The 115,343-nt window shown below is 73.7% G+C and carries 90 protein-coding genes and 1 other RNA gene (1 of these 91 running past the window's edge); 59 read left to right on the plus strand and 32 right to left on the minus strand.

Annotated features, from left to right (window positions below; translation table 11 throughout):
- Positions 1-128: 128 nt before the first annotated feature.
- Positions 129-644 (plus strand): GNAT family N-acetyltransferase, encoded by a 516-nt coding sequence (locus CUT83_RS04605; RefSeq protein ID WP_240957694.1) that lies wholly within the window; start codon positions 129-131, stop codon positions 642-644.
- 4 nt (positions 645-648) lie between these two features.
- Here the strand turns inward: CUT83_RS04605 and CUT83_RS04610 are convergent, their stop codons facing one another.
- From CUT83_RS04610 to CUT83_RS04630, 5 genes are read right to left on the minus strand one after another with little or no spacing between them, the layout of a single operon-like run.
- The gene (locus CUT83_RS04610) at positions 649-1,959 is read right to left on the minus strand and encodes a DUF58 domain-containing protein (protein WP_101254589.1); all 1,311 of its coding nucleotides are present in this window, start codon (positions 1,957-1,959) and stop codon (positions 649-651) included.
- An 18-nt stretch (positions 1,960-1,977) separates the two neighbouring features.
- Complete coding sequence (locus CUT83_RS04615; protein ID WP_101254729.1) at positions 1,978-2,970, minus strand: AAA family ATPase; 993 nt, start codon at positions 2,968-2,970, stop codon at positions 1,978-1,980.
- Positions 2,940-4,175, minus strand: coding sequence for a DUF4350 domain-containing protein (locus tag CUT83_RS04620; protein WP_101254590.1), 1,236 nt, complete (start codon positions 4,173-4,175; stop codon positions 2,940-2,942). The genes CUT83_RS04615 and CUT83_RS04620 overlap by 31 nt, the downstream gene beginning before the upstream one ends.
- Positions 4,172-4,864, minus strand: a complete 693-nt coding sequence (locus CUT83_RS04625) for a DUF4129 domain-containing protein (protein ID WP_101254730.1) — start codon at positions 4,862-4,864, stop codon at positions 4,172-4,174. The genes CUT83_RS04620 and CUT83_RS04625 overlap by 4 nt, the downstream gene beginning before the upstream one ends.
- Before the next feature lie 55 nt (positions 4,865-4,919).
- Positions 4,920-6,056: a DUF7847 domain-containing protein gene (locus CUT83_RS04630; protein ID WP_338104134.1), complete on the minus strand. Its 1,137-nt coding sequence runs from the start codon at positions 6,054-6,056 to the stop codon at positions 4,920-4,922.
- A 261-nt stretch (positions 6,057-6,317) separates the two neighbouring features.
- Between CUT83_RS04630 and mtnA the strand changes: the two genes are divergently transcribed.
- The 7 genes from mtnA to CUT83_RS04665 all read left to right on the plus strand — a co-directional run bounded on the left by mtnA (position 6,318) and on the right by CUT83_RS04665 (position 14,916).
- Positions 6,318-7,508: an S-methyl-5-thioribose-1-phosphate isomerase gene (mtnA, locus tag CUT83_RS04635; protein WP_101254592.1), complete on the plus strand. Its 1,191-nt coding sequence runs from the start codon at positions 6,318-6,320 to the stop codon at positions 7,506-7,508.
- Entirely contained in the window at positions 7,505-8,182 is a 678-nt protein-coding gene (gene mtrA / locus CUT83_RS04640; RefSeq protein WP_014061181.1) for a two-component system response regulator MtrA, read from the plus strand. The genes mtnA and mtrA overlap by 4 nt, the downstream gene beginning before the upstream one ends.
- A gap of 1 nt (position 8,183) precedes the next feature.
- On the plus strand, positions 8,184-10,157 hold the full coding sequence (mtrB, locus tag CUT83_RS04645) for an MtrAB system histidine kinase MtrB (RefSeq protein ID WP_101254593.1): 1,974 nt from the start codon (positions 8,184-8,186) through the stop codon (positions 10,155-10,157).
- Positions 10,135-12,027: an LpqB family beta-propeller domain-containing protein gene (locus CUT83_RS04650; protein WP_101254731.1), complete on the plus strand. Its 1,893-nt coding sequence runs from the start codon at positions 10,135-10,137 to the stop codon at positions 12,025-12,027. Before mtrB ends, CUT83_RS04650 begins: the two co-directional genes overlap by 23 nt.
- A gap of 10 nt (positions 12,028-12,037) precedes the next feature.
- A complete protein-coding gene (locus tag CUT83_RS04655) occupies positions 12,038-12,775 on the plus strand; it encodes a ComF family protein (RefSeq protein ID WP_338104133.1) in 738 nt (245 codons plus the stop codon).
- A 535-nt stretch (positions 12,776-13,310) separates the two neighbouring features.
- Positions 13,311-14,015 (plus strand): ribosome hibernation-promoting factor, HPF/YfiA family, encoded by a 705-nt coding sequence (gene hpf / locus CUT83_RS04660; protein ID WP_101254594.1) that lies wholly within the window; start codon positions 13,311-13,313, stop codon positions 14,013-14,015.
- A gap of 148 nt (positions 14,016-14,163) precedes the next feature.
- Complete coding sequence (locus CUT83_RS04665; RefSeq protein WP_101254595.1) at positions 14,164-14,916, plus strand: response regulator; 753 nt, start codon at positions 14,164-14,166, stop codon at positions 14,914-14,916.
- A 27-nt stretch (positions 14,917-14,943) separates the two neighbouring features.
- Here CUT83_RS04665 and CUT83_RS04670 read toward each other — a convergent pair whose 3' ends face one another.
- On the minus strand, positions 14,944-16,113 hold the full coding sequence (locus CUT83_RS04670) for a winged helix-turn-helix domain-containing protein (RefSeq protein ID WP_101254596.1): 1,170 nt from the start codon (positions 16,111-16,113) through the stop codon (positions 14,944-14,946).
- A gap of 87 nt (positions 16,114-16,200) precedes the next feature.
- Positions 16,201-16,782, minus strand: coding sequence for a GNAT family N-acetyltransferase (locus CUT83_RS04675; protein WP_101254733.1), 582 nt, complete (start codon positions 16,780-16,782; stop codon positions 16,201-16,203).
- A gap of 190 nt (positions 16,783-16,972) precedes the next feature.
- On the opposite strand from CUT83_RS04675, the gene secA reads away from it, so the two are divergent.
- Positions 16,973-19,804 (plus strand): preprotein translocase subunit SecA, encoded by a 2,832-nt coding sequence (secA, locus tag CUT83_RS04680; RefSeq protein ID WP_101254734.1) that lies wholly within the window; start codon positions 16,973-16,975, stop codon positions 19,802-19,804.
- A gap of 169 nt (positions 19,805-19,973) precedes the next feature.
- Here the strand turns inward: secA and CUT83_RS04685 are convergent, their stop codons facing one another.
- Positions 19,974-20,396, minus strand: coding sequence for an Rv3235 family protein (locus tag CUT83_RS04685; protein ID WP_093849786.1), 423 nt, complete (start codon positions 20,394-20,396; stop codon positions 19,974-19,976).
- A 303-nt stretch (positions 20,397-20,699) separates the two neighbouring features.
- Between CUT83_RS04685 and CUT83_RS04690 the strand changes: the two genes are divergently transcribed.
- From CUT83_RS04690 to CUT83_RS04700, 3 genes are all read left to right on the plus strand, one after another.
- Positions 20,700-21,215, plus strand: a complete 516-nt coding sequence (locus tag CUT83_RS04690) for a DUF6912 family protein (RefSeq protein ID WP_101254735.1) — start codon at positions 20,700-20,702, stop codon at positions 21,213-21,215.
- 93 nt (positions 21,216-21,308) lie between these two features.
- The gene (locus tag CUT83_RS04695; protein ID WP_101254597.1) at positions 21,309-21,992 is read left to right on the plus strand and encodes an HAD family hydrolase; all 684 of its coding nucleotides are present in this window, start codon (positions 21,309-21,311) and stop codon (positions 21,990-21,992) included.
- 380 nt (positions 21,993-22,372) lie between these two features.
- Positions 22,373-27,391 carry an NAD-glutamate dehydrogenase gene (locus CUT83_RS04700; RefSeq protein ID WP_101254598.1) on the plus strand — a complete coding sequence of 1,673 codons (5,019 nt, stop codon included), beginning with the start codon at positions 22,373-22,375 and terminating at the stop codon, positions 27,389-27,391.
- Between the two features lie 111 nt (positions 27,392-27,502).
- On the opposite strand, the gene CUT83_RS04705 is transcribed toward CUT83_RS04700, so the two are convergent.
- Positions 27,503-30,805 carry an FHA domain-containing protein gene (locus CUT83_RS04705; protein ID WP_439144994.1) on the minus strand — a complete coding sequence of 1,101 codons (3,303 nt, stop codon included), beginning with the start codon at positions 30,803-30,805 and terminating at the stop codon, positions 27,503-27,505.
- Positions 30,806-31,164: 359 nt separating this feature from the next.
- On the opposite strand from CUT83_RS04705, the gene CUT83_RS04710 reads away from it, so the two are divergent.
- The 4 genes from CUT83_RS04710 to CUT83_RS04725 all read left to right on the plus strand — a co-directional run bounded on the left by CUT83_RS04710 (position 31,165) and on the right by CUT83_RS04725 (position 36,766).
- Positions 31,165-32,946: a serine/threonine-protein kinase gene (locus CUT83_RS04710; protein WP_101254599.1), complete on the plus strand. Its 1,782-nt coding sequence runs from the start codon at positions 31,165-31,167 to the stop codon at positions 32,944-32,946.
- A 172-nt stretch (positions 32,947-33,118) separates the two neighbouring features.
- Positions 33,119-34,429, plus strand: coding sequence for a serine/threonine-protein kinase (locus CUT83_RS04715; protein ID WP_101254600.1), 1,311 nt, complete (start codon positions 33,119-33,121; stop codon positions 34,427-34,429).
- 101 nt (positions 34,430-34,530) lie between these two features.
- Entirely contained in the window at positions 34,531-35,649 is a 1,119-nt protein-coding gene (gene prfB / locus CUT83_RS04720; protein ID WP_101254601.1) for a peptide chain release factor 2, read from the plus strand.
- 313 nt (positions 35,650-35,962) lie between these two features.
- On the plus strand, positions 35,963-36,766 hold the full coding sequence (locus tag CUT83_RS04725; RefSeq protein ID WP_143688493.1) for an LPXTG cell wall anchor domain-containing protein: 804 nt from the start codon (positions 35,963-35,965) through the stop codon (positions 36,764-36,766).
- A 179-nt stretch (positions 36,767-36,945) separates the two neighbouring features.
- On the opposite strand, the gene CUT83_RS04730 is transcribed toward CUT83_RS04725, so the two are convergent.
- A complete protein-coding gene (locus CUT83_RS04730; protein ID WP_101254603.1) occupies positions 36,946-37,146 on the minus strand; it encodes a hypothetical protein in 201 nt (66 codons plus the stop codon).
- 281 nt (positions 37,147-37,427) lie between these two features.
- Here CUT83_RS04730 and ftsE point away from each other — a divergent pair, with 281 nt between their 5' ends.
- From ftsE to ssrA, 5 genes are all read left to right on the plus strand, one after another.
- The gene (ftsE, locus tag CUT83_RS04735; protein ID WP_093849794.1) at positions 37,428-38,117 is read left to right on the plus strand and encodes a cell division ATP-binding protein FtsE; all 690 of its coding nucleotides are present in this window, start codon (positions 37,428-37,430) and stop codon (positions 38,115-38,117) included.
- 9 nt (positions 38,118-38,126) lie between these two features.
- On the plus strand, positions 38,127-39,044 hold the full coding sequence (gene ftsX / locus CUT83_RS04740) for a permease-like cell division protein FtsX (protein ID WP_101254604.1): 918 nt from the start codon (positions 38,127-38,129) through the stop codon (positions 39,042-39,044).
- A gap of 131 nt (positions 39,045-39,175) precedes the next feature.
- Positions 39,176-40,444 carry a S41 family peptidase gene (locus tag CUT83_RS04745; RefSeq protein WP_101254605.1) on the plus strand — a complete coding sequence of 423 codons (1,269 nt, stop codon included), beginning with the start codon at positions 39,176-39,178 and terminating at the stop codon, positions 40,442-40,444.
- An 18-nt stretch (positions 40,445-40,462) separates the two neighbouring features.
- A complete protein-coding gene (smpB, locus tag CUT83_RS04750) occupies positions 40,463-40,942 on the plus strand; it encodes an SsrA-binding protein SmpB (protein WP_093849796.1) in 480 nt (159 codons plus the stop codon).
- A gap of 233 nt (positions 40,943-41,175) precedes the next feature.
- Positions 41,176-41,547: a transfer-messenger RNA gene (ssrA, locus tag CUT83_RS04760) on the plus strand.
- A gap of 102 nt (positions 41,548-41,649) precedes the next feature.
- Here the strand turns inward: ssrA and CUT83_RS04765 are convergent.
- Entirely contained in the window at positions 41,650-42,996 is a 1,347-nt protein-coding gene (locus CUT83_RS04765; protein ID WP_101254606.1) for an MFS transporter, read from the minus strand.
- 83 nt (positions 42,997-43,079) lie between these two features.
- Between CUT83_RS04765 and CUT83_RS04770 the strand changes: the two genes are divergently transcribed.
- The 6 genes from CUT83_RS04770 to CUT83_RS04795 all read left to right on the plus strand — a co-directional run bounded on the left by CUT83_RS04770 (position 43,080) and on the right by CUT83_RS04795 (position 51,347).
- Positions 43,080-44,057, plus strand: coding sequence for a LysR family transcriptional regulator (locus tag CUT83_RS04770; RefSeq protein WP_101254607.1), 978 nt, complete (start codon positions 43,080-43,082; stop codon positions 44,055-44,057).
- A gap of 428 nt (positions 44,058-44,485) precedes the next feature.
- Entirely contained in the window at positions 44,486-44,824 is a 339-nt protein-coding gene (locus CUT83_RS04775; protein ID WP_101254608.1) for a hypothetical protein, read from the plus strand.
- The gene (locus CUT83_RS04780; RefSeq protein ID WP_101254609.1) at positions 44,821-46,995 is read left to right on the plus strand and encodes a bifunctional polysaccharide deacetylase/glycosyltransferase family 2 protein; all 2,175 of its coding nucleotides are present in this window, start codon (positions 44,821-44,823) and stop codon (positions 46,993-46,995) included. The genes CUT83_RS04775 and CUT83_RS04780 overlap by 4 nt, the downstream gene beginning before the upstream one ends.
- On the plus strand, positions 46,992-48,308 hold the full coding sequence (locus CUT83_RS04785; RefSeq protein WP_101254610.1) for an acyltransferase family protein: 1,317 nt from the start codon (positions 46,992-46,994) through the stop codon (positions 48,306-48,308). The genes CUT83_RS04780 and CUT83_RS04785 overlap by 4 nt, the downstream gene beginning before the upstream one ends.
- 103 nt (positions 48,309-48,411) lie before the next feature.
- A complete protein-coding gene (locus CUT83_RS04790; protein ID WP_101254611.1) occupies positions 48,412-49,824 on the plus strand; it encodes an MFS transporter in 1,413 nt (470 codons plus the stop codon).
- Positions 49,825-50,213: 389 nt separating this feature from the next.
- Positions 50,214-51,347: a uroporphyrinogen-III synthase gene (locus CUT83_RS04795; RefSeq protein WP_101254612.1), complete on the plus strand. Its 1,134-nt coding sequence runs from the start codon at positions 50,214-50,216 to the stop codon at positions 51,345-51,347.
- Between the two features lie 125 nt (positions 51,348-51,472).
- Here CUT83_RS04795 and CUT83_RS04800 read toward each other — a convergent pair whose 3' ends face one another.
- The 5 genes from CUT83_RS04800 to CUT83_RS04820 form a co-directional block, all read right to left on the minus strand.
- Complete coding sequence (locus CUT83_RS04800; RefSeq protein ID WP_240957688.1) at positions 51,473-52,681, minus strand: FAD-dependent monooxygenase; 1,209 nt, start codon at positions 52,679-52,681, stop codon at positions 51,473-51,475.
- Between the two features lie 61 nt (positions 52,682-52,742).
- On the minus strand, positions 52,743-53,855 hold the full coding sequence (locus tag CUT83_RS04805; protein ID WP_093849800.1) for a 3-dehydroquinate synthase II: 1,113 nt from the start codon (positions 53,853-53,855) through the stop codon (positions 52,743-52,745).
- The gene (locus CUT83_RS04810; RefSeq protein ID WP_101254614.1) at positions 53,827-54,669 is read right to left on the minus strand and encodes a 2-amino-3,7-dideoxy-D-threo-hept-6-ulosonate synthase; all 843 of its coding nucleotides are present in this window, start codon (positions 54,667-54,669) and stop codon (positions 53,827-53,829) included. Before CUT83_RS04810 ends, CUT83_RS04805 begins: the two co-directional genes overlap by 29 nt.
- Before the next feature lie 21 nt (positions 54,670-54,690).
- The gene (locus CUT83_RS04815) at positions 54,691-56,373 is read right to left on the minus strand and encodes a class I adenylate-forming enzyme family protein (RefSeq protein WP_101254615.1); all 1,683 of its coding nucleotides are present in this window, start codon (positions 56,371-56,373) and stop codon (positions 54,691-54,693) included.
- 85 nt (positions 56,374-56,458) lie between these two features.
- Positions 56,459-56,653, minus strand: a complete 195-nt coding sequence (locus tag CUT83_RS04820; RefSeq protein WP_093849803.1) for a thiazolylpeptide-type bacteriocin — start codon at positions 56,651-56,653, stop codon at positions 56,459-56,461.
- A 498-nt stretch (positions 56,654-57,151) separates the two neighbouring features.
- Between CUT83_RS04820 and mhpA the strand changes: the two genes are divergently transcribed.
- Positions 57,152-58,831, plus strand: coding sequence for a bifunctional 3-(3-hydroxy-phenyl)propionate/3-hydroxycinnamic acid hydroxylase MhpA (mhpA, locus tag CUT83_RS04825; protein WP_101254616.1), 1,680 nt, complete (start codon positions 57,152-57,154; stop codon positions 58,829-58,831).
- Here the strand turns inward: mhpA and CUT83_RS04830 are convergent.
- The 8 genes from CUT83_RS04830 to CUT83_RS04865 form a co-directional block, all read right to left on the minus strand.
- Positions 58,822-59,559, minus strand: a complete 738-nt coding sequence (locus CUT83_RS04830; RefSeq protein ID WP_101254737.1) for an ABC transporter permease — start codon at positions 59,557-59,559, stop codon at positions 58,822-58,824. The two genes, mhpA and CUT83_RS04830, sit on opposite strands and share 10 nt — an antisense overlap.
- A gap of 16 nt (positions 59,560-59,575) precedes the next feature.
- Positions 59,576-60,493, minus strand: coding sequence for an ABC transporter ATP-binding protein (locus tag CUT83_RS04835; protein ID WP_101254617.1), 918 nt, complete (start codon positions 60,491-60,493; stop codon positions 59,576-59,578).
- A 9-nt stretch (positions 60,494-60,502) separates the two neighbouring features.
- Positions 60,503-61,519: a thiopeptide-type bacteriocin biosynthesis protein gene (locus CUT83_RS04840; RefSeq protein WP_101254618.1), complete on the minus strand. Its 1,017-nt coding sequence runs from the start codon at positions 61,517-61,519 to the stop codon at positions 60,503-60,505.
- Positions 61,516-63,072, minus strand: a complete 1,557-nt coding sequence (locus CUT83_RS04845; protein ID WP_101254619.1) for a hypothetical protein — start codon at positions 63,070-63,072, stop codon at positions 61,516-61,518. Before CUT83_RS04845 ends, CUT83_RS04840 begins: the two co-directional genes overlap by 4 nt.
- A gap of 71 nt (positions 63,073-63,143) precedes the next feature.
- A complete protein-coding gene (locus tag CUT83_RS04850; protein WP_101254620.1) occupies positions 63,144-65,099 on the minus strand; it encodes a TOMM precursor leader peptide-binding protein in 1,956 nt (651 codons plus the stop codon).
- Positions 65,092-66,939 carry a hypothetical protein gene (locus CUT83_RS04855; RefSeq protein WP_241524769.1) on the minus strand — a complete coding sequence of 616 codons (1,848 nt, stop codon included), beginning with the start codon at positions 66,937-66,939 and terminating at the stop codon, positions 65,092-65,094. Before CUT83_RS04855 ends, CUT83_RS04850 begins: the two co-directional genes overlap by 8 nt.
- The gene (locus tag CUT83_RS04860) at positions 66,936-69,551 is read right to left on the minus strand and encodes a lantibiotic dehydratase family protein (protein WP_240957687.1); all 2,616 of its coding nucleotides are present in this window, start codon (positions 69,549-69,551) and stop codon (positions 66,936-66,938) included. The genes CUT83_RS04855 and CUT83_RS04860 overlap by 4 nt, the downstream gene beginning before the upstream one ends.
- Positions 69,548-70,693, minus strand: coding sequence for a hypothetical protein (locus CUT83_RS04865; RefSeq protein ID WP_420882394.1), 1,146 nt, complete (start codon positions 70,691-70,693; stop codon positions 69,548-69,550). The genes CUT83_RS04860 and CUT83_RS04865 overlap by 4 nt, the downstream gene beginning before the upstream one ends.
- 355 nt (positions 70,694-71,048) lie before the next feature.
- Between CUT83_RS04865 and CUT83_RS04870 the strand changes: the two genes are divergently transcribed.
- Both CUT83_RS04870 and CUT83_RS04875 read left to right on the plus strand, forming a co-directional pair.
- Positions 71,049-71,687, plus strand: a complete 639-nt coding sequence (locus CUT83_RS04870; RefSeq protein ID WP_206282585.1) for a class I SAM-dependent methyltransferase — start codon at positions 71,049-71,051, stop codon at positions 71,685-71,687.
- Between the two features lie 120 nt (positions 71,688-71,807).
- Positions 71,808-73,334, plus strand: coding sequence for a multicopper oxidase family protein (locus CUT83_RS04875; RefSeq protein WP_194074696.1), 1,527 nt, complete (start codon positions 71,808-71,810; stop codon positions 73,332-73,334).
- 40 nt (positions 73,335-73,374) lie between these two features.
- Here the strand turns inward: CUT83_RS04875 and CUT83_RS04880 are convergent, their stop codons facing one another.
- Entirely contained in the window at positions 73,375-73,980 is a 606-nt protein-coding gene (locus tag CUT83_RS04880) for a hypothetical protein (RefSeq protein ID WP_143688494.1), read from the minus strand.
- Positions 73,981-74,526: 546 nt separating this feature from the next.
- On the opposite strand from CUT83_RS04880, the gene CUT83_RS04885 reads away from it, so the two are divergent.
- The 4 genes from CUT83_RS04885 to CUT83_RS04905 all read left to right on the plus strand — a co-directional run bounded on the left by CUT83_RS04885 (position 74,527) and on the right by CUT83_RS04905 (position 80,091).
- Positions 74,527-75,132, plus strand: coding sequence for a response regulator transcription factor (locus CUT83_RS04885; RefSeq protein WP_101254623.1), 606 nt, complete (start codon positions 74,527-74,529; stop codon positions 75,130-75,132).
- A gap of 157 nt (positions 75,133-75,289) precedes the next feature.
- Positions 75,290-77,638 carry a HelD family protein gene (locus CUT83_RS04890; RefSeq protein ID WP_240957709.1) on the plus strand — a complete coding sequence of 783 codons (2,349 nt, stop codon included), beginning with the start codon at positions 75,290-75,292 and terminating at the stop codon, positions 77,636-77,638.
- Between the two features lie 423 nt (positions 77,639-78,061).
- Positions 78,062-79,495, plus strand: coding sequence for an NAD-dependent malic enzyme (locus CUT83_RS04895; RefSeq protein WP_093849812.1), 1,434 nt, complete (start codon positions 78,062-78,064; stop codon positions 79,493-79,495).
- A gap of 314 nt (positions 79,496-79,809) precedes the next feature.
- Positions 79,810-80,091 (plus strand): HU family DNA-binding protein, encoded by a 282-nt coding sequence (locus CUT83_RS04905; protein WP_093654109.1) that lies wholly within the window; start codon positions 79,810-79,812, stop codon positions 80,089-80,091.
- A 106-nt stretch (positions 80,092-80,197) separates the two neighbouring features.
- Here CUT83_RS04905 and murA read toward each other — a convergent pair whose 3' ends face one another.
- Complete coding sequence (murA, locus tag CUT83_RS04910) at positions 80,198-81,526, minus strand: UDP-N-acetylglucosamine 1-carboxyvinyltransferase (protein ID WP_101254625.1); 1,329 nt, start codon at positions 81,524-81,526, stop codon at positions 80,198-80,200.
- A 229-nt stretch (positions 81,527-81,755) separates the two neighbouring features.
- On the opposite strand from murA, the gene CUT83_RS04915 reads away from it, so the two are divergent.
- The 6 genes from CUT83_RS04915 to CUT83_RS04940 all read left to right on the plus strand — a co-directional run bounded on the left by CUT83_RS04915 (position 81,756) and on the right by CUT83_RS04940 (position 89,944).
- Positions 81,756-82,316, plus strand: coding sequence for a YqgE/AlgH family protein (locus CUT83_RS04915; protein ID WP_101254626.1), 561 nt, complete (start codon positions 81,756-81,758; stop codon positions 82,314-82,316).
- A 153-nt stretch (positions 82,317-82,469) separates the two neighbouring features.
- Positions 82,470-82,763 carry a DUF3039 domain-containing protein gene (locus tag CUT83_RS04920; RefSeq protein WP_101254741.1) on the plus strand — a complete coding sequence of 98 codons (294 nt, stop codon included), beginning with the start codon at positions 82,470-82,472 and terminating at the stop codon, positions 82,761-82,763.
- A gap of 325 nt (positions 82,764-83,088) precedes the next feature.
- The gene (locus tag CUT83_RS04925) at positions 83,089-84,822 is read left to right on the plus strand and encodes a beta-N-acetylhexosaminidase (protein WP_101254627.1); all 1,734 of its coding nucleotides are present in this window, start codon (positions 83,089-83,091) and stop codon (positions 84,820-84,822) included.
- Between the two features lie 357 nt (positions 84,823-85,179).
- Complete coding sequence (locus tag CUT83_RS04930; RefSeq protein WP_101254628.1) at positions 85,180-86,040, plus strand: FAD binding domain-containing protein; 861 nt, start codon at positions 85,180-85,182, stop codon at positions 86,038-86,040.
- Positions 86,037-87,605 carry a 2Fe-2S iron-sulfur cluster-binding protein gene (locus CUT83_RS04935; protein WP_101254629.1) on the plus strand — a complete coding sequence of 523 codons (1,569 nt, stop codon included), beginning with the start codon at positions 86,037-86,039 and terminating at the stop codon, positions 87,603-87,605. Before CUT83_RS04930 ends, CUT83_RS04935 begins: the two co-directional genes overlap by 4 nt.
- Entirely contained in the window at positions 87,602-89,944 is a 2,343-nt protein-coding gene (locus CUT83_RS04940) for a xanthine dehydrogenase family protein molybdopterin-binding subunit (RefSeq protein ID WP_173915026.1), read from the plus strand. Before CUT83_RS04935 ends, CUT83_RS04940 begins: the two co-directional genes overlap by 4 nt.
- Positions 89,945-89,966: 22 nt before the next feature.
- Here the strand turns inward: CUT83_RS04940 and CUT83_RS04945 are convergent, their stop codons facing one another.
- A complete protein-coding gene (locus tag CUT83_RS04945) occupies positions 89,967-91,226 on the minus strand; it encodes a PP2C family protein-serine/threonine phosphatase (RefSeq protein ID WP_101254630.1) in 1,260 nt (419 codons plus the stop codon).
- Between the two features lie 338 nt (positions 91,227-91,564).
- Here CUT83_RS04945 and CUT83_RS04950 point away from each other — a divergent pair, with 338 nt between their 5' ends.
- The 7 genes from CUT83_RS04950 (at position 91,565) to CUT83_RS31335 (ending at position 98,295) form a co-directional block, all read left to right on the plus strand.
- Positions 91,565-93,073: an MFS transporter gene (locus CUT83_RS04950; RefSeq protein WP_101254631.1), complete on the plus strand. Its 1,509-nt coding sequence runs from the start codon at positions 91,565-91,567 to the stop codon at positions 93,071-93,073.
- 42 nt (positions 93,074-93,115) lie between these two features.
- The gene (locus CUT83_RS30010) at positions 93,116-93,256 is read left to right on the plus strand and encodes a hypothetical protein (RefSeq protein ID WP_158238965.1); all 141 of its coding nucleotides are present in this window, start codon (positions 93,116-93,118) and stop codon (positions 93,254-93,256) included.
- Positions 93,253-93,645 (plus strand): type II toxin-antitoxin system death-on-curing family toxin, encoded by a 393-nt coding sequence (locus CUT83_RS04955; RefSeq protein ID WP_101254632.1) that lies wholly within the window; start codon positions 93,253-93,255, stop codon positions 93,643-93,645. The genes CUT83_RS30010 and CUT83_RS04955 overlap by 4 nt, the downstream gene beginning before the upstream one ends.
- A gap of 107 nt (positions 93,646-93,752) precedes the next feature.
- Positions 93,753-95,546 (plus strand): DEAD/DEAH box helicase, encoded by a 1,794-nt coding sequence (locus CUT83_RS04960; protein ID WP_101254633.1) that lies wholly within the window; start codon positions 93,753-93,755, stop codon positions 95,544-95,546.
- Between the two features lie 527 nt (positions 95,547-96,073).
- Positions 96,074-96,718, plus strand: a complete 645-nt coding sequence (locus tag CUT83_RS04965) for an IclR family transcriptional regulator (RefSeq protein ID WP_101254634.1) — start codon at positions 96,074-96,076, stop codon at positions 96,716-96,718.
- Between the two features lie 56 nt (positions 96,719-96,774).
- Positions 96,775-97,575, plus strand: coding sequence for a S16 family serine protease (locus tag CUT83_RS04970; RefSeq protein ID WP_101254635.1), 801 nt, complete (start codon positions 96,775-96,777; stop codon positions 97,573-97,575).
- Between the two features lie 129 nt (positions 97,576-97,704).
- Positions 97,705-98,295 carry an RDD family protein gene (locus CUT83_RS31335; RefSeq protein ID WP_101254636.1) on the plus strand — a complete coding sequence of 197 codons (591 nt, stop codon included), beginning with the start codon at positions 97,705-97,707 and terminating at the stop codon, positions 98,293-98,295.
- 123 nt (positions 98,296-98,418) lie between these two features.
- Here the strand turns inward: CUT83_RS31335 and hppD are convergent, their stop codons facing one another.
- Positions 98,419-99,561, minus strand: coding sequence for a 4-hydroxyphenylpyruvate dioxygenase (gene hppD, locus CUT83_RS04980; RefSeq protein ID WP_101254637.1), 1,143 nt, complete (start codon positions 99,559-99,561; stop codon positions 98,419-98,421).
- Between the two features lie 123 nt (positions 99,562-99,684).
- On the opposite strand from hppD, the gene CUT83_RS04985 reads away from it, so the two are divergent.
- Both CUT83_RS04985 and CUT83_RS04990 read left to right on the plus strand, forming a co-directional pair.
- Positions 99,685-100,170 carry an Lrp/AsnC family transcriptional regulator gene (locus CUT83_RS04985; protein ID WP_101254638.1) on the plus strand — a complete coding sequence of 162 codons (486 nt, stop codon included), beginning with the start codon at positions 99,685-99,687 and terminating at the stop codon, positions 100,168-100,170.
- A 197-nt stretch (positions 100,171-100,367) separates the two neighbouring features.
- Positions 100,368-101,972: an RDD family protein gene (locus tag CUT83_RS04990; RefSeq protein WP_101254639.1), complete on the plus strand. Its 1,605-nt coding sequence runs from the start codon at positions 100,368-100,370 to the stop codon at positions 101,970-101,972.
- A gap of 202 nt (positions 101,973-102,174) precedes the next feature.
- Here CUT83_RS04990 and CUT83_RS04995 read toward each other — a convergent pair whose 3' ends face one another.
- Positions 102,175-102,450: a hypothetical protein gene (locus CUT83_RS04995; protein ID WP_101254640.1), complete on the minus strand. Its 276-nt coding sequence runs from the start codon at positions 102,448-102,450 to the stop codon at positions 102,175-102,177.
- A 355-nt stretch (positions 102,451-102,805) separates the two neighbouring features.
- Between CUT83_RS04995 and CUT83_RS05000 the strand changes: the two genes are divergently transcribed.
- Together CUT83_RS05000 and CUT83_RS30770 are read left to right on the plus strand one after the other, a co-directional pair.
- Positions 102,806-105,187 (plus strand): immune inhibitor A domain-containing protein, encoded by a 2,382-nt coding sequence (locus CUT83_RS05000; protein ID WP_158238966.1) that lies wholly within the window; start codon positions 102,806-102,808, stop codon positions 105,185-105,187.
- Between the two features lie 181 nt (positions 105,188-105,368).
- Positions 105,369-105,767 carry a hypothetical protein gene (locus CUT83_RS30770; RefSeq protein ID WP_240957702.1) on the plus strand — a complete coding sequence of 133 codons (399 nt, stop codon included), beginning with the start codon at positions 105,369-105,371 and terminating at the stop codon, positions 105,765-105,767.
- Positions 105,768-105,802: 35 nt separating this feature from the next.
- Here CUT83_RS30770 and CUT83_RS05010 read toward each other — a convergent pair whose 3' ends face one another.
- Together CUT83_RS05010 and CUT83_RS05015 are read right to left on the minus strand one after the other, a co-directional pair.
- Complete coding sequence (locus CUT83_RS05010; protein ID WP_101254642.1) at positions 105,803-106,396, minus strand: isochorismatase family protein; 594 nt, start codon at positions 106,394-106,396, stop codon at positions 105,803-105,805.
- 187 nt (positions 106,397-106,583) lie between these two features.
- Entirely contained in the window at positions 106,584-107,918 is a 1,335-nt protein-coding gene (locus CUT83_RS05015) for a nicotinate phosphoribosyltransferase (protein ID WP_101254643.1), read from the minus strand.
- A 221-nt stretch (positions 107,919-108,139) separates the two neighbouring features.
- On the opposite strand from CUT83_RS05015, the gene clpS reads away from it, so the two are divergent.
- From clpS to CUT83_RS05055, 8 genes are all read left to right on the plus strand, one after another.
- Positions 108,140-108,442: an ATP-dependent Clp protease adapter ClpS gene (gene clpS / locus CUT83_RS05020; protein ID WP_101254743.1), complete on the plus strand. Its 303-nt coding sequence runs from the start codon at positions 108,140-108,142 to the stop codon at positions 108,440-108,442.
- A complete protein-coding gene (locus CUT83_RS05025; RefSeq protein WP_101254644.1) occupies positions 108,442-109,047 on the plus strand; it encodes a DUF2017 domain-containing protein in 606 nt (201 codons plus the stop codon). The genes clpS and CUT83_RS05025 overlap by 1 nt, the downstream gene beginning before the upstream one ends.
- Before the next feature lie 494 nt (positions 109,048-109,541).
- The gene (locus tag CUT83_RS05030; RefSeq protein WP_101254645.1) at positions 109,542-111,110 is read left to right on the plus strand and encodes an alanine/glycine:cation symporter family protein; all 1,569 of its coding nucleotides are present in this window, start codon (positions 109,542-109,544) and stop codon (positions 111,108-111,110) included.
- A gap of 103 nt (positions 111,111-111,213) precedes the next feature.
- Positions 111,214-111,645 (plus strand): M67 family metallopeptidase, encoded by a 432-nt coding sequence (locus tag CUT83_RS05035; RefSeq protein ID WP_101254744.1) that lies wholly within the window; start codon positions 111,214-111,216, stop codon positions 111,643-111,645.
- Between the two features lie 89 nt (positions 111,646-111,734).
- Positions 111,735-111,872, plus strand: coding sequence for a putative leader peptide (locus CUT83_RS05040; protein WP_338104132.1), 138 nt, complete (start codon positions 111,735-111,737; stop codon positions 111,870-111,872).
- Between the two features lie 101 nt (positions 111,873-111,973).
- Positions 111,974-112,252: a MoaD/ThiS family protein gene (locus CUT83_RS05045; RefSeq protein ID WP_093654152.1), complete on the plus strand. Its 279-nt coding sequence runs from the start codon at positions 111,974-111,976 to the stop codon at positions 112,250-112,252.
- The gene (locus CUT83_RS05050) at positions 112,252-113,202 is read left to right on the plus strand and encodes a PLP-dependent cysteine synthase family protein (protein ID WP_101254646.1); all 951 of its coding nucleotides are present in this window, start codon (positions 112,252-112,254) and stop codon (positions 113,200-113,202) included. The genes CUT83_RS05045 and CUT83_RS05050 overlap by 1 nt, the downstream gene beginning before the upstream one ends.
- 295 nt (positions 113,203-113,497) lie before the next feature.
- Entirely contained in the window at positions 113,498-114,253 is a 756-nt protein-coding gene (locus CUT83_RS05055; RefSeq protein ID WP_101254647.1) for an MBL fold metallo-hydrolase, read from the plus strand.
- 54 nt (positions 114,254-114,307) lie between these two features.
- Here CUT83_RS05055 and CUT83_RS05060 read toward each other — a convergent pair whose 3' ends face one another.
- On the minus strand, positions 114,308-115,343 hold the 3' portion of the coding sequence (locus CUT83_RS05060; RefSeq protein ID WP_101254648.1) for a PTS transporter subunit EIIC. Its footprint extends 167 nt past the window's final position; only the last 1,036 of its 1,203 coding nucleotides appear in the window; the start codon falls outside the window, past its right edge; the stop codon is at positions 114,308-114,310.

Here is a 115,343-nt window from a genome sequence, read left to right on the forward strand (position 1 = left end):
CATGGGGGACCGTGTGGGAGAGTAGGACGCCGCCGAACAATTTGTGAGGCCTCGGTCTCCGAGTTTCGACTCGGAGACCGAGGCTTTTTCGCGTTGTGGCCCCGCACTCTGGCTGCCAGGATCCACGCATGGCGAACTACATGGTCAGAGCGGTGCGTGCTGACGATTGGCAGCGGTTGAAGGAGCTTCGACTGAAAGCTCTTGCCGATCCTGTGGCGGCCGTGGCATTCCTGGAGCAGTACGAGGAGGCCGTCGCATACCCGGACAGCGTTTGGCGGCGAAGAGCTGCTGATGGACAGGGACACGGGGACAGGGTGACGCTCGTCGGGGAAGCGGACGACGGACTGTTGTGCGGGAAGCTGACCGTCCTGGTCGAGGGGGACCGGACGCAACTGGTCGGGGTCTACATGAGGCCCGAGCACCGGGGCACGGGGCTGGCGGCACAGATCTTCGAAGCGGCTGTCGAGTGGTCATGGGCGTGCTCGGCGGTCGAGAGGGTGCGGCTGTACGTGCATGAGGACAACCACCGCGCGGAGGCCTTCTACCGCCGCCGGGGCTTCCGGCGTACCGGGAGGATCGACACCGACCCCCGGGCCTCGGCGTTCACCGCCCATGAGATGGAGCTGCTCAGGCCTCGTCGCTGAGGGTTCAGAGGCGGCCGGCGGCCTTGAGCGCGAGGTAGGTGTCGGCCAGGGCCGGGGCGAGTTCGTCCGGGGCGGCGTCCACGACGGTCACACCGCGACGGCGGAGCCGGGACGCGGTGTGGCGGCGTTCCGCCTGAGTCCGGGCCGCGGCCGCGGCTCCGTAGACGGCGTCGAGTGTGCCGCGCGCGGTGGCCATCTCCTCGATGCGGGGGTCGGTGACCGACGCGACCACGACCGTGTGGCGCTGGGTGAGGAGCGGGAGGGCGGGGAGCAGGCCCTCCTCCACGGGGGAGGCGTCAAGGCCGGTGAACAGGACGACGAGCGAGCGCTGGGGAGCGTTGCGGAGGACGGTCGAGGCCATGCCCCGGGCATCGGACTCGATCAGGGCCGGTTCGAGTGGCGCCATCGTCGTGACCAGGGCGGGCAGCAGATCGTGGGCGGTGCGGCCCCGGAGCGTGGCGCGTACCCGGCGGTCGTAGGCCAGGAGGTCGAAGCGGTCGCCCGCACGGGCCGACAGGGCGGCCAGCAGCAGGGCGGCGTCCATCGCGGCGTCGAGGCGCGGGATGTCACCCACGCGGCCGGCCGAGGTGCGTCCGGTGTCGAGGACGGCCAGGATGCGGCGGTCGCGTTCGGGGCGCCAGGTGCGGACGGCGACGGAGCTCTGGCGGGCGGTGGCACGCCAGTCGATGGACCGGGTGTCGTCGCCCGGGATGTACTCGCGGAGGCTGTCGAACTCGGTGCCCTCGCCGCGGGTGAGGACGCTGGTGCGCCCGTCGAGTTCACGGAGCCGGGAAAGCCGTGCGGGGAGGTGCTTGCGGCTGGTGAAGGGGGGCAGGGCGCGCACTGTCCAGGGGACGGAGTGACTGCCCTGACGGGCGGCGAGGCCGAGCGGGCCGTACGAGCGTACGGTGACGCGGGCGGCGTGGTGGTCGCCGCGCCGGGTCGGGCGCAGCCGGGTGGTGAGGAGGCGGCGTTCCCCGCCGGGCACGGTCAGCCGGTGCCGGGAGGCGGAGATCTCGGAGCCGGCCGCCCAGGCGCTGGGCGGCCAGGCGTCGCGGATGTGTGCGCGCAGCGGGCGCCCGGCGGGGTTGGTGACGGTGAGCCGGACTTCGGCGGGCTCACCGAGTCGAACTGATGTATCACCGAAACGGGTGAAAAGGAGCTTTCGGACTGGTGCCGCGCGTCCCAGGTCGTACAGGATTGCGAGCAGCAGGGTGAGTTCGACGGCGAGCAGGCCGGTCCAGCTCGGGAGCAGGAAGCCGACGAGAAGCGCGCCGAGGGCGGCGATAAGGGCTGTACGTCCGGTGAGAGCCATCGGTCAGTCCGTGTCGCCTCAGCGGGGCACGGGAACATGGGCGAGCAGCGAGGAGATCACGCTGTCCGCGGTGACGCCCTCCATCTCGGCCTCGGGGCGCAGCTGGATGCGGTGCCGCAGGGTGGGCAGGGCGAGTGCCTTCACATCATCGGGGGTGACGTAGTCGCGTCCGGTGAGCCAGGCCCAGGCTCGGGCGGTGGACAGCAGTGCGGTGGCGCCGCGGGGTGAGGCGCCCAGGGAGAGAGAGGGGGATTCACGGGTGGCACGACAGATATCGACGACATAGCCGGCGACCTCGGGGGAGACGGACGTTTTGGCGACCGCGGCCCGGGCCGCGTCGAGTTCCGCGGGGCCGGCCACACGGCGTACGCCGGCGGCGGTGAGGTCGCGGGGGTCGAAGCCCTCGGCGTGCCTGGAGAGAACCTTGATCTCCTCCTCCCTGGAGGGCAGTGACACCTGGAGCTTGAGCAGGAACCGGTCGAGCTGGGCCTCGGGGAGGGGGTAGGTGCCCTCGTACTCGACGGGGTTCTGGGTGGCGGCCACCAGGAAGGGGTCGGGGAGCTTGCGCGCGGTGCCCTCGACGGTGACCTGCCGCTCCTCCATGGCTTCGAGCAGGGACGCCTGAGTCTTCGGCGGGGTGCGGTTGATCTCGTCGGCGAGAAGCAGGTTGGTGAAGACCGGACCGGGCTGGAAGGAGAACTCGGCCGTGCGGTTGTCGTAGATGAGCGAGCCGGTGACGTCGCTCGGCATCAGGTCGGGGGTGAACTGGACACGCTTGGTGTCGAGTTCGAGTGCGGCGGCCAGGGCTCGGACGAGGAGGGTCTTGGCGACGCCCGGGACGCCCTCCAGCAGTACGTGTCCGCGGCAGAGCAGGGCGACGACGAGTCCGGTGACGGTGGCGTCCTGGCCGACCACGGCCTTGGAGATCTCGCCGCGCAGAGCCTCGAGGGCGGCGCGGGCGCTGTCTGCGGAGGGGGCGGTCACGGGGTGCGGTCCTTGTCTCTCGGAGATGGGGTGATGCGGCGTTCGAGGAGGTCGAGCCGGTCGGCGAGCCGGACGAGGGCTTCGTCGTCGGCGGGAGCCGGGCCGAACAGAAGGCCGTGGATCTGGGTGGCGTCGTCTCCGGTGCGGGCGGCGACGGCCGGGCACAGGGCTTCGGAGCGGTGGGCCTGTGCGGTGGGTACGCCGGCGAGAGGGGCGATCCGGGTGCGGGTGGCCGAACGCAGGGCTTCGGCGGCGCGTTCGCGTGCGTTCGCCCGGCGGTAGAGGCGGGCACGGCCCTCGGTCGCCTCGGACGCCGGGACGGCCACGGGCAGCCGTTCGGGGACGAGCGGACCCAGGCGCCTGGCCCGCCAGAGCGCGGCGAGGACCGCGGCGATCGCGAGCTGGAAGGCGCCCCACCTCCAGCCGGAGGGGATGAGGTCGATGAAGCTCTCGTTGCCGCCGTCGGTGGCGGTGGCGTCGTCCAGGGAGGGGAGGTACCAGACCAGATGGGGACGGGAGCCGAGGAGTTGCAGGGCGAGCGAGGCGTTGCCGTGGTCGTCGAGGCGGTGGTTGTACAACAGGTCCGGGGCACCGAGCACCACGGTGTCGCCGTCGCCGGTTTCCGAGGGGAGCCGCAGCAGGGTGGGCAGCTCGCCGCTGGGGTAGCAGGCCTCGACCGAGGCGGCGGAGGCGGTGTAGGTGATGCCGCCGAGTTCGGCCGCGCCCGCGCGCCGGGCGTACGGGGCCTCGCAGCCGGGGCGGAGCACCTCGACGGAGGTGGGCTCCACGGCGCGTACGTCCGGGGCCAGGGTGCCCAGCGAGGCGGGGCCAGGGGCCAGCAGGACGGTGCGGCCTCCGCTGTCGGAGGCGGCGGCGCGCAGCGCGGACTGCTGACGTGCGCTGAGCAGGTCCGGGTTGGCCACCAGCAGTGTGGTGTCGGGCCCCAGCGCCTCGGTGGCCTCGGCGATGCCGGTGGCGACGGTGGTGTCCACGCCGCGGTCGGCGAGGAGTTCCGCGGTGGCGCGGCTGCCGTAGCGGTCGGCGGAGCGGGGGTCGAGCAGTCCGTGCTGTTCGCCGGAGCGGAGAGCGGCGATGACCAGACCGGCCAGCGCCAGGACGGCCACCGCCAGCAGCAGACCGCGGGCGCGCCCCCACAACTGGCGTGCGGTGGGCGATACCGAGGTGGCCGCGCCGGCGGAAGGTGCGGACGGTGCGGACGGTGCGGTCGTCATACGGCGCCTCCACCGGGGACCGCCGGTGCGGGACGGTCGCCGGTCAGGCGGGGCCTGCTGTGCCGGACGGCTTCCTCGAGGTCCCGCAGCCTCAGGTACGCGGCCTGGTCGGCCGGGCGTTCGGCGTATGTGACCTCGTCGAAGGCGAGGGCGGCGGCGTACAGGGCCGTGGTGTGGTCCGGGAGGACCCGGGCGGCTTCGGCCGCGGCCTCGTCGGCGGTGCGGCCGGGGCGGGGGTCGAGCAGGGCGCGTTCCTCCAGGGAGCGGACGAGGGCGCGCATCCTCTCCTGGAGGGCCTCGCTCCAGCGGGCGGCGGAGGCGTACCGCTCGGCCTCGGCGCGGTGCTCGTCGGCGCTGCGCGGGCGGTCGTCGAAGAGTTCACCGCGCCCGGTGGACCCGGGTGCGCGGCGCAGTGCGCCCATGCGCAGTCGCAGGCCGACCAGGAGGAGCACGACGAGCAGGGCGACGACCATGAGGCCGACCCAGCCTCCGGGGGTGGCCCCCGCGGCGGCGTCGAGGAGGTCGCCGATCCGCTCCCACACCCAGTCGAGAAGGCGTCGCAGCAGGCTCGGGTCGTTCTCGTGGTACATGGGCTTGGACAACTCGTCCTCGGCGGCCTCGCGCGCCGGGGTGCGCGGGATCGTCACCGGCACCCCGGCGTCCGGCCCGTCCGAGCTGCCGGAGCGCATGGCGAACGAGGTCTCCGGCAGCACCGTGCGCACGCCCGCGGACCGCGTCACCACATCAGTTCCCCGGGGTGGTGCCGTCGGTGCGCCGCTCGTGGCCGGGGAGCCCCGCGGCGCGGGCGAGTTCGAGGTCGAGGGCCTCGCGGCGGATGCGCTGGTCCATGTAGAGGAGGGCGGTGACGCCCGCGCTGAGCGGGAGGGTGACGGTGGAGGCGAGGACCGCTCCGATGCCGATGACGATCAGGTAGGTCCAGGTGATGTCCGCGATGCCGCCGGTCATGAAGCTCTCGATGCCGTCGCCGCCCAGTACGGGGGCCAGGAAGGAGGCGGGAAGCTGGATGATCATCCCGATCATGGAGACCAGCACGACGGTGAGGAGCTGGATGCCGAAGATGCGCCACCAGGAGTTCCGCACGAGTTTGGCGGAGCGCCGGAGGGAGGCGAGGACGCCCTGCCGCTCCAGCATGAGGGCGGGCGCGGAGAGGCAGTAGCGGACCCAGAGCCAGACGGCGGCCACGGTGCCCGCGATACCGCCGAGGAGGCCGATGCCTATGCCGGCCAGCTCCGAACCCGCCGCGCCGAGGAGGATGCCGGGCAGGAAGCCCAGGGTAACCGCAGCGGTCACGATCAGCCCCACCAGCAGCGTCAGTCCGAGCAGGCGGGCGAGCTGCGGCCGGGAGTCGCGCCAGGCCTCCCCGATGGACACCGGGCGGCCCAGAACGGCGCGGCTGACCACCACGGTGAGCATCGCGGTGGCGATGACCGTGCCGATCAGGGAGGCCAGCAGTTCGACGCCCAGGGTGCTGAACGTACCGCTGAAGGCGTCCAGCAGCTCGTCCCTGGTCGGTTCGGCCTTGGTCTCCAGTGCCTGGAGGCCGCTGTTGTCCCGCATCCAGACGCCGGTGGCCACGGTGGAGGCGAGCTGGATCATGATCGCGACCGCGAGCGATATGGCCAGGACCGTCCGCCAGTGGGCCCGTGCGGTGGAGACCGCCCCGTCCAGGATCTCGCCCACGCCCAGGGGACGGAGCGGGATGACGCCGGGTTTGGCCGCGGGCGGCTGGTTCCAGTTTCCCCAGCCGGGTCCGCCCGGCGGCGGGGGAGGAGGAGCGCCCCAGTCCTGCGGGGCGGCGGGTGGCTGCTGCGGCGACCAGTTCGCCGGCGGCTGCCGCGGCGGGGTCCTGTCCGTGGGCACCTTGTCGGCGGGCTGCCCGGAAGTACCACTGCCGGATGCGCCCCCACCGGACGCGGGGGGAGGATCGGAGGGGGAGGATCCGGGCGAGGCCCAGCCCGGAGAGTCACTCACAGCGGTTCACCTCGTGTTCTCGCGGCCTGTTCGTGGGGATGTATCGGCTGGCTGGCAGCCATCGTGCCATGGGCCGCCGCGGAACGGCGCGGGCCCCGTGGCTCCCGGCTGCCTTCGACTGATGGCCGGGAGAAGGGGCAGACTGTCCGAATGGTTGACCAGACTGAGGAACGATCCACGGCTTCGGCGCCCGATGACGTACCGGTTCCCGTTCCCTCGCTGCGCTGGGAGGAACCCCCCGAGGGGCCGGTGGTGGTGCTGCTCGACCAGACCCGGCTTCCCGCCGAGGAGGTCGAACTCGTCTGCACCGATGTGCCCGCCCTGGTGGAGGCGATCCGCTCGCTCGCGGTGCGCGGGGCTCCGCTGCTGGGGCTGGCGGGCGCGTACGGCGTCGCGCTGGCGGCCGCCCGCGGGTACGACGTGACCGATGCGGCCGAGCAGCTCAGACACGCGCGTCCGACCGCGGTCAACCTCGGGTACGGGGTGAGCCGGGCCGAGCGGGCCTTCCGGGTGGCCGCCGACGGCGGCGCGGGATACGAGCGGGCGGCCGCCGCGGCGCTGGCCGAGGCCCGCGCGCTGCACCGCGAGGACGCCGCGGCGAGCGAGCGGATGGCCGCGCACGGCCTGGCGCTGCTGGGCGAGCTGCTGCCGGGCGGCGGCTACCGCGTCCTCACCCACTGCAACACCGGGGCGCTGGTGTCCGGCGGGGGAGGCACCGCGTTCGGGGTGGTGCGGGCCGCGCACCGTGCCGGCGAGCTGCGCAGGCTGTGGGTGGACGAGACCCGGCCGCTGCTCCAGGGGGCGCGGCTGACGGCGTACGAGGCGGCCCGGGAGGGCATGGCCTACACGGTGCTGACGGACAACGCGGCCGGTTCGCTGTTCGCGGCGGGCGAGGTGGACGCGGTGCTGATCGGCGCGGACCGGATCGCGGCCGACGGCTCGGTGGCGAACAAGATCGGCAGCTATCCGCTGGCGGTGCTGGCCCGCTACCACCATGTGCCGTTCGTGGTGGTGGCGCCCATGACCACGGTGGACCTGGAGACGGCCGACGGGGGTTCGATCGAGGTGGAGCAGCGTCCCGGCCACGAGGTGACGGAGTTCGCGCCGCCGACGGTGCCGGGGGCCGGGGCGGAGCCGGGCAGCGGCATCCCGGTGGCTCCGCTGGGTGCGCAGGCGTACAACCCGGCCTTCGACGTCACTCCGGCGGAACTGGTGACGGCGATCGTCACCGAGCGGGGAGTGGTCTCACCGGTCACGGGGGGCGCGCTGGCCGAACTGTGCTCGCCCTCACCGTCACCCCGGGAAAAGTCACGATCGGGTAATGGGATGATGGACGCATGAAGGGACGCGTCCTGGTCGTCGACGACGACACCGCACTGGCAGAGATGCTCGGCATCGTGCTGCGCGGCGAAGGCTTCGAACCGTCGTTCGTGTCGGACGGAGACAAGGCCCTCGCCGCCTTCCGCGAGACCAAGCCCGACCTCGTGCTGCTCGACCTGATGCTGCCGGGCCGGGACGGCATCGAGGTGTGCCGGCTGATCCGCGCCGAGTCCGGGGTGCCGATCGTCATGCTCACAGCCAAGAGCGACACCGTCGACGTGGTGGTGGGCCTGGAATCGGGAGCCGACGACTACATCGTCAAGCCGTTCAAGCCCAAGGAGCTGGTGGCCCGCATCCGGGCGCGGCTGCGGCGGTCGGAGGAGCCCGCGCCCGAGCAGCTCGCCATCGGCGATCTGGTCATCGACGTGGCGGGGCACTCGGTGAAGCGCGACGGGCAGTCCATCGCGCTGACCCCCCTGGAGTTCGACCTGCTGGTGGCCCTCGCCCGCAAGCCGTGGCAGGTCTTCACCCGCGAGGTGCTTCTGGAACAGGTGTGGGGCTACCGTCACGCGGCGGACACCCGGCTGGTCAACGTCCATGTGCAGCGGCTGCGCTCCAAGGTCGAGAAGGACCCGGAGCGGCCCGAGATCGTGGTGACCGTACGCGGCGTGGGGTACAAGGCCGGACCAAGCTGACATGTGGCGTGGCGGTCGATTCCTCCCGGACGGGCTGCTGTCCGAAGGGGCGACGGGCAGCCGGGCGCACCCCCTGTTCCGGATGTTCGTCCGCTGGGTGAGGCGCCCGCTGCTGGCCGTGGCACGGTTGTGGCGGCGCAACATCCAGCTACGGGTGGTGACCGCCACGCTGCTGATGTCCCTCGCGGTCGTCCTGCTGCTGGGCCTGGTCGTCATCGGCCAGGTCAGCAACGGACTCCTGGACGCCAAGCAGCAGGCCGCGCGGAGCCAGGCCGCCGGCGGCTTCGCGGTGGCCGAGCAGTTGGCCGACGACGCGGCCGACGAAGCGGCCTCGGGGGGCGCCGGCAATGTCCGCGGCGGGCGCCAGGACACCGGCACCTGGCTGAACGACCTGGTGACGCAGCTCGCCAGCGGTGGCCAGGGTGTCTACTACCTGGTGGCGCTCAGCTCCGAGGAGGGACCGGACACCTTCGGCACGGACGAGGGGTCGGGCAGCCACGGACCCCGCGCGTCCTTCGACCTCAAGCCCGAGGAGAGCGTGTCGCCGCAGCTGCGCGAGGCGCTGGACGAGAGCCCCGACACCTACGAGCAGTACGGCACGATCGTGCTGGAGGGCGGCCGGACCGAGGCCGCGCTGGTCATAGGCAAGCGGCTGAACGACCCCAACGGCGATCCGTACCAGCTGTACTACCTCTTCCCGTTCCAGCAGGAGGAGAAGTCCCTCAGCCTGGTCAAGGGCACCCTTGCCACCGCCGGGGTCTTCGTGGTGGTGCTGCTGGGCGCCATCGCCTGGCTCGTCGTGCGCCAGGTGGTCACCCCCGTCCGGATGGCCGCCAGGATCTCCGAGCGGCTCGCCGCCGGACGTCTGCAGGAGCGGATGAAGGTCAGCGGCGAGGACGACATCGCCCGGCTGGGCGAGGCGTTCAACAAGATGGCGAAGAACCTCCAGACGAAGATCCAGCAGCTGGAGGAGCTGTCCCGGATGCAGCGTCGCTTCGTCTCGGACGTCTCCCACGAGCTGCGCACCCCGCTCACCACGGTGCGGATGGCCGCCGACGTCATCCACGAGGCGCGCGACGAGTTCGACCCGGTGACGGCCCGCTCGGCCGAGTTGCTGCTGGGGCAGCTGGACCGCTTCGAGTCGCTGCTGGCGGATCTGCTGGAGATCAGCCGCTTCGACGCCAAGGCGGCCGCGCTGGAGGCCGATCCGGTGGACGTGCGCGATGTGGTCAGGCGCGTTCTGGAGGGTGCGGAGCCGCTGGCCGAGCGCAAGGGCAGCCGATTTCTGGTCCACGGCGACGAGCGGCCGGTCGTGGCGGAGGCGGACGCCCGGCGCATCGAGCGCGTGCTGCGCAACCTCGTGGTCAACGCGGTCGAGCACGGCGAGGGCCGGGACATCGTGGTCCGGCTCGCCTCGGGCGACGGCGCGGTGGCCGTGGCGGTGCGCGACTACGGGGTGGGTCTCAAGCCGGGCGAGGCCAACCGGGTATTCAACCGCTTCTGGCGTGCGGACCCGGCCCGTGCCCGCACCACCGGCGGCACCGGCCTGGGCCTGTCCATCGCGGTCGAGGACGCCAGGCTGCACGGTGGCTGGCTGCAGGCCTGGGGCGAGCCGGGCGGCGGTTCGCAGTTCCGGCTGACCATTCCGCGGACCGCGGGCGAGCCGCTGCGCGGCTCGCCCATCCCCCTGGAGCCGGCCGACTCCCGCCGCCGGAGGGAGGCGGCCCGGGCCCCGTCCGGCGGGGCACACGCCTCCGTGCCGCACCCGGCCCCGTCCCGGGGGGCCGGGCGGGAGCCGCACCGGTCGCCCGGCGGCGCGGCGGCGGCGCCGGGGAAGTCCGGGGACGCCGGGAGCGGTCCGGGCGGTCCGGGCGGTCCGGCCGGTCCGGCCGGCGGAGAGTCGGAGGCGCGGAGCCGGACATCGACGGAACCGGAGGAGGAGCAGGGTGGACATGGCGACCGGCAAGGCGACTGAGCGTCCGAGCGAGGGCTTCCGCCCTCCCCGCTCCTTCCGTACGCGCCGCGGGTCCGCGGCGGTGCTCGGTGCTCTCGTCCTGCTGCTCGCCGGGTGCGCGTCGATGCCCTCCGAAGGGGAGGTCCGCAAAGTGGACCCCCTCTCCCGGGCCGACACCGACTCCCAGGCACGGGTGTTCGGAGTGAGCCCGCGCAAGGGCGCGGAGCCCTGGCAGATCGTGCGCGGCTTCCTGGAGGCCACCACGAGCGACGAGCCGGAGTTCGCCACCGCTCGCGAGTACCTCACCGGCAGGGCCGCGCACGGCTGGGACCCCTTCGCCCGTACGACGGTGCTCGACGCCGCTCCCACCGTGTTCGCCTCCGGTCCTCCCCCCGCCGGTGAGGAGGGCGGCACCACCCTGGAGGTGACCGGTCCCACCGTCGCGCTGGTGGACAGCGAGCACGCCCACCAGCCCAGCGACGGGACGTACCGGGAGACGTTCCACCTCGTCCGGGTCGGCGGGGAGTGGCGCATCGACCGGCTGCCGGACGGGCTGGTGGTGGCCGAGGCCGACTTCGAGCGCAACTACGAGTCGGTCAACACCTACCACTACGCCGACCTGGGCCCGGACACCGGTGCGGTGACGCGGGGCGACGACGTCCTGGTCGCCGATCCGGTCTACGTCCGGGAGCGCATAGACCCGCTGACCGAGGCGGTGGAGGCGTTGCTGGACGGCCCGACCGGCTGGCTGGCCCCGGTGGTCGGCTCGGCCTTCCCCGAGGGCACGCGGCTCGCCCACGGCGCGAGGGTCTCCCCGAACGACTCCGGCACGCTGACCGTTCCGCTGGTCGTGCGCGACGGGAAGGGGCGTGAGCGACCGCTCAGGGTGGGCAGCGCCCAGTGCGACCGGATGGCCGCCCAGGTGCTGCACACCGTGGACGGCCAGGTGTCGGCCAGGACCTCCCGCATCCGGCTGACCAGGGGGGAGAGCGGCACGGAGCTGTGCTCCCTGACCGCGGACGAGGCCGAGGCGTACGCGCCGGGCCGGCTGGGCGGCGACGGCGGCGGCCAGTACTTCGTCGACGACCGCGACCGGCTGGCCGTGGTGCTGGGCGACGGCGACCGGACCGCGCCCGTCGGAGGCCCGTTCGGCACGGGGCGGACCCGGATGGGCGCGGTCTCGGTGAGCCGGGACGAGAAGCGCGGTGCGGGGGTGTCGCTGGACGGCCGGTCGCTGTTCGTCGCCCCGCTCACCGCCGACACCGGACTCGGCGACCCCGTCGTGGTCAGCGGCGCACAGCGGGAGAAGGACGGGCTGACGGCTCCGAGCTGGGACGGGCTCGGTGATCTGTGGGTGGCCGACCGCGATCCGGACAGGCCCCGGCTGCTGTGGCTGCGCGGGGGCCAGGAGGAGGCGAGAGAGGTCGAGGTGGCCGGTCTCGGCCGCGGCCGGATCGAGGCGCTGAGGGTCTCCTCGGACGGTGTGCGCATGGCACTGCTGGTCAGCGAGGGAGACCGGACGACCCTCCGGCTCGGACGCATCGAGCGGGAGGAGTCCGAGGACGGGGATCCCCGGGCGACCGTGGAGGGTCTGCGGCCCATCGCGCCGCGGATGGAGGAGGTGCTGGACGCCTCCTGGGCGGGTGACAGCAGGCTGGTGGTCGTCGGCCGGGAGTCCAAGGGGGTACAGCAGTTGCGCTACACGGCGACGGACGGCTCCTCGGCCGGTCCCTCGACGCTGCCCGGGCTCAACGGGGTGACCGGTGTGGCGGCCTCGGAGAACGGGGACAGGCCGCTGCTGGCCGACACCGGGGAGGGCATCGCCCGGCTTGATCGCGCCGAGTGGGAACTGGTCACGGACGAGGGGTCGATGCCCGTCTACCCGGGGTAGCCATCCCGGTATGTTCGGTATGCGGGAATGGTGGCGGGAGCTGGCGGATCTGGTGCTGCCGGCCGACTGTGCCGGGTGCGGCCTGCCGCGCACCGGCCTGTGCGCGGGGTGTCAGGAACTGCTGCGCGGTTCCCGGCCGCGGCGGGTGCGGCCGGACCCGCCGCCGGACGGCCTGCCGCCGGTCCACGCGTGCCTGGCCTACGCCGACGAGGTGCGGGCGGTGCTGCTCGCGCACAAGGAGCGCGGCGCCCTGCGGCTGGCCGCTCCGCTGGGGGCGGTGCTGGCCGGTGCGGTGCGGGCGGCGGCCGAGGAGGTGGCGCCGGGGGGAGCGGCGCCGGGGGGAGCGGCACGGGGGAGGACGGGACCGCTGCTGCTGGTGCCGGTGCCCTCGGCACGGCGCTCGGTGGCGGCCCGCGGCCACGACCCGGTACGGAGGATGGCGCTGGCGGCGGCCGGTGAGCTCAGACGCGCCGGGCGGCCGGCGCGGGTCCTGCCCGTACTGCGGCAGCGGCGCACCGTGGCGGACCAGGCGGGGCTGGACGCCCGGCAGCGCCTGGCCAACCTGGCGGGCGCACTGGACACGGCAGCCGGTGCGGGACGGCTGCTGGAGCAGGGCCCGGTGGTCGTGGTGGACGACCTGGTGACCACGGGCGCCTCGCTGGCGGAGGCGGCGCGGGCGCTGAGCCGGGCGGGCGGCGCGGTGGCCGGTGCGGCGGTGGTGGCGGCGGCGCGGCCCGACGCCCCATAGCACCGCCTCTGCCGCGGTGCGCCCCGCCCGCCGCTCCCGCCGCTCCCGCCGGTCCCCCACCGGTCCCGCACCGGTCCCGCACCGGTGTGCGGGCGCTCACCCGGCAGGCGGTTCGCGGGGGCGTACCCCGGCCGGGAATGGGCAGTGTGGTCCGTACGGGTGGAACCGCCGGCGGGAGGGCCCTCCCGCCCCTCCGTGGTTCCCGCCGTGAGGGCGAAGCCGCCCACGATCGGAGGTACGTGCCGACAGGGGGTGCCGAGTTTCCCCCGGCGGAGGTAGGTTCGGTTGTGAGGAATGGCGGGAGTCGTTCCGTACGGCGGGACATGTGCGCTCCATGGCGTTCGCCCGGCTTTGCTGGCCGTTCCCCCGGAAACGGGAGGATGGTGATCTCCCCGACCGGGGAGGAGGAGGTGAAAGTCGCAACCCGACGTAGGGCCGAACGGTGACGGGCGGGAGCCCGTACCTTTCGGACTCAGTGCACAAAGGGCGTGCTTCGCCGCTCAGGCCGCGGAGACGCCCGGGAACGGAGTTCTGCGTGGACATCGTCGTCAAGGGCCGTAAGACAGAGGTGCCGGAGCGGTTCCGCAAGCACGTGGTCGACAAGCTCAAGCTGGACAAGATCCAGAAGATCGACGCCAAGGCGATCCGCCTCGACGTCGAGGTGTCCAAGGAGCCCAACCCGCGTCAGGCCGACCGCTCCGACCGGGTCGAGATCACACTGCGCTCCCGCGGTCCGGTGATCCGCGCCGAAGCGGCGGCGGCCGACCCCTACGTGGCGCTGGATCTGGCCACGGAGAAGCTGGAGTCGCGGCTGCGCAGGCAGCACGAGAAGCGGGTCTCCGCGCGGAAGGGGAACGGCCACCACCGGATCCCGGCGCGCGACGTGGCCGTTACCGTGCCGAACGCGGCGACCATCGGCGAGGACGGCCGGCTCGGACCGCAGCGCACGGCGGTCGGGGAACCGCCCGCCACCACCAGGGTGGGACCGCTGGAGGTTCAGGGGGAGGGCCCCCTGGTCGTCCGGGAGAAGACCCACGCGGCGGCCCCGATGTCGTTGGACCAGGCCCTGTACGAGATGGAGCTGGTCGGGCATGACTTCTACCTGTTCATCGACTCCGAGACCAAGCTGCCGAGCGTCGTCTACCGGCGGCACGGTTACGACTACGGCGTCATCCATCTGGAACCCGATCCTTTCGTGGAGGAGGCACCGCAGGGCGCCGGAGGCGCTCTGGGTGGCTGATAACAGTCGCTGACACCGCGCACCGGACCCGCCCCCGGCCGAACGAGGAATTCGGCCGGGGGCGGGGGCATGGAATCATGGCCACGTCCAACCGGCGCCCTGCATCGGCCGGTTGGCGCTGCGTAGCCTGGCTGCAGGGGGAGGAACGATGGCGGACAGCTTCGGGCCGGTGGTGCCCGGTGCGCGGGAGGGCGGCCGCGGCGCCGTCCCCGCGGCCACGGGGGCGGCGGACCTGCGCGAGGAGCCCATCCGAGTCCTGGTCGTCGACGACCACGCCCTCTTCAGACGCGGGCTGGAGATCGTCCTCGCACAGGAGGAGGACATCGAGGTCGTCGGCGAGGCGGGGGACGGGGCCGAGGCCGTGGACAAGGCCGCCGACCTGCTTCCCGACATCGTGCTGATGGATGTGCGGATGCCCCGGCGCGGCGGTATCGAGGCATGCACCTCGATCAAGGAGGTGGCCCCCAGCGCGAAGATCATCATGCTGACGATCAGCGACGAGGAGGCCGACCTCTACGACGCGATCAAGGCGGGGGCCACCGGCTACCTGCTCAAGGAGATCTCCACCGACGAGGTCTCCACCGCGATCCGCGCGGTCGCCGACGGGCAGTCGCAGATCAGCCCGTCGATGGCGGCCAAACTGCTCACCGAGTTCAAGTCGATGATTCAGCGCACCGACGAGAAGCGGCTGGTGCCCGCGCCGCGCCTGACCGACCGGGAGCTGGAGGTGCTCAAGCTCGTGGCCACCGGCATGAACAACCGGGACATCGCCAAGGAACTCTTCATCAGCGAGAACACCGTGAAGAACCACGTCCGCAACATCCTGGAGAAGCTCCAGCTCCACTCCCGGATGGAGGCCGTGGTCTACGCGATGCGGGAGAAGATCCTGGAGATCAGGTGAGACGGCGCGCCAAAGGCGCCGGGCGCGTCAGTCGAGGGCCGCGGTGAGGGCCGCGGCCAGCGCCGGGTCGTCGCAGCGCTCGACGCGGACCGCGTCGCAGCCCACCCACTCCGCCGCCTCCCGCAGCGCCCGCGCCATCGGCACCACCGCCCCGCGCCCCGCCATCGACACCTGCCGCGCCACCAGCGTCCTCCCCTCGCGGGCCGGATCGACCCGGCCCAGCAGCCGTCCCCCCGACAGCAGCGGCATCGCGAAGTAGCCGTGTATCCGCCGAGCCCTGGGTACGTACGCCTCCAGCCGGTGGGTGAAACCGAAGATCCTCTCGGTGCGCCTGCGGTCCCAGATCAGCGAGTCGAACGGCGACAGCAGCGTGGTGCGGTGCCGCCCCCGGCCTCCGGACGACTCGGCCTCCAGCGCCGCCGGGTCCGCCCAGGCGGGCCTGCCCCAGCCCGCCACCTCCACCGGTACCAGGCCCGTACCGGCGAGGACCGCGTCGACCTGCTCGCCCTTCAGCCGGTGGTAGTCGGCCAGATCGGCGCGGGTGGCCACACCCATCGCCCGCCCGGCCTGGGCGACCAGCCGGCGCAGGCACTCGTGGTCGGCCGGGTCGTCGTGGAACAGCTCGCCGGGGACGGCGCGCTCGGCCAGGTCGTACACCCTCTTCCAGCCGCGCCGTTCGGCGCAGACCACTTCGCCGGTGTCCAGCAGCCACTCCACCGCGATCTTCGTCTCGGACCAGTCGTACCACTCGCCGCCGTTCTTCGCGCCGCCCAGCTCGGTGGCCGTCAGCGGGCCGTCGGCCTTCAGCCGGTCACGTACGGCGGCGCAGGAACGCTCGGAGTCCTCCATGCGGTGCCAGCGGTGCCCCCTGGCCCGGAACGCCCGGCGCCGGAACGCGAAGTACGGCCACTCCTCGACCGGCAGGACGCAGGCGGCGTGCGACCAGTACTCGAAGGCGCGCCCTCCCGTCCAGTACGCCGCCTCCACCGTGCCGCGGCCGACCGCGCCCAGCCGTGCGTACGGCACCAGCTCGTGGGAGCGGGCCAGCACCGAGATGGTGTCCAGCTGCACGGCTCCCAGGCGGCGCAGCACCCCTTCCACCCCGGCCCGGCGGTCCGGGGCTCCCAGCAGTCCCTGTGCGCGCAGCGCGATCCGGCGGGCCTCGTCGGCGGAGAGTGAGAGTGAGACGGAGGTCATGCGCCCGACGATAGGGCCTGCCACCGACAGCGGGCCCGGAAACGGCCGGTGCCCGCCGCCGGAGCACGCCGGCGGCGGGCGCGGTTCCTACGGCGCGGGCAGGTAGGGCACGGCCGCCGTCAGCCCCCGGTCCGAGGGCAGCAGCGACGCCACCCAGGCGTCCCGCCGGGTCCCGCGGAAGGTGATCCGCGCCCGCAGGGTGCCCTCCACCACGAAGCCCAGCCGCTCCGCCACGGCCCGCGATCCGGTGTTCCCGGCCTCGGCGAACCACTCCAGCCGTTCCACGCCCAGCTCGCGGAAGGCCCAGTCGGCCACCGCCCGCGCGGCCTCCACGGTGTACCCGCGGCCCCGCCACTCCTTGGCCGTCCAGTAGCCCAGCTCCGCCAGGCGCCCCTCCGGGCCGGGCGGTGTGATGCGCACCAGCCCCGTCGAGCCCACCAGCTCCCCGTCACGGGTGAAGACGCCGAAGTTGTACGCGGTGTCCTCGCGCCAGCCCGCCGGGCCGATGTTGAGCACGAACTCCTGCGCGTGCCGCCGCTCGTACGGCTCGGGGAGGGTGGTCCAGCGCAGGATGTCCGGGTCCTGGCAGGCGGCGTGGACGGCGGGAACGTCCTGCGGCTGGAAGGGACGCAGCAGGAGGCGCTCGGTGCCGAGGGTGACGGGTCGCATGGAGATGATTGTGCCGGTCATCCAATCGGGCGGAACCGGCACCTTCCGAGTCTCCGGCACGTTGGGGGGTACAGGGGCCGGTGCCCCTCGCATACGATGGCCGGTGCGGCTGGGCCCGACGCAAGGAAGAGGCCCGCCGTGCCAGAGCACCCAGACCGTGCCCGGCCCGACCGGCAAGGAGCCAGCCTACGTGTCCGTCTTCGGCAAGATCATGCGTGCAGGTGAAGGCAAGATCCTGCGCAAACTGCACCGCATCGCGGACCAGGTGTCGTCGATCGAAGAGGATTTCGTCAACCTCACCGACGCCGAGCTGCGGGCGCTCACGGACGAGTACAGGGAGCGCCTCGCCGACGGAGAGTCCCTGGACGACCTGCTGCCCGAGGCCTTCGCGACGGTCCGCGAGGCGGCCAAGCGCGTACTCGGCCAACGCCACTACGACGTGCAGATCATGGGGGGCGCCGCCCTGCACATGGGCTATGTCGCCGAGATGAAGACCGGTGAGGGCAAGACGCTGGTGGGCACCCTGCCCGCTTACCTCAACGGCCTGTCGGGCAAGGGCGTCCACCTCATCACGGTCAACGACTACCTGGCCCAGCGCGACTCCGAGCTGATGGGCCGGGTCCACAAGTTCCTGGGGCTGACGGTCGGATGCATCGTCGCCAACATGACCCCGGCGCAGCGCCGCGAGCAGTACGCCTGCGACATCACCTACGGCACCAACAACGAGTTCGGCTTCGACTACCTGCGCGACAACATGGCGTGGTCGAAGGACGAGCTGGTGCAGCGCGGCCACAACTTCGCGATCGTCGACGAGGTCGACTCGATCCTCGTCGACGAGGCCCGCACCCCGCTGATCATCTCGGGCCCGGCGGACCAGGCCACCAAGTGGTACGGCGACTTCGCCAAGCTGGTGAGGCGCCTGGAGCGCGGTGAGCCCGCCAACCCGCTCAAGCAGCAGCCGGAGACGGGCGACTACGAGGTCGACGAGAAGAAGCGCACGGTCGCCATCCACGAGTCCGGTGTGGCCAAGGTCGAGGACTGGCTGGGGATCGACAACCTCTACGAGTCGGTCAACACCCCGCTGGTGGGCTACCTCAACAACGCGATCAAGGCCAAGGAGCTCTACAAGAAGGACAAGGACTACGTCGTCCTCGACGGCGAGGTCATGATCGTGGACGAGCACACCGGCCGCATCCTGGCCGGACGCCGCTACAACGAGGGCATGCACCAGGCGATCGAGGCGAAGGAGGGGGTGGAGATCAAGGACGAGAACCAGACGCTCGCCACGATCACCCTCCAGAACTTCTTCCGCCTCTACGACAAGCTCTCGGGCATGACCGGCACGGCCATGACCGAGGCCGCCGAGTTCCACCAGATCTACGAGCTCGGCGTGGTGCCGATCCCGACCCACCGGCCGATGATCCGCATGGACCAGTCGGACCTGATCTACCGCACCGAGGTAGCCAAGTTCGACGCGGTGGTCGAGGACATCGTCGAGCGGCACGAGAAGGGCCAGCCGGTCCTGGTGGGCACCACCTCGGTCGAGAAGTCCGAGTACCTGTCGCAGCAGCTGAAGAAGCGCGGTGTGCCGCACGAGGTGCTCAACGCCAAGAACCACGAGCGCGAGGCCGTGATCGTGGCCCAGGCGGGCCGCAAGGGCGCCGTCACGGTCGCCACCAACATGGCCGGCCGCGGTACCGACATCAAGCTCGGCGGCAACCCGGACGACCTGGCCGAGACCGAGCTGCGCGCCAAGGGCCTGGACCCGGTGGAGAACGCCGAGGAGTGGGCGGCGGCCCTGCCCGGGGCCATGGAGCGTGCCGAGCAGGCAGTCGCGGCGGAGCACGAGGAGGTCGTCGACCTCGGCGGCCTGTACGTGCTGGGCACCGAGCGGCACGAGTCGCGCCGCATCGACAACCAGCTGCGCGGCCGGTCCGGCCGCCAGGGCGACCCGGGCGAGTCCCGCTTCTACCTCTCGCTCGGCGACGACCTGATGCGGCTGTTCAAGGCGCAGATGGTCGAGCGTGTGATGTCCATGGCCAATGTGCCCGACGACGTCCCGATCGAGAACAAGATGGTCACCCGCGCCATCGCCTCGGCGCAGTCGCAGGTCGAGCAGCAGAACTTCGAGATCCGCAAGAACGTCCTGAAGTACGACGAGGTCCTCAACCGGCAGCGCGAGGTCATCTACGGCGAGCGCCGCCGCGTCCTGGAGGGCGAGGACCTGCACGAGCAGATCATCCACTTCATGGACGACACCATCGACGCCTACGTCCAGGCCGAGACGGTCGAGGGCTTCGCCGAGGAGTGGGACCTGGACCGGCTGTGGGGCGCCTTCAAGCAGCTCTACCCGGTGACGGTCACCGTCGAGGACCTGGAGGAGGCCGCCGGGGGCCGCGACGGCATCACGGCGGACTTCATCGCCGACGCCATCAAGGACGACATCCACGAGCGGTACGAGGAGCGCGAGAAGCAGCTCGGCTCGGAGATCATGCGCGAGCTGGAGCGCCGCGTGGTCCTCTCCGTCCTCGACCGCAAGTGGCGCGAGCACCTGTACGAGATGGACTACCTCCAGGAGGGCATCGGCCTGCGCGCCATGGCGCAGCGCGACCCGCTGGTGGAGTACCAGCGCGAGGGCTACGACATGTTCGTCGCGATGATGGACGGCATCAAGGAGGAGTCCGTCGGCTACCTGTTCAACCTGGAGGTCCAGGTCGAGCAGCAGGTCGAGGAGGTGCCGGTCGAGGAGGCCGGGCCCGCCCCCTCCCTGGAGAAGGCCCCCCAGGAGGAGGCCGTCGCGGCGGGCGGGCGCCCGGCGATCCGGGCCAAGGGCCTGGATGCCCCGCAGCGTCCGGACCGGCTGCACTTCTCCGCGCCGACCGTGGACGGCGAGGGCGGTGTCGTCGAGGGCGACTTCGCCAGCGGTGAGGACGGCGGCCCGGTCCGCTCGCCCGCGGACGGCATGACCCGCGCCGAGCGCCGCAGGGCCCAGAAGGAGAAGGGCCGCCGCCGCAAGAAGTGACCCGGCGACCGCCGCCGCACGCCGGGCGGAGGTCCGCTTCGAGGCCGGTCCGGGGCCGGGCGTCCGAGCAGGACGCCCGGCCCCGCGGCGTTTTCCGTGCCGCGCGGGCCCCCGCGTTCCGCGCGGTGCGGTCACGGTTCCCTCCCGCCGCTCAGGGCGGTCCCGCCGGTCAGGAAACGGTGTCGAGTTCGACGGCGGAGCACAGCCAGCGCCGGTCGCGGGAGCGCTCCAGGCGGAAGGCCACGGCGCGCAGCCGGTCGCCGGCGGCGATCCGGGCGAACGCCTCGACCGCTCCGGGGCAGGGCTGCGACCAGCCGACCTCCCGGACCACTGGAGCCGGTCCGCCCGCCTGCGCCGACCGCAGCGGGGTCAGCGGGGCGAGCCGGACCAGTTGTTCGTACGCCTCGTCACGGGTGTGGCCGAGCAGCAGGTGGACCGGCCGCAGACCGCTGAGGACGAGTACCAGCCGGTGTGCGAACCAGTAGGGCGGCAGCCGGTCGCGTTCGCGCTGCCGGGCGGCGAGCAGGGCCGAGCGGGCCGGCCGCCGGGAGTCCCGGCGGCCGGGAGGGGCGGTACGGCTGGTGGGCGGCATGGTCTCTCCCCGTGTTCTGGTGCGGTGTCCCGCACATCGATCCACTTACTGGGCGGTAACTTCCATCCCGGTTTCTACTGGGCCGCCCGCGGTGCGGCAACGACCGTCGGCCGGTGGCGGCGGACTGTGTGCGTTTCACCTGTCCGGTGGAGGAACCGCCGGGGCTTGACGGCGGGGGCCGCTGACCTGCGTCGTCGCCCGGTGCGGGCGAGCGGGGCCGAGCGGGACCGGGGGCGTTCGGCGCGCGGGAGCCGCCGTATGCTGTCGGAACACCCGGAGCGGCCTTACACGAAAGTGGTGGCGATGCGCGTCTATGTCCCCCTCACCCTGCCCGGCCTGGCGGCCGCGCACCGGGCGGGCGAGCTCGGCCCCGGCCCGCTGACCGCCTACGCGGTCACCCCCGGGCTGCGCGAGTGGTACGTCTCGGACGACATCGAGGAACTGGAGTACGCCGCGCTCGGCCGCGCCGCGCAGGCCTCGCTGCGGCTCCTGGCCGTCGCCCCGGACGCCCCGCGCCGCCGGGTCGTGGTCGCCGTCGACGTGCCCGACCGCGAGGCCGTGGCCGACCCGGACCGCGGTCTGGACCCGGCCGCGCTGGGCGAGGTGCGCATCGAGCGGACCGTGCCGCTGGACCGGGCCGCCGCCGTGCATGTCGACGGGGACGAGGCGGAGGCGGACGTCGCCGCGGCGGCACAGGCGCTGGGCGCGGCCGACCAGGGCGACGACGACGCCCGCTTCACGGTGGACGGGGCGGACGACCACGAGCTGCTGTGGTACGCCACCCAGGAGATCGGCGACATCGTGGACGAGCCGGCCTGAGCCCGCTCCCGGCCGGCACCCCGGCCCGGTCCGCGGCCCCGGCACGCCGGCCGCGTCTGTCGCCTGTCACACCCACCCCTTACCGTCGTGGGTATGGACTCGGGCACGGGGAGAGCCCACATCGTGTGGGACTGGAACGGCACGCTGCTGCACGACATCGACGCGGTCATCGCCGCGACCAACGCCGCCTTCGCCGAGATAGGGCTGCCGCCCATCACGCTGGAGCGCTACCGGGAGCTGTACTGCGTGCCGGTGCCGCGCTTCTACGAGCGGCTGATGGGAAGGCTGCCCACCGACGAGGAGTGGGCCGGGATGGACGAGGTCTTCCACCGGCACTACTTCGCGCGCATCGAGCAGGTGGGGCTCGCCGAGGGCGCGGCGGAGCTGCTCGCCGCGCGGCGGGAGGCCGGGCTGACCCAGTCGCTGTGCTCCCTGGCCCCGCACGACCATCTGGTGCCGCTGGTGCGCAGGCACGGCATCGAGGAGCACTTCGTCCGGGTCGACGGAAACCTCGGAGGCGGCAGCGGGTCGAACGCGGGCAAGGCCCGGCAGATGGCGGCGCACGTGGCGGCGCTCGACGGGTTCGATCCCCGCCGCACCGTGGTGGTCGGCGACGCGGTGGACGACGCGGTGGCGGCCGCCGCCGTGGGCGCGCGGGCCGTGCTGTACACCGGCGGCTCGCACAGCAGGAACAGCCTTCGGGCGGCGGGGGTACCGGTGGTGGACAGCCTCACCGAGGCGGTGGAGGTGGCCGAGCAGGTGATCGGGGAGCACTGACAGCGCCGTGCAGCGCCGTGCAGCGCCGGGACACCGCTGTACGCCGTCGTACACCGCCCGGCGCCGGGCCGCCCGCGGCCTGACGGATACTGTCCACAACGTCCAACTCCGACCCCTGGTTTTGTACACATACTGTCCATGACGGGGCCCGACCGGAGAGGGGTAGCCTAGCCGCGTGATCAGCGAGACACCCGCGGGAGGCAGTGCCGCCTCCCATCCCGGGCACCCGTGCGACGCCGCCGGGGCCGGGGATGCCGCAGATCACCCCGTCTCCGGGCATGACGCCCCGCTCCGGCGGACACTTGGTGTGCCGGCGTCAAGCCCTCAGAACCCTCAACGCCTTGACGTCACGCAACGGCGCGCGACAGGAGCCAGACGACATGCAGACCAAGCTGGACGAAGCAAAGGCCGAGCTGCTCGAACGAGCCGCCCGGGTGGCCGACAGCGGTCCCGCCGGCAGCCAACCCGTACCGGGGCTGGACGCCGGGACCCTCGGCTCGTACCTCCAGCGCTACTACCTGCACACCGCTCCCGAGGACCTCATCGACCGCGACCCGGTCGACGTCTACGGGGCCGCGGTCTCCCACTGCCGGCTGGCCCAGCAGCGCCCCCAGGGCACCGCGAACGTCCGCGTCCACACCCCGTCCGTCGAGGAGAACGGCTGGACGTGCACCCACAGCGTCGTGGAAGTCGTCACCGATGACATGCCCTTCCTGGTGGACTCGGTCACCAACGAGCTGACCAGGCAGGGGCGCGGCATCCACCTGGTGGTCCACCCCCAGGTCATCGTCCGCCGCGACGTCACCGGCAGGCTGCTCCAGGTCCTGGACTCGGCCGCCCGGCCCGGGGAGGGACTGCCGGACGACGCGCTCACCGAGTCCTGGATCCACGTCGAGATCGACCGCGAGACCGACCGCGAGGACCTCGGGCGGATCACCGCCGATCTGCGGCGCGTGCTGTCCGACGTGCGTGAGGCCGTCGAGGACTGGCAGAAGATGCGGAACGCCGCGCTGCGGATCGCCGACGACCTGCCCGACGAGCCGCTCGCCGGCGACCTGCCCGAACAGGAGGTGGAGGAGGCGCGCGAGCTGCTGCGCTGGCTCGCGGACGACCACTTCACCTTCCTGGGCTACCGCGAGTACGAGCTGACCACCGAGGCCGTGGACGGGGCCGAGGAACTGCTGCTCAGCGCCGTCCCGGGCACCGGCCTGGGCATCCTGCGCTCCGACCCGCACCACGACGACCGGGGCGGCGCCGTCCCGGGCGGCGACCGGGACGGCGCCGCCGCACCCCCCCACGCGCCCGCCCACACCCACGCCCACGCCCACCCTGTGTCGCCCTCCTTCAACCGCCTCCCGGCCGGCGTCCGCGCCAAGGCCCGCGAGCACCGGCTGCTGGTGCTCACCAAGGCCAACAGCCGGGCCACCGTCCACCGCCCCTCCTACCTCGACTACATCGGGGTGAAGAAGTTCGACGAGGCGGGCAACGTGGTGGGGGAGCGCCGCTTCCTCGGGCTGTTCTCGTCGGCCGCCTACACCGAGTCGGTGCGCCGGGTGCCCGTCATCCGCCGCAAGGTCGAGGAAGTGATCGGCTCCACCGGCTTCGTCCCCGACAGCCACGACGGCCGCGACCTGCTCCAGATCCTGGAGACGTACCCGCGCGACGAGCTCTTCCAGATCCCGGCCGACGAGCTGCGCGAGATCGCCACCTCCGTGCTGTACCTCCAGGAGCGCCGCAAGCTCCGGCTCTACCTGCGCCAGGACGAGTACGGCCGCTACTACTCCGCGCTGGTCTACCTGCCGCGCGACCGCTACACCACCGCCGTGCGGCTGCGGATGACCGACATCCTCATGGAGGAACTGGGCGGCACCAACGTCGACTTCACCGCCTGGAACACCGAGTCCGTCCTCGCCCGGCTGCACTTCGTCGTCCGCGTCCCGCAGGGCACCGAGCTGGCGCAGCTGACCCACGCCGACGCCGAGCGCATCGAGGCCCGGCTGGTGGAGGCCGCCCGCTCCTGGGCCGACGGCTTCTCCGAGGCGCTGGTCGCCGAGGTGGGCGAGGAGCGGGCGGCCCGGCTCGCCCACCGCTACGGCGGCGCCTTCCCCGAGGGCTACAAGGCCGACTTCCCGCCCCGCACCGCCGTCGCCGACCTCCAGTACATCCAGGGCCTGGAACGGGGCGAGGGCGTCAGCGACTTCGCGCTCAGCCTGTACGAGCCGGTCGGGGCCGGCCCCGGCGAGCGCCGCTTCAAGATCTACCGCACCGGCGAGCCCGTCTCGCTCTCCGCGGTGCTGCCGATCCTCCAGGCCATGGGTGTGGAGGTCGTCGACGAGCGCCCCTACGAGCTGCGCTGCGCCGACCGCTCCCCGGCGTGGATCTACGACTTCGGGCTCCGGCTGCCGGCGAACCACGCGCAGAACCTGGAGGGCGACGCCCGCGAGCGCTTCCAGGACGCCTTCGCCGCCGTCTGGAGCGGCGAGGCCGAGAGCGACGGCTTCAACGCGCTGGTGCTGTCGGCCGGACTGACCTGGCGGCAGGCGATGGTGCTGCGCGCCTACGCCAAGTACCTGCGGCAGGCCGGCTCGCCCTTCAGCCAGGACTACATGGAGGACACCCTCCGCCGCAACGTCCACACCACCCGGCTGCTGGTCAGCCTCTTCGAGGCCCGCCTCTCCCCCGACCGCGCCGCCGCCGGCCACGAGCTGACCGACGGCCTGCTGGAGGAGCTGGACGGGGCGCTGGACCAGGTCGCCTCGCTGGACGAGGACCGCATCCTGCGCTCCTTCCTCACCCTCATCAAGGCCACCCTGCGCACGAACTACTTCCAGCCGCGCGACGAGGAGTCGGGCCGGCCGCACGCGTACGTGTCGATGAAGTTCGACCCGCAGGCCATCCCGGACCTGCCCGCGCCCCGCCCGGCGTACGAGATCTGGGTGTACTCGCCGCGGGTGGAGGGCGTGCACCTGCGTTTCGGCAAGGTCGCCCGCGGGGGCCTGCGCTGGTCCGACCGGCGCGAGGACTTCCGCACCGAGATCCTGGGACTGGTCAAGGCGCAGGAGGTCAAGAACACGGTGATCGTGCCGGTCGGGGCCAAGGGCGGCTTCGTCGGCAAGCGGCTGCCCGACCCCTCGGCGGACCGCGACGCCTGGCTGGCCGAGGGCGTCGCCTGCTACAAGACCTTCATCTCCGGCATGCTCGACATCACCGACAACCTCGTGGGCGGCCAGGTCGTACCGCCCGAGCGCGTGGTGCGGCACGACGGGGACGACACCTATCTGGTCGTCGCGGCAGACAAGGGCACCGCCTCCTTCTCCGACACCGCCAACGAGGTCGCCACCGCCTACGGCTTCTGGCTCGGCGACGCCTTCGCCTCCGGCGGATCGGCCGGCTACGACCACAAGGCCATGGGCATCACCGCCCGCGGCGCCTGGGAGTCGGTCAAGCGGCACTTCCGCGAGCTCGGCCACGACACCCAGACCGAGGACTTCACGGTCGTCGGCATCGGCGACATGTCCGGGGACGTCTTCGGCAACGGCATGCTGCTCAGCGAGCACATCCGGCTGGTGGCCGCCTTCGACCACCGGCACATCTTCCTCGACCCCGACCCGGACGCCGCCACCTCCTACGCCGAACGCCGCCGGCTGTTCGAACTGCCGCGCTCCTCCTGGGCCGACTACGACACCTCGCTGCTGTCGCCCGGCGGCGGCGTCCACCCCCGCAGCGCCAAGTCCATCCCCGTCGGCGCGCAGGTGCGCCAGGCGCTGGGCATCGAGGACGGCGTCACCAAGATGACCCCGGCCGAGCTGATGAAGGCCATCCTCAAGGCCCCGGTGGACCTGCTGTGGAACGGCGGCATCGGCACCTACGTCAAGGCCTCCACCGAGACCGACGCCGACGTCGGCGACAAGGCCAACGACGCGATCCGCGTCAACGGCGGGGACCTGCGGGTGCGGGTCGTCGGGGAGGGCGGCAACCTGGGCCTGACCCAGCTCGGCCGCATCGAGTTCGCGCACGAGGGCGGCCGGATCAACACCGACGCCATCGACAACAGCGCGGGCGTGGACTCCTCCGACCACGAGGTCAACATCAAGATCCTGCTCAACTCGGTCGTCGCCGACGGGGACATGACCGTCAAGCAGCGCAACAAGCTGCTGGCGGAGATGACCGACGAGGTCGCCGAGCTGGTGCTGCGCAACAACTACGCGCAGAACGTGGCGCTGGCCAACGCGATGCGGCAGGCGCCCGACCTGCTCCACGCCCAGCAGCGGCTCATGCGCAGCCTGTCCCGCCAGGGACGGCTGGACCGGCAGCTGGAGTTCCTGCCGGCCGACCGGCAGATCCGCGAGCGGCTGGCGCACGGCCGCGGACTGACCCAGCCCGAGATGGCGGTGCTGCTGGCGTACGCCAAGATCACCGTCACCGAGGAGCTGGCCGGCACCGATCTGGCGGACGACCCGTATCTGCAGCGGCTGGCGCACGCGTACTTCCCCAGCGCACTGCGCGAACGCTTCCCCGAGCAGATCGAGCGCCACGCCCTGCGGCGTGAGATCGTCACGACCCTCCTGGTCAACGACACGGTCAACACCGGGGGGTCGACCCTGGTGCACCGGATGAAGGAGGAGTCGGGCGCCTCGGCGGAGGAGATCGTGCGGGCGCACACCGCCGCCCGGGAGATCTTCGGCCTGGCCCGCGTCTGGGACGAGGTCGAGGAACTGGACAACACCGTGGCCGCCGACGTCCAGACCCGGATGCGGCTGCACGCCAGGCGGCTGGTCGAGCGGGGCACCCGCTGGCTGCTGAACAACCGGCCGCAGCCGCTGAAGCTCGCCGAGACCATCGAGGTCTTCCAGGAGCGGGTGGAGGTGGTCTGGTCGCAGCTGCCCAAGCTGCTCAGAGGCGCCGACCTGGACTGGCACCAGAGCGTCGACGACGAGCTGACCGGTGCCGGGGTCCCCGGCGACCTGGCGCTGCGGGTGGCGGGCTTCTCGTCCGTCTTCCCCGCGCTGGACGTGGTGGCCGTCGCCGACCGCACCGGCCGCGAACTGCTGGACGTCGCCGAGGTCTACTACGACCTGGCCGACCGGCTGGGCATCACCGAGCTCCAGGACAGGGTGAGCGAGCTGCCGCGCTCCGACCGCTGGCAGTCGATGGCCCGCGCGGCGATCCGCGAGGACCTCTACGCCGCCCACCAGCTCCTCACCGCGGATGTGCTGGCCACCGGGGACGGCAGCGCCACGCCCGAGCAGCGCTTCAAGGCGTGGGAGGAGAAGAGCGCCGCCGTCCTGGGGCGGGCCAGGGCCACACTGGAGGAGATCCGCGAGTCGGACACCTTCGACCTGGCGAACCTGTCGGTGGCGATGCGCACGATGCGCACACTGCTGCGCAGCAACCGCTGACGCGCCGGAGCCCGGAGTACCGGGGAGCCCCGGTACTCCGGGGAGCACGGTGATGGGGGCGGCCGTCCGGCCGCCCCCATCACCGTGTGCGGAGCCGGTTCCGGCCCCGTCTCACATCAGCGAGGGGTGGGCGGGAGCACCCGCCTCGCGGGCCGCGCGCTCGACCGCGCTGGCGAGCAGCGCCAGATCGGTCGGGCCGTTGCCCAGTTCGCGCACGGGGCGACGGGTGGGAGGGTCCCCGGCGCGCGCCCAGTCCAAGGGGACCACCGTCGGCCGCAGGGTCGCCGTACGGGGTATGCGGCCCGACACCCGGCCCGCCTGGAAGGCGGTCACCGAGCCGTCCGGCCGGTGCAGCGCACCTCGCCCCGGCAACGGCCCCTCCGCGGAGCCGCCCGGGCCGCCGGAGCCGCCCGGGCCGCCCGAGGCATCGGAGCCCAGGAAGACCCGCAGGGCCGCCTCCTGCCCGGTGGACGTCCCCTCGGTGTGCTCCGGCCGCCCGGTGGCGGCTATCAGGTGCACCCCCAGCCGCGCCCCGTCCCGAGCCACGGCCTCCAGCGCCCTGACCACCGAACCGGCCGCCGGCCGGCCGGGGTTGCCCAGGGCGGGGGCGACCAGTGTGTCGAAGTCGTCGACGAGGACCACCAGCCGGGGCAGCGCTTGTGCCCCCGGCGCCGGCCTCGCGGCGCCGGGGGCCTCGGCGGAGTCCGTCTCCCCGGGCGCTCGCAGCTTGAGCGCGCCGGGCTCGGAGCCCCTGCCGGAAACCGTGCCCGTGCCCGTGCCCGAGCCCGTGCCCGTGCCCGGTCCCGTGCCCGCCGGGGCAGCGCCCGGGGCCCGGCGCTGGGCGACCACCCGGGCGGCGTGGCCGCCGGCGTGACCCCCGGCGGCACGGTGCCGAGCATGCGACACCTCCGCCGCGTACGCCTCGTACGGGCGGTCGCCGAGCAGCTCCGCGCGCCGCTTCAGCTCGCCGCCCAGCGCCTGGGCGAACTCCCGCATCCGCAGCGGATCCCCCGCGGCCAGGTACGTCGTGGCGTGCGGCAGGTCGCCGCAGGCCCGCAGCCCGTCGCCGTCCCCGTCCACCAGGACCAGGGCCAGCCGGTCCGGCCGTTCCCCGGCGGCCAGCGAGGCGGCCGCCGAGCGCAGCAGCTCGGTCTTGCCGGAACCGGCCGGACCGGAGACCAGGAAGGGGCCGTGTCCGGCCGCGAGGTCGGCGGTGACCGGGCCGTGCGGGCCCGCGCCCAGCACGGCCTCGGCCCGCGGGCCGGCGGGTGCGCCGGGCTCGGCGGGATCGTCGGCCCAGCGGGCCAGCAGCGCGGCGGGAGTGGCCCGGGCCAGGCCCAGCTCCTCCAGCAGCCGGGAACTCGGCGGCAGCGGCACGGGACGGTCCGGGGACGGGCCCCTGGCCGCGTCCGCCTCGCGCAGCGGCGCAAGCGCCCGGGCGAAACGCTCGGCCCAGGCCGACGACACCCCGTCCACGGTCGCGACCGGGGCGTTCGCCGGATCCGTGCCGCGCGCCACCACCCGTATCGCCGTGGCGACGGCACCGCTGAGCAGGCCGACGGCCCCGCAGAAGCGGAAGGCGGGGGAGACGGCGGCCGCCGCCTCCAGAGTCACGGCCAGCGGGGAGGTGGGGGTGGCGGCCGAGGTCTCGGCCAGGCACAGCAGATGGACGCCCGCGGCCGGTCCGTGCGCCGCCAGCCGGGCCACGGCGTCGCGCAGCTCGGCCGGGCCCGGGTCGCCGTCGACCACGGCGACCGTCAGCGGGCCGCGGCGCGCGCCCGCACCCGGCTCCGGTCCGTCCAGCCGCCGCAGCAGCTCCTCGGTGCGGGCGGCGGCCTGCTCGCGGTCGTACGCCAGCAGCAGGCGGCAGTCCTGGCCGTGGGCCGGGCGCAGGTGCGGCAGCCAGCCCAGCCAGGACCAGTCGCCGCCCTCCGCCGCGTCGTGCCCGCCACCGCGGGGCGCATGACCCGGGGCGATCAGCACGACCTCCAGGGCGCTCGGCCCGTGCAGCGCGGTGAGCTGGGCGAGGACCGAGCGCACCAGCGGCAGCAGCCGGGCCCGGGGGCCGGCCAGCCCCAGCGAACCCGTGCGCCGCAGATCCACCGTCACCGGCTCGACGGCACCGGCCGCGCCGCGGACCGAGCCGAGCCGGACGGTCAGCGCGTCGGGGTGGCCGGCGCCGCGCTCCCACAGCCGGGGGCCGGGGCCCAGCGCGGTGAGCAGGATCTCCGACGGGTCGGGCCGGCGCTCCTCGCCCGGCGCGGCCGCCGCCGCGGAGACGGAAGGCGAGGTGGACGGGGCGGGCCGCGCCCGGCCCGGTCCGTGGACGTCCGCGCCGTCGTCGTCCGGCCGCCCTCCGGCGAGCCGCCGGGCCCAGGCGCCCAGGCCGCCGCGCCGGGGCCGCTCGGCGGCAGGGCCGCCGGGCGGGGGCGCGATCCCGGCCCCGTGGGTGCCGCCGCCGGAGGGGAAGGGGTGGTCGGCGCGGCCGTGCTCGATCTCCCCGCCGTCCTCCGGGCCGCCGGGGACGTACGGGGTGGCCGCAGTGCCGGGGCCGCCCGGTCCGCCGTCACCGGGCCCGTACGGCGGGAGCGCCGCGTGGCCCAGCCCACCGACCGTCTCGGCGATGGGGGCTGCCGCGGGGGCGGCAGGGGCCGAGGGCGCGCCGGGGGAGGCGGGAGCGGCCGAGGGCGCACGGCCCTGTTCCGGGAGCCGTCCGGCCGCGCCGGCGCCGCCCGCGGGGACCCGCAGATGCCCCTCCCCGTCGGGAAGAGCGGGCAGCCCGCCCGGCAGCTCCTCCGACCCGGCCCGCAGCCGTACGGCGGACTCGCCCAGCCGCAGTGTCGCGCCCGGCGGCAGCGGCACCGGGCGGTCGTGGACCGCGGCGCCGTCGACCGTCGTGCCGTTGGTGGAGGCGAGGTCGGTGACCGTCACCACCCCCGACTCCGCCACGGTCACCGTGCAGTGCAGCCGGGAGACGTCCGGATCGTCCAGCGGCACGTCCGCCTCGGCGGAGCGCCCGACGCGCACCTGCCCGCCGCGCAGCAGGTGGACACCGCCCGCGTCCGGTCCGGCGACGACGTGCAGCCGGGCGCGCGTACCGGCGGGGGCCAGGCCGTGGCTCCAGGGCGCGGTCGGCCCGTACAGGGACACCACCGCGCCGTCCACCAGCGGCGGCACGCCCAGCATCTGGCGCCCGGCGTCCAGCCGCTGCGCGCCGGCGAACACCGCCACCGCCTCACCGGAGCCGGCGGCGGGCGCGGCGCCTGCGGAGGCGGCCGCCGCCGCGAGGGCGCCGGTCACCGCGGAGAGGGCGGTGCCGGCGGGGGCGGTCACCAGCACGTCGCAACCGCCGGTGCTCTGCTCCGCGTGACCGCCGCGCGGTCCGAGGACGGTCAGCCGGATCTGCATCGACATCGGCCCCTTCAGTCCCGTGATGCTGGATGCATCCTCGCACCGACCACTGTCACAGCGCCCACGATCCTCCGTCGAATGATCTTGATTGGTCGGCTGTGCATGCAAAAGTGACCGGTAATCGCCCGTCCTCCGTGCGTTTCGCTCCGATGCGAAACCCCGGTCGGCCGCCCACCGGCAACCGTCCGCCCGCGCGGCGCGTCCGACAGGACACGGAGACAGGGCACGGAGACAGGGCGCGGAACGGCCCGGACGGGCGTCTGCGCACGCCTGTGCCCTGTCGCACACGGCACTACAGTGAGCCGCCGGAGCGCCGTACAGTGGCGGCTTGGGCAGTTCGGACGAACCAGGGAGCGCATGACGTGCGGCCGGTAGGCAGCAAGTACCTGCTCGAGGAGCCGCTCGGGCGCGGCGCCACGGGCACCGTCTGGCGCGCGCGCGTGGGGGCACCCCCCGGCGCGCCAGCGCTCGGGGGGCAGGAGACGGCGGGCGCCGAGGCGGCCGTGGCCGGACACCCCGGCGAGACCGTGGCCATCAAGGTCCTCAAGGAGGAGCTGGCGAGCGACCCGGACGTGGTGATGCGCTTCCTGCGCGAGCGCTCCGTCCTGCTCCGCCTGACCCACCCCAACATCGTCCGCACCCGCGACCTGGTGGTCGAGGGCGAACTCCTCGCCCTCGTCATGGACCTGATCGACGGCCCGGACCTGGACCGCTATCTGCGGAGCAACGGCCCCTTCTCGCCGGTCGCCGCCGCGCTGCTGACCGCCCAGATCGCCGACGCGCTGGCCGCCAGCCACGCCGACGAGGTCGTCCACCGCGACCTCAAGCCCGCCAACGTGCTGCTCGCCGGCTCCGAGGACGACCCGGCGGGCCTGCGCCCGATGCTCACCGACTTCGGCATCGCGCGCCTGGCCGACTCCCCGGGCCTGACCCGCACCCACGAGTTCGTCGGCACCCCCGCCTACGTCGCGCCCGAGTCAGCCGAGGGCCGGCCGCAGACCTCCGCGGTGGACGTCTACGGCGCGGGCATCCTGCTGTACGAGCTGGTCACCGGCCGTCCCCCCTTCGGCGGCGGCACCGCGCTGGAACTCCTCCAGCGCCATCTGACCGAGGAGCCGCAGCGCCCCGGCAACGTGCCCCTGCCGCTGTGGACGGTCATCGAGCGCTGCCTGCGCAAGAACCCCGGGGAGCGGCCCGGCGCCGAGAACCTGGCCCGCGCCCTGCGGACGGTCGCCGAGGGGATCGGGGTGCACGCCACGCCCGCGCAGGCCGAGGCCGCGCTGGGCGTCGCCGCGCTGCTGGGCCCCGACCCCTCGCCCGCCCCGGTGCCGGGGCAGGCACCGGCCGGCGCCTCGGACCCCACCCAGGTGCTGCCGACCACGGGCCGGCCCGGCGACGGCGCCCCCGCGTACGACCCCGACGCCGCCACCAGCTTCCTGCCGCACGCCGGCGGCCCCGGTCCGGGTGGTCCCGGCGGGGGCGGATCCGACGAGGGCGCCACCCAGGTCATGCCGCCCATGCCTCCGGGCACGCCCCCCGGCGGCGGGGACGGTCCGGGCCCCGAGGAGCCGCACCCCTGGCAGACCCAGCTGCGCGCCGCCCGGGACCGCAACGAGCAGACCCAGATCCAGCCGCTCGACCCGGAGTACGATCCGCTGCGCCGCCGCCCCCAGCGCCGTGTCGACCCGCAGCAGTACCAGCAGCCTCCGCACCAGCAGCCCGGGTACCAGCAGCAGTCGCAGCCCCGGCGGCAGCACCAGCAGCAGCCGCAGCAGTCGTACGCCCCCGCGCCGCAGCACCGGCCGGAGCCGCGGCCGCAGCGGTACGAGCCCCCGCGCCCGCCCGAGCCCCGGCGCGAGCCCCGCCCGCCGCGGCAGCGCAGCTCGAACCCCATGCGCATCCCCGGGCTCGGCTGCCTCAAGGGCTGCCTGTTCATGGTGCTGATCTTCGTGCTGATCTGCGTGCTGGTCTGGAACTTCACCCCGCTGCCCGAGTGGTGGGACCAGGGCCGGCAGTTCTGGGAGGACACCAAGGACTGGGTGGGCGATGCCTGGACGTGGATGACGGAGTTCGGCAACGCGGCCGAGGAGCTGCCCACCGAACTCCCCTCGGACGTTCCCACGGAGCTCCCCGCCAACAACTGACGGACAACCGGCGGCGGGGGACAGCTGCGGGGAACGGCGGCGGGGAACGGCGGTCCGCGCAGGCGGCGACCCGGTTGCTTTGTCGACTTTCGGGGCGGATTTCCGCCCCGGAGGTGGTGGTTGCCGCCATCCGGGGGGCGCGGCGGGCCCGCGGAAGCGTAGTTTTGTCGCCATGTCACGGAAGATCGGCAGTCGGTACACCGCCCATCGGATCCTGGGCCGGGGCAGCGCCGGCACGGTGTGGCTGGGCGTGGGGCCGAAGGGCAGCCCCGTCGCCGTCAAGCTGCTGCGCGAGGACCTGGCCTCGGACCAGGAGCTGGTGGGCCGCTTCGTGCAGGAGCGCACCGCGCTGCTCGCCCTCGACCACCCGCGCGTGGTCAAGGTGCGCGATCTGGTGGTCGACGGCAACGACCTCGCCCTCGTCATGGACCTCGTGCGCGGCACCGACCTGCGCACCCGGCTGGAGCGCGAGCGCCGCCTCGCCCCGGAGGTGGCCGTCGCCGTCGCCGCCGACGTCGCCGACGCGCTGGCCGCCGCCCACGCGGCCGGGATCGTCCACCGCGACGTCAAGCCCGAGAACATCCTGCTCGACGTCCACGGCCCGGCCGGGCCCGGCGGCGCCCCGCCCGCGCTGCTCACCGACTTCGGCGTCGCCAAGCTGATCGACGCGCCCAGCCGGGGCGGCGGCAGCAAGGTCGTCGGCACCCCCGACTACGTCGCCCCCGAGATCGTCGAGGGTCTGCCGCCGCGCGCATCGGTCGACGTCTACGCACTGGCCACGGTGCTGTACGAGCTGCTGGCCGGTTTCACGCCCTTCGGCGGAGGCCACCCCGGGGCCGTGCTGCGCCGCCACGTCACCGAGCGCGTCGCCCCGCTGCCCGGCATCCCCGACGAGCTGTGGCAGCTGATCAACCAGTGCCTGGCCAAGGCCCCGGCCTCCCGGCTGCGCGCCTCCGAGACGGCCGTGCGGCTGCGGGAGATGCTGCCGGCCCTGGCCGGGCTGCCGCCGCTCGACATCGACGAGCCCGAGCCGGAGACCGGCGCCCACGGCGGTGAGCGGCAGGGAGCCCACGGACAGCACGGCGGACACCACGGCGGCCCCGCGTACGACGACGGACCCTACGGGCCCGGTGCGGACGCCGACCCGTACGGCGCGCCCGCCCGCGGCGCCGTACCGCTCGTCCACGGCGGGCCCGCGCCCGACTCCACCCGCGACACCCACACCAGCATGCGCGTCCCCGGCGCGGACGAGCTGGCGGGCGGCGCCCACGGCACCGCCCGCGCCCCCCGCGCCCCGGGCAGCCCGCGCGCGGGCTCCGCCCGCCACCGGGCGGCCGAGCGCCGCCGCAGGGTCAGGCAGGGCGTCACGGCCACGGCCGTCGCCGCCGCGCTCGGCATCGGCGGCTGGCTGGCCCTGTCCGGCGGTGGCGAGGAGGGCGGCGGCCCCGCAGTCCCCTCGCAGAGCGAGGAGGACAGTCCCTAGGAGCCCTGGGGAGCGGCCCAGGGAAGCCCCGGGCGCCGGCCGGACGGCCCCCGATCGACGGGGCGGCGGCAAAGGTCCCGGCAACCGTTAGTCTGGAGGGCGTGGCAGTCGTCGACGTATCCGAAGCACTGAAGTCCCTCACCTCGACCATGGAGTCGATCGAGGCCGTCCTGGACCTCGAGAAGCTGAGGGCCGAGATCGCCGTGCTCGAAGAGCAGGCGGCGGACCCGGCCCTGTGGAACGACACCGAGAACGCCCAGCGGGTGACCAGCAAGCTGTCCCTGCTCCAGGCGCAGGTCCGCAAGGTGGAGGAGCTGCACGGTCGGATCGACGACCTGGAGGTCCTGTTCGAGCTGGCCGAGGCCGAGGACGACGCGGACACGCGCACCGAGGCGGAGAGCGAGCTGCAGGCCGTCCAGAAGGCCGTGGACGAGCTGGAGGTCCGCACCCTCCTGTCCGGCGAGTACGACCCCCGCGAGGCCATGATCAGCGTCCGCGCGGAGGCCGGCGGCGTGGACGCCGCCGACTTCGCCGAGCAGCTCATGCGCATGTACCTGCGCTGGGCCGAGCGCAGGGGCTACCCGACCGAGGTCCTGGACACCTCGTACGCGGAGGAGGCGGGCATCAAGTCCGCCACCTTCTCCGTCAAGGCCCCCTACGCCTACGGCACCCTCTCCGTCGAGCAGGGCACCCACCGCATGGTGCGCATCTCGCCCTACGACAACCAGGGCCGCCGCCAGACGTCCTTCGCGGGCGTCGAGGTGATGCCGGTGGTGGAGCAGACCGACCACATCGAGATCCCCGAGAACGAGATCCGCGTCGACGTCTTCCGCTCCTCCGGGCCCGGTGGCCAGTCGGTCAACACCACCGACTCCGCGGTCCGGATGACGCACATCCCGACCGGGATCGTCGTCTCCTGCCAGAACGAGAAGTCCCAGATCCAGAACCGCGCCGCCGCCATGCGCGTCCTCCAGGCACGCCTCCTGGCGCACCGCCGGGCGGAGGAGCAGGCCAAGATGGACGCCCTCAAGGGCGACGGCGGCAACTCCTGGGGCAACCAGATGCGTTCGTACGTCCTCCAGCCGTACCAGATGGTCAAGGACCTGCGCACCGAGTACGAGGTCGGCAACCCCCAGTCCGTCCTCGACGGCGACATCGACGGCTTCCTGGAGGCGGGCATCCGCTGGCGCAAGCAGCAGGAGCAGCAGAGCGTCGGCTGACCCCGGGCGGGCCAGCCCGGGGCGGGTTCCCGCGGAAGCTCCCCCTCCTGTGTGTCGGTTCTGTCACAACCAGGTCCGCCGGAGTCCCAACTACCCGCCCACCATGGACATTTCGGGTTGGTCCGGCTTGACGGCGGTGTCGGGCCTGGGAAAGCATTCTGGCCGGCACGCGCGTGTTCGGGGCGCGTAAGTACGGGGGTGGACGGAGCCCGACCGCTGATCGGTCGCCGGCTCGACACGACGGACCCCGGCACGCAGGAAGCTCCGCACGGCTGCCCCACTGACGAAGACCACTACTGGGGGTAGTTGGCATATGACAAATTCCAGGACGCGAGTGCGCGTCGCGCGGGTCGCCGCCGGTGCGGTGTTCCTCGCGGGTGTGTCGCTGACGGCCGTCGGCACGGCGTCGGCGCTGGAGGGCTCGGCCGCGCTGGGCGTCAGCTTCACGAACGATGACGACCCGGAGGTTCCGGAGAACACCACCGACGTCAACGTCAGCGTCGGCAACACCACGGAGGACCCCGGCAACACCACGGAGGACCCCGGTAACACGACCGAGGACCCGGGCAACACCACGGAGGACCCGGGCAACACCACGGAGGACCCGGGCAACACGACCGAGGACCCGGGCAACACCACGGAGGACCCCGGTAACACCACGGAGGACCCGGGCAACACCACGGAGGACCCGGGCAACACGACCGAGGACCCCGGTAACACGACCGAGGACCCCGGTAACACGACCGAGGACCCCGGTAACACCACGGAGGACCCGGGCAACACGACCGAGGACCCGGGCAACACGACCGAGGATCCCGGCGGCGACAGCGACGGCGGTTCCACCGGTGGCCCGGACCCTGCCACCACCGGCGGCACCGGGGGCGGCGGGGACGAGGACGTGAACACCTGCATCCTCGACGAGTCCACCGTGGACTGCGGTCCCGACACCGACTCCGTCGGCACCAAGCCGATCAGCCAGGAGAAGCCGAAGGAGGAGCTGGCCAAGACCGGCGCCGCCGAGACGACCTTCCTGCTGATCGGCGCGGCCACGATGATCGCCGGCGGTGTCGGCTTCCGTCTGATGCCGCGCATGGTGAACCGCAACACCGTCGCCTGAGCGAACGGCGCGGCGCCGCACACGCGTAACGGCGTGTGACGGCACACGGGAGCAGAGCACACGGGAGCAGAGCACACGAGGGGCCCGGGACGCATCCAGCGTCCCGGGCCCCTCGTACGTCTCATGCGCGCTCTGCGCGTCTCGTACGCCGCGGCGCATGCGCGCCGCCGCGAGGCGGCCTACACGGCGGCCTGGCGGGCCAGCAGGGCCACCGCGATCAGGGTCAGCAGCAGTGCCGCCAGCGCGGCCGGGGAGAGGGGGCCCAGGGAGAACGGCCCGTTCTCCCGGTGCAGCCGCTCACGGTGTGCCCGGCACACCGGGCAACGACCCTCGCTCACCGGCCCTGCGCAGTTGGCGCACACCAGTCGGTCGCACGTCATGCGATGTCCTCCTTATGCAACGCCAACGCCACCGGGCGGTCTTCTGTTCCCGCTTCCGCCTCCGCGGGCCGGAAGCTCTGCCTCCACTGTGCCAGCACCGGGACCGGAGCGCAGAAAGTCGTGGCCAATGCCTGGTTTGCGACTGATGTGCAGCCGGACAAAACCCCCAACCGCGGACGCCGACTGCGGCCCCCGCGCGGATTCGCGTAGGGTCACCACACCGACGGGGATCCACTCCGCGGCTTCCGCTGCCCCTACCCAGGTCGACGTGGTGTAAATCCGTGATCCGATTCGACAACGTCTCGAAGTTCTACCCCAAGCAGAACCGCCCCGCCCTCCGCGACGTGTCGCTGGAGGTCGAACGCGGCGAGTTCGTCTTCCTGGTGGGCTCCTCCGGCTCCGGCAAGTCCACCTTCCTGCGGCTGATCCTGCGGGAGGAGCGCGCCAGCCACGGGCAGGTGCACGTCCTCGGCAAGGACCTCGCCCGCCTGTCCAACTGGAAGGTGCCGCACATGCGCCGCCAGGTCGGCACGGTCTTCCAGGACTTCCGGCTGCTCCCCAACAAGACGGTGGGGGAGAACGTCGCCTTCGCCCTGGAGGTGATCGGCCGGTCGCGCGGCGACATCCGCAAGTCCGTTCCCCAGGTGCTGGATCTGGTCGGTCTGGCGGGCAAGGAGGACCGGATGCCCGGCGAGCTGTCCGGCGGTGAGCAGCAGCGGGTGGCCATCGCCCGCGCGTTCGTCAACAAGCCGAAGCTGCTGATCGCCGACGAGCCCACCGGCAACCTCGACCCGCAGACCTCGGTCGGCATCATGAAGCTGCTGGACCGGATCAACCGCACCGGGGCGACCGTGGTCATGGCCACCCACGACCAGCAGATCGTCGACCAGATGCGCAAGCGCGTGATCGAACTAGAAAAGGGCCGTCTCGTGCGCGACCAGTCGCGCGGTGTCTACGGCTACCAGCACTGAAAGGACGCCATGCGCGCCCAGTTCGTACTGTCGGAGATCGGCGTCGGTCTCCGCCGCAACCTCACGATGACCTTCGCGGTGATCGTCTCCGTCGCCCTGTCGCTGGCCCTGCTCGGCGGTGCGCTGCTCGCCCGTGAACAGGTGAACAGCATGAAGGGGTTCTGGTACGACAAGGTCCAGGTGTCGATCTACCTCTGCAACGAGAACGACGCCGACTCCGACCCCAACTGCGCCAAGGGAGCGGTCACCGCGCAGCAGAAGCGCCAGATCAAGGCGGACCTCGACAAGCTCGACATAGTCGAGACGGTCTACCACGAGTCCGCCGAGCAGGCGTACAAGCACTACCGGGAGCAGTTCAAGGACTCCCCGCTGGCCGACTCGCTGACCCCGGACCAGATGCAGGAGTCCTACCGGGTCAAGCTGAAGGACCCGACCAAGTTCGAGGTCATCAGCACCGCCTTCTCCGGCCGTGACGGCGTCCAGGAGGTCCAGGACCAGCGGAACCTGCTGGAGAACCTCTTCCGGATGCTGGAGGGCATGAACTTCGCGGCGCTCGGGCTGATGGGACTGATGCTGGTCGTCGCCCTGCTGCTGATCGTCAACACCGTGCGGGTGGCGGCGTTCAGCAGGCGCAGGGAGACGGGGATCATGAGGCTGGTGGGCGCGTCCAGCTTCTACATCCAGATGCCCTTCATCGCGGAGGCCGCGTTCGCCGGGCTCCTGGGCGCGGTCGGCGCCACGGTGCTGCTGGTGGTCGGCCGCTACTTCCTCATCGACGCCGGCCTGTCGCTGGCCGAGCAGATGCCGCTGATCGACTTCATCGGCTGGGACGCGCTGCTCAAGGTGCTCCCGCTGGTGTTCGTGGTGGGTGTGCTGATGCCCGCGCTGGCCGCCTTCATCACGCTGCGTAAGTATCTGAAGGTGTGATGTGACCGCGGTGCGGGAGCGCCCGGGGGCCGTTCGAACGCCCCCGGGCGCGCTCGGGATGTGACGAAGGACGCCGCGGCCGTTCGTGCGACCTCCCGTGCGGCGCCCGTCCGTGTCCTAGACTCCGCAGCATGTCGGGTACGTCGAAGTTCGTCCCCCACGGTTCCGCACGGGCCGCGGCCCCGGCCCTGGAAGGCGGGCGCCGGCCTCGGCGCATCCTCCGGGGGACGGGGCTGACCCTGGTCTTCGTGGCCGTACTGGGGGCCGGGGCCGTCACCGAATCATGGGGGGACGTCACCGAGGGTGACATGGCGTCCGCGAGCCCGGGACCGGCCGAGGGGAAGGCGGAGGGGAGGACCCCGCCGCGCGAGGACCCCGCGCACGACTCTGCGCACGACCCCGCGCACGACGCCGAGGAACTGGTCAGCCGCAGCGGGGACCGCTGGGCCGCCGCGTACACCGCCCGCGAGTACGAGGGCCTGAGGCAGTCCCTGGACGGCCGGTACGTCGGCGTGGGCGTCTCCGTGCGCCGTACGGGCGCCGACCGGATCGAGATCGCCCGCGTCCAGCCCGGCAGCCCCGCCGCGAAGGCGGGCGTACGCGCCGGGGACCGGCTGGTCACCGTCGACGGCACCAGTGCCGAGGGCCGCCCCGTCACCGAAGTGGTGGCCCTGCTGCGCGGCGGCGCGCCGGGGGAGGCGGCCCCGCCCGGCAGCCGGGTCGTCCTCGGTCTGAGCCGGGGGAGCCTGCGCTGGGAGGAGGGGCTGGAGAGGGCCCGGCTCAGCGTCGAGACCGTCACCGTCACCTCTCTGGGCGCGGCCTCCTCCGGCACGCCGGCGGACCCGGACGGGCCGGCCGCCGCCGCCCGCGTCAGGATCGACTCGTTCACCAGAGGCACGGGGGAGCAGTTGCGGCGCGCGGTGGAGGACCTCCCACCGGGCGGGGGGATCCTGCTCGACCTGCGCGGCAACTCCGGCGGTCTGGTCGCCGAGGCCGCCGAGGCCGCCTCCGTCTTCCTCGACGGCGGCCTGGTGGCCACGTACGGGGACGGCGACACCGAGCGCGCGCTGTACGCCGAGCCCGGCGGAAACACCGCCTCCCCCCTGGTGGTGCTGGTCGACGGCGGCACGATGAGCGCCGCCGAACTCCTGGCCGGCGCCCTCCAGGACCGCGGCCGGGCGGTCGTCGTCGGCACCCGCACCTTCGGCAAGGGCTCGGTCCAGGAGCCGAGGGAGCAGCCGGACGGCTCGGTCGCCGAACTGACCGTCGGCCACTACACCACCCCCGGCGGGCGGACCTTCGAGGAGGACGGACTGCTGCCGGACCTGGAGGTGCGGCCGGGGCAGGACGCGCAGGAGGAGGCCCGCACGGTATTGAGTGGCCTCGCCACCCGGTCGTAGTGGAACAATGGCGGTGCTATGGCTAAAGAGACGGGGCGCAAACTCATCGCGCAGAACAAGAAGGCGCGGCACGACTACCTCATCCTCGACACCTACGAGTGCGGGCTGGTGCTGACCGGCACGGAGGTGAAGTCGCTGCGGCAGGGGCGGGCGTCTCTGGTGGACGGCTTCGCCCAGCTCGACGGCGGTGAGGCGTGGCTGCACAACGTGCACATCCCCGAGTACAGCCAGGGGACGTGGACCAACCACAGCGCGCGGCGCAAGCGGAAGCTGCTGATGCACCGCGCCGAGATCGACAAGCTGATCGGCAAGCTCCAGGAGTCGGGCCTGACGCTGGTCCCGCTCCAGCTGTACTTCAAGGACGGCCGCGCCAAGGTCGAGATCGCGCTGGCGCGCGGCAAGAAGGAGTACGACAAGCGGCAGGCGCTGCGGGAGAAGCAGGACCGCCGCGAGGCCGAGCGCGCGGTCTCGGCGGCCCGCCGGCGCCGGCGGGCCTGACGGCCGCGGCCGGGGCCGGGAGCCGGGGAGCGGGTTGCCCGGGTCGGTCCGGGGCGGTCCGGGGCGGTCCGGGAACAATCCCGGACCGGGCGCCGTTGGACCACATGTACGAGGACGGTGCGGTCCGGCCGGCGACTCCCCGCCGGGGAATACGTTGGCGGCCCTCCGCGTCGACCCGTACAATGACACCAGCGCCGTCCGGTTCAGGCCGGGCGAGCTTGTCAAATGAACATGGGGATGATCGGTTTCGACAGCGGCTGTTGAAGCAGGGGAAGCGAGCCGAGGAACGCGGTAATGATCTCGTTAACCATGTGCCGCGAAAAAATAATCGCCAACACCAAGCGCGATTCCTTCGCCCTCGCTGCCTGATCAGCGACTTGCGAAGTGTCAGCCCAGGGGCGTTCCCGCCCTGGATCCTGGCATCAGCTAGGGAACTTCACCGTTAGCCCCGGTCACGGGGGTTGGCGGGACATCAAACAGTGACTGGGCCCGTCGGCGGCTTGTCCGCGTGACCGCCGGGGCCGAGAAAAGCACAGCGGACTGCGCTCGGAGAAGCCCTGGTTCTGCACCGTTGGACGCGGGTTCGATTCCCGCCATCTCCACTCACCCCATGTGGGCCGAAGGCCCCGCCGTCCCGGACGGCGGGGCCTTCGGCATGTTCCGGGGTGTCCCGGGCCGGGCGGGCGGTCGGGCGGATGTGCCGTGGTTCAGCGCTTTCCGGCCGCCGTGGTGGTCGCGGTCATCCCCGTCAGGGCCACGACGGTCGCGACGGCGGCCGCCGCCGGGAGTACCGCGTACCCCCACGAGCCGCCCAGGTGCTCCGCCGCCCAGCCGCCCGCCGCCGAACCGGCGGCCACTCCGCCCAGCAGGGCGGTGACGGCCCAGGTCATGCCCTCGTTCAGCCGGCCGGGCGGGGTCAGCCGCTGGACCAGCGTCATGCCGGTGACCATCGCGGGGGCCGTCGCCATCCCGGCGATCAGCAGCGCGGGGGCCAGCACCAGCAGACTGCCGGTGGTCGAGGCGAGCAGCGGCAGCGTCATCAGGGCGGCCATCGAGCCCACGCAGACCGCGAAGCGCCGCCCCGGCGGTCCCGCCGGGCGCAGGGCGCCGAAGGCGAGTCCGGCCGCGCCCGAGCCCAGGGCCTGGAGGGCGAGTACGGCGCCCGCCGCGCCCTTGTGGCCCAACTCGTCGGCGTACGCCACGGTCACCACCTCCAGGGCGCCGAAGACGGCCCCGGTGGCGAGGAAGACGGCCAGCAGCCGCGGCAGGCCCGGGATGCGCAGCGGCGCGGCCGCACGGGCCGCGCCGTCGTACGGTGCGACGGGCGGCTCGGTGCGGCGCTGGGCGGCGAACAGCAGGGTGCCGCCCAGCAGCAGGACGGTGGCGGTCAGGGTGCCGGCCTCGGGGAAGAGCGAGACGCACAGGAAGGTGGCCAGCACCGGGCCGAGCATGAAGCACAGCTCGTCCAGGGCCTGCTCGAAGGAGTTGGCGGTGTGCCTCGCGGCCTCGGCCTCCGGCGAGGCGCCGCGGTACAGGTGCGCCCAGCGGGCCCGGGCCATGCCGCCGGTGTTGGGGGCGGTGGAGCCGGCCGCGTAGGCGGCGAACAGCGTCCAGTCGGGGGCGCCGTACCGAACGCACAGCAGCAGCGTCAGCGAGCCGGCCGCGGACAGGCACACCGCGGGGACGGCGATCCGGGCCTGCCCGTGGCGGTCCACCAGCCGTGCGACCTGCGGCGCCAGGAGGGCGGTGGCGACCAGCCCGGTGGCGGTGACGGCTCCGGCCAGGGCGTACGAGCCGCGGGTGGTGGCGATCATGATGACCGCACTGATGCTCAGCATTCCCATCGGCAGCCGGGCGAGGAATCCGGCGAGGGCGAACGCCCGGGTCCCGGGGGTCGCGAACAGTCGCACGTAGGGCGTGAACCAGTGCGTGCGCGCGGGGCGGTCCCCGTGTCCGGCGGGTCTGCCGCGCGGAGCGGCGGCCGGTTCGCCGCGCTCCGCCGGGAGCGGTGGGGGCGGCGGGGCAGGGGCGGGTCCGGTGGGCGAGTTCGGCATGTACACAGCCTGGGCCGGGCCCCTGTGAGGTGTCCAACACTTTGTGGCTGGTCATTGACGCCTCTGTGTTGTCACCATGGGGCGTGCCCCGAGACACCGACCCCCGGCTGCTGCGCGCCTTCGTCGCCGTCGCCGACGAACTGAACTTCACCCGTGCCGCCGCCCGGGTCTTCGTAGCCCAGCAGTCCCTGAGCCGCGACATAAGGCGGCTGGAGGAACAGCTCGGCGCCACGCTGTTCGTCCGTACCACCCGGCGCGTGTCCCTGACCCCGGAGGGGGAGCGACTGCTGCCGCACGCCCAGCGCGTACTGGCGGCGCACGACGAGCTGAACGCCGCGGCCGTACGCGAGGAGCGCCCCCTGATCGTCGACGTCGGCGCCCCGGCCGCCACCGGGCAGCGGGTGCTGGACGAGGCCCGGAGACTGGCGCCCGACCTGGAGTTCGTCGCCCGCTACCACAGCGGCCTGATCGGCGCCGCCGCGGAGATCTCCGACGGGCGGCTGGACGTCTCCTTCGGCCGGGTCGCCGGGCTGGACCCGGCCGTGCTGGGTGTGCTCGACCACCGTCTGATCCGCTACGAGAAGGTGGCCGTGCTGCTGCCGGAGGGGCACCGGCTGGCCCGGCTGCCCAGGGTGCCGCTGGACGCGCTGGCGGGGGAGACCCTGTACGCGGGGGCCGGCAACCCCGAGACCGCGGAGTGGACCGACTACGCCCGCCGCCTCTTCGCGGGCCGCGGGATAGAGCTCGCCGCCCCCTTCCCCAAGATCGAGGGGGAGGCGGAGTTCGGCCGGGTCGTCCGCAGGCGCGGCTGGTCGGTGCTGGCCAGCGAGGTCTTCGCCGCGGTGCCGGGTATGGTGCTGCGCCCGCTGGTGGACCCCGTACCGCTCTCCCCGGTCTCGATGGTCTGGCGGCGCGGCCTGCGCCACCCGGGGGCGGACGCGCTCCGGGCGGCGGCGCGGCGGCTGGCGGAGGCGGGGCGCTGGCGGGAGCGGACGCACGGCTCCTGGCTGCCGGAACCGGACGCGCGTGTGCTGGGGGTGGCCGCGCCGCCCGTGCGCTGACCCCCGGCCGTGCCCCGGACCGGTCCGGGGCGGAGGGTCGTCCCACCGGAGTACCGAAGCGCCGTCGGGGTTGCCTGTGAGCGGGTGAAACCGTGCCGGGGCGTCGGCGGCCCGATACGGCCGGGTGCGGCAGGCCGCTCCCGAACTTCCCTCATATGAAGCCCTGTTGAGCGCCTCTGGGTGGCGCGGGCGAGGGGCGACGTCGCCTGCGCCGCCCAGAGCCCGGATTCCGCCCCGGCCTTTGATCGGGATTTGTCTGGTTATGAGATATTTTCATGGCGAGGGGTGCCGGGGAAGAACGGAGCGCGGCCGGCGTCATGCGCCGGCCCTTTCGCATGCGGTGCTCGGCACGCGTGGACCGGAGGAGGTGTTCCTGAATGGCGTGTGCTGATCCGGGGGCCGGCGGCCACCGCGGGAGACCGGTCTTCGTGGACGCGACCGGCAGACGCGGGCGCGTGCTGCGGATCCTCGGCTGGTCGTTCGGGACCCTGTGTGGAGGCTGTGTGGTCGTACTGGCCGTCGCCCTGACGGGAGGCAGCCCCGCGGTCGCCGACAGGCCCGCGCCCGGCGGCGCCACCGCGGAGACCGGGCCCCCCACCCTCCTGACCGACACACAGGACTTCGGCGCACGGAGGCACTGGGGCGGCCACGAAGGCCCGGGCATGCGCTGGACCGGGAGCGGGGGAGCCGCCATCGACTGGTCGGTGGCAACCGGAGGCGACACCGCGACGACCGCCCCGCCTCCCGCCAAGGAGACCTCTCCATGACCCTGGAGGGACACCGGCGCAGCCTTCTGCGCCGACGCCGGCGCAGAAGGCTGCGCCGGCTGCTGGTCCTGCCGCTGCTGCTGACCGCCCTCACCGTGCTGATGCTGCGCGGCTACGTGCACAGCGAGTTCCTCGCGGACCACCGGGTGCGGCCCGAGGCCCCCTCCGACCGGGTGCCCGGGGAGGTCCGCGAGGGCGGTCCCGTCGTGGACGCCGGTGGCTCGCGCCCGGTCGGCCACCGGGTGCCCGACCACATGATCGTGCTGACCTTCGACGACGGCCCGGACCCGGTGTGGACGCCGAAGGTGCTGGACGAACTGGCCGAGCACGACGCGCGCGCGGTCTTCTTCGTGACCGGCGCCATGGCCGCCCGCCACCCCGGACTGGTCAGGCGGATGGTGGCGGAGGGCCACGAGATCGGCCTGCACACCTTCAACCACCCCGACCTGTCCTACCAGTCGAAGTCCCGCATCGACTGGGAACTGGCGCAGAACCAGCTCGCCCTGGCCGGCGCGGCCGGAGTGCGGACCTACCTGTTCCGGCCGCCGTACTCCTCGCACGCGCACGCCCTGGACAACGAGTCCTGGCCGGTCGTGCGGTACGTCGGCAGCCGCAACTACATCACCGTCCTCAACGACACCGACACCAAGGACTGGGCGCGCCCGGGAGTGGACGAGATCGTCCGCCGGGCCGTTCCGGAGGAGGCGGGCGCCGGCGCCGTGGTGCTGATGCACGACGCCGGCGGCGACCGCTCGCAGACCGTGGCCGCCCTGGACCGGCTGCTGCCGGAGCTGAAAGCGCGCGGCTACGCGTTCACCAACCTCACCGAGGCGCTGAGGGCCCCCAGCGCCCATACTCCCGTCAGCGGCGCCGAACTGTGGAAGGGCAGGTTCTTCGTCCTCGCCGTCGGCGTCGCGGAGCGTGCGACATCCCTGTTCATCGCGGCGCTGACGGTGGTCGGCCTCCTGGTCTTCGCCCGCCTCGGACTGATGCTGTTCCTGGCCAGGGCGCACGGCCGCGCCGCGCGCCGGAGAGCCGCCCTCGCCCGGGAACCGGTCACCCGGCCCGTCAGCGTGGTGGTCCCGGCGTACAACGAGGCCGAGTGCATCGCCCACACCGTGCGCTCCCTGGTCGCCGGGGACCACCGGGTCGAGGTCGTCGTCGTCGACGACGGCTCCCGCGACGCGACGGCCGGCATCGTCGAGGGCCTGCGGCTGCCGGACGTGCGGGTGGTGAGGCAGGCCAACCTGGGCAAACCCGCCGCCCTCAACAACGGCATCGCCCACGCCTCTCACGACATCATCGTGATGGTGGACGGCGACACCGTCTTCGAGCCCTCCACCATCCGCGAACTGGTGCAGCCCTTCGCCGACCCTGCCGTCGGAGCCGTCGCAGGCAACGCCAAGGTCGGCAACCGCGACAGCCTCATCGGAGCTTGGCAGCACATCGAGTACGTGATGGGCTTCAGCCTGGAGCGGCGGATGTACGACGTACTGCGCTGCATGCCCACGGTGCCCGGAGCGGTGGGCGCCTTCCGCCGCGAGGCGCTGGAGCGCGTCGGCGGCGTCAGCGACGACACCCTCGCGGAGGACACCGACCTCACCATGGCCGTCCACCGCGACGGCTGGCGGGTGGTCTACGCGGAGAACGCCCGGGCCTGGACCGAGGCGCCCGAGACCTTCCGGCAGCTGTGGTCCCAGCGCTACCGCTGGAGCTACGGCACCATGCAGGCGATGTGGAAACACCGCCGGGCGGTGCTGGAGCGCGGCCCCTCGGGACACTTCGGCCGTGTCGGACTGCTGTTCATCTCGCTGTTCACCGTCCTGATGCCGCTGCTCGCCCCGCTGATCGACGTCTTCCTCCTCTACGGCCTGCTCTTCGGGCCGGCGCAGCGGACGGCGGCGGTCTGGCTGGGCGTCCTGGCCGTCCAGGCGGCGTGCGCCGCGTACGCCTTCCGGCTGGACCGCGAACCCCTGACCCATCTGGTCTCGCTGCCCCTGCAGCAGATCCTCCACCGGCAGCTGATGTACCTGGTGCTGCTGCGCTCCTGGGCCACCGCGCTCACCGGCGGCCGGCTGCGCTGGCAGAAACTGCGCCGCACCGGCGCCGTCGAATCCGCCCCCTCGGGCATCGCGAAACCCCGTCACATGCAAGGGAGCACCACCGTATGACCGAGACGGCGCCCCCCTCCCAGGCACAGCCCCCGGACACGGAAACGGGCACGGGCACGGGCACGGGCACGGGCACGGGCACGGGGGACCGTGCGCCGGGGGCCGGGCGCGACCGCTACCTCGACCTGCTGCGCACCCTCGCGCTGCTGCGCGTGGTGCTCTACCACACCTTCGCCTGGGGCTGGCTGACGTTCCTCTTCCCCTCGATGGGCGTGATGTTCGCGCTGGCAGGCGCGCTGATGGCCCGCTCCCTGGCACGCCCCGGCTCCGCCCTCGGGGTGCTGCGCGGCAGGGTCCGGCGCCTGCTGCTGCCGCTGTGGCTGTACGGCCTGGTGGTCCTCGGTGTGCTGTTCGCACAGGGATGGCGGCCGGCCAGGGGGGAGGAGGCCGCCCTGTGGTGGCTGAAGCTGGCCTTCTGGGTGGTGCCCGTGGGCACCCCGCCCTTCCCGATGCGCATCGGCGAGGACGGCGGGATGCTGGACGCGGGCTGGGCCCAGCAGGCCGCCGGCCCCCTGTGGTACCTGCGCGCCTACTTCTGGTTCGTGCTGCTCTCCCCGCTGCTGCTGAAGGCGTTCCGCGCACTGCCGTGGGCCACCCTGCTCGCCCCGCTCGGCCTGACCGCCGTCGTCGGCACGGGCCTGGTGCAGGTCCCCGGCGTCACGGGCGAGGCGGTGCGGGACTTCGCGGTCTACGGCGCCTGCTGGGTGCTCGGCTTCGCCCACCACGACGGGGTGCTCTACCGCATCCCCAGGTACTTCGCGCCCTCGATCGGTCCGGTCTTCATGGGCCTGGGCCTGTGGTGGAGTTCCCGTCACCCGGGCCCGGCCGGCTGGGACCTGGGCGACATCCCGTTGGGTCAGGCCCTGTGGTCCTTCGGGTACTGCGTCCTGCTGTTCCAGGTCAGCCCCGCCTGGCAGCGGCTGCCGGAACGGCTCCGGCGCTTCGACGGAGCGATCACGCTGGCCAACAACCGTGCGGTGTCGGTCTACCTGTGGCACGAGATCGCCCTGATCGCCACCGTGCCCCTGATCGACCTGCTGTGGAGGATTCCGGCCGTGTGGCGCTCCCCCACCCTCTCCGGACTGCTGGAGAACTCCTACCCGGTGCTGATGTTCCTGCTCGTCTGGCCGCTGCTCGCCGTGCTCGTGGCGGCCCTCGGCTGGGCCGAGGACCTCTCCGCCCGGCGCCGGCCCCGGCTGTGGCCCTGCGGTCCGTACCGCCGGGAGGACGGGCGGCCGGCGGGCGGCGGCACGGGTGCGGGGGCGGTCCCGGACGCGCGCGGGGTGGTCGGCGAGGGCTCACACAGGCTCTGATCTCCGGGTGAGAGCAAGGTTGCGCGGAGGTCACCTGACGGCACCGGGGTGAAACGCGCCGTCCATAGCGTCGGGAGCCGACACCCGACACTGTGGAGGCGCCATGACCGCTCCGACGACCGCATCCGAAGCACCCGAGGCGCCTGACGGGCCCGAAGCGCTCCGTGCGTCCGGCACGTCCGGCACGTCCGGCGCGTCCGGCAGGGGGCGCTGGATCGAGCACTGGGACCCGGAGGACGAGGGCTTCTGGGAGAGGACGGGCCGCCGCGTCGCCCGCCGCAACCTCGTGCTGTCGGTGGTCTCCGAGCACATCGGCTTCTCCGTGTGGAGCATGTTCTCGGTCCTCGCCCTGTTCATGGGACCCGAGTACGGCATCGACCCGGCGGGGAAGTTCTTCCTGGTCGCCGTCGCCTCCCTGGTCGGCGCCGCGCTGCGGGTGCCCTACGGCTTCGCGGTCGCCCGCTTCGGCGGCCGCAACTGGACGGTGGTCAGCGCCGCGATGCTGCTGGTGCCCACCACCGCCCTGCTGGTGGTCATGGAACCGGGCACCTCGTACACCACCTTCATGCTGGTGGCGGTCCTCACCGGGGTCGGCGGCGCCAACTTCGCCTCCTCCATGACCAACATCAACAGCTTCTACCCGCTGCGCCTGAAGGGCTGGGCCCTGGGGGTGAACGCGGGCGGCGGCAACATCGGCGTCGCCGTCGTCCAGCTCGCCGGCCTGCTGACCATCGCCGTCGCCGGGGCCGCGCGGCCCCGGCTGCTGCTCGCCGCCTACCTGCCGCTGATCGTCGTCGCCACCGTGCTCAGCGCACGGCACATGGACAACCTCTCACCCGTGCGGAACGACACGGGCGCGGCGAGGGAGGCGGCACGCGACCGCCACACCTGGATCATGTCGTTCCTCTACATCGGCACCTTCGGCTCCTTCATCGGCTACGGCTTCGCCTTCGGCCTGGTGCTCCAGAGCCAGTTCGGCCGCACCCCCCTGCAGGCCGCCTCGCTCACCTTCATCGGTCCGCTGCTGGGTTCGCTGGTCCGGCCCGTCGGGGGCCGGCTCGCCGACCGGCTGGGCGGCGCGCGGGTCACCCTGTGGAACTTCGGGGCCATGACGGGCGCGGCCGGCATCGTCGTGGCCGCGTCGGTGCGGGAGTCGCTGCCGCTGTTCATCGCCGGCTTCGTCGTCCTGTTCGTCCTCACCGGTCTGGGCAACGGATCGGCGTTCAAGATGGTCCCGGGGATCTTCCGGGCGAGGGCCCGTGAGGCGGGCCTGACGGGGGAGGCGGCCGCCGTCCGCGCCCGGCGGCTGTCGGGCGCGTCCATGGCGCTGATCGGGGCGGTCGGAGGGTTCGGCGGGGTGGGCATCAACATGGCCCTGCGCCAGTCCTTCATCGAGTCCGGCACCGGGACCGGGGCCTTCGCCGTCTTCCTCGGCTACTACGTGGTGTGCGCGGTGGTCACCTGGGCCGTATACATGCGGCGCGGGGTGGGGGGTGTTCGTGGGGTGAGGGTGTGAGGGGTGGGTTCGGGTGCGGGTGGGGCCGGGTGCGTGCGGGGGTCGGGGCCGGTCCGGGGCGGACGTTCCGGACGGTACTATTTACGGCCGTTCCGTACACCATTGGGTGGAGCGCCCATTGGCCGCAAATAGCACTTGAGTGTCCGGAACATCCGCCCCTACCCGTCCCCTCCCGCCGTCGCCCGGGTGCGGGGCGGGTTACGCCGGTGGGCGGGGGTGGGGCCGGCCGCTCCCGGCCGCGGGTGGGCAGTGGCGTGCGTTCCGGCTGCGGGGCGGGTCGCGCCGGTGGGTGGGGTGGTGTGTAACACCGGGGAAACCGGGGGGAACCGGGGGTGTCATGCATTCTTGTCAGGCTCGGTTCTCCCACAACGACTGCGGACGAGGAGCCCATGCACCGGGTCGGACCACTGGAAGGCTTCACCGTCGGTGTCACCGCGGCCCGGCGCGCCGAGGAACTGGGCGCCCTGCTGGAGCGGCGCGGCGCGGCGGTGGTGCACGCACCGGCCCTGCGCATCGTGCCGCTGGCCGACGACGGCGAACTGCTGGGTGCCACCGAGGCGCTGATCGGCCGCGCCCCCGACACGGTGGTGGCCACCACCGCCATCGGCTTCCGCGGCTGGGTGGAGGCGGCCGAGGGCTGGGGGCTGGGCGAGGAGCTGCGGGGTGTGCTGGACGGTGTGGAACTGCTCGCCCGCGGCCCCAAGGTGCGCGGCGCGGTACGGGCCGCCGGCCTGACCGAGGCGTGGTCGCCGCCGTCGGAGTCGCTGGCCGAGGTCCTGGACCGGCTGCTGGCCGAGGGGGTCGCCGGGCGGCGGATCGCCGTCCAGCTCCACGGCGAGCCGCTGCCCGGTTTCGTCGAGGCGCTGTGCGAGGCGGGGGCGGAGGTCGTCGGCGTGCCCGTCTACCGCTGGCTGCCGCCGGAGGACATCGCCCCGCTGGACCGGCTGATCGACGCCGTGCGGGCGCGCTCGGTGGACGCGGTCACCTTCACCTCCGCCCCCGCCGCCGCCTCGCTGCTGGAGCGCGCGGAGCGGCGGGGTGTGCGGGAGGGGGTGCTGGAGGCGCTGCGGGGGGATGTGCTGGTCGCCTGCGTGGGGCCGGTCACCGCGCTGCCGCTGACCGCGCACGACGTGCCGGTGGTGCGGCCCGAACGCTTCCGGATCGGGCCGCTGGTCCAGTCGCTGTGCCGGGAGCTGCCCGCCCGCGCGCAGGTTCTGCCCGTGGCCGGGCGGCGGCTGGAGATCCGCGGCCACGCGGCGGTCGTGGACGGCGAGCCCAGGCCCGTACCGCCCGCCGGGATGGCGCTGCTGCGGGCCCTGGCCCGGCGGCCCGGCTGGGTGGTCTCCCGCGCCGATCTGCTGCGCGCCCTGCCCGGTGCGGGGCGTGACGAACACGCGGTGGAGACGGCGGTGGCGCGGCTGCGTTCGGCGCTGGGCGCGCCCCGGATGATCCAGACGGTGGTCAAGCGCGGCTACCGGCTCGCCTTCGATCCGGTGGACGGGGGGCCGGGGGTGGAGGGGTGAGGGGTCGCTCTGGGGCGTGAGGTGGAGGGTGGGAGGGGCGGGGGTCGCTCTGTGTCATGGGTGCGGGGTGGGGGTCGCTCTGGCTCGTGGGGTGGAGGGTGGGAGGGGTGGGGGGCCGTTCTGTGTCATGGGGTGGGGGCCGGGTGGAGGGCGGCGTGTTCGGCGTCGTGGGCGTACAGCCAGGACATGGCGCGCAGTGCGGCGGCGGACGCCATCGCGCCGTCCCGGCGGCGCTGCTCCTCGCCGTCCTCCAGGTGCATCATCCGGGTGCTGCCGCGCGAACCGCGCTGGACCGCGCCGGTGCGCGGTATCCGCAGCGCCTCGTACCGCCGCAGCGCGGCGGGCACGGTGGCGGTGTCCGCGCCCGTCAGGCAGACGGCCAGCGACAGCGCGTCCTCCACCGCCTGGTTGGCGCCCTGGGCGAGGAAGGGCAGCATCGGGTGCGCGGCGTCCCCGAGCAGCGTCACCCGGCCCGCGGACCAGCGGCGCAGTGGCTCCCGGTCGTGCAGCGCCCAGCGCCGCACACCGGTGTCCGAGGCGGCCCGCAGCAGGCGCACCACGGCCGGGTCCCAGCCCCGGTAGGCCCGCAGCAGGTCGGCGGGGTCGCCGGGGGCCGACCAGGACTCGGGGGGAGGGTCGCCGGGTCCTTCGGGGCGGACGGTCGCGGCGAAGCTGACCGCGCGGCCCGAGGAGACGGGGTAGCACACGCAGTGCTGCCCGGGCCCCATCCACACCCGCACCGCGGGGTCGTCCACCAACTCCGGCAGGGCCTCGCCGGTTACCAGGCCCCGGTAGACGGTCTGGCCCGACCAGACGGGCGCGTCCCGCGCCAGGTGCGCGCGGACCGCGGAGTGGATGCCGTCGGCCCCCACGACCGCGTCGGCGGTGCGCACCTCGCCGCCGCCGGATTCGGCCGGGCCGTCGAAGCGCAGCAGCACCTCGCCGTCCCCGCGCCGCAGACCGGTCAGCCGGCGGCCGAGCCGGACCGTGTCGGGGCCGGCCGCCTCCAGCAGTGCCGCGTGCAACTGGGCGCGGTGCACCGTGTAGTACGGCGCCCCGTACAACTCCTCGCAGGCGGAGCCCAGTTCGGTGCGGGACAGCAGCCGGCCGCCGTCCCAGCGCCGGATCTCCGTCGCCGCCGGGCGGACGCCGAAGGAGCGCAGCGGCCCGGCCAGGCCCAGCCGGTGCAGCAGGCGCACCGCGTTCGGGGCGAGCTGGAGCCCGGCGCCGACCTCGGACAGCCGCCCGGTCTGTTCGTAGACCTCGCACCGCACACCGCCGGCCCGGCGCAGGGCGGCGGCCAGCGTCAGCCCGCCGATGCCCGCGCCGACCACGGCGACCCTGAGGGGTTCGATGGCCGCCCACCGCCTTTCTCGGTCCGTCCCGCGCAGGGGCTCACTGCTCCAGGCAGAACTCGTCGATCGGGTAGCCCACGTGCCGGTCGGCGGTGGGCAGATGGCCGAGCACCTTGTCGCCGGGCTTGAGGTGGGTGCTGTTGAGCACGGCGCCGCCGGGGCCCAGCACCCGCACGTGCCAGTCGTCCTGGAGGATGAGGTTGACCGTCCGGCCGTCCGGGGCGACCGCGTCGATGGAGATCAGCGGTCTGGTCTCGATCTTGACCCGGCCCACCGACACCACCCGCGTCCGCCCCGCGACGTCCACGGCCAGGACCCTGCTGCCCGCGCCCAGTTCGCTGAGGTAGTTCGTCCGGCCGTTCTCCACGACCGTGTAGGAGTGGATCGCGCCGGCGTTGACCCGGAACGGCCGGGTGGGCATGTACGGCAGCGGATGGGTCTCGCTGACGCACAGGATCATGCCCTTGGAGTGCGAGCCGACCAGGATGCCCTCGTCCTGCCGCAGGTAGGAGCAGGTGTCCACGCAGGCCCGCTCGCCCATGCCCAGGTGCGCGGTGGCGGTGACCTCCAGTTCGGTGAGCACCAGCTCCCCCGTGGGGGAGGCGGCGGCGCGCTTGAGCTCGGTGGCGTCGCCGACGGCGCGCGCGGTCATCATCACGCCGTCGGAGCCCAGTTCGAGACAGCCGAAGACGACCCGCGCCTCCTCGACGTCGCCGACGGCGGTGACGATCGAGCCCGGCGCGCCCGCCGCGGCGGCGATCACGATCTCCAGCGGGATCTTGGTCGGGTCGCGGAACTCCAGCACGCTCCACTTCTCGGTGCGGGCGGCCCGGCACGCCTCGTCCAGGCCGGCCGCGTCCGCGATCTCCACGTACCGCCCGAACTCCACCTGCGGGTACGCCTCGGCCAGTTCGGCGCGCTCGGCCGGGCCGAGCGGGAGGACGACGACGTCGGCCTGGCCGAAGCCGCTCTCCAGGGACTCCGGGCCGCGGGGCAGCAGCACCCGGGTCACCGACGGCGGCAGCGCCTCCAGGTCGGCGGGGTCCTCGGCCACCACACCGTCGACGCGCTGGTGCAGGGCCTCCTCGACGATCGCCTTCTTCTCCCGCCCTGCCGAACGGACGTCAAGCCAGCACAGCTTGTTCACGCTCACTCCGGTGCTCTCCTGTCAGGTGGTCGTAGGGCTCGCGCGGCCCCTCGTGGACGAGCCGGGCGACGGCGCCGGCCACGCTCTGCGGATCGGGGGACCGGAAGACGTTCCGGCCCATCGCCACTCCGGCCGCGCCGCCCAGCAGCGCGTCCCGGACGAACCCCAGGAGCTCCTCCTCGGAGCCGCGCGGCGGGCCGCCGGCGACCAGCACCGGGATCGGGCAGGCCGCGGTCACGTCGAGCATGGCGGCGGCCGAGCCGGCCCAGGAGGTCTTGACGAGGTCGGCGCCCAGGTCGGCCGCCAGGGTCACGGCGTGTGCGACCAGCTCCGGGTCGTGCGGGTCCGCGACCTGCGGGCCGCGCGGGTAGACCATCGCCATCAGGGGCAGGTTCCAGCGGTCGCACAGGTCGGCGACCAGACCGAGGTCGGCGACCTGCCGCCGCTCGTCCCGGGAGCCGAGGTTGACGTGCACGCTCACCGCGTCCGCCCCCAGGCGCAGGGCGTCCTCCACCCCGGTGACCAGGTACTTCGCGTCCGGGTCGGGCGCGTGCGCGGTGCTGGCGTTGAGGTGGAGGATCAGCGACGTCCCGGCGAACCGCTCGGGGCGGATGTGCCGGAGACTGCCCTTGTGGAGCACGACCGCGTCCACCCCGCCGGCCACGAGCCGGCCGACGAGCCGGTCGGCGGTGCTGCCGTGCGGCACGACCGGCCCGTCGGAGATGGAGTGGTCGAGCGGCACGACCATCAGCCGCGAGCTGTTGTGGCGGAACAGTCTGCGCAGCCGTAGTGCCCGTGCGAAGTGGTGGTGGGCGGTCATCTCGGACCCCTTTCGGCAGGTTCAGCGGAGCGGGAGCCGGTCCTCCCGGCCCGCGAGGGTGCGCAGGTACGCCTTGTCGGGCTTGCCGTGCGCGGTGAGCGGGAGGTCGTCCCAGAACGCCAGCCCGGCGGGGGCGTGTTCGGGGGTGAGCAGGCCGGCCACGTGCTCGCGGAGCGCCCCGGGGTCGCGGCGGGCGCCGTCGCGCAGCGACACCGCGGCGTGCACGTGCTCGACGCGGTCGTCGTCGGCCACCCCGTAGACGGCGGCGTTCGCCACGTCGGGGTGGGACAGCAGCGCCCGCTCGACGGCGGCGGGGTGGATCTTCAGGCCGCCGCTCTTGACGACGTCGCCGACGCGGCCGGCCAGCCTCAGATACCCGTACCGGTCGATCAGGCCCAGGTCGCCGGTGCTCAGCAGGCCCTCGCGCAGGGCACGGGCGGTCGCCCCGGGATCGCCGAGGTAGCCGTCCATGACGGTGGGGGACGCCACGCGGACCTCCCCGGGCCGGCCCCGCGGCGCCTCCTCGCCGGTCTCCGGATCGACGATCCTCAGCCGGACCCAGGGGAAGGGGCGCCCCACGGTGGGCAGCAGCTCGGGCTCGCAGTGGTCCAGCGGGGTGAGGTTGGAGATGCCGCCGGCCTCGGTGGAGCCGTAGAGCTGCACGAGGCGGTCGCCCAGCACCTCGCGCGCCTCGGCGATCCGCCGGGGCGAGGCGGGGGTGCCGCTGTAGACCAGACGGCGCAGGGAGGACAGGTCGGCGCCGCCGGAGCGGGCCGATTCGGTGAGGCGGTACAGATGGGGCACCGCCAGGTAGGTGTCGGTGATGCGCTCGGCGGCGAGGGCGTCCAGGGCCGCGGCGGCGTCGAACCCCTCGTGCAGGACGACGCGGCCGCCCTCGGCGAGCACGGCGTCCACCATCGAGCCGATGGTGTGGCTGAGCGGGAGGACGGCGAGGAAGCGGGAGGGCCGGCCCGGCTCGGGACTGCCGGGGAAGGCGTCGACGAGGGCGTTCCAGGTGCGGAAGGACTGGCCGATGCTCTTGGGACGGCCGGTGCTTCCGCTGGTGTGGGCCACGACCGCGAGGTCCCCGGGCTCGTAGCGGACCCGGGCCAGCGCCTCCGTCGGGGAGGTGGCCGAAGGCGCGTTCGGGGGCGTGTCCGGACGGTCGCCGGGGTGGGTGCCGAGACGGCCGAGGTGATCGAGGTGGTCGTCGAGGTGGGCGTCCGGGCCGGCGCAGCCGGGCCCGGCACCGATCAGCGGCAGCTCCCCGCGCCTGCCGCGGGCGAGTTCGCGGGCCCGGCCGAGGTGCGCGCCGTCGCAGACCAGGAACCGCGCCCCGCTCTCCCGCAGCAGCCGGTCCTGGACCTCCCGGGGCAGCTCCACGGCGTCCGAGCGGGGGTTGTGCGAGCGGATGTACACGACTGCGGCGCCCAGCAGATGTGCCGCGTAGCGGGCGGTCAGCATGGCCGGGTGGTTGGTCTCCGTGAGGATCGCCACCGTGCTCCCCCGGCCGGCCCGCAGACGGCGCAGACACGCCACCGCGGACAGCACCGAAGCGGCCAGCCCGGCCCCCGTCACGTCCTCCCCGCGCCACCGCAGGACGACCCGCTCCGGGTCGCGCGCCAGGGTGTGCAGGATCCGGCGGGCGTAGTGCTCGTGCCGTGCCCACGTCGGGACCGTGTCTGCGGGGAGGACTGGGGCCACGGGGATCCAATCGTTCGGTACGGTGCCCGGGAGCGGTGTGCCCGCCCCGCCTGGAACGGGGCGGGCACACCGGACCGTGGAGCCGTCAGCAGCAGCAGCAGGAGGAGGACGACGAGGAGGAGGAGCAGCAGAAGGTGCCCTCGATCGCGTCGGTCTCGGTCATCGTCACGCCGCTCGACGCACCCATCTCCGGCAGCGCGACGCTGTCGGAGACGTCGAGGACCTCGAGCTCCTCGATGTCGAAGGAGTCGAAGATCTCGGTCTCAGCCACGGAGCTCATCTCGAATTTCCCTTCAGAGGTTTCCACCGGTCGATCGACCGACGTGACGATGCTGAATGAAACCCGCGTTCCGCACAGCATTTCCGCGGTGGCGGCTGACATTTATCACGACGTCGCTTACGTAGGTCACCGGCTGTCCGCGCCGGCCCGGAAGCCTTTTCGCGGTGATTCCGCCCCTGATGGCAGCGGCGGTCGGCGGCCCGCAAAGGGGTGGAAGGGGTGCAGGGGCAGGAAACGGGCGCACCGGGCCGGTGCGGCGCGGAGTTCGTCCCGTGTTTTCCCGGGGGTTTCCACCGGTCGGCTTTCCGACACAATAGGGTTGACGCAGTGGAATGCCCTGCGGTGGTCTTCGGGGCGGTGGACGGCATTCGGGGCGGGCCGTCCCGCCCGTGTCGCCCGCGGTTTTCCTCCGCTGCCCCTCCGACGCCTCTTTGCCGTCTCTTTGCCGCCTCTCCGCATAAACCGGCCGTTCGCCGGGCGCCGCCACCGGGAGCAGAAGTGAACCCTCCAGCCGCGTTCGTCCCCGCACCGTCCCGTGCGCCTCGTGCACCCCATGCGTCCGGCGCCGCCGACGTGCTCGTCGTCGGATACGGACCGGTCGGCCAGACCCTCGCCCTCCTGCTCGCCCGGCGGGGCCGGCGGGTCACCGTCGTCGAGCGGTGGCCGCGGCCGTATCCGATGCCGCGCGCGGTGGCGTTCGACGGGCCGAGCGCCCGCGTCCTGGCCTCCGCGGGCATCGCCGGCGCCGTCCGCGGGATCGGCGAGCCGTCCCCGGACTACGTGGTGGAGAACGCCGGGGGCGCCGAGCTGCTGCGCGTGTCACTGGCCCCCGAGGGCCCGTACGGCTGGCCGGACTCCACCTCCGTGTACCAGCCGGGGCTGGAGGAGGCGCTCTCCCGGTGCGCCACCGGGCTGCCGGAGCTGCGGGTGCTGCGCGGACACCGGGCCGTGGGCATCGCCGAGCGCGGCGGGGTGGTGGAGCTCGTCGCCGAGGACGTCGGGTCCGGTGAGCACCGGACGCTGACGGCCGGCTGGGTGGTGGGCTGCGACGGCGCCAACAGCTTCGTCCGCGAACAGGGCCTGGGGACGGGGCTCGACGACTCCGGGTTCGCCCTGGACTGGATGGCCTGCGACGTGGTGCCGCACCGGCCGGAGGACTTCCCCCCGCTCAACCTCCAGGTCGCCGACCCGGCGCGGCCCCGGGTGGCGGTCTCCGCCGGCCCGGGGCACCGCCGCTGGGAGTTCATGCGGCTGCCCCACGAGCCGGCCGCGGAGTTCGGCACTGCCGAGAACGCCCGGCGGCTGCTGTCCCTGTTCGGCGTGGACGACAGGAACGCCACCGTGGAACGCCACGCCGTCTACACCTTCGCGGGCCGCAACGCCCGGTGCTGGCGCCGCGGCCGGATCCTCCTCGCGGGCGACGCCGCCCACCAGATGCCCCCCTTCGCCGGCCAGGGGATGTGCTCGGGCATCCGGGACGCGGCGAACCTGGCCTGGAAGCTCGACCTGGTGCTGGCGGGGGCCGCCGGCGAGGACCTGCTCGACACCTACGAGCGGGAGCGGCGCCCGCACGTCCAGCAGGTCATCGACATGTCCGTCGGCCTGGGCCGCCTCATCTGCGAGACCGATCCGGCCGCGGCCGCCGGGCGCGATGCGGCGATGCTCCGCGACCGGGCCCGCGACGGCGCCGGCCGCCCCCGCCCCGACGTCCTCACCGGCGGCTTCCTGCACCGGGGCACGGCCGCCGCGCCGCAGGGCCCGGCCGGTGTGCTGCTGCCGCAGGCGACGGTCGCGCACGCCACCGCCTCCGGCCCCTTCGACGAGATCGCCGGGACGGGGGGCTTCACGCTGCTCACCCTGGACGACCCGGGGCGGGCGGCGCACGACGGCGGCACCCGCACGGCGCCGGACCCGCTGGGCGTCCGCCCGGTGCGGCTCCTGCCGCCCGGCACCCCGCGCGGGCACGCGACGGGCGGCGCCGTGGTCGACACCGAGGGCGTCTACCACGCCTGGCTGGCGGCGCTGGGGGCCCGTACGGTCCTGGTGCGCCCCGACTTCTACGTCTACGGCGCCGCCCGGGACCGGGCGGGGACCGCGGCGCTGCTGCGCGCGGCGGCCGGCGGGCTGGGCGGTCGCCCGGCGGCCGCCGCCCGGCCCGCCACCGGCGCTCAGCGGTAGCGGCGGCCCTCGTCGCGGCGGTAGGCGAAGACGGCGAGGGCGCCCATGGCCGCCGTCCACACCACCAGGGTCACGACCGGGAGGGGGCGGACCTCGAAGTCCCCCACCGCGGCCCACATCAGCTCGACCGCGCCCCGGCTGGGCACGTACGGGGCGATGGCCTTGACGAAGCCGGGCGCGGCGTCGGGGGCCGACAGCAGTCCGCCGGCGAAGGCCAGGGGGAAGAACACGATCTGCACGACCGCCAGCGCCGCCTTGGTCGACAGCAGATAGCCGATCGACAGGCCCATCAGCATGAACGGGACCGTGGCGACGACCAGGACGACCAGGGCGGTGAGGAATCCGCCGACGGTGACGGACGCCTCGGTGAACACCGCGGCGATGACGACGACGGGCACCATCGACAGCAGCATCATCACCAGCCCGGTGAGGATGCGTCCGGCGAACGTCGGGAGCAGGCCGACGGGCAGGGTGCGGGTGTAGGGGTCCCACGGCTGGGCCCGGTCCTCGGCGACGCCGACGCCGTGCCCGAAGAGGTTGCTGATGATGGCGGCGAAGACGACCATCGACGCGGTCGCGTAGGCGGCGCCCGCCGGGTCGTCCCCGGCCGCCGGCACCACGAAGAAGATCATCGAGGCGGCGGGGAAGAAGGCCGAGCCGATCAGCGCGATCGGGATGCGGACGGTCCGCAGGAGCTGGTAGCGGGTGTGCACGAGGGTCATGGCCATGGTCACGGGGGGCTCCTCAGGATCCGGCGATGGTCAGAAAGGCCTCTTCGAGCGAGGTCGGCCGGACCTCCAGGCCGGAGAAGTCCACCCCCCGGGTCACCAGTTCCCGCACCAGCCGGTCGGGGTCGGTGGTCATCAGATGGACGCGGCCGTCCTCGCGGCGCTCGCTCACCACCCCGGGCAGCCGCGGCAGTTCGCCCGCCACCAGGCTGACCCGGTGCACGTCGACCAGCCCGCGGATCGCCGCGACGGTGTCGTCGGCCAGCACCCGGCCCCCGCCCAGCACCACCACGCGCTCGGCCAGCGCCTCGACCTCCTCCAGGTAGTGGCTGGTCAGCAGGACGGTGCCGCCGCCGGCGTGGAACTCGGCCACCCGGTCCCACAGCGCCTTGCGCGCCTCCACGTCCAGACCGGTCGTCGGCTCGTCCAGGAACACCAGGCGCGGACGGCCCACGAAGGCCAGCGCCACCGCCAGGCGGCGCTTCTCGCCGCCCGACAGACCGCCGGTCTGCCGGCGTGCCAGAGGGGTCAGGCCGAACCGGTCCAGCAGCTCGCCGCGGTCGACCGGGTCCGGGTAGTGGGCGGCCACGAAGTCGACGACCTCGGTCACCCGCAGGGTCTCCGGCAGCCCGGTCTCCTGCGGGGTGACGCCGATCCGCAGCCGGTTCTCCGGGCGGCGCGGGTCGCCGCCGAACAGCTCGCAGCGGCCCGAGGTCACCTGCCTCAGCCCGGTCAGCAGGTTGACCAGCGTGGACTTGCCGGCCCCGTTGGGGCCCAGCAGGCCCAGCAGTTCGCCCTCGCGGATCTCGAAGTCCACGGAGTCCAGGGCGGTGTGGCCGGCGTAGCGGCGGGTGACGCCGACGGCGCGGGCCACCACCGCCGGTTCCGCCGCCGGGGAGGTGCGGTCCGGGGCGGCCAGGGGGGCCTGGGGCATGTTCGCTCCTTACGGTGCTGCGTTGGCGGGAGGGCGGGGCGGCGGCGGACCGGTGCGGCCGGGGCCGGGGAAGGCCCGGACGAGCCGGGCGTACGTCTGGAGCTCCTCGACCAGGTTCAGCCCCAGACGGTTGTGGAACATGTGGACGTGCGAGAACACCACGCGGCCCGGATGCGTGGAGGTGCCGCGCAGTACGTCCCGCGCGTGCGCGGCGAGCGCCCGGTGCCAGCCGGCGAAGGGGCCGTGGTCGGCCGGGGGCGCCTGCGTACGGCCCGCCCCGGCGCCCCCGGCCGCGCCGTCGCGGCCGATGCCGCACAGCCGGTCGAGCTGCTCCTCGCCGTAGCCGAAGCCGGTGCCCCACTCCCGCCAGATCCGGTAGGCGTGCGCGTAGTAGGCGGCCTGGTCCGCGCCGTCGCCCAGGGCGGCGGCGGCCGCCATGGTGGCCCGCAGCCCGGCGAGCACCCGGGCGCGCTGGTCGGGCAGACGCGGCAGCAGACGGACGGTCAGTTCGCTGGAGAGCTGGAACAGCCGCTCCGCGGCGGGCATCAGGGCCGGACCGCCGTACCGCTCGTACTCGGGCTCGTAGGAGCGGCGGTGCACGCCCGGCGGGGTCAGGTCCTCGACGGGCGTGCCGGCCTCCAGCTCCCCGGCCGCCGCGAGCCGTTCGGCCTCGCGCCGGTAGCCCCCGGGATCCACCGGCTCCTCGTCCGGGGCGAGCCTCCCGGCGCTCTCCAGCCGCTCGCGCAGCAGCCGTTCGGTCCGCTCGTACGCCGCGTCGTCCAGATCGCCCACGCGCAGCCGCAGATGGGGCCCGCCCTGCCAGTAGCGGATGAAGAACCAGGGCCGCTGTGGCGCGGCCTCGGCCACCGTCGGCCGGATCACGTCCTCGATCACGCGGTCGTGCAGCGACCGCGCGGTGGAGCCCAGATGCAGGTGCCAGGCGTGCCAGCGGGCGGCGGCGCCCGGGCCGGAGCCGGAGCCGGGCGGGGCGGCGGGGCGCGTCTCGTCGGTCTCGGTCTCGGTCACAGTCTCACGTCCAGCAGGGGTCCGGTGTAGCGGGGCGTTCCGGTGATCACGGAGAAGACGACCATCTCGTCGGGGCCGAGGCCGAGGACCTCACGGGTGGGCACCTCCTCGAACGCCCTCACCGGGCGGGCGTAGAGGCCGTGTGCCGAGGCGGCCAGGCACAGGCCCTGGGCGGCCCACCCGGCGGCGTACTGCGCGGCGCACCAGCCGCCGGGACCGAACCGCTCCATCACCTCGCGCGGCCGCATCGAGAGGAACCAGATCATCGGCGCGTGCCGTACGTCGCAGCCGTTGCCCGGGGCCAGGGGGTAGCCGTAGTGCGCCTCCAGGCGGGCCGCGGCGGCCGGGTCCTCGGAGTACCGCGTCAGCGAGCCGCCGGCGACCCGGTGGACACCGTCGGCGCAGCCGTCGACCCCCTGCACCACGGCGGTGACGCGGAGGTGGTCGTGGACGGCGCGCAGCGTCCCGCCGGGCGGCGGGAGGGACAGCCACTCCACGGCGTCGCGCAGGGCGGCGGCGGGCAGCCGCCGCCGTCTGCCGTTCATCCCGTACAGGCCGCGCGGCATCCGCCCCGAGGTGCGGCGCCACAGCAACTCGGCCCAGGACAGCGCCTGTCCGCCCGTGGCCGAGGGGATCGCGGAGCCCAGCGGCGCGGGCGGCTCGCGGAAGTCCTGGGCGCGGTTGACGGCGAGGGCCTCGGCCAGCGCGGGGTCGGGGCCGGCAGCCCCGGTGCCGGTCTCGGTGCCGGGACCGGTTTCGGGACCGGGGTCGGGGCCGGGGCCGGGACCGGTGCCGGTTTCGGGGCCGGAGCCCTCCGCGTCCAGCTCGACGGTGAGCGGCAGCGACCACTGCCACGCCGGGGCCAGGCCGAGCGCGCCGAGGCCGGCCTCGGCGGACGCGCCCGGCAGCCGCAGCCGGCCCGGCAGCCCGAAGAGTTCCAGGGCCAGGCACAGCATGCGCAGGTTGACGCCGAGTTCGAGGTGGACCAGCGAGCCGCGGAACCACTTGTAGACGGGCGGCAGCCGGGTGTACCGGCCGGCCAGCGCGATCTCACGCCCGGCGCCGGGTCGGCCCGTACCGGCCCCCGCCGCGGGCAGGCCGGCCAGCGCGTGCCGGTAGACGTCCAGAGCCCCCCACCGTCCCCGCTCGCCGACGAGGACCTGCACGGGGAACCTGCTGCGCACCGACGGATAGCCGCGGTGGTCGTTGAACGGGTTCTCCGGTTCGCGGCGCTGCACCCCGAAGGCGGCGGCCAGCGCGTGGCCCAGCCGGTCGGCGCCCGGCTCCCCGGCGAACCGGCCCCGGGGGAAGGGGAGTTCCTCCAGCAGGTCGACGGTGCCGTGCGGCAGCGCGGTCAGCGGCCCGGACCGGGCGGCGTCCGGCAGCCCGGGCACCACCTCGGTCTCCGTCAGCGGGCCGGGCGGCGGTACGGGCGGCTCCGGGCGGTCGGCGCCGTTGCCGTAGGCGAACCACATCAGGTCGCGCGCCATGAAGTCCGCGTCCTCGGGCATCGGGGCGCCGGCGGATTCGCCGCGGGCGGGTGCGGTCTCCATGCGGTCTCCGTGCTGTCGTGGTCGGTGGTGCGGGTGGTCAGGCGGTGCGGCCGGTGCCGCCCGTGCGGGCCTCAGGGGAACGGATGCGGGTCGTAGGGCGGGATCCCGTGCTCACCGGGGGTGCCGGCCAGTGCGGCGGTCAGCCGCGGAAGACCCGCCAGGCGCTGCTGCGCGTGGCCGAAGCACATCGGGAGGATGCCGGGGACGACGGCCTTGACCACGGCGGTGCCCAGATCGGTGTGGTCGCGGGTGGTCTGGTCGACGAGCACGATCCGGTCCAGACCCGCGGCGGCGTACAGCCCCCGCACGTACTCCAGCGCGCCGCGCACATCGCCCGCCGCGGCCCGCTCCAGCCTCTCCGGCCAGCCGGGGAAGGCGTCGCGCAGGGTGGTCCGGGGCCCGCCGAGCACGGCGGTGACCCGCTCCCGCTTCTCCGGCAGCGCGTGGAGCCGGAGATGGTCGTCGAGCACCTCGACCCGCCACGGGTCCTCCAGCATCGCCTCCGCCGCCGAACGGTCCCAGTCCGCCGGGTCGCTGACGATCTGGCCCAGCTCCCACAGCGCGGCGCGCACCACCGACTCCGGGCGTGTACCCGAGCCGGCGGCGGAGAACGTCGCGGGGAAGCCGCCGGTGCGGTTGACCGCCAGCGCCCAGACCACCGGGACCCCGATGTCCTGGGTGGCGACCAGCAGATGGGTCTCGAAACCGCGGGACTCGATGAGCGCCAGCAGCCGCCGGGAGGCGGGGTCGGTCACCGTGGCCGGATCGATGGAGGGCAGCGGCACGGCGCGGTGCCAGGAGAGCAGGAAGGCGTCGCGCTCGGCGAGTTCGAGCAGCGAGTGCAGGGCCGCCTCCTCCGGGGTGGAGCCGAGCGCGCAGCCGCTGGAGGACTCGTGGAAGAAGTGCCGCCGCGGTGCGGCGCCCTCGGCGCGGGCGGCGTGCCGCGCCAGCCGGTAGCGGTAGTCGTACTGGTAGAAGCCGATGTCGGCCGGGACGAGCCGGGCCTCACCGGTGTCCAGGTCGTGGCCCCACACCCAGTCCATCGGGGTGTCGGCGGAGGAGGGCATCACCCGGCAGTGCGGGTGCGCCAGCTGCTCGGGCGTGTACCGGCCCAGCGTCGCCGGGTCCAGCGCGAGGTCGCGGACGTCCCGGTGGGCCAGCCCGGTGAGCACCGGGCTTTCGTGCGGGAAGCCGGCCAGCCGCTCGTACGCCTCCAGCACCGCGACGGACTCGGCCTCGCCGAAGGTGAACGCCCGCCCGTAGCCCATGGACAGGGAGTCGGGCACGGCCGCCGCGCTCATGGCGAACGGGGCCAGGGACTGCCGCAGCACCTCCAGCACCGGCCCGTAGCGGGGGTCGACCAGCTTCTCGCGCAGGGCGCCGGGGCGCAGCAGACGGCTGCCGCCGGTGCCCCGGGTGGGGTCCTGCGGGGAGGCGGGGCGGCTGCGCAGCACCAGCGGTTCGGGCGGAACCGGCGGGAGGGGGGCGGGCAGGGGCGCGGAGGCGGCGGCCCGGGCGGCCGGGGCCGGGGCGCACACCGGGCAGTCGAAGCTGCGCGGCACCCGGCGGCGGCGGACCGCGTGCCGCCCGACGGCGTACAGCTCGCCGGGGCGCAGCGGGTGCCCGGCCAGGTGCTCCAGCGCGGTGGCGAGCATCGGCAGCAGCAGCGGGCGGCGGGGCGCCGGGCGGGAGCAGGGTTCGGCGAGGTTCTCCACCAGCGGATGGGACACGGCCACCCGGGCCCGCACCTCGGCACAGCCCGCGCAGCCCGCGTCGGTGTCCGGCACCCAGCGCGGCCCGACGACCACCTCGTCGTCGTAGACCCGCACCGACAGGTGTTCGGTGCGGCGGTCGGCGGCGCGGCGCCAGTGCCCGCGTTCCCGGGACAGGTCCCAGCCACGGCCCAGCGAGATCCCGCCGGAGGCCGTGCGGGCCAGCGGTTCGAGCGCCTCGTGCCATGCGCCGTCGAGGCCGTCGAAGCGGTCGGGGCGGTCGGGGCGGTCGGGGCCGTCGGGACGCTCAGACATCGGACCCCTCCCTCCCGGCCGGGTGCGCGCGGACCGGCCCGTACCACACCGGGAGCTCGCCCAGCACGGGATCGGCGCGGTGGCAGACGCCCAGGTAGCGCACTCCCGCGGCGGCGGCGTACGCGGCGACCTGCTCGCGCAGCAGGGCGACCGCCTCGGCGCCGGCGAGGGCCAGGGCGTCCGTGCGCACGCCCGGGGACGCCCCCGCGGCCGCGTCCGCGCCCCGCAGACGGCGCACCTGGACGCGGGCCAGGACGGTGCCCAGTGCCGCCCGCGCGGCCCCGGCGCCGTCCGGGCCCCAGGCCAGCGCCGGCGGCTCCCCGCTCCCGGTGATCTCCGCGCGGCACAGCCGCCAGTCCAGGCCGGGGACGTGCAGCAGCCGCACGCGGACGTCCGCGGGCCCGTGCTCCGCCAGGCCGTGCAGGATCCGGGCGGTCTCCGGATCCCGCCTCCACTCCTGCTCCTGCTCCTGCCCCTGTTGCTGTTGCTGTTCCGTCTCGTGCCCCGCCGCGGCGGGAGGGGCCGGGGGACGGGCGTCGGCCGCGAGCAGCCGCAGCGCCCCGTCGAGGAGCCAGCGCTCCTCGGTCAGGCCCGCGGCGGACACGGCCCCCGGCTGCGCGGGCGCCAGCCCGCGCAGCGCCTCCAGGCCGGTGGCGACGGTCGCGGTCCGCTGGTCGTGCGCCCAGGCGACGACACGGCCGGTGCGTCCGGCGCGGTACTCCGCCTCCCGCAGCGCGAGCGGCATCTGCGGCAGGTCGTCGCCGGCGGTGAGGGCGAACAGCCCGGTCCAGGGCGTCGCGACGGCGGTGACGGACCGCACCGCGTCCTGCGGTTCCGGCGCGTCGGCGGGCGCGGCGTCCGCCAGCGCGCGCGGCGGGCGCACGGGATCGGCGGGCGACGGGACGAGCACCCGCTCGGCCGCCACCTCCGCGCCGTGCAGCACATGGGCCTCGCCGGGGGTCGCGCCCTCGGTCAGGGCCTCGAACAGCGCCTGGCCGGCGAGCGCCCCGGCCAGCGCGTCCGCGGCGGGCCGGGCGGCAGGCTCCCCGCCCCCCGGCTGTGACTTCCCACCCGCCACCCACGCCTGGGCCCGGACGTCCAGCGCGGGCCACACACCGCGCGCGGCCCGGTCGCGGACGGCCGGGCCGGCCAGCACCAGCGGCCCGGCCGTCCGGACCGCCACCACCGGCACCCCGTCCGGCAGCCAGTCCGGCAGCCAGTCCGCCCCGGACTCCCCGCCCGGGGCGGACCCGCTCTCCTCCCGGTGGTACAGCACGGCGTCGGCCTCCCCGGCCGCGCTCCCCGGCTCCGCCGGGGAGCCGGGCAGCACCTCGGCGCCCAGCCGCAGCGCGGTCGCGGCGACGGCGTCCGGGTCGGGCGAGGCCAGCACCAGCCGCCGGGCGCCGGCCCGGGCCAGGCCGCGGGCGGCGGGCAGCACGACGGCCGGCGGCCCGCACAGCAGGATCCGCGCGTCGCGGAAGCGCTCGAAGAGGGCGTACGGGTCGTCGGAGACCGACTCCAGCCAGGCCAGCGCCTCGGGGTGGCGCTCGCGCACCTCCCGCGGCGGCTCGGGCACGGTCAGGGCGCCCAGGTCCAGCAGCATGCCGTGCCCGCGCAGCCCGTCGGCCAGTTTCCGCACCACGGGGCGGGCGCGCTCCGAGCCCAGGGCGGCGACCAGCTCGTCCTCGGTGACGCCGTCCTCCAGCAGGGGGACGCACACGTCGACGACCTTGAACAGCGCCTCCGGGCCCCGCATGGCGAACTGCGTGCCCGCCCCGCTGAGGTACACCCCGCCCGGTACCGGCGCGTAGTGGAGGTACGGCCGGGCCTTCATCCTCATTCGGTCTTCCCTCCGTACTGGAACGGTCCGCCGGGAGCGCGGCCGATCTCGACGACCCACTCGGCGGCGTGCTCCCCGTCGGAGACGCCGGGCAGCGCCTCCTCCACGTAGCCGGCGCTGCGGCGCTCCATCAGCCGGGGCAGCACCCGGACGTTCAGGGCGGCGGCGAGATCGACGTACTGCGGCTTCTGGCGGCGGCGGTGGTCGCGCACGTCCTCGCCCGACTCGTTGGCGGCCTGCCGGTAGCCGTCGTCGAACGGCGTCTTGAGCACGACCTCCTCGGGCACGCCGTGGCGGGCGCGCCAGGCGGCGAGCGCCAGCAGCCGGTCGTGCTCGGCGGGCCCGGCGGCCACGGCGTCGGCCAGTTCCCGGCCGCCGTACCAGCGGCGGCGGGCGAGCACCGCCGAGCCGACCGACAGCCGGGGGCAGCGGTGGGTGCGCCGGTCGTCCCGGCCCGCGGCGGTGTGCCGGCGGCCGACCAGGTCCTCGTACAGCCGCCCGCCGCTCATCAGCCAGCTCGCCAGCCGCACCGGCGGCGGGAACAGCTCGGGGTGACCGGCGCCGAGGGTGAGCACCCGCAGGTCGCGGCCTTCCGCGTCGCGCAGGGTGAGGGTGTCGGTGCCGGGGTCGTGCGCCAGCCGGAGGGGGAGCCAGTCGTCCGGGCGGAGCCCGTCGGCGAGGACCGGGACATGGGCGTTGACGTTGAGCCGGTGCAGACCGAGGTCCTCGGCCACCCGGGCGCCGTCCGCGCCGTACTGCGCGGTCAGCCGGCGCGCGGCGTGGCCGAGCGCGCCCCCGCCGAGTGCCCGGTCGTAGCCGAGGAAGCGGCCGTAGAGCATGCCGTGCCCGGCGTAGGCGTCGTTGAAGACCAGCCGGTCGCGCCAGGGCTGGACCAGGACGCCGTAGGCCAGGTGCCCCTGCCGGAAGCGGTCCGGCAGCCCGGCGGCGAGGTCGGCGGCCTCGGTGGCGGTCAGGGTGAGGTCCTCGCCGCGCTCGGCGGCCCGGTCCAGTTCGGCGCCCAGGGTCTCGGCGACGGACCGGCGCAGGTCCTGCAGCCGGTCCAGGGAGCCGTCGGCGGGTCCGGTGCCCGCCGCGACGGTGCCGTCGTAGTCGCCGCCCCTGCGGTACACCTCGCCGACGAGTTCCGCCGCGTGCTCGACCAGGGACACCTCGGCGCCCGCGCCGAACCGCTCGGTGAACGCGGTGCTCAGCAGGGCCCGTACGTCGTGCATCCGGTCGAAGACGGACAGCAGCCCGACCCCGGCGGCCAGATCGTCCAGCCGGGAGCGCCAGGCGGCGGTGGCGATCCGGGCGGGCGGCAGGACGTAGTCCTCCTCCACCAGGATCCGGGCGGGGCGGTTCGCCGCCAGGCTCAGCCGGTTCAGGGCGGAGTTCAGCCGGGCCAGGTCGTGTTCGCGTTCCGAGGGCGGGGAGTCCGCCAGGGCGGGCAGCCGGGTGCGGATCTCGGCCAGGACGCCGGCCGTGGCCGGCTCCGCGAGGTCGGGCGGGTCCAGCAGGCCCTGGAAGTCGGCGCCGCCGTCCTCGGGGCCCCGGCAGACGCACAGGATTCCGGCGGCCACGGACTTCGCCACCGCCCGCAGCGCCTCCTCGCGGGGGCGGCCGGTCCGGGCGGCCAGGTCCGCCGCCACGGCGGAGGCCCGGCGCGGCCCCAGGGCGGTGGCCTCGACCAGCGGCCGGATGCTGCCGTTCAGGGGGGCCGCCAGGCGCCGCACCCCCTGGTCGGTGCGGCGCAGGAAGTACAGCCTGCCGCCGGCGGGGTCCACGGTCGAGGTGGGCGGCAGCTGCACCCAGGTGTCCGGGGCCAGGTCCTCCCCGGCCGGTTCCAGGCCGCCCAGCACGTAGTCGAGCATCACCCGGTCCAGGCCCACGAAGGCGGTCGCGCCCCCGAAACGCACCTCGCCGGGTGCGACACCGGTCTCGGCGGTCTCGCCGTTCCCGCGGTCCTCGCCGTCCTCGCCGTCCTCATGGGGCAGGGCGAGGCCGACGGCGGTGAAGCGGGACAGCGGGCTGGTGCGGACCATGGCGCGGGTGACGTACTGGAGCAGACCGCGCTCGGTCTTGCGGACCCGGGACGGTATCCGGCCCCCGGCGGCGGCCCTGCGGTAGCGCTCGGCCGATCCGGCCACCTCCGGGGCCACCAGGGCCAGGGAGCGCCGCAGGTCCTCGTCGCCCAGCACCCCGGCCAGCAGGGTCCGTTCGCGGTCCGCGGCCTCCGGGTAGGCCTCGGCCACCCGGGCGCGCAGCCCGTCGCGCCGCTCCCGGGCCTGCCGCCAGCGGGCGACGGCGGCGGGTTCGGGATCGGGTACGGCGCGGGGCCGCCGGTCGTTGTGGATGTCGCGGCGCAGGGCGATGAGCCTGCCGCGCTCGTCGGTGCCGGTGGTGTCGGCGATCAGCTCGTACAGGGCGTCCGAGCAGGCGTCGGCCGCGGCCCGCACCTCCTGTTCGGCGTCCGTCAGCTCCCCCAGGAGGCCGGCGAGGTGCGGGTCGCCCAGGCGGGAGCGGCGCAGCGGGTTGACGCGGAGCATCCACACCGGCTCGGCCGGCGCCGCTTCGGGGAACTCCGGGGCCCCCGTCCCCTCCGCCGCGCTCACCGGGACCCGCCCGCGGCCGGCTGCTCCGCCTGTATCCGGTCCAGCCGTTCCCGCCAGGGGACGCCCAGGACGGTGTCCACGGTCTCGGCGACGGCGTGGCACATGTAGTAGCGGTGCATCGGGGAGACCCCCAGCAGGGGGAGCTGCTGGTAGAAGAGGTTGATGAGCAGGCGGTAGGAGGCGAACCACTCGGGCGGGTCGTCGACGACGCCGGTGGCCCCCACGGTGCGGTGGAACTCGCTGGGTCTGGCCTGCCTGCCGTCGGTCATGCCGGGAGGGCCCATGGTGGCCGCGTCGAACCCGGCGCCCAGCGACTCCAGGCCCTCCAGCGTCAGCGTTCCGCCGGCCACCGCCGAGTCGAAGGCGCCCATGCAGTACGCGAACGCGGTGCGCCAGGCGCCGGCCTGTGGCCCGTATTCACCGGCCAGGGATTTCGCGACTATTTCACGGAGCAGTGGGGCGTCTTTTTCCAGACGCTTGTCGAATGCGGGTCTGGGATCTTTTCTCGGAGCCGCCCAGGACATGAACGCCTCGGAATGTGAACGCAGTGAGAACACTCCGTAAGCGGCGCCGGAATGGTGTGAGGAGATCAGTGCCGCGAATGCCTCGGCCAGTCGCGCGGTGGCCTGTGAACGGTCCCGGGTGATCTCCTCGATCATGTCCGTCAGCGGTTCGCACATCCGGCCCAGCGCGATTTCCCGGAGGCTGTCCAGCGGCTGCGGCCACCGGGCGGCCTCGGCGGCGGGGATCGGCTCGACCGTCCCGTGCGGACGCATCGGCAGATAGGGCGGGGGGACCCGTTCCAGGCGGCCGAACTCGCGTGCCTGCTCCAGGTACTCCTCCTCGGTGAGCGCGCCGGCCGGCGGCTCGGGGCCGGTCTCCAGGAGCCGGCCGACCTCGTCCCAGGGCAGGGGGCGGCCCCGGTCGGCGCGGCCGACGAGTTCCACGTGAGGGCCGTACAGCCAGCCGCGCCGCAGGTAGACGAGGGATGCGCCGTACTCCTGCCGCAGCGCGCGGACGGCGGGCACCACCGTGCCGGCCAGCCACTGCGGAGTCACGGGGGTCCGGGTGTACAGACGGAGACCCGCCACCTGGCCGGTGTCCGCCCCGGTGACGGCTGCTGCACCAACGGTCACGCTCATCCACCTGTTCGCGGTCGAGGGTCCGGCCGCGTCCCGCCCGTCCGTGCGGTGGACGGAATCGCGTGTCCGGGGGTGGTCGGAAAAGAAAGGAAAAACCGAGAGTTCTTCGGCGATCGCGGCGTCTTCGAAGGCCGCGGATTCTGTTTGTGTTCCGTAGAATTTCTGGATCATCTTGCCCGGCCGCTCCGCCCGGGACAATGGGGGCAGAACAGTTGCCTGACATGTGTCACGATTCTGCGTGACATCGATCATGGGAATCCGTGCACGGAGAATCTGCGAGTAAGGTGGCCGCGACTTTGCCGCAGTTCTTCGGCTGGGTCCGCCCGATCACTTCGGCGGGCCGACAGGAGGCAGCATGACCGGTATGTCTGGCCGGCGGTCCACGGGGGACCTGCCGAGCGGCAGCGGGGTGGAGATCTTCGAGGCGCACTACGCCGGCGAGCCCGGCGCCGGCTGGGAGATCGACCGGCCGCAGTCCGCCCTGGTGCGGCTCGCCCGCGAGGGGGCCCTGCGCGGCAGGGTGCTGGACGTCGGATGCGGCAGCGGGGACAACGCCCTGATGATCGCGGAACACGGACTGGAGACCACCGGGGTGGACGCCGCGCCCAGCGGCATCGAACTCGCCCGCCGCAAGGCGCGCGACCGCGGCCTGGACGTCCGCTTCCTGGTCTGGGACGGCCTGGCGCTGTCCGGCCTCGGGGAGCGGTTCGACACCGTCGTCGACGTCGGCTTCTTCCACTGCTTCACACCCGCCGACCGCCCGGCGGTGGCGGCGTCCGTCGGCGCCGTGGTCCCGCCCGGCGGGCGGTACTTCCTGATGTGCTGGAGCGACCGGGAGCCCGGTACCTGGGGCCCCCACCGGATCTCCGAGCGCGACATCACGAGCGCCTTCGCCGACGGCTGGCGCGTCGACTCCCTGGAACCCGCCGACCTGGAGGTCGCCTTCTCCCCGGGCGCCGTACGGGCCTGGCAGGCGGCCATGACACGGCTGTGACGACACGACCGTGACGACACGGCTGTGACGACACGGCTGTGACGACACGACCGCGGCCCGTCCGGGCCGGCACCGGGCAGCACCCCGCTCCACAGCGCAAGCGAAAAGGAACGCATCACCATGACCATCTCCCGAAGAAGCCTGGTCACGGGCGCCGCCGTGCTCGGCACGGCCGCGGCCCTCCCCGCCTCGGGCCAGGCCTGGGCCCGGCCCGAGGCGCCCGGTTCCCCGGCGGAGGGCCCGAGGAGCCCCGGAAAGCCGGGGAAGCCGGGGAAGCCGGTGAAGAAGGGGCCCTCGCCGGCGACGGCGGCCACCGAGCCCTTCACCGTGCCGCTGGCCGTCCCCCGGCCGCTGCGCCCCCTGCGCCTGGCCGGTCACGACTTCTACCGGCTGACGACCGGCGAGAGCGAGGTGGAGCTGCTGCCGGGCGCCACCACCCGGATCCGCGCCTACAACGGGCGGATCAGTCCGCTGATCACGGCCCGCCGCGGCCGCCCGGTACTCATCCGCCAGGTGAACCGGCTGGACGTGCCCTTCGCCATGCACCTGCACGGCGGGCACGTCCCGCAGCGGTACGACGGCCACCCGATGCACCAGGCCGAGCCGGGCGACGTCCGGTACTACCACTACCCGAACGAACAGCGCGCCGCCACGCTGTGGCTGCACGACCACTCACACGGAACCGGCCACGGACACCACCACTCCGACAGCGCCGAGAGCATCTACCGCGGTCTGGCCGCCACCTACCTGCTGACCGACGACTTCGAGGACGAACTGCCCCTGCCCCGGGGCCGCTACGACGTCCCCCTCCAGATCCGCGACGCCAGGTTCGAGGACGACGGCACCCTGCACTACGACCCGCAGGGCTTCATGGACCGCCCGACCTTCCTGGTCAACGGCAGCCCCAGGCCGTACTTCGCGGTCGCGGCCCGCAAGTACCGCCTGCGGCTGATGAACACCTCCAACGACCGCTTCTTCCTGCTGCGGCTGCGGGACGGCACGCCCATGACGCAGATCGCCTCGGACGGCGGTCTGCTGCCGGCCCCGGCCCAGGCGTGGGCGGTGCCGCTGTGGCCCGGCGAGCGCATCGACGTCGTCGTCGACTTCTCGCAGTACCCGGTCGGCTCACAGGTGGTGCTGGAGAGCCTGGCGTCGTTCCCGGGGGAGACACCGGACGTGATGCGCTTCGACGTGGTGCGCGAGGCGCACGACCCCAGCAGCGTGCCCGGCGAGCTGCGCCCCGCGCCCGACCTGGGGACACCGGTGCTGGAGCGGGAGTTCCGCATGCGGTTCGACCCGGAGACCGGGCGGCACCTGATCAACGAGCGGGTGTTCGACATGAACCGGGTCGACTTCCGGTCCCGGCTCGGCGAGACCGAGGCGTGGACGGTCGTCAACGAGGACGTCGAGATGAACATCCCGCACTCGATGCACCCGCACCTGTCGCACTTCCGGATCCTCGACCGCAACGGCCGCCCGCCCGGCCCGGCCGAGGCGGGGCTGAAGGACACCGTCACCGTGGCGCCGGGGGAGACGGTCCGGTTCGCGGTGCGCTTCACCGACCACACCGGGCTGTTCATGTACCACTGCCACATGATGAACCACGTGGCCATGGGGATGATGGGGCAGATGGAAACCGTGCGCTGAGCGGTCGTGTCCGGCTTCCGCGGGCGGGCCGGGCCCCCGGTCAGCGGACCGGGGGCCCGGCCCGGCCTCCGGCCGCGGCGGCCCGGACGAGGAGGGCCGTCGCGGTCCACAGGACCGCGGCACAGGCCAGGCACACCACCGCCCGTGCGGTGTCCACGCCGCCGCCGGCCAGCGCGATCCAGCACCCGGCCAGGCCGGCGCCGATGAGCAGGCCGCCGGTCCACCGGTACACGGGCATCCCGAACAGCGGCGCGAGGGGGAGGAAGTGCGCGCCCACGACGACCGCGATCGCCCCCGGGATCCAGGCCAGGGCCCCGGCGCGGTTCGCGACCACGATCACCGCCACCACGGCCGCCGCCTGGATCAGGTTGATCCCGTGGAAGCGGCGCGCCGCACGCTCGTACGCCGCCTGCTCGCCCACGCCGTTCAGCCGCCGCAGGGCGAGCGTGAACAGCAGCACGCCGACCGCCGGTCCGCCCACCAGGGCGACCGGCTCCGCGAGCCCGCGCAGGGCGGTCGCGCCCGACAGCCACCACACCGTGCCGAAGACCGTCATGACCAGGGCCGCTCCCCGGGTGCCGTCATGGCGCGGGCCGTCATGGCGCGGGCCGTCGTGACGCGGGCCGTCGTGCGCTTGTGTCCTCACGGAAGAACAGCCAACCCGATCACCGTCCCGGTGCGCCAGCCCCGGGACGGAAGACCGGTTCCGGAGGTTGTCTCCAAGCGTCAACTCACCGTTTCCACAACCGGGTTCAGGATTCCGGGCGGGACACCTCCATGTGAAGATCGGGGCTCAAAAAGCCCTTACTCCTTCACAACTCGCCGTTCCTGGCCAAAGATTGGCTCCCAGCCAGTGAAAGGTTCCGGGAGGAAGCACATGAGCAGGCTCTGCTTAGCCGTGGCCGGCTGACGGCCGGGGGCGTGTACCGGTGGCCTCCCGGTGCCGCCGCGGAACCGTCACCACGACGAGAGTGCCGTCGAGAGCATCTACGCGAGTATCTACGAGTCTTCACGCCGGGAAACGGGGATCGGCTCCGGCCGCCGGGGGCCCATGAGGCCCGCGGCGCCGACAGGGCCACACGCTGGTGACTCGTCCACGGGGAGCGCCCGGGCCGCCATCCGGCTCCAGGCGCGTGTCCGGTGACAGCGATCTTCCGTTCCGACCTTTTGGAAGCGTTGCGGGGGAAACCGAATGACCATTCGCATCATGGTCGCCGACGACCATGTTCTTTTCCTGGAGGCACTGGCCGAGGCGCTCGACCGGGTCGAGGACTTCGACGTGGTGGGGGCGGCCTGCGAGAGCGGGGAACTCCTGCCGACGGCCCAGCGGGTCTCGCCGTCCGTCCTCGTGGTCGGCGGAGGGATGAGCGGCCCCGGCGGGCTGTGCCGGGTGGCCGAGCTCACCCGGCGCGTGCCGTCCTGCGGCATCACCCTCATCGTCGTCGAGCCCACCCGCTCCCATGTGACCCGCGCGGTCGAGGCCGGGGTGCTGGGCATCGTCCCCAAGCAGGCCAAACTGCCGAACCTGATCGGCGCCATCCGCGGGGTGGCGGCCGGCTGCGTGACGGTCGACCCCTGCCTGCTGAACGCCCCCGGACCGGGCAACCGCTGTCTGAACGACCGGGAGGTGGAGATCCTGCGGCTGACCGCGACCGGCGCCTCCATCAAGGAGATCGCCCAGGAGCTGTATCTGGCGAGCGGGACGGTCCGCAACCTGACGTCCGCCGCCATCAGGAAGCTGCAGGGCCGCAACCGGTTCGACGCCGCTCGCATAGCACTCGAACGCGGCTGGCTGTGAGGGCTCGGCGGCGTGCGCGCCGCGATCCCCTGGCGTACGGTTGACGGCTGCCCTGAGTACAGCAGAAGGGGGCCGTGCGTTGGGAGCGCAGGAGACAGTGCCGTCGGCGCCGGGGACCGCCGGCGGCGGCAGCGCGGGCGACGGCGGCGGGCACGAGGTGCACGACGGCGTACGGGAGCGGGAGGTCCGCGGGGAGCAGGAGCACCTCGACCGGGTCTACCGGCGCCTGGAGGAGAAGATCCACGAGGCGGAGTTCCTCATGGCGGACGCCGCCAAGCGCGCCCAGGTCGGCACACCGGGAGCGCTCGCCGAGCGGGACGCGCAGGTCTTCCGCGCCGGTGTGCACCTCAACCGGCTCAACAGCGAGTTCGAGGACTTCCTCTTCGGCCGGATCGACCTGCTGCGGGGCAAGGACGGCGAACGCGGACCCGACGGCGCGTACACCTCCGTCGAGCCCGCCGACGACGCCGTGCGCGACGAAGCCGTGAGCGACGGCGGCGCCGGCACCGCAGTCGCGGACATCGCCGAGACCCTGCACATCGGCCGGCTCGGCGTGCTCGACGCCGACTACACCCCGCTGGTCATCGACTGGCGCGCCCCGGCCGCCGCGCCCTTCTACCGGGCCACCCCGGTGGCGCCGGGCCGGGTGGTGCGGCGACGGGTGATCCGCAGCCGCGGCCGCCGCGTGCTGGGCGTGGAGGACGACCTGCTGCGCCCGGAGCTGACGGCGTACCTGGACGGCGGGGAACTGGCCGTGGTCGGCGACGGCGCCCTGATGGCGGCGCTGGGCCGGTCCCGCGGCCACACCATGCGCGACATCGTCGCCTCCATCCAGGCCGAGCAGGACGAGGTGATCCGCGCCCCCGCCGTCTCCGTCACCGAGGTGGAAGGCGGCCCCGGCACGGGCAAGACGGCCGTCGCGCTGCACCGCGCCGCGTACCTGCTCTACCAGGACCGGCGGCGCTACGCCGGAGGCATCCTCGTCGTCAGCCCCACCCCGCTGCTGGTGTCCTACACCGAGGGCGTGCTGCCCTCGCTGGGCGAGGAGGGCCAGGTGGCCGTCCGCGCGCTGGGCTCGCTGGTGGAGGGCGCCGAGGCGAGCGCCCACGACGAGCAGGCCGTCGCCCGCGTCAAGGGCTCCTCCCGCATGGTGCGGGTGCTGCGCAGGGCGGCGCGCGGCGCCCTGGAACTCGGCGCGCCGGGCGCCGGTGGGGTGCCCGGCCGGCTGCGGGTGGTGGCCCTCGGCACCCGCCTGGAGCTGGACGCCGACGACCTGCGCCGGATCCGCGAGCAGGCCCTCGGCGGCACCGCGCCCGTCAACCTGCTGCGCCCGCGCGCCCGGCGGCTGCTGCTGGACGCGCTGTGGCAGCGCTCGGGGGCGGGCCGCCGGTACACCGACCCGGAGCTGGCGGCCGAGGCGCGCCGGGGGTTCGACGAGGACGTCTCCACCGAGACCGACTTCACCGGCTTCCTGGACGCCTGGTGGCCCGAGCTGACCCCGCGCCGCGTACTGGCGGCCATGGCGGACGAGAGGAGACTGTCGCGCTGGGCGCGCCGTGTGCTCCAGACCGGAGAGACGCGGCGGCTGGCGCGCTCGCTGGCCCGGCTGGACGCCGACGGCTCCGGCCCGCTGTCCGTCCACGACGTCGCGCTCCTGGACGAACTGCGGGTCCTGCTCGGCGCCCCTGCCCGCCCCCGCGGGCGGCGGGAGATGGACCCGCTGGACCAGCTCACCGGCCTGGAGGAACTGAGCACCTACGCCGACCGCCTCGCCGGCCGCACCGGCCGCGCCGCCCGTGCCGAGCGCCGGGAGGAAGAGGAGCGCACCGACTACGCGCACGTCATCGTCGACGAGGCGCAGGACCTCACGCCGATGCAGTGGCGGATGGTGGGCCGGCGCGGCCGCCGGGCGACGTGGACGGTGGTCGGCGACCCGGCGCAGAGCTCCTGGTCGGACCAGGAGGAGGCCGCCGCCGCCCGCGACGAGGCGCTGGGCGCCCGTCCGCGCCGCCGCTTCGAGCTGACGGTCAACTACCGCAACCCGGCCGAGATCGCCGAGCTGTCCGCCCGGGTGCTGGCCCTGGCCATGCCGGGGGTGCGCCCGCCTCGCGCGGTCCGCGCCACGGGCCTGGTGCCGCGCTTCACCACGGTGACGGACGGCCCGGACGGGGCGGTGGGCCGGGCGGTCCGCGCGGAGGCCGAGCGGCTGCTGGCGGAGGTGGAGGGCACCGTCGGCGTCGTGGTGGCGATGGGCCGCCGCGAGCAGGCCCGCGCCTGGCTGGCCGGACTCGGCGACCGGGTGGTGCCGCTGGGCAGCCTGGAGGCCAAGGGCCTGGAGTACGACGCGACGCTCGTGGTCTCGCCCGCGGAGATCGCCGACGAGTCCCCGGCGGGCCTGCGGGTGCTGTACGTGGCGCTGACCCGGGCCACACAGCGGCTGACGGTCCTGTCGCGGGAGAAGGACCTGCCGGACGCGGAGGGGGTCCCCGACCTGCTGCGGGAGTGAGGCCCACGGGTTTTTCCGATCGCCGCGGCCGAACGGAATCACCGTCGCCGATCGTTTGTTAGCCTGACTGTGGCACCGGCCCGATCCAAGCCCCCGGGCCCAACCTTCGTCGCTTCGAGCGACCACTTGCCGCGAGGCGAGCATGGCGGGTCGGTGTCACAGACGTGGATCCGAGGGGTCCGCACCGCCGGAAGGCGGTGCGGACCCCTCGTCCGTACGCCCCCGGCGTGCGGCGTGTGTGTTGTGCGACACGGCGGACCGCGCCGCGCGCTCCACGGCGCACGGTCCCCGGCGGGAGCCGCTCCCACGGCCTCCGGAACCGGTTACCTGCTACCGGTCGGTAGGTGCGACGATCGGGTGACGCGGTCCGGCGAGGAGGCCGGATGCGCGGCACAGCATCACGGAAAGCAGAGGAACCCGGCCATGGCAACGGCGCCCAGTGTCTCGTACTCGATGACCATCCGCCTGGAGGTGCCCGCCGGAGGAGCGGCGGTCAGCCAGCTCACCACGGCCGTGGAGTCCTCCGGCGGCTCGGTCATCGGTCTCGACGTCACCGCCTCCGGCCACGAGCGGCTGCGCATCGACGTCACGATCGCCGCCTCCTCCACCGCGCACGCCGACGAGATCGTCGCCAAGCTGCGCGAGGTCGAGGGCATCGCCATCGGCAAGGTCTCCGACCGGACCTTCCTGATGCACCTGGGCGGCAAGATCGAGATGGCGTCCAAGCACCCCATTCGCAACCGCGACGACCTCTCCATGATCTACACGCCGGGTGTGGCCCGGGTCTGCACCCAGATCGCGGCCAACCCCGAGGACGCCCGACGGCTGACCATCAAGCGCAACTCCGTCGCCGTCGTCACCGACGGCTCGGCCGTGCTGGGCCTGGGCAACATCGGCCCGAAGGCCGCGCTGCCGGTCATGGAGGGCAAGGCGGCCCTCTTCAAGCGCTTCGCGGGCATCGACGCCTGGCCGCTGTGCCTGGACACCCAGGACACCGACGCCATCGTCGAGATCGTCAAGGCCGTCGCCCCCGGCTTCGCGGGCATCAACCTGGAGGACATCTCCGCCCCCCGCTGCTTCGAGATCGAGGCGCGGCTGCGCGAGGCGCTGGACATCCCCGTCTTCCACGACGACCAGCACGGCACCGCCATCGTGGTGCTGGCCGCGCTGACCAACGCGCTGCGCGTCGTCGGCAAGCACATCGAGGACGTGCGGGTGGTGATGTCCGGCGCCGGAGCCGCCGGCACGGCCATCCTCAAACTGCTGCTGGCCGCCGGAGTGAAGCACGCGGTGGTCGCCGACATCCACGGCGTGGTGCACTCCGGGCGCGCGGACCTGGTGGACGCCGCCCCCGACTCGCCGCTGTGCTGGATCGCCGACAACACCAACCCCGAGGGCGTCACCGGCACGCTCAAGCAGGCCGTCGTCGGCGCCGACGTCTTCATCGGCGTCTCCGCCCCGGACGTCCTCGGAGCCGAGGACGTGGCGGCGATGGCCGAGGGCGCCATCGTCTTCGCGCTCGCCAATCCCGACCCGGAGGTGGACCCGGCCGTCGCCCGCCGGACCGCCGCGGTGGTGGCCACCGGCCGCTCGGACTTCCCCAACCAGATCAACAACGTGCTGGTCTTCCCCGGCGTCTTCCGGGGTCTGCTCGACGCCCAGTCGCGCACGGTCAACGAGGAGATGATGCTGGCCGCGGCACGGGCGCTGGCCGACGTGGTGCACGAGGACGAGCTGAACGCGAACTACGTCATCCCGAGCGTCTTCAACGACAGGGTCGCGGGCGCGGTCGCCGGAGCGGTGCGGGAGGCCGTCATCGAGGCCGGGGAATCTGTGACGACCACCACGATGCCCTGACCGCATGAGATCGGCGCGTCGGGGGCATCCCACCCGGATGGCCCCTTAGGGTGGCGAAAGCCGCACCAAGGGTGGCCACGGAGTGTAATCGTGGCGTGTCACAGGCGTCGCCCGGGCGATGCCGCGGGGTGCCGGATTGGCATTACCACCGCAGGTGGGGGCAGGATGCTCCCCCGAGGGCTGCGTCCTGGGGGCGCCCCCGCGGACGCAGAAGGTCTGGCAGCAGACCCGGGTCCGGGGACTGTCCGAGGGCCCTGGCAGCATCGGCTTCGATCTCATGCCTCACAGGCAAGAAAAACACGGGAGTACGAATTATGAACCGCAGTGAGCTGGTGGCAGCGCTGTCCGAGCGCGCCCAGGTGACCCGCAAGGACGCCGACGCTGTGCTGGCCGCGTTCGCCGAGACCGTCGGCGAGGTCGTCGCCAAGGGCGACGAGAAGGTCACCATCCCCGGCTTCCTGACCTTCGAGCGCACCCACCGTGCCGCTCGCACCGCGCGCAACCCGCAGACCGGCGACCCGATCGAGATCCCCGCCGGCTACAGCGTGAAGGTCTCCGCGGGCTCCAAGCTGAAGGAGGCCGCCAAGGGCAAGTGAGCCCTGGCGCGGCACCGTACAGGCGCATGCACGAGGGCGGTCACCCCTTTTCGGGGTGACCGCCCTTCGCGTTCCGTGCGGACCCCCGGCCGGGGGCCGGTGGGGGTCAGGCGGGCAGTTCGACGCGCGCGCCCAGCGCCGGCAGTTTCTCCATGAAGTTCTCGTAGCCCCGGTTGATCAGGTCTATCCCGTGGACCCTGGAGGTCCCCTGGGCCGCCAGGGCGGCGATCAGGTACGAGAAGCCGCCGCGGAGGTCCGGGATGACCAGATCGGCCCCCTGGAGCTTCGTGGGGCCGGACACGACCGCCGAGTGGAGGAAGTTGCGCTGGCCGAAGCGGCACGGCATGCCGCCCAGGCACTCGCGGTAGAGCTGGATGTGCGCGCCCATCTGGTTGAGGGCGGAGGTGAAGCCCAGCCGCGACTCGTACACCGTCTCGTGGACGATCGACAGGCCCGACGCCTGGGTCAGGGCCACCACCAGCGGCTGCTGCCAGTCGGTCTGGAAGCCGGGGTGCACGTCCGTCTCCAGGGCGATGGCCTTGAGCGCGCCGCCCGGGTGCCAGAAGCGGATGCCGTCGTCGCCGATCTCGAACTCGCCGCCCACCTTGCGGTAGGTGTTGAGGAAGGTCATCATCTCGCGCTGGCTGGCCCCGCGCACGTACACGCTGCCCTCGGTCGCCAGCGCCGCGCTCGCCCAGGAGGCGGCCTCCAGGCGGTCGGGCAGGGCGCGGTGGTTGTAGCCGCCGAGCTTGTCCACACCGGTGATGCGGATCGTCCGGTCGGTGTCCATGGAGATGATCGCGCCCATCTTCTGCAGTACGCAGATGAGGTCCTCGATCTCCGGCTCCACGGCGGCGTTGGAGAGTTCGGTCACGCCCTCGGCCAGCACGGCCGTCAGCAGGACCTGCTCGGTGGAGCCGACCGACGGGTAGGGCAGCTTGATCCGGCAGCCGCGCAGCCGCTGCGGGGCCTCCAGGTACTGGCCGTCGGCGCGCTTCTCGATCGTCGCGCCGAACTCGCGCAGCACGTCGAAGTGGAAGTTCACCGGACGTCCGCCGATGTCGCAGCCGCCCAGGCCGGGTATGAAGGCGTGGCCCAGCCGGTGCAGCAGGGGGCCGCAGAAGAGGATCGGGATGCGGGAGGAGCCCGCGTGGGCGTCGATGTCGGCGACGTTGGCGCTCTCCACGTGGGAGGGGTCGAGCACCAGCTCACCGGATTCCTCGCCCTTGCTCACGGTGACGCCGTGCAGTTCGAGCAGGCCCCGGACGACCCGTACGTCGCGGATCTCGGGGACGTTGCGCAGCCGGCTCGGTTCGCTGCCGAGCAGTGCGGCGACCATGGCCTTGGGCACGAGGTTCTTCGCGCCCCGGACTCTGATCTCGCCCTCCAGCGGTGTGCCGCCGTGGACAAGGAGTACGTCGTCGGTGCCGGTCATGGGCCTCGCGTTCCAGGATGAAGAAGAGCAGGGGCACAGGGAATGGTAATGGCCGTGCGCCCGGGCCGTATCCGTCCGTCCGGGGCGCGGACGGAGGCCGGAGGACGGCCGGGGGGCGGCCCGTGACGGCGCCGGGTCGCGCCCGCTCACGCGCCGTCTCCGGGCCGCTGCACGGTGTTGTCCGGGATTCGGGGCCCCGTCCCGGCCCGGAGTGCGGGATCATTGGGGCATGACCGAGGTGACCTCGCTCACCGGGCGGCTGCTCGTCGCGACACCGACGCTGACCGACCCGAACTTCGACCGTGCGGTGGTGCTGCTCCTCGACCACGACGAGGAGGGCTCGCTCGGCATCGTCCTCAACCGGCCGACGCCCGTGGACGTCGGCGACGTACTGGAGCCCTGGGCCGCGCTGGCGGGGGAGCCGGGCGTGGTCTTCCAGGGCGGGCCCGTCTCGCTGGACGCGGCGCTCGGGGTGGCCGTCATCCCGGGGAGCGAGGGCCCGCTGGGGTGGCGGCGGGTGCACGGGGCCATCGGTCTGGTGGACCTGGAGGCGCCGCCCGAACTGCTGGCCGCGGAACTGGGCTCGCTGCGGATCTTCGCCGGCTACGCCGGTTGGGGGCCGGGCCAGCTGGAGAACGAACTGGAGGAGGGCGCCTGGTACGTGGTGGAGTCCGAACCCGGCGACGTCTTCGCGCCCGAACCGGAGCGACTGTGGCGGTCCGTGCTGCGCCGCCAGCGCAGCGAGCTGGCGATGGTGGCCACGTATCCCGACGATCCCTCACTGAACTAGGGCGTGTCGTGGAAGAGGCGTCGCGCGCCCGTGGGCGTGCACGGCGCCGCCCGCGGGCGGGACTTCCACGACACGCCCCGGAGCCCCGGCCCGCTGCTCCGGACGGGGCGGGCCCGGGTGCCCCCGGGTGCGGTCGCAGTACCCTTGGGGCCCATGAGCACTCCTGAGCCCGAGCGCGGGACGGGCACCGGCACCCTCGTCGAGCCCACCCCGCAGGTGTCCCACGGCGATGGCGACCACGAGCGCTTCGCCCACTACGTCCAGAAGGACAAGATCATGGCCAGCGCGCTCGACGGGACCCCCGTCGTCGCGCTCTGCGGCAAGGTCTGGGTCCCGGGGCGCGACCCCAAGAAGTACCCGGTCTGCCCCATGTGCAAGGAGATCTACGAGTCCATGGGAGCCGGCGGCGACAAGGGCAAGGGCAAGGACGGCGACGGCGGGAAGTGACGCCGCCTCCCGGCGGTTCCCCCTCCTCCCCCGTCCGGCCCTGATCCGCCCCGCACAGGGTCCGTCACTCCTTCAGCGGCCCCCGGAACGCACCCCGGTGCGTTCCGGGGGCCGCCGTGCGTCCGGGCAGGCGTCCGGGAGCGGCCGGGACGCCTTGTCGGCCGTCGCGGGTTGCCCTACTCTCCTGTGCGGTTGTGCATAGCGAAACAGATATTGCACAGGATGCAACGCTGCTTCTCCAGGGTCGCCCCGGAGCGGGACGCCGAGGACGAGGGCACGCGCCGACGGCCTGCGCGGCCCGCGGAACACACGAGGAGAACCGGGCATGTACGAGCCCGATCTGGTCCCCCTGCCGCGCTCCGTCGAGGACGGCGGCGGACGGCTGGCACTCGACGCGCGGACGGCGCTCGACGCCGGCCCCGGCGCCGGGCGGGCCGCCCACTGGCTGCGCACCGCCCTCGCCGCGGCCACCGGCCTGCCCCTGCCGCCCGCGGGCCAAGGCGGCGGGGAAGGCGCGGGCGGCGGCCGCGGCGCCGTCGTACGGCTGCGCGTGGACGAGACGGTGGCCGCCGAACTCGGCCCCGAGGGTTACCGGCTGGACGTGACCGGCGACGGCGCCGAGATCCGCGGCGGCGCGGCCCCCGGTGTCTTCTGGGGCGCCCAGACGCTGCGGCAGCTCCTCGGCCCCGCCGCGTACCGCCGCGCGCCGCTGCCCGGACGCGCCTGGTCGCTGCCCTGCGTCCGGGTGGCCGACGCGCCCCGCTTCGCCTGGCGCGGCCTCATGCTGGACACCGCCCGGCACTTCACGCCCAAGGACGGCGTGCTGCGCTGGATCGAGCTGCTCGCCGCGCACAAACTCAACGTGCTGCACCTGCATCTGACGGACGACCAGGGGTGGCGCCTGGAGATCGAGCGCTTCCCCCGGCTCACCGAGGTCGGCGCCTGGCGCGGGCGAACGAAGCTGGGGCACCGGGCCTCCCCGCTGTGGGACGTGCGCCCGCACGGCGGCTTCTACACCCACGACGACATCCGCGAGATCGTCGCCCACGCCGCCGGGCACCACATCACCGTCGTCCCCGAGATCGACCTGCCCGGCCACTCGCAGGCGGCCGTCGCCGCCTACCCGGAACTGGGCAACACCGACGCCCGCGCGGACGCCCCCCGGGTGTGGGACGACTGGGGTGTCAGCCCCGAGGTCCTGGCCCCCACCGAGGACGTACTCCGCTTCTACGAGGGTGTGTTCGAGGAGGTGCTGGAGCTGTTCCCGGGCGAGTTCGTGCACATCGGCGGTGACGAGTGCCCCGCGGACCAGTGGCGGCGCTCGCCGACCGCGCGGGCACGGGCGGAGCGGCTCGGCCTGGACGGTGTGGAGGCCCTCCACGGCTGGTTCGTACGGCACTTCGACCGCTGGCTGGCCGAGCGCGGGCGCCGCCTCGTGGGATGGGACGAGATCCTGGGGGCCGGCACGAACGGCACGAACGGCACGAACGGCACGGCCGGTACGAGCGGCGCGGGACTCGGCCCCGGCGCGGTGGTCTCCTCCTGGCGGGGCCGCTCGGGCGCGGTCGCCGCCGCACGGGCCGGGCATGACGCGGTGATGTGCCCCGAGCAGCAGGTCTACCTCGACCACCGGCAGGACGACGGCGAGGACGAGCCGGTGCCCATCGGGTACGTGCGCACCCTGCGCGACGTGTACGGCTTCGACCCCGTGCCGCCCGAACTCGCGGGCACCGGCGCGGCGGAGCACGTCCTCGGCGCGCAGGCCAACCTGTGGACGGAGGTCGTGGACGACCAGCGGCGCGCCGACTACCAGGCCTTCCCGCGGCTGGCCGCCTTCGCCGAGGTGGTGTGGTCGGGGCCGGGCGGCGGGGACGGGGCGGAGGGCCCCGGGGATCTCGAGCGGCGGTTCGGGGACTTCGAGCGGCGGATGGCCGCCGCCCACTACGCCCGCCTCGACGCCCTGGGCGTGGCCTACCGGCCGCCGTCCGGGCCGCACCCGTGGCAGCGCCGCCCCGGCATCGAGGGGCGCCCGTTCGAGGAGCCGCCGGAGATGTCCTGAAGACCGGTCCCCTGGCCGCTCCCGAACCGCTCCCGAACGACGCCCGAACCGCTCCCGAACGACGCCCGAACCGCTCCCGAACGACACCCGAAACAGCCCGTATAAAGTAGTACAAGGTCTCCCAGGAGTGGCAAGGCGCTTGTCTCGGTGACAACCGCCGAAAGCGGGCCATCGGCCAGGTCAGGGACGGATGCTGCCTTCACGGACCCCGGCTCCGGCGGCCCCCCGGAATGTGCCAGAGTTGCCACGTCCGGGTTCCCAGCACGTACGGTACGGCTGGGCAGCCGGGACGACCGGGGAAGGGGCGCTGGATTGAGCACGCACGCACCGCACGCACCACGGGCGGCGCAGCCGGTCATGCTGCCGGCCACGCTCGACGAGGCCGTGGCCGCTCTCGCCGCCACGCCTGCCGCCGTGCCCGTCGCGGGCGGCACCGACCTGATGTCCGGGGTGAACTCCGGGCTGCTGAGGCCCGCGGCGCTGGTCGGCCTGGGCCGGATCAGCGAGATCCGCGGCTGGGAGTACCAGGACGGCCACGCGCTGCTCGGCGCCGGCCTCACCCACGCCCGTATGGGACGCCCCGACTTCGCCGCCCTCATCCCCGCCCTGGCCGCCGCCGCCCGCGCCGCCGGACCGCCGCAGATCCGCAACGCCGGGACGCTCGGCGGCAACATCGTCACCGCCGCGCCCACCGGCGACTCCCTGCCCGTCCTGGCCGCGCTGGAGGCCACGGTGCTGATCGCGGGTCCGGGCGGCGCGCTGCGCGAGGTCCCCGTCAGCCACCTGCTGACCGGCATGGAGATGCTGCGGCCCGGCGAGATCGTCGGCTATGTGCGCGTGCCGCTGCTGCACGCCCCGCAGACCTTCCTCAAGGCCACCGGCCGCACCGGCCCCGGACGCGCCCTGGCCTCGGTCGCCGTCGTGCTCGACCCCGTCCGCCGCGGGGTGCGCTGCGCGGTCGGCGCCGTCGCGCCGATGCCGCTGCGCCCGGTGGAGGCCGAGCAGTGGGTGGCGTCGCTCATCGACTGGGACGGACGACGGGCCCTGGCCCCCGAGGCGCTGGCCGCGTTCGGCGACTACGTCGCCATGGCCTGCATCCCCGATCCCCCCGCCCCGGAGGGCGGGGGGGAGGCCCCCGTACTTCCGCCCGCGGCACTGCACGTACGGCGTACGGTGGCGACACTGGCCCGACGGGGGCTCGGGAGGGCACTCGCATGAGCAACGACCAGCAGGGGCCGTTCCGGCAGGACGGCCGGCCCGTACCTCCTCCGGCGCCCGAGGGCGGCTGGGGAGGCGAGTACGACGGCGACTCCACCGCCTTCATACAGCTTCCCGAGAATCTGCCGGGTCCGTACCAGTACGGGCCCGCCGACGGGCCCGGAGGCATGCCCGAGCCGCTCGCCGCGCCGGGCACCGGACACGGCTGGGAGCCGCCAGCCATCGACCCCGGCGCCCCCCCGGCGCCGGGGAGCCGGACTCCGCTGACCCCGGAGGCCACCACCGACCCGGCGGCCCCGGTGCAGTGGACCATGCCGTTCGCCGGGAACCAGGCGGAGCCCGCGGAGTACGCGGACCCCGCCTCCTTCGGCGAGCCCCCGCGGCCCGAGGGCGAGCGGACCCCGCCGCAGGGCGCGGCCGCCGCCATGGGGCAGGGCGCCGCGGCGGCCCTGGCCGGCTCGCACGAGGCGCGTGTACGGCAGCAGCGCCGTCCGCGGGAGACGGAGGACCCCGGCGGCGACTGGAGCGCGGTACCCGCGCCCGGCGCGACCGGCCAGTGGTCGATCCCGTTCGCGGCCGCGGGCAGCCCCGACGACTCCGGCGAGTACCTGGCCGCCGCGGCGGCGGGGCGGGTGCCCGAGCCGCCGCCGGCCCGCGGTCCGGGGGAGGCGGACGACCCGGGGGCACACGCCCCGGAGGCACACGACCGGGAGACGGCTGAGCCGGGGGACACGGCTGAGCCGGGGGATACAACGGAGACGGCGGAGCCGGGGGAGCCGGGCACGAAGGACGCTCCGGAGGCCGAAGACGCCCCGGACGCCCCGGATGTCCCGGACGCGGGGGAGCCGCCCGCCGACCAGCCCGCCGACCCCTCCGTGCCGCGCGCCGCCGAGGTCGACAGCGAGCACCCGCACGTCTCGTACGTCCTGCGCGTCAACGGGTCCGAGCGGCCCGTGACCGACGCCTGGATCGGCGAGTCCCTGCTCTACGTGCTGCGCGAGCGCCTCGGCCTGGCGGGCGCCAAGGACGGCTGCTCGCAGGGGGAGTGCGGGGCCTGCTCCGTCCAGGTCGACGGGCGCCTGGTCGCCTCCTGCCTGGTGCCCGCCGCGACCACCGCCGGATCCGAGATCCGCACCGTCGAGGGACTGGCCCAGGGCGGCAAGCCCTGCGACGTGCAGCGGGCGCTCGCCGCCTGCGGCGCCGTGCAGTGCGGCTTCTGCGTGCCCGGCATGGCGATGACCCTGCACGACCTCCTCGAGGGCAACCACGACCCGACGGAGCTGGAGACCCGCCAGGCCGTCAGCGGCAACCTCTGCCGCTGCTCCGGCTACCGGGGCGTGCTCGACGCCGTCCGCACGGTCGTCGCCGAGCGCGAGGCCGCGGCCGCCGCGCTCGCCGAGGTCCGGGAACGGGAGGCCGAGGCACGGGAGGCCGGGGCCGCGGGCCACCGCACCGGCGACGGCGGGGAGCGGGGCGACGGCTCCCGCGTCCACATCCCGCACCAGGCCGGGCCGGCATCGCCCCGCACCCACCACGACCCGCCGCAGGACGGAGGCGCGCAGTGAGCAGTGACGCGGTGACCGCCACCCCGGCCCAGGGAGTGCCCCTCACCGGTACGGCAGCGGGGCAGGAGGCCGAGCAGGCGCGGCACGGACTCGGAGCCTCGCTCCAGCCCGCCGACGCACTCGCCAAGGTCCAGGGGACCTTCCCCTACGCCGCCGACCTGTGGGCCGAGGGGCTGTTGTGGGCCGCCGTGCTGCGCTCCCCGCACCCGCACGCCCGCATCGTCTCCGTCGACACCGCGCCGGCCGCCGAGATGCCCGGCGTGCGGGCCGTCATCACCCATGAGGACGTGCCCGGCGACGCCACCCACGGCCGCCGGGTCGCCGACCGGCCCGCCTTCGCCCGCGACACGGTGCGCCACCACGGCGAGCCCATCGCCGCCGTCGCCGCCGACCACCCCGACACCGCGCGGCTGGCCGCCGCCGCCATCGCGGTCGAGTACGAGATCCTGGAGCCGGTCACCGATCCGGAGAAGGCCTTCGAGGCCGAGTCGATCCACCCGGACGGCAACCTGATCCGGCACATCCCCCTGCGCTACGGCGACGAGTCCGTCACCGGGGAGGTGGTCGTCGAGGGCCTGTACCGCATCGGCCGCCAGGACCCGGCCCCCATCGGAGCCGAGGCCGGACTCGCCGTGCCGCGCACCGACGGCGGAGTGGAGATCTACACCGCCTCCACCGACCCGCACACCGACCGCGATCTGGCCGCCGCCTGCTTCGGGCTCCGCCCCGAGCAGGTCAAGGTCGTCGTCACCGGCGTCCCCGGAGCCATGGCCGACCGCGAGGACCTGAGCGTGCAGCTCCCGCTCGGTCTGCTGGCGATGCGGACGGGCTGCCCGGTCAAGCTCGCGGCCGGCCGCGAGGAGTCCTTCCTCGGCCACGCCCACCGCCACCCCACCCTGCTGCGCTACCGCCACCACGCCGACTCCGACGGCCGGCTGGTCAAGGTCGAGGCGCAGATACTGCTGGACGCCGGCGCCTACGCCGACGACTCCGCCGACGCGCTGGCCGCCGCCGTCTCCTTCGCCGCCGGCCCGTACGTGGTACCCCACGCCGCGATCGACGGCTGGGCCGTGCGCACCAACAACCCTCCGTCGGGCCATGTGCGCGGCGAGGGCGCGATGCAGGTGTGCGCCGCGTACGAGGGCCAGATGGACAAGCTCGCCGCCAGGCTGGGCATGGACCCGGTCGAGCTGCGGATGCGCAACGTCATGGCCACCGGCGACCTGCTGCCCACCGGCCAGACCGTCACCTGCCCCGCACCCGTGGCCGAACTGCTGCGCGCGGTGCGTCAGGCGCCGCTGCCGCCGCTGCCCGCCGACGGAGCGGACGGCGCCCCGGGCCCGGAGGAGTGGCTGCTGCCCGGCGGCCCCGAGGGCGCCGGCGACCCCGGCGCGGTGCGGCGCGGCATCGGCTTCGCGCTGGGCATGGTCCACATGCTGGGGGCGGAGGGCGCCGACGAGGTGTCCACGGCCACGGTGAAGGTCGACGGGCCCGTCGCCACGGTGATGTGCGCGGCCGTGGAGACCGGACAGGGCTTCTCCACCCTCGCCCGGCAGATCGTCCAGGAGATCCTCGGCGTCGAGGAGGTGCACGTCGTCGCCGTCGACACCGACCAGCCCCCGGCCGGACCGGGCGCGCGCGGGCGCCACACCTGGGTCTCGGGCGGCGCGGTGGAACGGGCCGCCAAGATGGTCCGCACCCAGCTCCTCCAGCCGCTGGCCGCGAAGTTCGGGATGTCCACCGAGCTGCTGACCATCGCCGACGGAAAGATCACCTCCTACGACGGAGTGCTCAGCACCACCGTCGCCGAGGCCCTGGAGGGCAAGGAGCTGTGGGCCACCGCCCAGTGCCGCCCCCACCCCACCGAGCCGCTGGACGACACCGGCCAGGGCGACGCCTTCGTCAGCCTGGCCTTCGCCGCGATCCGGGCCGTGGTGGACGTGGACGTGGAGCTGGGTACGGTCCGGGTGGTGGAGATGGCCGTGGCCCAGGACGTGGGCCGGGTCCTCAACCCCCAGCAGCTGCGCGCCCGGATCGAGGCGGGCGTCACCCAGGGCGTCGGCGCCGCCCTCACTGAGCACCTGCGGGTCTCGCGCGGCGTGGTGCGCCACCCCGACCTGACGGCCTATCCGCTGCCGACCGCGCTGGACGCCCCGGACATCCGGATCGTGGAGCTGGTCGAGGAGCGGGACGTGGTCGCGCCCTTCGGCGCGAAGTCGGTCAGCGCGGTGCCGGTGGTGGTCTCCCCGGCGGCGGTGGCGGCGGCGGTGCGCGCGGCGACCGGACGCCCGGTCAACCGGCTGCCGATCCGCCCGCAGGCCGCGGTGGCCAACCCCTGAGCACCGCCGGCCCCGGCGGCGCTCAGCCCCGGGGGCGGGGGAACAGGGCGGGGGAGGCCTGGGTGAGGCTGGCGCCGGTGTGCGCGTCGCGGCGCACCGGCTCGGGGCCGTACCAGTCCAGGCACATCACGGTCGCGTCGTCCTTCAGCTCGCCTCTGTTGGCGTCCAGGACCGCCATGGTCAGGATCTGGGTCGCCTCGCGCGGATGGAGCTCCTGGGTGTCCTTGAGCAGCGCGGGCAGGTCGACGAGCCGGGAGCGGCGGTCCAGCATCCCGTCGGTGAGGATGACCAGCCGGTCACCCGGCCGCAGCTCCATCCCCTGCACCTCGTACAGGCGCTGCGAGGGGACCCCGAAGGGCAGGTTGACCCTCAGCCCGACCTCCTCCACCCTGCCGCCCCGCAGCAGCAGGGGCCAGGGGTGGCCCGCGTTGACGAGCGAGACCCGCCCGTCGCGCAGGCCCACCCGCAGCAGCAGCCCCGTCGCCATGGCGCCGCCGCTGTGGTCGACCATGGCCCGGTGGGCCCGCCGCGCCTGCTCGGCCAGGTCGCAGCCCGCGCGGCGCGCGCCCCGCAGGGCGCCGACCAGCAGGGTGGCGAGCATGGCGGCGTTCACCTCGTGGCCCATGGCGTCGGTGACGGACAGGTGCAGGGTGTCGCGGTCCAGGGCGTAGTCGAAGGTGTCCCCGCCGACGTTGCCCGCCGGCTCCAGCGCTCCGGCCACCGCGAACTGCGCGGCCTCGCACGACAGCGAGGAGGGCAGCAGATTGTGCTGGATCTCGGCGGCCAGACTGAGCGGGGCCGTCCGCTGCCCCCACTGGTAGAGGTCGGTGAAGCGCTGGTTGGCGATGACGATGTAGGCCAGTGTGTGGGCGGCCCGGCTGATCTCCCGCAGCGTCCTGCGGTCCGGATCGGCCGGGACGCGCACCTCCAGCACACCGATGGAGTCCCCGCGGTTGGTGACCGGGGCGAGCACCCGCTGTCCGCTGTCCCCGTCGACGGAGCCGGCCAGCCGCAGCCGCTGGGTGCGGATCACGTCGCCGTAGACGGTCCCGAACAGCGGGATGGTCTCCGTGCTCTCGCCCGTCCCGACCTCGCCCGCCGTGCTCATCCGCACCACCGACTGCCGTGCCAGGTCGGTGATGAGGAACGACACCGAGGTCGCGCCGAAGCGCCGCTTGAGTTCCCGGGCCACCACATCGACGGACTCCACCGGCGACGCGGCCTCCGCCGCCGCCAGGATCCCCGTGTGGGTGCCCCGTTCGGTGTCGTACTCGACCGTCATCGTCAACTCCCCTCGCCGGAACACGCTCGTTCCGGGCCGTCGTCGGCGCGCTCCGGCCCTCCACCCCGGATGCCGCGCCCGTCAAGATCCGCTGCCGTGCCTTCTGTGGTCCGTATGCCCCGGCTTTCCGTTTCAGTGCGCGCGGCCGTGCGGCGAGCCCCGCTGCCGGTCGTGCGGCGGGCCGTGCGGGCGCCCCCCCCGGAGCGGGGCGAACCGCCCGGGAACACGCTCCTCCGGGCCGGCGGAAGACCCCTTCCCGGAGACCTGGGTCCGAAGGACGAGCCGGTCACCGCCCTATGACAGGCGCCAGTGTCGGAGACGGGCCTTACTCTGAGCGCATGACCGCACTCGACGACGAGCTCGACGGCCCCCCGGTCGGGGACCTCGGCACAGTGGCCCCCGTCACCCCCGTCCTCACCCCCGTCCTCACCCCGGTGCCCACACCGGAGGCGGACGGCGGGGTGCTGGGCCGCACCTACCGGGCGCTGACCCTGGGCATCGTCTCCGTCGTCCTCCTCATCGCCTTCGAGGCCACGGCCGTCGGCACGGCCATGCCCGTCGCCGCCGACCGGCTCGACGGGGTGTCGCTGTACGCCTTCGCCTTCTCCGCCTACTTCACCACCAGCCTGCTGGGCATGGTCGCCGCCGGCCAGTGGTGCGACCGCAGCGGGCCGCTGGCGTCGCTGGCCGCCGGGATCGGGTCCTTCGCCGTCGGCCTGCTGCTGTCGGGCACGGCGGCGCAGATGTGGGTCTTCGTCCTCGGCCGCGCGGTGCAGGGCGTCGGCGGCGGCCTGGTGATCGTCGCGCTGTACGTCACCGTCGGCCGCGCCTACCCCGAGCGGCTGCGGCCCACGGTGATGGCCGCCTTCGCGGCCTCCTGGGTGATCCCGGCCGTCGTCGGACCGCTGATCGCCGGCACGGTCACCGAGCAGCTCGGCTGGCGCTGGGTGTTCCTGGGCATCCCCGCCCTGGTCGTCCTGCCCATCGCGGTCATGCTGCCGCCCCTGCGGCGGGCCGCCGCGGGGCCGCCGCCCGGCGGTGCGAGGCCGCCGGACCGCCGGCTGATGCGGCTGGCGGTGGCGGTGTCGCTGGGGGCCGGGCTCCTCCAGTACGCCGGCCAGGACCTGCGCTGGATCTCCCTGGTACCGGCCGCGGCCGGGGCGGCCCTGATGGTCCCGGCCGCGCTCGGACTGCTGCCGCGCGGCACGTTCCGCGCCGCGCGCGGGCTGCCGACGGTGGTGCTGATGCGCGGCATCGCGGCGGGATCGTTCATCGTGGCGGAGAGCTTCGTTCCGCTGATGCTGGTGAGCCAGCGCGGGCTGTCGGTGACGATGGCCGGCCTCTCCCTCGCGGCGGGCGGCGCGACCTGGGCGCTGGGCTCCTTCCTCCAGTCCCGGCCCTTCGCCGAGGCGCACCGGGAACGGCTGGTGCGGTACTGCATGGTGCTGGTGACGGCGGGGATCGCGGCCACACCGCTGGTGCTGCTGGAGTCCGTGCCGGTGTGGACGGCGGCGGTCGCGCAGGCGGTGGGCTGCTTCGGGATGGGCGTGGTGATCTCGTCCACGAGCGTGCTGCTGCTGAAGCTGTCGAAGCCGGAGGAGGCGGGCGCCAACTCCGCCGCCCTCCAGCTGAGCGACGGGCTGTCCAACATCGTGCTGCTCGCCGCCTGCGGCGCGCTCTTCGCGGGCCTGGGCGGCGGCGCGGTGTCGGTGGGGCACGGCGCGGGCCAGGCGGCGGGCGCCGCCTCGGCCTCCCACCCGGCGGCGTTCGTGGCGGTCTACCTCCCGGCGGCGGCGGTCGCCCTGGCGGGCGCCCTGGTGGCGGGGCGGCTGCGGGCGGGGAGGTGAAACCATGTGCACGCGGCACCGTCCGGCCCATAGCGTTGGGCCATGAAGACGAACCGCGGCGCCGCAGGACGCCTTCGGACTTCCGCCGAGCCGGGCGAGCGCGCCTCCCGCGAGAAGGCGGTGCGCGAGACGGCCGGCCGCGAGGCCGCCAGGTGGCGTGAACTTCTGGAGCGGCTGAAGTGAGTTTCTTCCACCTCACCCCCGAAGAGGTCCTGACCGTCACCGAATACGCCTGCGACGACATGCGGGTGGCCGTGCGCGACGCCGGCCTGCTGGAGTCGGCGGCGCACCGTCCCGCGGCCTCGGCGTTCGGCGAGGAGGTGTACCCGGACGTGTTCGGCAAGGCCGGGGCCCTGCTCCAGGCGCTGGCGATCAACCATCCGTTCGTCGACGGCAACAAGCGGACGGCGTGGCTGTCGTGCGTGACGTTCCTGTCGCTGAACGGCGAGCGGCTGCGTCCCGACATCGACGCCGCCGAGGAACTGGTGATCGCGGTGGCGACCGGGGAACTGGACGACGCCCGGCTGATCGGCGAGCGGCTGCGCCTGCTGCGGGACACCGCCGATCCGTGATGTGGACCGCACCCCGGTCCGCTCCCCGGGATGTCACCCGGATGGCGGACCGGGCGCCCCGGTAGTCTGACGCGGTTGCCGATCGCCGACCCAGTTCAGCGGAGACCGTGACTACCACGACCACGTCCCACCACCTCTCGCCCGCGTTCCCCGGCCGCGCCCCCTGGGGTACGGCGGGCAAGCTGCGCGCCTGGCAGCAGGCCGCGATGGACTCGTACATCGAGAAGCAGCCGCGCGACTTCCTCGCCGTCGCGACCCCGGGCGCGGGAAAGACGACCTTCGCCCTCACCCTGGCCTCCTGGCTGCTGCACCACCACGTCGTGCAGCAGGTGACGGTCGTCGCGCCGACCGAGCACCTGAAGAAACAGTGGGCCGAGGCGGCGGCGAGAGTGGGCATCAGACTGGACCCGGAGTACAGCGCGGGCCCGCTGGGCCGCGAGTACCACGGGGTGGCGGTGACGTACGCCGGGGTCGGAGTGCGCCCGATGCTGCACCGCAACCGCTGCGAGCAGCGCAAGACGCTGGTCATCCTGGACGAGATCCACCACGCCGGCGACACCCGCTCCTGGGGCGAGGCGTGCTTCGAGGCGTTCGAGCCCGCCACCCGCCGCCTCGCCCTGACCGGTACGCCCTTCCGCTCGGACACCAACCCCATCCCGTTCGTCACCTACGCCGAGGACGGCGAGGGGATCCGCCGCTCGGTGGCCGACTACACCTACGGCTACGGCAAGGCGCTCGCCGACGGCGTCGTGCGCCCGGTGATCTTCCTGTCCTACAGCGGCAACATGCGCTGGCGCAGCAAGGCGGGCGACGAGCTGGAGGCCAGGCTCGGCGAGCCGATGACCAAGGACGCCGTCTCCCAGGCCTGGCGCACCGCGCTCGACCCGCGCGGCGACTGGATGCCCAGCGTGCTGCGCGCGGCCGACACCCGGCTGTCGGAGGTCCGCAAGGCGATCCCGGACGCGGGCGGGCTGGTGATCGCCGCCGACCAGGACTCGGCGCGCGCCTACGCCAAGCTGATCCGCGAGATCACCGGCAGCGCCGCGACCGTCGTGCTCTCCGACGACACAGGCGCGTCCAAGCGGATCGAGGAGTTCAGCGGATCCGACGACCGCTGGATGGTCGCGGTGCGCATGGTCTCCGAGGGCGTGGACGTCCCCCGCCTGGCGGTCGGGGTGTACGCCACGACGATTTCCACGCCGCTGTTCTTCGCCCAGGCCGTCGGCCGCTTCGTGCGTTCCCGGCGGCGCGGCGAGACGGCGTCGGTCTTCCTGCCGACCATCCCCATGCTGCTGGGCTTCGCGCACGAGATGGAGGTCGAGCGCGACCACGTCCTGGACAAGCCCAAGAAGGGCGGGGACTCCGAGGAGGACCCGTACGCGGAGGAGGCCGGCCTCCTCGAGGAGGCCGAGCGGCAGCAGGACGAGGACACCGGCGAGCAGGACCAACTGCCCTTCGAGGCGCTGGAGTCGGACGCGGTCTTCGACCGGGTGATGTACGACGGCGCCGAGTTCGGGATGCAGGCCCACCCCGGCAGCGACGAGGAGCAGGACTACCTGGGCATCCCCGGGCTGCTGGAGCCGGACCAGGTGCAGTTGCTGCTCCAGAAGCGGCAGGCGCGGCAGATCGCGCACAGCCGCCGCAAGCCGGACGCCGAGGCCGACCTGCTGGAGACGCCCGCCGAGAAGCGCCCGGTGGTCACGCACAAGGAGATGCTGGAGATGCGCCGGCAGCTCAACTCGCTGGTCGGCGCGTACTCCCACCAGAGCGGCAAGCCGCACGGCGTGGTCCACACCGAGCTGCGCCGGGTCTGCGGCGGGCCGCCCACCGCCGAGGCGACGGCCGGACAGCTCCAGCAGCGGATCGCCAAGGTGCGCGAGTGGGCCACCCGGATGCGGTGACGCGGGCGGGCCCGGGGACGGGCACGAAGGGCAGGGACGTGGAGGGCGCGGACGCGATCGGGTCCGCGCCCTCCACGCATTCCGTACGCTCCCGCGGGTTCCGTACGCCTCCGCGGGCTCCGTACGCCTCCGCGGGTTCCGTACGCTCCCGCGCATTCCACGCGACCCGCACGCCCCTTACCACCCGGTAGACGCCATGAGCGCGGTTGTGTGCATCTGTGCGCTATGCGCATGGACGTGAGAGCGTACCCACGCCGGGGCCGGGCCGCTGTGACCTGCTGCTGTACGCAATGCGGATAAACCATGCCAGCCGCGCCCGGATTCTGGACAGAGTCTTCCGGACGGCGGACGGGATCGCTAGGTTTCCCGTCACGCACACGCCCCGTGGCAGCGCCGCCTCGGAGCGCAGCCGGTGCGGCCCGCCAAGCGACCGGCGGCTCGCCGGGAACAGCATGCGCGCCGCCGACGGGACCGGTGGCGCATCTCCCGGAACGGAGTCGTCGGCACACAACGGAGGAGGGGGCGTCGTGACCGCGGAGACATCTCAGACGCTCGACCGGGGACTGCGCGTCCTCAAACTGCTCGCCGACACCGACCACGGCCTGACCGTCACCGAGCTCTCCAGCAAGCTCGGGGTCAACCGGACGGTCGTCTACCGACTGCTCGCCACACTGGAGCAGCACTCCCTGGTGCGCCGGGACCTGGGCGGCCGGGCCCGTGTCGGGCTCGGGGTGCTGCGGCTGGGGCGGCAGGTCCATCCGCTGGTGCGTGAGGCGGCCCTGCCGGCGCTGCGGGCGCTGGCCGAGGACGTGGGCGCCACCGCGCACCTGACACTGGTCGACGGCAACGAGGCCCTGGCCGTCGCGGTCGTCGAGCCGACCTGGACCGACTACCACGTCGCCTACCGCACCGGTTTCCGCCACCCGCTCGACAAGGGCGCGGCGGGGCGCGCGATCCTCGCCGGGCGCCGCCCGGACCGGGACCTGGAGGACGGCTACGTCCTCACCCGCGGCGAACTGGAGGCCGGAGCCTGCGGCGCCGCCGCACCGCTGCTGGGGGTCAGCGGCATCGAGGGCAGCGTCGGCGTGGTGATGCTGTCGGAGTCGGTGCCGCAGAAGGTGGGGCCCCGTGTGGTGCAGGCGGCGCAGGATGTCGCCGACTTCCTCCGTTAGCGGCCGGCGGAGCCCGGCCGACGCGCGCGGGGCGGCGGTGAACTAGATTCACCCCCATGCCGGCTCTGTCCTCCCGTACCCTGGCCCTCGCGATCTGCGGGACACTCGTCGCGGCGCTGTTCGCGGTCGCCGCGCTTCTCCCGCTGCCGTTCTCGGTCGCCCAGCCCGGGATCACCGCGGACGTCCTGGGCGAGTACCGGGGCAGGCAGGTCATCACCGTCGACGGGGCCGGCGATCCCGGCGGCGGCGACCCCGGGGCGGGCGAGCCGGAGGGGCGGCTGCTGGCGACCACCATCGCGGCGACGGCGCCGGACACGACCGTGCGGCTGGCCGACGTGGTGGACGCCTGGTTCGACACCGACCGCGCGGTGATGCCGCGCGACTCGGTCTACCCGGTCGGCGACGACGCCGAGGAGATCGAGGAGCACACCACCGCCCAGATGGAGCAGTCGCAGGCGGAGGCGGTGACGGCCGCACTGCGCCAACTGGGCAGGTCCGCCGACGAGGTCGAGGTGGAGCTGCGGCTCGCGGACGTCGGCGGTCCCAGCGCCGGGCTGGTGTTCGCCCTCGGGGTCGTCGACGAGATCGACGACGGCGACCTCACCGGCGGCCGTACGATCGCCGGAACCGGCACCATCACCGCACGCGGCGAGGTCGGCCCGGTCGGCGGCGTCCCGCTCAAGACCCAGGCGGCGGCGCGCGACGGCGCCACCGTCTTCCTCGTCCCCGAGGCGGAGTGCGACGACGCGCGGACCGAACTCCCCGAGGATCTGCGCCTGGTGCCCGTCACCACCCTGGAGGGCGCGCTGAACGCGCTGAGGGCGCTGCGGGACGGCGGCCACGTACCGGGCTGCTGAGTCCTCCGAAAGCCGGGGGAAGCCCCCGCACCCGCGGGCGGAACCCGCACCCCGGCCGGGGGTACGGGCCGGCCGGGGCGCGGTGGGGGCGGTTTGGCGGTGGGGTGGGGCGCTGCTTGGATACAGGCCATGAGCCACCCGACGCCTCCGCCTCCCCACATACCGCCTCACACGGCGCCGCCCCACACGCCCCCGCCCGGCCTCCCCGGACAGCCCGGCCCCTTTGGGCCGTACGCCTACGCGCCCCCGCCGTACCCGTACGCGCCGCCGCCGCTGCCGGGCCCGCCGCCGGAGCTGGTGGCCCCGCTGGGCAGGCGCTTCCTGGCGAAGCTGGTGGACGCTCTGGTCATGGCGGCGATCGTGGCCGGGATCACCGTGCCGTGCGCCGTGCACCTGGAGACCGACCCCGAGGGCGTGACGGAGGGGCTGGCCATCACCGGCATCGTCTTCTCGCTCCTGTTCGCCTTCCTCCTCTACGACCCCGCCCTCACCGCCACCGGCGGCACCGTGGGGAAGCGGCTGTGCGGGCTGAAGGTGGCGCGTGTCGAGACCGGCGAGCAGGTGGGTTTCGGGGCAGCGCTGGGACGCCATCTGATGGCGGGGCTCATCAACAACGCGATGTGCGTGCCGCTCGCCTATCTGTGGTGCACCTGGGACAAGCCCTTCCACCAGGGGCTGCACGACAAGATCGTGCGCACCGTGGTGGTCCGCACCAGGTGACGGGCCCGACGGCGGAGCGCGGTGCCGCGCCCGGAAACGGGCCGCGGCCCCGCCGTCAGGGAGGCGGGGCCGCGGGGACGTGCGCGCGGCGCGCGCGGCGCACGGGGAACGGGAGGCGGCGGCTCAGAGGTTGCCGCGCCGCTCCTGCTCGCGCTCGATGGCCTCGAACAGGGCCTTGAAGTTGCCCTTGCCGAAGCCCATGGAGCCGTGGCGCTCGATCATCTCGAAGAACACCGTCGGACGGTCCTGGACCGGCTTGGTGAAGATCTGCAGCAGATAGCCGTCCTCGTCGCGGTCGGCGAGGATCTTCAGCTCGCGCAGCTCCTCGATCGGCACCCGGGTCTCGCCGACCCACTCGCCCAGGGTGTCGTAGTAGGAGTCGGGGGTGTCCAGGAACTCCACACCGGCGGCGCGCATGGCCCGCACGGTGGCGACGATGTCGTTGGTGGCGAGCGCGATGTGCTGCACGCCCGGACCGCCGTAGAACTCCAGGTACTCGTCGATCTGCGACTTCTTCTTCGCGATCGCGGGCTCGTTGAGCGGGAACTTCACCTTGCGCTTCCCGTCGGCCACGACCTTGGACATCAGCGCGGAGTACTCGGTGGCGATGTCGTCGCCCACGAACTCCTTCATGTTGGTGAAGCCCATGACCTTGTTGTAGAAGGTCACCCACTCGTCCATCTTCCCCAGCTCGACGTTGCCGACGCAGTGGTCGATGGCCTGGAAGAAGCGGGGGCCGGGTTCGGTGATCGGCTTCGCCGCGGTGAAACCGGGCAGGTAGGGGCCGTCGTAGCCGGAACGCTCCACCAGGGTGTGGCGGGTCTGGCCGTAGGTGGCGATGGCGGCCAGCACGACGGTGCCGTGCTCGTCCTTGACCTCGTGGGGCTCCTCCAGGCCGGTGGCGCCGTGCTCGATCGCGTAGGCGTACGCGGCCCGCGCGTCCGGCACCTCGATGGCCAGGTCGATCACGCCGTCGCCGTGCGCGGCGACATGCTCGGCGAGGAACCGGCCGCGCTCGGTGGCCGGCTTGATGACTGACGTGAGGACGAAGCGGGCGGAGCCCGACTCCAGGACATAGGAGGCGGTCTCGCGGTTGCCGTTCTCGGGGCCGGAGTAGGCCACGAGCTTCATGCCGAAGGCCGTGGAGTAGTAGTGCGCGGCCTGCTTGGCGTTGCCCACGGCGAAGACGACCGCGTCCATCCCCTTCACCGGGAAGGGATCGGCCTGCCGGGCGGTGCTGGGGGTGTTGTGCATGGTCTCAGTCATGGCCGCAGACTCCCGCTGTTCCACAAGATGCGCAATAGTTCGTGCGAACGCTGAGCAACCTGTACAGTGATTCCCCTGTCATTCCGGACGATCTGTACAGGATGACCACCAGGGAGGCGGATCATGGGCATCGACGAGCTGGACGGCCGGCTGCTGGAACTGCTCGCCGCCGAGCCGCGCATCGGCGTGCTGGAGGCCTCCCGCCGCCTGGGAGTGGCCCGGGGCACCGTGCAGGCGCGGCTGGACCGGCTGCAGGGCGGCGGGGTGATCCGCGGCTTCGGGCCCGACGTCGATCCCGCGGCCATCGGCTACCCGGTCACCGCCTTCGCCACGCTGGAGATCAGGCAGGGGCAGGGCCGCGACGTACGGGCGCACCTGGCGACCGTCCCGGAGGTGCTGGAACTGCACACCATCACCGGCCGCGGCGACATGCTCTGCCGTCTGGTGGCACGCTCCAACGCCGACCTCCAGCGGGTGATCGACAAGGTGGTCGGGTTCGAGGGCATCATGCGGGCCTCCACGGCCATCGTCATGGAGAACCCGGTGCCGCTGCGGATCGTCCCGCTGGTGCGCCAGGCGGCCGGGGACGCCGGAGCGTCCGCCTCCTGACACGCTGTCATGGACCCGGGGGTCCGCGGGGGGACGACGGGGGTTCGGTGTCGCTGGATGGGGGTGGGGTCGCCGATGGCCGGGGCGAGGGGTGTCCCGTCTCTGGTAGATGTGGAGCCAGCGCTCCCCGGCCCACGCCGCCGGACGGGGAGCGGCACACGCCACAGCGACGGCCGAGCAGATACGGGACCGGACACATGAGCGCCCCTCCGTCAGCATCCGCCAACGGCAGCCCGGGTCCGGGCTACTACCCCGATCCGTCCATTCCGGGATACATCCGCTACTGGAACGGCGCCGCGTGGGTACCGGGAACGAGCCGCCCCGAGCCCCGCGAGGGCGAGCCGATGCCCGCCGCGCCCCCCGGGGTCGTGGTGCAGGCCCCGCCCTCGCCCGCCGTCCCCGCGCCCGCCGTCCCCGCCGTCCCCGCGGCCGGTTCCCCGGCGCCGGCCGAGTCCCCGCAGGAGGAGACGGGCCCGGTCTTCCTGGACGAGGAGGGGGCCGCGGACGCCGGGGGCCGGGCCGGGTCCCCGGCGTCCGCTCCGGGCGACTCCCTGCCCCAACTGCGCGGACGCGGCGAGGTGGAGATCCGCCCGGGGGACCGGGCGGCCGCCTGGAACGACCCCTCCCGGCCGCACGGCGGACCCGAGCCCGCGTCCGCCTGGCAGGCCGACGCCGCCCGGCAGACGGGCCTCGACGGGGAGCGGGACGGCCGCGTCTCCTGGGGCACGGGCGATCCGGGCGAGGGGGCGGCCCCGGCCGCACCGGCACTGGGCGCGGGCCGTGCTCCGCAGGCGCTGGGACCGGGCCCGGACCCGCGCGGCGGGAACGCACAGCCGCGCGACGAGGGCACCGTGCGGATGCGGCCCGTACGTCCCGAGGGCACCGGCACCGCCCCGGCGGCGGGCGGACGGCCCGTCAGGCCAGGGGACATCGTGGGGCTGCGGCGTACGGAGGCGCCCGAGGCGGGAGCTCCGGCCGTACCGGCTCCGGGCGTACCGGCTCCGGGCGTACCGGCGGCGCCCGCGCCCGCCGATCCGGTGGGTCCCGCCGCTCCCGTCACGCCCGCCGGTCCCGCGTCCGGGCAGCCCTCCTGGACACGGCAGGTGCACGAACTGGCCCAGCGCGCCCCCGTGTCCGCCGATCCGGCCCCCGCACCGCACGCCCCCGCACCGCACGCCCCCGCACCCGCCGTGCCGCAGCAGCAGTCGCCGGCCGGGCGGCCCGGCGGCCCGGAGCAGGTCGTACCCTGGCGCCCCCCGGCCGACGACCCCTTCCTGCGGGCCGCCCGGCGGCAGGCGCGCCCCGCCGGGCTCGGACGCCGGCTGGGCGCCCGTGTGGTGGACGGCGTCCTCACCGCGGCGGTGGCCGCGGCGGTGGCCCTCCCGTTCGCCGGCCCCAGCACCGAGCACTTCCGCGAGCAGGTGGAGGCGGCCGAACAGGCCGGTGAGACACGGCAGATCTGGCTGGTCGACGGCACCACCGGCGTCTACCTGGCGATCGTGCTCGGCGCCCTGCTGGCGTTCGGACTCCTCTACGAGGTACTGCCCACCGCCCGGTGGGGCCGCACGCTCGGCAAGAAGCTGTTCGGCGTCCGGGTGCTCGACATCGAGGAGCAGGACGCCCCCTCCTTCGGCGCAGCGCTGCGCCGCTGGCTGGTGTACGGACTGCTGGCGCCACTGGGCGTCGGAGTGGTCAACGTCCTGTGGTGCCTGTTCGACCGGCCGTGGCGGCAGTGCTGGCACGACAAGGCGGCGCGCACCTTCGTGGCACGCGGCACCGAGGAGTCCGGCCCGCTCGGATGACGCCCGGGGCCGAAGCGTCCCGGGTCCCCCGAACGGCCCGTCCCTGATGCGCGGCAGGCCCCGGCGCGGTCGACTCTGAGCATGAGATATGCGAAGGCCGTGCCGGATACGGAGGCCGTGCCGGACGCCGAGGCCCCACCGCCCCGGAGAAGGCGGCCGTACGGCCGGCACGCGCGGCCCGGTGGCCCGTGCCCCGGCCGGATCAGCGGCGCGAGGAGGTCTCCGCCAGGCGTCGGCCGCCGTCGGCGGTCTCCGTGCCGCGCTGCGCGGGCACCGCGCCGGCCACCGGACGCGAGGTCGCTGAGGAGCGGCGGCCGGGCGCCCTGACCGCGACGAGCAGTCCGAGTGCGAGCGCCGCACTCGCGACGACCGCGATCCCCGCTCCCGAACGCGCCTGCGACACCAGTAGCATCGCGAGAGCCGAGAGGATGACGGTGGCCGAACCGTAGGCGAGCTGTGCGGGATTCGGACGCGGCATGACGGAATCCGTCCTCCGGGATCGGTGGTTGACCGGGGGCGAGGCCGCCGGACGGCGAACGTGGTCCGTCGAACGACTCTACGATGCCGGATGCCCGTACGCAGCCGCGGGTAAGCACGGCCTGACCCACCGCCACCGACACGCCGATGCACAGGGGGCGCACGGAATCACGCCGCGGCCCTACCGTCATCGGCCGCTACCGTCCGGTCTCCGGACTCCGCAACTGGCTAGCCGGACAACCTACTTGCGTGGCGTGTTCAAATCAAGGGCTGTTTTTTCGGCCGCCGCTCATGTCGAATGCCTCCACACGTGTGCACACACGTGCCATGGCCATGCATGGGGAGGGCAATACCTAGTGAAGAGCCAACGGAGGACGATCAGATCCGCCGCCCTGGCCACGACGGTCGCCGTCATAGGGGCGACCTTTCTGACCGCCGGCACCGCCTACGCCGGTGAGGGCACCGCACCCGACGGCCGTGACCCGGCCGCCGCGGAGCACGGCGACCACGCCAAGGACGGGCACAAGCGCGGCAAGGGCAAGAGCAAGGACGGCAAGCACGTCGACCACGACCTGCCCGGCCCGCTCACCAAGAAGCAGCGCTCCCAGCGCCTCGCGGCCCTCGAGCGGCTCGCCTCCGGCCAGAAGCCCGTGACCAAGAACGGCTCCAAGGTCATGAAGCTCGGCGACGACAAGTACGTCGAGATGGAGCAGACCAAGACCGACAAGATCTTCACCATCCTCATCGAGTTCGGTGACAAGGTCGACCCGCAGTACGGCGGGACCCCCGGTCCGCTGCACAACCAGATCGCCGAGCCCGACCGCGAGCAGAACAACACCACGCTGTGGAAGGAGGACTTCAGCCAGGAGCACTTCGAGGAGATCTACTTCGGGGAGGGCGAGGGCTCGCTCAAGACGTACTACGAGACCCAGTCCTCCGGTAAGTACTCCGTCGACGGCATGGTCTCCGACTGGGTCAAGATCGAGTACAACGAGGCCCGCTACGGCAACAACGCCTGTGGCCAGAGCACCTGCAACACCGTCTGGGACGCCGTCCGCGACGGTGTGAACCAGTGGGTCGCCGACCAGAAGGCCGCCGGCAGCACCACCGAGGAGATCAAGGCCCAGCTGGCCGAGTACGACCAGTGGGACCGCTACGACTTCGACGGTGACGGCAACTTCAACGAGCCCGACGGCTACCTGGACCACTTCCAGTTCGTCCACGCCGGCGAGGACGAGTCGGCCGGCGGCGGCGCGCAGGGCGAGGACGCCATCTGGGCCCACCGCTGGTACGCCTACGGCACCGACTACGGCAAGACCGGTCCCGAGTTCAACAGGGCCGGCGGCACCGAGATCGGCGACACCGGCATCTGGGTCGGCGACTACACCGTGCAGCCCGAGAACGGCGGCCTGGGCGTCTTCGCCCACGAGTACGGCCACGACCTCGGCCTGCCGGACCTGTACGACACCGCCGGCGGCGAGAACTCCACGGGCTTCTGGACCCTGATGTCGTCCGGCTCCTGGCTGAACAACGGCACCGACGCCATCGGCGACTGGGCCGGCGAGATGACCGCCTGGGACAAGCTGTCCCTGGGCTGGCTGGACTACGAGACGGCCAAGGCCGCCACCAGGTCCACCCACAAGCTGGGCGTCTCCGCCTACCAGGGCAAGAACCCGCAGGCGCTGATCGTGGAGCTCCCCGAGAAGGAGGTCACGACCGAGGTCGTCGAGCCCGCGGCGGGCGAGAAGCAGTGGTGGAGCGGCAGCGGTGACGACCTGCGCAACTCCCTGACCCGCAGCGTCGACCTGACCGGGGCCTCCTCCGCGTCGCTCGACCTCAAGGGCTGGTGGGAGATCGAGGCCGGTTACGACTACCTCTACACCCAGGTCTCCACCGACGGCGGCGCCACCTGGACCGCCCTGGACGGCACCCGCAACGGCGAGCCGCTCGGCAAGGACGCCTCCGGCGCCCCCGCCCTCGACGGCTTCTCCGGTGGCTGGGAGGACCTCTCCTTCCCGCTGGACGCCTACGCCGGCAAGAAGATCGACCTCCGCTTCCACTACCGCACCGACGGCGGCGTGGCGGAGAAGGGCTTCACCGCCGACGAGATCACCATCACCGCCGACGGCCAGGCGATCGTCACCGACGGCGCCGAGGGCGACGACAACGGGTGGACGGCGAGCGGCTTCTCCCGCATCGGGGCGTCGTTCTCCAACCTCTACCCGCAGTTCTACATCGCCGAGAACCGTCAGTACGTCTCGTACGACAAGACGCTGAAGACCGGCCCGTACAACTTCGGCTGGCAGGACAGCCGCCCGGACTGGGTCGAGCGCTACGCGTACCAGAAGGGCCTGCTGATCTGGCTGTGGGACACCTCGCAGCTGGACAACAACACCAGCGCCCACCCGGGTGAGGGCCTGGTCCTCCCGGTCGACGCCCACCCCAGGGCCGAGAAGTGGGCCGACGGGACGCTGATGCGCAACCGCATCCAGTCCTACGACTCCACCTTCAGCTGGTACCCGACGCGCGGCATGACCCTGCACAAGAACGGCGAGGCCACCAAGGTCCGCTGGAAGCTGGGCAAGCCGTACTTCGACGACCACAGGGGTGCGTACTGGGACGAGTCCAACCCGACCGCGAGTGTGAAGGTGCCCGACACCAACACCCGCATCTCGATCGTCCACCAGCCGCTCAACGGCAAGACGATGACCGTCCGGGTCGGACCCTCCACCAGGTGACACCCGCATGACACCCGCGCGACGCCCATTGACGCGGCGTTCGCGCAGGTCACCGCGGTAAGGCAGGAAACGGTCGGCCGTCGCCCCCTAGCGGGCGGCGGCCGATCGTGCTGAGAATGCGCGTACCGTCCGAGGGCGGGTCGCCGTTGTTGACGTGGTGTATAACGGGGGAGTGGTGAAGATGGCAGGCGGTGGCTGGACCAGGCTGCCGGACGGCAGCGTGGTCGTGGCGCTCTCCGTGCCCCGGCCGGGGCACGGCGGACAGCGTGCCCGCTTCCTGGTCCACGCGGCCAACCGGGCCCGCGCCCTGACCCGGCTGAGAAACCTCGGCCTGCGCGCGGTCTACCTGCGCGGCAACGCCGAGCCGCCCACCCCCGACGAGATCAGCGCGGTGCTGCACCACCCCGACGGCCTGGTCTGGCGCCCGGCCCCGCAGCACGGAGCCGCCGATGCGGCCGGCCCCACCGGTACCGCCGGCCCCACCGGTACCGCCGGTGCGCCGGCCGGCGACGAGGGCGCGTACGCGGACAGCGGCTTCTGGCGGCCCATAGGCGCCCTGCGCCGCGCCGCGGCGGGCTGAGGTCCCGGCCGCCCCGGCCGGCACGGCTGCCGGATTCAGGCGGCGCGGACCACCGGCTCGCCCGACAGCTCCACACCCGCCCCGCGCATCTCCTCCAGCGCCAGCTCGGTGGTCGGCGCCGCCACCCCGGCCGTCATGCCGAGCAGCACCCGGGTTCGGAAGCCCTCGCGGGCCGCGTCCAGCGCGGTCGCGCGCACGCAGTGGTCGGTGGCGATGCCCACCACGTCCACCTCCGTCACACCGTGGGAGCGCAGCCAGTCGGCGAGCGGGGTGCCGTTCTCGTCCTTCCCCTCGAAGCCGCTGTAGGCGGCGGCGTACGCGCCCTTGTCGAAGACCGCGTCGATCGAGCCGGAGGCGACGGCCGGCGCGAAGTTCGGGTGGAAGCCCACGCCCTCGGTCCCGGCCACGCAGTGCGCGGGCCAGGAGTGGCGGAAGTCGGGGTGGTCGGAGAAGTGGTCACCCGGGGAGACGTGGTGGTCGCGGGTGGCCACCACGTGGCGGTATCCGGCGGTGCTCTGCCCGACGAGGTCGGTGATGGCCGCGGCCACGTCGGCACCCCCCGCCACCGCGAGGCTGCCGCCCTCACAGAAGTCGTTCTGGACGTCTACGACGATCAGGGCCCGGTGCATGGTGCACACCTTTCGGCTGGAGTGGCTGTGGCTGGCTAGCTGGGACTGGGACTGGGACTGGGACCGGCGGACCGGTCGGGACCGGTCACTGTGGCCGGCCGCGGTCCGCAGGGGGGGGGACGGGGGCGGGGACGTGTCCGACCTTAGACACTCGGCGTCCGCCGCGGGAGTGTGTGGGCGCCGCGCCTCACCCCCCGGTGTACTCGGTGGGCAGGACCGGCTCGCCGCGCGAGAGCTGCGCCGCCGACAGCGGCAGTCCGTCGAGGGCCCGCAGATGCCGCTCGCGGGCCGCCTCCAGCCGCTCGCGGGCCACGATCTCGCCGCCGCGGACCAGGTCCACCGTCAGCAGGTGGTCCGCCAGCCGCGCGGGCACCTCGCCGGTGCCGACGACCTCGGCCTCGGCCACGCCGTCCGCGTCCGGCCGCCGGGCGGCCCACTTCACGCCCCCGACCGACAGCTTCCCGCCCATGGACTTCTTCGCCACCGGGCGCAGCGGGGACCGGGGATCGCAGGAGTCGGCGCGGGCCACCAGCTTGTAGACCATCGAGGCCGTGGGATGCCCGCTGCCGGTGACCAGCTGGGTGCCCACCCCGTAGGCGTCCACCGGCGCGGCGGCCAGCGAGGCGATGGCGTACTCGTCCAGATCGCTGGTCACGACGATCCTGGTGTCCCGCGCACCCAGCTCGTCGAGCTGCTGCCGCACCCGGTGGGCGAGCAGCAGCAGGTCGCCGGAGTCGATGCGCACCGCGCCCAGGCCGGGGCCCGCCACCTCCACGGCGGTGCGGACGGCCTCGGCCACGTCGTAGGTGTCCACCAGGAGCGTGGTGCCACTGCCCATGGACTCCACCTGTGCGGTGAAGGCGTCCCGCTCGGTGTCGTGCAGCAGGGTGAAGGCATGGGCGCTGGTGCCGGTGGTGGGGATGCCGTAGCGGAAGCCGGCGGCCAGGTCGGAGGTGGTGGAGAAACCGCCGACGTACGCCGCCCGGGCCGCGGCCACCGCCGACAGCTCGTGGGTGCGGCGTGCGCCCATCTCGATCAGCGGGCGCCCCCGGGCCGCGACGGCCATCCGGGACGCGGCGGCGGCGACGGCCGAGTCGTGGTTGAGGATCGACAGGATCACCGTCTCCAGCAGCACGCACTCGGCGAAGGTGCCCTCCACCCGCATGACGGGCGAGCCGGGGAAGTAGACCTCGCCCTCCGGATAGCCGCTGATGTCGCCGCGGAAGCGGTAGCCGGCCAGCCACTGAAGGGTCGGCTCGTCCACCACGTCCCGCTCGCGCAGGAACTCCAGGATCTCCGGCTCGAAGCGGAAGTTCGCCACCGCGTCCAGGACCCTTCCGGTGCCCGCCACCACGCCGTAGCGGCGGCCCTCGGGCAGACGGCGGGTGAAGACCTCGAAGACGGAGCGCCGGTCGGCGGTACCGCCGCGCAACGCCGCCTGGACCATGGTGAGTTCGTAGTGGTCGGTGAACAGGGCGGTGGACGGCACGGCGACCGGCAGGCCCAGGTCTGCGGTGTTCATGGAACGGATGCTACCCCCAATCTCGTCACTTTGACGATATTCGGTTCCGGGGGAACGCGCCGCAGCCCGCCGGAGCCCCGTTTGCGTCGCCGCCCGGCCGAAGTGGCAGCATGGGAACCGTGAGCGACGACACACACCGGATGACCCCCTCCGCCGTCGCGGTCGTGCGGCCGCCCGCCGCGGACCGCGTACCCGGTCCGTGCGGCGCCCATGTGGCGCGGCTGTCGGTCGCCCCCACCGAGATCACCCGTCCCGCCTCTGACGAGGCGCCCGAGGCGGTCTCCGAGCCGGACGTCCCGTGGGTGACGGTCGTCCACAACGACCCGGTGAACCTGATGAGTTACGTGACCTATGTGTTCCAGACCTACTTCGGGTACCCGAAGGAGAAGGCCAGGAAGCTGATGATGGACGTCCACCACAAGGGCCGCGCGGTCGTCTCCAGCGGCAGCCGCGAGGAGATGGAGCGCGACGTGCAGGCCATGCACGGCTACGGCCTGTGGGCGACCCTCCAGCAGGACCGCTGATGGCCGGGCTCTTCCAGCCCGCGGCGGGCGTGCCCGGAGGCGCCGCCGTCGCGCTCGACGAGGTGGAGATCTCCATCCTGCGCAGCCTCGCCGTCCAGCTCCTGGAGCTCATCGGCCCCGGCCCGGGGGCGGACGAGGCCGGCGGCGAACAGGACCCGCTCGCCGCGCTGATGGCCGACGGCCCCACCGAGCCGCCCTCCGATCCGGCGCTGGCCAGGCTCTTCCCCGACGCCTACGGCGGCCCCGGCGCCGGAGGGGACGCCGGGACGCGGGAGGCCGCCGCGGAGTTCCGGCGCTACACCGAGAACGACCTGCGCGCCCGCAAGCGCGAGGACGGCCTCGCCGTCGTGCGCACCCTGGACTCCCTGGCCACCGCCGGCGAGGGGGGAGCGGTGCTCACCCTCACCCCCGAGCAGTCGCGCCAGTGGCTCGGCGCGCTCAACGACCTGCGGCTGGCCATCGGCGCGCGTCTGGAGATCACCGAGGACGAGGACGGCGACGAGCTGTACGCGCTGCCGGACGGCGACCCGCGCAAACCGATGGTGATGGCGTATCTGTGGCTGGGGGCGCTCCAGGAGTCGCTGGTGGAGACCCTGGCGCCCTGACGGCCCGCCGGTTCGGACCGGCGGCCCGGGGCGCCGCTCCGGGCCGCCGGCGGGGCACGGCTGTAAACGGCGTGGCACGGCTGCACACGGCGGGGCACGGCGGCAGTGTCCTGCGGGCCGGTGTTTTCCGGCATTTATTTGTGCCATACATTAAAAAGTCTCTACGGGCCCGTCGTGTCGCACAGGGTCACCGAAACTCTCCGTTTATCGGATGCGACACCCCTTCGGGCGGAGATGATGCCCGTTTCGCCCCCGAATTCCCCTGTGTGATCCGACCGTAATATGAACATGTGATCCAGGTCACACCGGCGCGGTAGCGCAGCGTGATAGGAACTCCCAACCCGATTTTTATCCGAGTCTTACAACCCGGAGAACTTCGGAGGAAACTGCGCGCGAGACCGGACGCCGAGGTTGGTCCGTTCGCCGTACCACCGGCAACCACCGTTGCACCCGCCCCCACACGTCCCCGCAGCCGCTACAGCCAGAGGGAACCCATGGCAAACGAAACCTGGACGACACGACTCGATGAATCGATCACCGAATTCGTCGATCCGATCGCGTCGGCAATCAGCGAGATCGTCTTCTACACCATTCCGCTCGGGGACACCGAGTTCCCCTGGATCGTCGGCTGGCTGGTGGTCGCGGGACTGGTGTTCACCGGATACTTCGGCTTCGCCCAGGTCCGCCACCTGCCCAAGGCCCTCAAACTGGTCCGCGGCAAGTACGACCAGAAGGACGCCCCCGGTGAGGTGAACCACTTCCAGGCCCTCACCTCCGCAGTCTCCGGCACCGTCGGACTCGGCAACATCGCCGGTGTGGCCATCGCGGTCACCATCGGCGGCCCCGGCGCCACCTTCTGGATGATCGTCTGCGGTCTGCTGGGCATGGCGACCAAGTTCGTCGAGTGCACCCTCGGCGTGAAGTACCGCGAGGTCCACGCCGACGGCACCGTCTCCGGCGGCCCGATGCACTACCTGCGCAAGGGCATGGCCGAGCGCGGCCTGGGCGGCCTGGGCAAGGTGCTCGCCGTCGGCTCCGCCGTCGCCCTGCTGTTCTTCACCTTCTTCGGCGGCAACCTCTTCCAGGTCAACCAGAGCCTGGAGCAGCTCCAGTCCGTCACCGGCGGCGAGGACAGCCTCTTCAGCAGCTCCGGCGGCGCCCTCTTCTTCGGCATCCTGATCGCCGCCCTGGTCGCCCTGGTCCTCCTCGGCGGCATGCGCTCCATCGGCGCCGTCACCAGCCGGCTGGTCCCCGCGATGGCGATCGTCTACGTCGTCGCCTGCCTCTTCGTCATCCTGACCAACGTCACCGCCGTGCCCGACGCCGTCTCCGACATCATCGTGGGCGCCTTCGCCCCCGAGGGCGTGGCCGGCGGCCTCATCGGCGCCCTGATCGTCGGCTTCCAGCGCGCCGCCTTCTCCAACGAGGCGGGCATCGGCTCGGCCCCCATCGCCCACTCCGCGGTGAAGACCAAGCGCCCCGCCACCGAGGGCCTGGTCGCGATGATCGAGCCGTTCATCGACACCGTCGTCGTCTGCACCATGACCGCGCTGACCATCGTCATCGCCCGCACCCCGAGCTGGGAGGCGGCCCGCGAGGCCAACGCCAACGGCGAGCCGATCGCCTCCGGCGTCTCGCTCACCTCGGACGCCTTCGAGAGCGCGATCTCCTGGTTCCCCTACATCCTGGCCGTCGCGGTCCTGCTCTTCGCCTTCTCCACGATCATCACCTGGAGCTACTACGGCATGAAGGCGTGGACCTACCTCTTCGGCCGCACCAGGACCAGCGAGAACGTCTACAAGGTGCTCTTCAGCCTCATCGTCATCACCGGTGCGCTGATGTCGCTGTCCTCCCTGGTCTCCCTGGCCGACTCCTTCCTGTTCCTCGCCGCGGTGTTCAACATCATCGGCCTCTACCTGCTGGCGCCCGTCGTCAGGCGTGAGCTCAACCGCGTCGTGGACTACATCCGCCGGCGCGACGCCGGTGAGAGCGACGAGCAGATCGAGGCCTCCGAGGCAGCCGGCCCCGGCGGCGCCGGCGGAACCCCCACACTCGCCAAGTGACACCCGCCGCCCCCGGGGGCGGCAGAGCACCGCGGGGCCCCGCCCGTACCGCACACCGGTACGGGCGGGGCCCCGCCCGCGCGTCCTGCCTATGCTGTCGCCCATGCTGACCATCACCCAGGAGCTGCACGACAAGATCGTGGCCCACGCCCGCCGGGACCACCCCGACGAGGCGTGCGGCATCATCGCGGGCCCGGCCGGCAGCGGACGCCCCGAGCGCTTCATCCCCATGCTGAACGCCGCCCGCTCGCCCACGTTCTACGAGTTCGACTCCGCGGACCTGCTGAAGCTCTACCGCGAGATGGACGACCGCGACGAGGAGCCGGTGGTCGTCTACCACTCCCACACCGCCACCGAGGCCTACCCCTCGCGCACCGACGTCGCCTACGCCGGCGAGCCCGGCGCCCACTACGTCCTGGTCTCCACCGCGGAGTGCGGCAACGACGAGGGGCCCTTCTCCTTCCGCTCCTTCCGCATCGTCGACGGCGAGATCACCGAGGAGGAGGTCAGGATCGTCCCCGCCTACGAGGACTGACCCCGGCCCCTGACGACAGGCGAGACGGCAGGGTCCGCATCCTGGAACAGGTATCCGGTTCCCGAGGCGGGAATCGTTACGATGAGCCCATGGTTAACCACGACGTGAGCGATACCCACCCGGGTAAGTCCCCGGGCGCGCTGCTCGTGGCGCGCCTGCACGTCGACCTGTGCCGCCTCGCCAGCGCCCTGGGGCACCCCCGGCGCCGCGCGGCCGACCGCGCCTGACCCGGACGGCCACCCCCCGAGCGGCCCGCCCGGCCGCACCTCGCCCACGCGCACGAGCCAAGGCCCGCACGCTTCCCGCCTCTCCCAACAGGAGTACACCCATGGCCATCGAGGTCCGCATCCCGACCATCCTCCGCACCTACACCGACGGGCAGAAGGCCGTCGAGGGCGACGGCGGCACCCTCGCCGAGCTCATCGAGGACCTGGAGACCCGCCACAGCGGCATCCGGGAGCGGCTGGTCGAGGGCGGCGAGCTGCGCCGCTTCGTCAACGTCTACCTCAACGACGAGGACGTCCGCTTCCTGGACGGGATCTCCACCAAGCTGAGCGACGGCGACAACGTGACGATCCTCCCCGCCGTGGCCGGGGGCATGCGCTGATGCGCTACGACTCGCCGATCGCCGCGGTGGGCAACACCCCTCTGGTGCGCCTGCCGCGGCTCTCGCCGTCCGAGGACGTCCGCATCTGGGCCAAGCTGGAGGACCGCAACCCCACCGGCTCGATCAAGGACCGCCCGGCCCTCTACATGATCGAGCAGGCCGAGAAGGACGGCCGGCTCACCCCCGGCCGCACCATCCTGGAGCCCACCTCCGGCAACACCGGCATCTCGCTGGCCATGGCGGCCAAGCTCAAGGGCTACCGCATGGTCTGCGTCATGCCGGAGAACACCAGCGCCGAGCGCCGCCAGCTACTGGCCATGTGGGGCGCCGAGATCATCTCCTCCCCGGCCGCCGGCGGCTCCAACACCGCGGTGCGCGTCGCCAAGGAGATCGCCGCCGAGCACCCCGACTGGGTCATGCTCTACCAGTACGGCAACCCCGACAACGCCGGCGCCCACTACGCCGGCACCGGCCCCGAGATCCACGCCGACCTGCCCTCGATCACCCACTTCGTCGCGGGGCTGGGCACCACCGGCACCCTGATGGGCGCCGGCCGCTACCTGCGCGAGAAGGTCCCCGGCATCCAGATCGTCGCCGCCGAACCGCGCTACGACGACCTCGTCTACGGCCTGCGCAACCTCGACGAGGGCTTCGTCCCCGAGCTGTACGACGAGACCGTCCTCACCACCCGCTACTCGGTCGGCTCCGAGGACGCCGTCACCCGCACCCGCGAACTCCTCGCGCAGGAAGGCATCTTCGCCGGAGTCTCCACCGGCGCCGCCCTCCACGCCGCCATCGGGGTCGGCCGCAAGGCCCTGCGCGCGGGACAGAGCGCCGACATCGTCTTCGTCGTCGCCGACGGCGGCTGGAAGTACCTGTCCACCGGCATCTACACCGCGCCCACCACCGAGGCCGCGGTCGAGGCCCTCCAAGGACAGCTCTGGGCCTGAGCCCGGCCCGCACACCCAGCGCCGGCGACACCCCGCCCGCCGCGCCCGCCGCGTCCGCCGCGTCCCCTCCGGCAGCCGGGAGCGGCGGTGCGGGGGCGCGGTGCGGGGGCGCCCGCCACCGAGGCCGTGCGCCCCCCGAGGCCCGCACACCGCGCTGCCCGCCCCCGCGCCGCCCCCGCGCCGCCCCCGCCCTGGTGATTCCGCCCACAACGGGGCACTGCGGAGGAGCCACCGGCCCCCATGCGCCTTACGCTCAGGTAACCCCTCTTCCCGGGCCACGGAGGTTCCTTCCCCTATGAAGCTCACCGTCGTCGGCTGCTCGGGATCGTTCCCGTCCGCGGAATCGGCCTGCTCCAGCTACCTCGTAGAGGCCGACGGCTACCGGCTCCTGCTCGACATGGGCAACGGCGCCCTGGGCGAGCTGCAACGCCACTGCGGCCTCTACGACCTCGACGCCATCGCCCTCAGCCACCTCCACGCGGACCACTGCATCGACATGTGCGCGTACTTCGTGGCCCGGTACTACCGCCACGAGGGAGGGCGCTGCGAGGCCATCCCGGTGTACGGCCCCCAGGGCACCGAGCAGCGGCTGACCACCGCCTACGCCGACACCCCCTCCGAGAAGTCGATGAGCGAGGTCTTCGACTTCCGCGACCTCGCCCCCCGAAGCACCTTCCGGCTCGGACCGCTGACCGTCACCGCCGACCGGGTGCGGCACCCGGTGGAGACCTACGGCTTCCGCATCGAGCACGAGGGCAGGACCCTCGTCTACTCCGGCGACACCGGCCCCTGCGACGCCCTGTGCGACCTGGCCCAAGGCGCCGACCTCTTCCTGTGCGAGGCCTCCTTCACCGACGGCAAGGAGGACATCCCCGAACTCCACCTCAACGGACGGCAGGCCGGGGAGTGCGCACAGCGGGCGGGCGCCGAACGACTGGTCCTCACCCACATCCCCCCGTGGACGGACCCCCGGCACAACCTGCGCGACGCACAGGCCGCCTTCTCCGGCCCCGTGGAGATGGCCCGCCCCGGCGCCGTCTACGAGCTCTGACCGGCCACCGGCCGGGCCCGTGAGCCGCACGGACCCGGCCGGCGCGGCACCGAGCTACCCCCGGTACTGCGCCTTCTCCTGCTCGGCGATCTCCTCGTCCGACTCCCGGCCCGGCGTCGGCAGACCGAACCGCACGATCGCGAACCGGAAGACCGCGTAGTACACCACCGCGAAACACAGACCCAGCACCACCAGCAGCCACGGCCTGGACGCGATCCCCAGATTCAGCAGGAAGTCGATCGCCCCGGCGGAGAAACCGAAACCGTCCCGCGCCCCCAGCGCCCAGCTCAGCGCCATCGACACCCCCGTCAGCACCGCGTGGACCGCGTACAGCAACGGCGCCACGAAGATGAACGTGAACTCGATCGGCTCGGTCACCCCGGTGACGAAGGCGGTCAGCGCGATGGAGAACATCATCCCGCCCACCACCTTGCGGCGCTCGGGCCGCGCACAGTGGTACATCGCCAGACAGGCCGCCGGAAGAGCGAACATCATGATGGGGAAGAACCCGGTCATGAACTGACCCGCCGTCGGATCCCCGTGCAGGAAACGCGCGATGTCCCCCTCGTACCGCACCCCGCCGTCCTCGTAGGAACCCGCCTGGAACCACGGGAACGAGTTCAGCAGATGGTGCATGCCCACCGGGATCAGCGCCCGGTTGGCCACCCCGAACACCCCCGCCCCCAGCGCGCCCGACCCCACCAGCCACTCGCCGAAACCGTGGATGGCGGCCCCCAGCACCGGCCAGGCGTAACCGAAGACGACCCCCAGGAACAGCCCCGCGAACGACGCCAGGATCGGCACCAGCCGGCGGCCCCCGAAGAAACCCAGCCAGTCCGGCAGCTTCCTGCGGTGGTAGCGCTGGTAGAGCACGGCGGTGACCAGCCCCATCACCACACCGCCCAGCACACCGGCGTCCGCGGGCCGGGCGACACCCTCCTCAGGCGGCAGATTGGGATCGACGAAGGTGGCCATCACCTGCTGGAAGACCAGATAGCCCACCACGGCCGCCAACCCCGTGGAACCGTCCGCCTTTCTGGCGAAACCGACCGCGATGCCCACGGCGAACAGCAGCGGCAGATTGTCCAGC

This window comes from Streptomyces barkulensis (genome assembly GCF_002843305.1).
GTDB classification, from domain to species: Bacteria; Actinomycetota; Actinomycetes; order Streptomycetales; family Streptomycetaceae; genus Streptomyces; species Streptomyces barkulensis.

What these genes read in the sequence shown, in the direction of transcription:
- CUT83_RS04605 (WP_240957694.1), top strand. Translation starts at nt 129, where the DNA reads ATGGCGAACTACATGGTCAGAGCGGTGCGTGCTGACGATTGGCAGCGG.
- CUT83_RS04610 (WP_101254589.1), bottom strand. Translation starts at nt 1,959, where the DNA reads ATGGCTCTCACCGGACGTACAGCCCTTATCGCCGCCCTCGGCGCGCTT.
- CUT83_RS04620 (WP_101254590.1), bottom strand. Translation starts at nt 4,175, where the DNA reads ATGACGACCGCACCGTCCGCACCGTCCGCACCTTCCGCCGGCGCGGCC.
- CUT83_RS04625 (WP_101254730.1), bottom strand. Translation starts at nt 4,864, where the DNA reads ATGCGCTCCGGCAGCTCGGACGGGCCGGACGCCGGGGTGCCGGTGACG.
- mtnA (WP_101254592.1), top strand. Translation starts at nt 6,318, where the DNA reads ATGGTTGACCAGACTGAGGAACGATCCACGGCTTCGGCGCCCGATGAC.
- mtrA (WP_014061181.1), top strand. Translation starts at nt 7,505, where the DNA reads ATGAAGGGACGCGTCCTGGTCGTCGACGACGACACCGCACTGGCAGAG.
- mtrB (WP_101254593.1), top strand. Translation starts at nt 8,184, where the DNA reads ATGTGGCGTGGCGGTCGATTCCTCCCGGACGGGCTGCTGTCCGAAGGG.
- CUT83_RS04650 (WP_101254731.1), top strand. Translation starts at nt 10,135, where the DNA reads ATGGCGACCGGCAAGGCGACTGAGCGTCCGAGCGAGGGCTTCCGCCCT.
- CUT83_RS04655 (WP_338104133.1), top strand. Translation starts at nt 12,038, where the DNA reads ATGTTCGGTATGCGGGAATGGTGGCGGGAGCTGGCGGATCTGGTGCTG.
- CUT83_RS04665 (WP_101254595.1), top strand. Translation starts at nt 14,164, where the DNA reads ATGGCGGACAGCTTCGGGCCGGTGGTGCCCGGTGCGCGGGAGGGCGGC.
- CUT83_RS04670 (WP_101254596.1), bottom strand. Translation starts at nt 16,113, where the DNA reads ATGACCTCCGTCTCACTCTCACTCTCCGCCGACGAGGCCCGCCGGATC.
- CUT83_RS04675 (WP_101254733.1), bottom strand. Translation starts at nt 16,782, where the DNA reads ATGCGACCCGTCACCCTCGGCACCGAGCGCCTCCTGCTGCGTCCCTTC.
- CUT83_RS04685 (WP_093849786.1), bottom strand. Translation starts at nt 20,396, where the DNA reads ATGCCGCCCACCAGCCGTACCGCCCCTCCCGGCCGCCGGGACTCCCGG.
- CUT83_RS04690 (WP_101254735.1), top strand. Translation starts at nt 20,700, where the DNA reads ATGCGCGTCTATGTCCCCCTCACCCTGCCCGGCCTGGCGGCCGCGCAC.
- CUT83_RS04695 (WP_101254597.1), top strand. Translation starts at nt 21,309, where the DNA reads ATGGACTCGGGCACGGGGAGAGCCCACATCGTGTGGGACTGGAACGGC.
- CUT83_RS04700 (WP_101254598.1), top strand. Translation starts at nt 22,373, where the DNA reads ATGCAGACCAAGCTGGACGAAGCAAAGGCCGAGCTGCTCGAACGAGCC.
- CUT83_RS04705 (WP_439144994.1), bottom strand. Translation starts at nt 30,805, where the DNA reads ATGTCGATGCAGATCCGGCTGACCGTCCTCGGACCGCGCGGCGGTCAC.
- CUT83_RS04715 (WP_101254600.1), top strand. Translation starts at nt 33,119, where the DNA reads ATGTCACGGAAGATCGGCAGTCGGTACACCGCCCATCGGATCCTGGGC.
- CUT83_RS04725 (WP_143688493.1), top strand. Translation starts at nt 35,963, where the DNA reads ATGACAAATTCCAGGACGCGAGTGCGCGTCGCGCGGGTCGCCGCCGGT.
- CUT83_RS04730 (WP_101254603.1), bottom strand. Translation starts at nt 37,146, where the DNA reads ATGACGTGCGACCGACTGGTGTGCGCCAACTGCGCAGGGCCGGTGAGC.
- ftsX (WP_101254604.1), top strand. Translation starts at nt 38,127, where the DNA reads ATGCGCGCCCAGTTCGTACTGTCGGAGATCGGCGTCGGTCTCCGCCGC.
- CUT83_RS04745 (WP_101254605.1), top strand. Translation starts at nt 39,176, where the DNA reads ATGTCGGGTACGTCGAAGTTCGTCCCCCACGGTTCCGCACGGGCCGCG.
- smpB (WP_093849796.1), top strand. Translation starts at nt 40,463, where the DNA reads ATGGCTAAAGAGACGGGGCGCAAACTCATCGCGCAGAACAAGAAGGCG.
- CUT83_RS04765 (WP_101254606.1), bottom strand. Translation starts at nt 42,996, where the DNA reads ATGCCGAACTCGCCCACCGGACCCGCCCCTGCCCCGCCGCCCCCACCG.
- CUT83_RS04780 (WP_101254609.1), top strand. Translation starts at nt 44,821, where the DNA reads ATGACCCTGGAGGGACACCGGCGCAGCCTTCTGCGCCGACGCCGGCGC.
- CUT83_RS04785 (WP_101254610.1), top strand. Translation starts at nt 46,992, where the DNA reads ATGACCGAGACGGCGCCCCCCTCCCAGGCACAGCCCCCGGACACGGAA.
- CUT83_RS04790 (WP_101254611.1), top strand. Translation starts at nt 48,412, where the DNA reads ATGACCGCTCCGACGACCGCATCCGAAGCACCCGAGGCGCCTGACGGG.
- CUT83_RS04795 (WP_101254612.1), top strand. Translation starts at nt 50,214, where the DNA reads ATGCACCGGGTCGGACCACTGGAAGGCTTCACCGTCGGTGTCACCGCG.
- CUT83_RS04810 (WP_101254614.1), bottom strand. Translation starts at nt 54,669, where the DNA reads ATGACCGCCCACCACCACTTCGCACGGGCACTACGGCTGCGCAGACTG.
- CUT83_RS04820 (WP_093849803.1), bottom strand. Translation starts at nt 56,653, where the DNA reads ATGAGCTCCGTGGCTGAGACCGAGATCTTCGACTCCTTCGACATCGAG.
- CUT83_RS04830 (WP_101254737.1), bottom strand. Translation starts at nt 59,559, where the DNA reads ATGGCCATGACCCTCGTGCACACCCGCTACCAGCTCCTGCGGACCGTC.
- CUT83_RS04835 (WP_101254617.1), bottom strand. Translation starts at nt 60,493, where the DNA reads ATGCCCCAGGCCCCCCTGGCCGCCCCGGACCGCACCTCCCCGGCGGCG.
- CUT83_RS04845 (WP_101254619.1), bottom strand. Translation starts at nt 63,072, where the DNA reads ATGGAGACCGCACCCGCCCGCGGCGAATCCGCCGGCGCCCCGATGCCC.
- CUT83_RS04850 (WP_101254620.1), bottom strand. Translation starts at nt 65,099, where the DNA reads ATGTCTGAGCGTCCCGACGGCCCCGACCGCCCCGACCGCCCCGACCGC.
- CUT83_RS04855 (WP_241524769.1), bottom strand. Translation starts at nt 66,939, where the DNA reads ATGAGGATGAAGGCCCGGCCGTACCTCCACTACGCGCCGGTACCGGGC.
- CUT83_RS04865 (WP_420882394.1), bottom strand. Translation starts at nt 70,693, where the DNA reads ATGAGCGTGACCGTTGGTGCAGCAGCCGTCACCGGGGCGGACACCGGC.
- CUT83_RS04870 (WP_206282585.1), top strand. Translation starts at nt 71,049, where the DNA reads ATGACCGGTATGTCTGGCCGGCGGTCCACGGGGGACCTGCCGAGCGGC.
- CUT83_RS04875 (WP_194074696.1), top strand. Translation starts at nt 71,808, where the DNA reads ATGACCATCTCCCGAAGAAGCCTGGTCACGGGCGCCGCCGTGCTCGGC.
- CUT83_RS04885 (WP_101254623.1), top strand. Translation starts at nt 74,527, where the DNA reads ATGACCATTCGCATCATGGTCGCCGACGACCATGTTCTTTTCCTGGAG.
- CUT83_RS04895 (WP_093849812.1), top strand. Translation starts at nt 78,062, where the DNA reads ATGGCAACGGCGCCCAGTGTCTCGTACTCGATGACCATCCGCCTGGAG.
- CUT83_RS04905 (WP_093654109.1), top strand. Translation starts at nt 79,810, where the DNA reads ATGAACCGCAGTGAGCTGGTGGCAGCGCTGTCCGAGCGCGCCCAGGTG.
- murA (WP_101254625.1), bottom strand. Translation starts at nt 81,526, where the DNA reads ATGACCGGCACCGACGACGTACTCCTTGTCCACGGCGGCACACCGCTG.
- CUT83_RS04915 (WP_101254626.1), top strand. Translation starts at nt 81,756, where the DNA reads ATGACCGAGGTGACCTCGCTCACCGGGCGGCTGCTCGTCGCGACACCG.
- CUT83_RS04920 (WP_101254741.1), top strand. Translation starts at nt 82,470, where the DNA reads ATGAGCACTCCTGAGCCCGAGCGCGGGACGGGCACCGGCACCCTCGTC.
- CUT83_RS04925 (WP_101254627.1), top strand. Translation starts at nt 83,089, where the DNA reads ATGTACGAGCCCGATCTGGTCCCCCTGCCGCGCTCCGTCGAGGACGGC.
- CUT83_RS04930 (WP_101254628.1), top strand. Translation starts at nt 85,180, where the DNA reads ATGCTGCCGGCCACGCTCGACGAGGCCGTGGCCGCTCTCGCCGCCACG.
- CUT83_RS04935 (WP_101254629.1), top strand. Translation starts at nt 86,037, where the DNA reads ATGAGCAACGACCAGCAGGGGCCGTTCCGGCAGGACGGCCGGCCCGTA.
- CUT83_RS04945 (WP_101254630.1), bottom strand. Translation starts at nt 91,226, where the DNA reads ATGACGGTCGAGTACGACACCGAACGGGGCACCCACACGGGGATCCTG.
- CUT83_RS04950 (WP_101254631.1), top strand. Translation starts at nt 91,565, where the DNA reads ATGACCGCACTCGACGACGAGCTCGACGGCCCCCCGGTCGGGGACCTC.
- CUT83_RS30010 (WP_158238965.1), top strand. Translation starts at nt 93,116, where the DNA reads ATGAAGACGAACCGCGGCGCCGCAGGACGCCTTCGGACTTCCGCCGAG.
- CUT83_RS04970 (WP_101254635.1), top strand. Translation starts at nt 96,775, where the DNA reads ATGCCGGCTCTGTCCTCCCGTACCCTGGCCCTCGCGATCTGCGGGACA.
- CUT83_RS31335 (WP_101254636.1), top strand. Translation starts at nt 97,705, where the DNA reads ATGAGCCACCCGACGCCTCCGCCTCCCCACATACCGCCTCACACGGCG.
- hppD (WP_101254637.1), bottom strand. Translation starts at nt 99,561, where the DNA reads ATGACTGAGACCATGCACAACACCCCCAGCACCGCCCGGCAGGCCGAT.
- CUT83_RS04985 (WP_101254638.1), top strand. Translation starts at nt 99,685, where the DNA reads ATGGGCATCGACGAGCTGGACGGCCGGCTGCTGGAACTGCTCGCCGCC.
- CUT83_RS04990 (WP_101254639.1), top strand. Translation starts at nt 100,368, where the DNA reads ATGAGCGCCCCTCCGTCAGCATCCGCCAACGGCAGCCCGGGTCCGGGC.
- CUT83_RS04995 (WP_101254640.1), bottom strand. Translation starts at nt 102,450, where the DNA reads ATGCCGCGTCCGAATCCCGCACAGCTCGCCTACGGTTCGGCCACCGTC.
- CUT83_RS30770 (WP_240957702.1), top strand. Translation starts at nt 105,369, where the DNA reads ATGGCAGGCGGTGGCTGGACCAGGCTGCCGGACGGCAGCGTGGTCGTG.
- CUT83_RS05010 (WP_101254642.1), bottom strand. Translation starts at nt 106,396, where the DNA reads ATGCACCGGGCCCTGATCGTCGTAGACGTCCAGAACGACTTCTGTGAG.
- CUT83_RS05015 (WP_101254643.1), bottom strand. Translation starts at nt 107,918, where the DNA reads ATGAACACCGCAGACCTGGGCCTGCCGGTCGCCGTGCCGTCCACCGCC.
- CUT83_RS05025 (WP_101254644.1), top strand. Translation starts at nt 108,442, where the DNA reads ATGGCCGGGCTCTTCCAGCCCGCGGCGGGCGTGCCCGGAGGCGCCGCC.
- CUT83_RS05030 (WP_101254645.1), top strand. Translation starts at nt 109,542, where the DNA reads ATGGCAAACGAAACCTGGACGACACGACTCGATGAATCGATCACCGAA.
- CUT83_RS05035 (WP_101254744.1), top strand. Translation starts at nt 111,214, where the DNA reads ATGCTGACCATCACCCAGGAGCTGCACGACAAGATCGTGGCCCACGCC.
- CUT83_RS05040 (WP_338104132.1), top strand. Translation starts at nt 111,735, where the DNA reads ATGGTTAACCACGACGTGAGCGATACCCACCCGGGTAAGTCCCCGGGC.
- CUT83_RS05045 (WP_093654152.1), top strand. Translation starts at nt 111,974, where the DNA reads ATGGCCATCGAGGTCCGCATCCCGACCATCCTCCGCACCTACACCGAC.
- CUT83_RS05050 (WP_101254646.1), top strand. Translation starts at nt 112,252, where the DNA reads ATGCGCTACGACTCGCCGATCGCCGCGGTGGGCAACACCCCTCTGGTG.
- CUT83_RS05055 (WP_101254647.1), top strand. Translation starts at nt 113,498, where the DNA reads ATGAAGCTCACCGTCGTCGGCTGCTCGGGATCGTTCCCGTCCGCGGAA.